This is a genomic window from Pseudomonas sp. B707, from assembly GCF_022496685.1.
Classification (GTDB): Bacteria; Pseudomonadota; Gammaproteobacteria; order Pseudomonadales; family Pseudomonadaceae; genus Aquipseudomonas; species Aquipseudomonas paraglycinae.
This window is the reverse complement of the sequence record NZ_WTVE01000011.1, coordinates 1-115,343: the sequence shown is the minus strand read 5'-3', so window position 1 is coordinate 115,343 and position 115,343 is coordinate 1. Positions and strand designations below refer to the sequence as shown.

General features: G+C 61.8%; 85 protein-coding genes, 1 pseudogene and 1 riboswitch (1 of these 87 running past the window's edge). Of the genes and pseudogenes, 51 read left to right on the top strand and 35 right to left on the bottom strand.

The genetic code is table 11. The features are described 5' to 3' along the window. The 7 genes from gspL to GQX66_RS04350 all read left to right on the top strand — a co-directional run. Positions 1 to 50, top strand: the 3' end of a protein-coding gene (gene gspL / locus GQX66_RS04380) for a type II secretion system protein GspL (RefSeq protein ID WP_240866909.1). 1,096 nt of this gene lie to the left of the window's left edge; the window shows 50 of its 1,146 coding nt (coding positions 1,097-1,146); its start codon lies beyond the left edge, outside the window; the stop codon is at positions 48 to 50. Next, positions 43 to 588, top strand: a complete 546-nt coding sequence (gspM, locus tag GQX66_RS04375; protein WP_240866906.1) for a type II secretion system protein GspM — start codon at positions 43 to 45, stop codon at positions 586 to 588. The genes gspL and gspM overlap by 8 nt, the downstream gene beginning before the upstream one ends. Beyond that, positions 585 to 2,936 (top strand): type II secretion system secretin GspD, encoded by a 2,352-nt coding sequence (gspD, locus tag GQX66_RS04370; protein WP_240866903.1) that lies wholly within the window; start codon positions 585 to 587, stop codon positions 2,934 to 2,936. Before gspM ends, gspD begins: the two co-directional genes overlap by 4 nt. After that, positions 2,933 to 4,339: a type II secretion system ATPase GspE gene (gene gspE, locus GQX66_RS04365; RefSeq protein ID WP_085646839.1), complete on the top strand. Its 1,407-nt coding sequence runs from the start codon at positions 2,933 to 2,935 to the stop codon at positions 4,337 to 4,339. Before gspD ends, gspE begins: the two co-directional genes overlap by 4 nt. Beyond that, a complete protein-coding gene (gene gspF / locus GQX66_RS04360; protein WP_240866886.1) occupies positions 4,339 to 5,550 on the top strand; it encodes a type II secretion system inner membrane protein GspF in 1,212 nt (403 codons plus the stop codon). The genes gspE and gspF overlap by 1 nt, the downstream gene beginning before the upstream one ends. A gap of 348 nt (positions 5,551 to 5,898) precedes the next feature. Beyond that, on the top strand, positions 5,899 to 7,008 hold the full coding sequence (locus GQX66_RS04355) for a substrate-binding domain-containing protein (protein WP_102687582.1): 1,110 nt from the start codon (positions 5,899 to 5,901) through the stop codon (positions 7,006 to 7,008). A 190-nt stretch (positions 7,009 to 7,198) separates the two neighbouring features. Further along, entirely contained in the window at positions 7,199 to 19,711 is a 12,513-nt protein-coding gene (locus tag GQX66_RS04350) for a filamentous haemagglutinin family protein (protein ID WP_240866864.1), read from the top strand. 48 nt (positions 19,712 to 19,759) lie between these two features. Here GQX66_RS04350 and GQX66_RS04345 read toward each other — a convergent pair whose 3' ends face one another. The 3 genes from GQX66_RS04345 to GQX66_RS04335 all read right to left on the bottom strand — a co-directional run bounded on the left by GQX66_RS04345 (position 19,760) and on the right by GQX66_RS04335 (position 21,429). Next, positions 19,760 to 20,101 (bottom strand): type II toxin-antitoxin system RelE/ParE family toxin, encoded by a 342-nt coding sequence (locus GQX66_RS04345; protein ID WP_102687584.1) that lies wholly within the window; start codon positions 20,099 to 20,101, stop codon positions 19,760 to 19,762. After that, a complete protein-coding gene (locus GQX66_RS04340) occupies positions 20,034 to 20,228 on the bottom strand; it encodes a stability determinant (RefSeq protein ID WP_102687631.1) in 195 nt (64 codons plus the stop codon). The genes GQX66_RS04345 and GQX66_RS04340 overlap by 68 nt, the downstream gene beginning before the upstream one ends. A 253-nt stretch (positions 20,229 to 20,481) precedes the next feature. Continuing rightward, positions 20,482 to 21,429, bottom strand: coding sequence for a transporter (locus GQX66_RS04335; protein ID WP_102687585.1), 948 nt, complete (start codon positions 21,427 to 21,429; stop codon positions 20,482 to 20,484). A gap of 211 nt (positions 21,430 to 21,640) precedes the next feature. Here GQX66_RS04335 and GQX66_RS04330 point away from each other — a divergent pair, with 211 nt between their 5' ends. The 7 genes from GQX66_RS04330 (at position 21,641) to GQX66_RS04300 (ending at position 29,172) form a co-directional block, all read left to right on the top strand. Next, positions 21,641 to 22,678 (top strand): AraC family transcriptional regulator, encoded by a 1,038-nt coding sequence (locus tag GQX66_RS04330; protein WP_240866861.1) that lies wholly within the window; start codon positions 21,641 to 21,643, stop codon positions 22,676 to 22,678. A 268-nt stretch (positions 22,679 to 22,946) separates the two neighbouring features. Then, positions 22,947 to 23,834 (top strand): Dyp-type peroxidase, encoded by an 888-nt coding sequence (locus GQX66_RS04325; RefSeq protein WP_102687587.1) that lies wholly within the window; start codon positions 22,947 to 22,949, stop codon positions 23,832 to 23,834. A 9-nt stretch (positions 23,835 to 23,843) separates the two neighbouring features. Continuing rightward, positions 23,844 to 24,812, top strand: coding sequence for a Gfo/Idh/MocA family oxidoreductase (locus GQX66_RS04320; protein ID WP_085745446.1), 969 nt, complete (start codon positions 23,844 to 23,846; stop codon positions 24,810 to 24,812). A 95-nt stretch (positions 24,813 to 24,907) separates the two neighbouring features. After that, positions 24,908 to 25,654, top strand: a complete 747-nt coding sequence (locus GQX66_RS04315; RefSeq protein WP_085603142.1) for a GntR family transcriptional regulator — start codon at positions 24,908 to 24,910, stop codon at positions 25,652 to 25,654. A 2-nt stretch (positions 25,655 to 25,656) separates the two neighbouring features. Continuing rightward, on the top strand, positions 25,657 to 27,387 hold the full coding sequence (locus GQX66_RS04310) for a fumarate reductase/succinate dehydrogenase flavoprotein subunit (protein ID WP_240866858.1): 1,731 nt from the start codon (positions 25,657 to 25,659) through the stop codon (positions 27,385 to 27,387). 25 nt (positions 27,388 to 27,412) lie between these two features. Beyond that, positions 27,413 to 27,658, top strand: a complete 246-nt coding sequence (locus GQX66_RS04305; protein WP_007959413.1) for a ferredoxin family protein — start codon at positions 27,413 to 27,415, stop codon at positions 27,656 to 27,658. 110 nt (positions 27,659 to 27,768) lie between these two features. Beyond that, the gene (locus GQX66_RS04300) at positions 27,769 to 29,172 is read left to right on the top strand and encodes an ABC transporter substrate-binding protein (protein ID WP_102718865.1); all 1,404 of its coding nucleotides are present in this window, start codon (positions 27,769 to 27,771) and stop codon (positions 29,170 to 29,172) included. A gap of 7 nt (positions 29,173 to 29,179) precedes the next feature. Here the strand turns inward: GQX66_RS04300 and GQX66_RS04295 are convergent, their stop codons facing one another. Next, the gene (locus GQX66_RS04295; protein ID WP_134022420.1) at positions 29,180 to 29,425 is read right to left on the bottom strand and encodes a hypothetical protein; all 246 of its coding nucleotides are present in this window, start codon (positions 29,423 to 29,425) and stop codon (positions 29,180 to 29,182) included. Between the two features lie 18 nt (positions 29,426 to 29,443). Here GQX66_RS04295 and GQX66_RS04290 point away from each other — a divergent pair, with 18 nt between their 5' ends. From GQX66_RS04290 to GQX66_RS04275, 4 genes and pseudogenes are all read left to right on the top strand, one after another. After that, positions 29,444 to 30,226 carry an ABC transporter permease gene (locus GQX66_RS04290; RefSeq protein ID WP_041475308.1) on the top strand — a complete coding sequence of 261 codons (783 nt, stop codon included), beginning with the start codon at positions 29,444 to 29,446 and terminating at the stop codon, positions 30,224 to 30,226. After that, the gene (locus GQX66_RS04285) at positions 30,226 to 31,074 is read left to right on the top strand and encodes an ABC transporter ATP-binding protein (protein WP_240866845.1); all 849 of its coding nucleotides are present in this window, start codon (positions 30,226 to 30,228) and stop codon (positions 31,072 to 31,074) included. The genes GQX66_RS04290 and GQX66_RS04285 overlap by 1 nt, the downstream gene beginning before the upstream one ends. Beyond that, a complete protein-coding gene (locus GQX66_RS04280; protein WP_240866843.1) occupies positions 31,071 to 32,033 on the top strand; it encodes a HEAT repeat domain-containing protein in 963 nt (320 codons plus the stop codon). Before GQX66_RS04285 ends, GQX66_RS04280 begins: the two co-directional genes overlap by 4 nt. Beyond that, positions 32,030 to 32,293: pseudogene (locus tag GQX66_RS04275) on the top strand (DUF971 domain-containing protein); the annotation flags it as partial. The gene GQX66_RS04280 and the pseudogene GQX66_RS04275, both read left to right, overlap by 4 nt. Positions 32,294 to 32,306: 13 nt before the next feature. Here GQX66_RS04275 and GQX66_RS04270 read toward each other — a convergent pair. The 3 genes from GQX66_RS04270 to GQX66_RS04260 all read right to left on the bottom strand — a co-directional run bounded on the left by GQX66_RS04270 (position 32,307) and on the right by GQX66_RS04260 (position 36,721). Next, the gene (locus tag GQX66_RS04270) at positions 32,307 to 33,965 is read right to left on the bottom strand and encodes a phosphoethanolamine--lipid A transferase (protein WP_240866840.1); all 1,659 of its coding nucleotides are present in this window, start codon (positions 33,963 to 33,965) and stop codon (positions 32,307 to 32,309) included. Positions 33,966 to 34,126: 161 nt separating this feature from the next. Further along, positions 34,127 to 34,864 (bottom strand): TorF family putative porin, encoded by a 738-nt coding sequence (locus tag GQX66_RS04265; protein WP_240866826.1) that lies wholly within the window; start codon positions 34,862 to 34,864, stop codon positions 34,127 to 34,129. A 102-nt stretch (positions 34,865 to 34,966) separates the two neighbouring features. Next, positions 34,967 to 36,721, bottom strand: coding sequence for an amidohydrolase (locus GQX66_RS04260; RefSeq protein WP_240866809.1), 1,755 nt, complete (start codon positions 36,719 to 36,721; stop codon positions 34,967 to 34,969). A gap of 103 nt (positions 36,722 to 36,824) precedes the next feature. Here GQX66_RS04260 and GQX66_RS04255 point away from each other — a divergent pair, with 103 nt between their 5' ends. From GQX66_RS04255 to GQX66_RS04220, 8 genes are all read left to right on the top strand, one after another. Next, a complete protein-coding gene (locus GQX66_RS04255) occupies positions 36,825 to 37,742 on the top strand; it encodes a LysR family transcriptional regulator (RefSeq protein WP_102687594.1) in 918 nt (305 codons plus the stop codon). 38 nt (positions 37,743 to 37,780) lie between these two features. Continuing rightward, complete coding sequence (gene lexA / locus GQX66_RS04250; protein WP_039768874.1) at positions 37,781 to 38,398, top strand: transcriptional repressor LexA; 618 nt, start codon at positions 37,781 to 37,783, stop codon at positions 38,396 to 38,398. After that, positions 38,398 to 39,015: a translesion DNA synthesis-associated protein ImuA gene (gene imuA, locus GQX66_RS04245; RefSeq protein ID WP_007959433.1), complete on the top strand. Its 618-nt coding sequence runs from the start codon at positions 38,398 to 38,400 to the stop codon at positions 39,013 to 39,015. Before lexA ends, imuA begins: the two co-directional genes overlap by 1 nt. A gap of 7 nt (positions 39,016 to 39,022) precedes the next feature. Next, positions 39,023 to 40,438, top strand: a complete 1,416-nt coding sequence (locus GQX66_RS04240) for a DNA polymerase Y family protein (protein ID WP_039768872.1) — start codon at positions 39,023 to 39,025, stop codon at positions 40,436 to 40,438. After that, complete coding sequence (locus GQX66_RS04235; RefSeq protein ID WP_240866807.1) at positions 40,414 to 43,512, top strand: error-prone DNA polymerase; 3,099 nt, start codon at positions 40,414 to 40,416, stop codon at positions 43,510 to 43,512. Before GQX66_RS04240 ends, GQX66_RS04235 begins: the two co-directional genes overlap by 25 nt. A gap of 218 nt (positions 43,513 to 43,730) precedes the next feature. Next, positions 43,731 to 44,417: a CsgG/HfaB family protein gene (locus tag GQX66_RS04230; protein WP_166673433.1), complete on the top strand. Its 687-nt coding sequence runs from the start codon at positions 43,731 to 43,733 to the stop codon at positions 44,415 to 44,417. A 29-nt stretch (positions 44,418 to 44,446) separates the two neighbouring features. After that, positions 44,447 to 44,809 (top strand): DUF4810 domain-containing protein, encoded by a 363-nt coding sequence (locus GQX66_RS04225; RefSeq protein ID WP_007959442.1) that lies wholly within the window; start codon positions 44,447 to 44,449, stop codon positions 44,807 to 44,809. Next, positions 44,806 to 45,465, top strand: a complete 660-nt coding sequence (locus tag GQX66_RS04220) for a DUF799 domain-containing protein (RefSeq protein ID WP_007959444.1) — start codon at positions 44,806 to 44,808, stop codon at positions 45,463 to 45,465. The genes GQX66_RS04225 and GQX66_RS04220 overlap by 4 nt, the downstream gene beginning before the upstream one ends. A gap of 149 nt (positions 45,466 to 45,614) precedes the next feature. On the opposite strand, the gene GQX66_RS04215 is transcribed toward GQX66_RS04220, so the two are convergent. The 7 genes from GQX66_RS04215 to GQX66_RS04185 all read right to left on the bottom strand — a co-directional run bounded on the left by GQX66_RS04215 (position 45,615) and on the right by GQX66_RS04185 (position 53,086). Further along, complete coding sequence (locus GQX66_RS04215) at positions 45,615 to 46,274, bottom strand: flavin reductase family protein (protein WP_085745460.1); 660 nt, start codon at positions 46,272 to 46,274, stop codon at positions 45,615 to 45,617. A gap of 11 nt (positions 46,275 to 46,285) precedes the next feature. Then, complete coding sequence (locus GQX66_RS04210) at positions 46,286 to 47,773, bottom strand: amidohydrolase family protein (RefSeq protein WP_129973529.1); 1,488 nt, start codon at positions 47,771 to 47,773, stop codon at positions 46,286 to 46,288. Next, a complete protein-coding gene (locus tag GQX66_RS04205) occupies positions 47,770 to 48,966 on the bottom strand; it encodes an amidohydrolase family protein (protein ID WP_240866805.1) in 1,197 nt (398 codons plus the stop codon). Before GQX66_RS04205 ends, GQX66_RS04210 begins: the two co-directional genes overlap by 4 nt. A gap of 259 nt (positions 48,967 to 49,225) precedes the next feature. Beyond that, entirely contained in the window at positions 49,226 to 50,278 is a 1,053-nt protein-coding gene (locus GQX66_RS04200; protein ID WP_007959451.1) for an extracellular solute-binding protein, read from the bottom strand. A gap of 18 nt (positions 50,279 to 50,296) precedes the next feature. Then, complete coding sequence (locus tag GQX66_RS04195) at positions 50,297 to 51,085, bottom strand: ABC transporter permease (RefSeq protein ID WP_064597101.1); 789 nt, start codon at positions 51,083 to 51,085, stop codon at positions 50,297 to 50,299. Further along, the gene (locus tag GQX66_RS04190) at positions 51,082 to 51,999 is read right to left on the bottom strand and encodes an ABC transporter permease (protein WP_007959454.1); all 918 of its coding nucleotides are present in this window, start codon (positions 51,997 to 51,999) and stop codon (positions 51,082 to 51,084) included. The genes GQX66_RS04195 and GQX66_RS04190 overlap by 4 nt, the downstream gene beginning before the upstream one ends. Before the next feature lies 1 nt (position 52,000). Then, the gene (locus GQX66_RS04185) at positions 52,001 to 53,086 is read right to left on the bottom strand and encodes an ABC transporter ATP-binding protein (protein ID WP_240866802.1); all 1,086 of its coding nucleotides are present in this window, start codon (positions 53,084 to 53,086) and stop codon (positions 52,001 to 52,003) included. A 140-nt stretch (positions 53,087 to 53,226) separates the two neighbouring features. On the opposite strand from GQX66_RS04185, the gene GQX66_RS04180 reads away from it, so the two are divergent. The 3 genes from GQX66_RS04180 (at position 53,227) to GQX66_RS04170 (ending at position 58,822) form a co-directional block, all read left to right on the top strand. Then, positions 53,227 to 53,916 carry a GntR family transcriptional regulator gene (locus GQX66_RS04180; protein ID WP_085745466.1) on the top strand — a complete coding sequence of 230 codons (690 nt, stop codon included), beginning with the start codon at positions 53,227 to 53,229 and terminating at the stop codon, positions 53,914 to 53,916. A gap of 132 nt (positions 53,917 to 54,048) precedes the next feature. After that, positions 54,049 to 56,160, top strand: coding sequence for an ATP-binding protein (locus GQX66_RS04175; protein WP_240866788.1), 2,112 nt, complete (start codon positions 54,049 to 54,051; stop codon positions 56,158 to 56,160). Positions 56,161 to 56,188: 28 nt separating this feature from the next. Then, the gene (locus GQX66_RS04170) at positions 56,189 to 58,822 is read left to right on the top strand and encodes an excinuclease ABC subunit UvrA (protein ID WP_240866784.1); all 2,634 of its coding nucleotides are present in this window, start codon (positions 56,189 to 56,191) and stop codon (positions 58,820 to 58,822) included. A 51-nt stretch (positions 58,823 to 58,873) separates the two neighbouring features. Here the strand turns inward: GQX66_RS04170 and GQX66_RS04165 are convergent, their stop codons facing one another. The 7 genes from GQX66_RS04165 to GQX66_RS04135 form a co-directional block, all read right to left on the bottom strand. Beyond that, positions 58,874 to 60,817 carry a response regulator gene (locus GQX66_RS04165; RefSeq protein ID WP_129973523.1) on the bottom strand — a complete coding sequence of 648 codons (1,944 nt, stop codon included), beginning with the start codon at positions 60,815 to 60,817 and terminating at the stop codon, positions 58,874 to 58,876. Then, complete coding sequence (locus GQX66_RS04160) at positions 60,807 to 61,682, bottom strand: ATP-binding protein (RefSeq protein WP_085745470.1); 876 nt, start codon at positions 61,680 to 61,682, stop codon at positions 60,807 to 60,809. Before GQX66_RS04160 ends, GQX66_RS04165 begins: the two co-directional genes overlap by 11 nt. Further along, positions 61,675 to 62,685, bottom strand: a complete 1,011-nt coding sequence (locus tag GQX66_RS04155; RefSeq protein ID WP_085745850.1) for an ATP-binding protein — start codon at positions 62,683 to 62,685, stop codon at positions 61,675 to 61,677. The genes GQX66_RS04160 and GQX66_RS04155 overlap by 8 nt, the downstream gene beginning before the upstream one ends. Then, positions 62,682 to 63,086: an anti-sigma regulatory factor gene (locus tag GQX66_RS04150; protein ID WP_085603201.1), complete on the bottom strand. Its 405-nt coding sequence runs from the start codon at positions 63,084 to 63,086 to the stop codon at positions 62,682 to 62,684. Before GQX66_RS04150 ends, GQX66_RS04155 begins: the two co-directional genes overlap by 4 nt. Continuing rightward, positions 63,083 to 63,445, bottom strand: a complete 363-nt coding sequence (locus GQX66_RS04145; protein WP_011334518.1) for an STAS domain-containing protein — start codon at positions 63,443 to 63,445, stop codon at positions 63,083 to 63,085. The genes GQX66_RS04150 and GQX66_RS04145 overlap by 4 nt, the downstream gene beginning before the upstream one ends. Positions 63,446 to 63,448: 3 nt before the next feature. Further along, complete coding sequence (locus tag GQX66_RS04140; RefSeq protein WP_085745471.1) at positions 63,449 to 64,300, bottom strand: STAS domain-containing protein; 852 nt, start codon at positions 64,298 to 64,300, stop codon at positions 63,449 to 63,451. A gap of 240 nt (positions 64,301 to 64,540) precedes the next feature. Beyond that, complete coding sequence (locus GQX66_RS04135; RefSeq protein WP_085695913.1) at positions 64,541 to 65,062, bottom strand: DUF4142 domain-containing protein; 522 nt, start codon at positions 65,060 to 65,062, stop codon at positions 64,541 to 64,543. 205 nt (positions 65,063 to 65,267) lie between these two features. On the opposite strand from GQX66_RS04135, the gene GQX66_RS04130 reads away from it, so the two are divergent. Both GQX66_RS04130 and GQX66_RS04125 read left to right on the top strand, forming a co-directional pair. Next, a complete protein-coding gene (locus GQX66_RS04130; RefSeq protein WP_007959466.1) occupies positions 65,268 to 65,510 on the top strand; it encodes a DUF465 domain-containing protein in 243 nt (80 codons plus the stop codon). Between the two features lie 109 nt (positions 65,511 to 65,619). Next, positions 65,620 to 65,790 carry a hypothetical protein gene (locus tag GQX66_RS04125; RefSeq protein ID WP_007959467.1) on the top strand — a complete coding sequence of 57 codons (171 nt, stop codon included), beginning with the start codon at positions 65,620 to 65,622 and terminating at the stop codon, positions 65,788 to 65,790. Between the two features lie 15 nt (positions 65,791 to 65,805). Here GQX66_RS04125 and GQX66_RS04120 read toward each other — a convergent pair whose 3' ends face one another. From GQX66_RS04120 to GQX66_RS04105, 4 genes are all read right to left on the bottom strand, one after another. Further along, entirely contained in the window at positions 65,806 to 66,882 is a 1,077-nt protein-coding gene (locus GQX66_RS04120; protein ID WP_240866761.1) for an SMP-30/gluconolactonase/LRE family protein, read from the bottom strand. Next, a complete protein-coding gene (locus GQX66_RS04115; protein WP_240866757.1) occupies positions 66,879 to 68,024 on the bottom strand; it encodes a sterol desaturase family protein in 1,146 nt (381 codons plus the stop codon). Before GQX66_RS04115 ends, GQX66_RS04120 begins: the two co-directional genes overlap by 4 nt. 109 nt (positions 68,025 to 68,133) lie before the next feature. After that, on the bottom strand, positions 68,134 to 68,997 hold the full coding sequence (locus GQX66_RS04110) for a LysR family transcriptional regulator (protein WP_085610473.1): 864 nt from the start codon (positions 68,995 to 68,997) through the stop codon (positions 68,134 to 68,136). Positions 68,998 to 69,235: 238 nt separating this feature from the next. After that, positions 69,236 to 70,954, bottom strand: a complete 1,719-nt coding sequence (locus GQX66_RS04105) for a hydrogenase maturation protein (RefSeq protein WP_240866741.1) — start codon at positions 70,952 to 70,954, stop codon at positions 69,236 to 69,238. A gap of 298 nt (positions 70,955 to 71,252) precedes the next feature. Here GQX66_RS04105 and GQX66_RS04100 point away from each other — a divergent pair, with 298 nt between their 5' ends. The 13 genes from GQX66_RS04100 (at position 71,253) to GQX66_RS04040 (ending at position 87,626) form a co-directional block, all read left to right on the top strand. After that, entirely contained in the window at positions 71,253 to 71,759 is a 507-nt protein-coding gene (locus tag GQX66_RS04100; RefSeq protein ID WP_011334510.1) for a sigma-70 family RNA polymerase sigma factor, read from the top strand. Continuing rightward, on the top strand, positions 71,756 to 72,703 hold the full coding sequence (locus GQX66_RS04095; RefSeq protein WP_240866738.1) for a FecR family protein: 948 nt from the start codon (positions 71,756 to 71,758) through the stop codon (positions 72,701 to 72,703). The genes GQX66_RS04100 and GQX66_RS04095 overlap by 4 nt, the downstream gene beginning before the upstream one ends. Before the next feature lie 91 nt (positions 72,704 to 72,794). Continuing rightward, positions 72,795 to 75,719, top strand: a complete 2,925-nt coding sequence (locus tag GQX66_RS04090; protein ID WP_240866735.1) for a TonB-dependent receptor — start codon at positions 72,795 to 72,797, stop codon at positions 75,717 to 75,719. Positions 75,720 to 75,973: 254 nt separating this feature from the next. Continuing rightward, positions 75,974 to 76,465, top strand: coding sequence for an antitoxin Xre/MbcA/ParS toxin-binding domain-containing protein (locus GQX66_RS04085; RefSeq protein WP_085745851.1), 492 nt, complete (start codon positions 75,974 to 75,976; stop codon positions 76,463 to 76,465). Then, on the top strand, positions 76,462 to 76,965 hold the full coding sequence (locus tag GQX66_RS04080) for an RES family NAD+ phosphorylase (protein ID WP_102687613.1): 504 nt from the start codon (positions 76,462 to 76,464) through the stop codon (positions 76,963 to 76,965). The genes GQX66_RS04085 and GQX66_RS04080 overlap by 4 nt, the downstream gene beginning before the upstream one ends. A 118-nt stretch (positions 76,966 to 77,083) precedes the next feature. Then, on the top strand, positions 77,084 to 79,738 hold the full coding sequence (locus tag GQX66_RS04075) for a TonB-dependent receptor (RefSeq protein ID WP_240866721.1): 2,655 nt from the start codon (positions 77,084 to 77,086) through the stop codon (positions 79,736 to 79,738). Between the two features lie 114 nt (positions 79,739 to 79,852). Then, positions 79,853 to 81,703 (top strand): extracellular solute-binding protein, encoded by a 1,851-nt coding sequence (locus GQX66_RS04070; RefSeq protein ID WP_240866692.1) that lies wholly within the window; start codon positions 79,853 to 79,855, stop codon positions 81,701 to 81,703. Beyond that, entirely contained in the window at positions 81,690 to 82,754 is a 1,065-nt protein-coding gene (locus GQX66_RS04065; RefSeq protein WP_085745481.1) for a microcin C ABC transporter permease YejB, read from the top strand. The genes GQX66_RS04070 and GQX66_RS04065 overlap by 14 nt, the downstream gene beginning before the upstream one ends. Then, positions 82,754 to 83,776, top strand: a complete 1,023-nt coding sequence (locus GQX66_RS04060) for an ABC transporter permease (protein WP_085745482.1) — start codon at positions 82,754 to 82,756, stop codon at positions 83,774 to 83,776. The genes GQX66_RS04065 and GQX66_RS04060 overlap by 1 nt, the downstream gene beginning before the upstream one ends. Before the next feature lies 1 nt (position 83,777). Beyond that, positions 83,778 to 85,412, top strand: coding sequence for an ABC transporter ATP-binding protein (locus tag GQX66_RS04055; RefSeq protein ID WP_240866679.1), 1,635 nt, complete (start codon positions 83,778 to 83,780; stop codon positions 85,410 to 85,412). 34 nt (positions 85,413 to 85,446) lie between these two features. After that, positions 85,447 to 85,974 (top strand): PAAR domain-containing protein, encoded by a 528-nt coding sequence (locus tag GQX66_RS04050; RefSeq protein ID WP_102687618.1) that lies wholly within the window; start codon positions 85,447 to 85,449, stop codon positions 85,972 to 85,974. A 12-nt stretch (positions 85,975 to 85,986) separates the two neighbouring features. Beyond that, on the top strand, positions 85,987 to 87,024 hold the full coding sequence (locus GQX66_RS04045) for a hypothetical protein (RefSeq protein ID WP_102687619.1): 1,038 nt from the start codon (positions 85,987 to 85,989) through the stop codon (positions 87,022 to 87,024). Between the two features lie 2 nt (positions 87,025 to 87,026). Further along, positions 87,027 to 87,626, top strand: a complete 600-nt coding sequence (locus tag GQX66_RS04040) for a hypothetical protein (protein WP_102687620.1) — start codon at positions 87,027 to 87,029, stop codon at positions 87,624 to 87,626. 74 nt (positions 87,627 to 87,700) lie between these two features. Here the strand turns inward: GQX66_RS04040 and GQX66_RS04035 are convergent, their stop codons facing one another. After that, positions 87,701 to 88,018: an SCP2 sterol-binding domain-containing protein gene (locus tag GQX66_RS04035; RefSeq protein ID WP_007959502.1), complete on the bottom strand. Its 318-nt coding sequence runs from the start codon at positions 88,016 to 88,018 to the stop codon at positions 87,701 to 87,703. Between the two features lie 48 nt (positions 88,019 to 88,066). Then, a complete protein-coding gene (locus GQX66_RS04030) occupies positions 88,067 to 88,777 on the bottom strand; it encodes a histidine phosphatase family protein (RefSeq protein ID WP_085745484.1) in 711 nt (236 codons plus the stop codon). A 207-nt stretch (positions 88,778 to 88,984) separates the two neighbouring features. Here GQX66_RS04030 and sohB point away from each other — a divergent pair, with 207 nt between their 5' ends. Continuing rightward, entirely contained in the window at positions 88,985 to 90,007 is a 1,023-nt protein-coding gene (gene sohB, locus GQX66_RS04025) for a protease SohB (RefSeq protein WP_102687622.1), read from the top strand. 85 nt (positions 90,008 to 90,092) lie between these two features. Beyond that, complete coding sequence (locus GQX66_RS04020) at positions 90,093 to 95,081, top strand: NEL-type E3 ubiquitin ligase domain-containing protein (RefSeq protein WP_240866677.1); 4,989 nt, start codon at positions 90,093 to 90,095, stop codon at positions 95,079 to 95,081. Positions 95,082 to 95,128: 47 nt separating this feature from the next. On the opposite strand, the gene GQX66_RS04015 is transcribed toward GQX66_RS04020, so the two are convergent. Together GQX66_RS04015 and GQX66_RS04010 are read right to left on the bottom strand one after the other, a co-directional pair. Then, positions 95,129 to 95,623, bottom strand: a complete 495-nt coding sequence (locus GQX66_RS04015) for a DUF934 domain-containing protein (RefSeq protein ID WP_134022368.1) — start codon at positions 95,621 to 95,623, stop codon at positions 95,129 to 95,131. After that, on the bottom strand, positions 95,607 to 97,265 hold the full coding sequence (locus GQX66_RS04010; protein ID WP_240866673.1) for a nitrite/sulfite reductase: 1,659 nt from the start codon (positions 97,263 to 97,265) through the stop codon (positions 95,607 to 95,609). The genes GQX66_RS04015 and GQX66_RS04010 overlap by 17 nt, the downstream gene beginning before the upstream one ends. A gap of 525 nt (positions 97,266 to 97,790) precedes the next feature. Between GQX66_RS04010 and GQX66_RS04005 the strand changes: the two genes are divergently transcribed. Beyond that, entirely contained in the window at positions 97,791 to 98,864 is a 1,074-nt protein-coding gene (locus GQX66_RS04005) for an ABC transporter substrate-binding protein (RefSeq protein WP_102687624.1), read from the top strand. Between the two features lie 4 nt (positions 98,865 to 98,868). On the opposite strand, the gene GQX66_RS04000 is transcribed toward GQX66_RS04005, so the two are convergent. Next, positions 98,869 to 99,087: a DUF2970 domain-containing protein gene (locus GQX66_RS04000; RefSeq protein ID WP_007959515.1), complete on the bottom strand. Its 219-nt coding sequence runs from the start codon at positions 99,085 to 99,087 to the stop codon at positions 98,869 to 98,871. A gap of 177 nt (positions 99,088 to 99,264) precedes the next feature. Here GQX66_RS04000 and GQX66_RS03995 point away from each other — a divergent pair, with 177 nt between their 5' ends. Continuing rightward, positions 99,265 to 104,520, top strand: coding sequence for a leucine-rich repeat domain-containing protein (locus GQX66_RS03995; RefSeq protein ID WP_240866659.1), 5,256 nt, complete (start codon positions 99,265 to 99,267; stop codon positions 104,518 to 104,520). A 64-nt stretch (positions 104,521 to 104,584) separates the two neighbouring features. Here GQX66_RS03995 and metH read toward each other — a convergent pair whose 3' ends face one another. Beyond that, positions 104,585 to 108,295, bottom strand: coding sequence for a methionine synthase (gene metH / locus GQX66_RS03990; protein ID WP_240866657.1), 3,711 nt, complete (start codon positions 108,293 to 108,295; stop codon positions 104,585 to 104,587). 158 nt (positions 108,296 to 108,453) lie between these two features. Between metH and GQX66_RS03985 the strand changes: the two genes are divergently transcribed. From GQX66_RS03985 to nfuA, 3 genes are all read left to right on the top strand, one after another. Then, on the top strand, positions 108,454 to 110,748 hold the full coding sequence (locus GQX66_RS03985) for a fatty acid cis/trans isomerase (RefSeq protein WP_240866637.1): 2,295 nt from the start codon (positions 108,454 to 108,456) through the stop codon (positions 110,746 to 110,748). 59 nt (positions 110,749 to 110,807) lie between these two features. Then, positions 110,808 to 111,809, top strand: coding sequence for an acyltransferase (locus tag GQX66_RS03980; protein ID WP_240866623.1), 1,002 nt, complete (start codon positions 110,808 to 110,810; stop codon positions 111,807 to 111,809). Between the two features lie 91 nt (positions 111,810 to 111,900). Beyond that, positions 111,901 to 112,485 (top strand): Fe-S biogenesis protein NfuA, encoded by a 585-nt coding sequence (gene nfuA, locus GQX66_RS03975; protein WP_007959519.1) that lies wholly within the window; start codon positions 111,901 to 111,903, stop codon positions 112,483 to 112,485. A 119-nt stretch (positions 112,486 to 112,604) separates the two neighbouring features. Here the strand turns inward: nfuA and cobM are convergent, their stop codons facing one another. From cobM to GQX66_RS03955, 4 genes are all read right to left on the bottom strand, one after another. Next, positions 112,605 to 113,351, bottom strand: a complete 747-nt coding sequence (gene cobM / locus GQX66_RS03970) for a precorrin-4 C(11)-methyltransferase (protein WP_129973507.1) — start codon at positions 113,349 to 113,351, stop codon at positions 112,605 to 112,607. A gap of 91 nt (positions 113,352 to 113,442) precedes the next feature. Beyond that, a complete protein-coding gene (locus GQX66_RS03965; protein ID WP_011334491.1) occupies positions 113,443 to 113,856 on the bottom strand; it encodes a cobalamin biosynthesis protein in 414 nt (137 codons plus the stop codon). After that, positions 113,853 to 114,554 carry a CbtA family protein gene (locus GQX66_RS03960; RefSeq protein ID WP_115078119.1) on the bottom strand — a complete coding sequence of 234 codons (702 nt, stop codon included), beginning with the start codon at positions 114,552 to 114,554 and terminating at the stop codon, positions 113,853 to 113,855. Before GQX66_RS03960 ends, GQX66_RS03965 begins: the two co-directional genes overlap by 4 nt. Before the next feature lie 11 nt (positions 114,555 to 114,565). Then, positions 114,566 to 114,763 (bottom strand): CbtB domain-containing protein, encoded by a 198-nt coding sequence (locus tag GQX66_RS03955; protein WP_007959524.1) that lies wholly within the window; start codon positions 114,761 to 114,763, stop codon positions 114,566 to 114,568. Positions 114,764 to 114,883: 120 nt separating this feature from the next. After that, positions 114,884 to 115,106: riboswitch (cobalamin riboswitch) on the bottom strand. Positions 115,107 to 115,343 lie beyond the last annotated feature (237 nt).

The window sequence follows — 115,343 nt, the reverse complement described above, 5'->3', positions numbered from 1 at the left end:
CGACCGCCGCCACCGACAACGACGACAGCAGCGGAGCCGAAGATGAATAGCCCATCGCTTGCGAAATACCGCGCCGGTTGGCAGCGCTTCAATGCTCAGTTACAGGCCCGGTGGCAGCCCTTGGCGCTGCGGGAAAAACGCATGGTCGGCGGGATGGCGGCGCTGTTGCTCGGGCTGTTTGTGTGGGTGGCGTTGGTTCAGCCGCCGCTGAAGAAGATCGCCGCCTCGCAAGTCGAAACCCCGAAACTGCGCGCCCAGGCTGAAGCGCTGGAAGTGCTGTTGCGCGACGTCAGCGTGCGCCCCGACGGGCAGAACCTGGAGCAGTCGCTGCAGCAAACCTTGCAGGCAAGCGGACTGGGCGGCCATTTCCAATTGACGGGCGCGTCCGCCGGTTGGCAGTTGACCTTCGACGCGGCACCGGCCGACGCCGTGCTCGACTGGCTGCTGAGCCAACCGCGGAATTTTTCACTGCAAGTGGTCGAGGCCCGTCTGCAACGTGCAGACGACGCCGCGACCGATGACACCGCCGGCACTCTGTCGGGCACCGTACGCATGGATCAGGCGCTGGGCGCTAAGGAAGCTTCATGAAGGGGTCAGGATCCAAACGCATGGCGTTGCCGATGCTGTTGATGGCATTGAGCGCGTGCAGCAACACCACACCACCGAATCAACCGCCGCTGCTGGTGGACAGCGAACTCGGTCGGCCGTTGGCCAACACTCAGCGCAGCGGCGACGCGGTGCTCGACCGCGAGCGTGCGCAGGCTCAGGTCAAACCGGCGCCGAAGCAATTGCACAACATCACCGAACGCGCCCGCAGCGGTGGTTCGGCGCGGGGCACGACGTTGCCGGCCAATCCGTTGGGCGATCAACCGGTGACGCTGAATTTTGTCGACGCCGATATTCAAGCGGTGGTGCGGGCGTTGTCGCGCTCCACCGGCCAGCAGTTTCTGGTGGATCCTCGGGTCAAGGGCAACCTGACGCTGGTCTCCGAAGGCCAGGTGCCGGCGCATCAGGCTTACGACATGTTGCTGGCGGCGCTGCGCATGCAAGGTTTCAGCGTGGTGGATGTCGGCGGCGTGGCGCAGGTGGTGCCGGAGGCCGACGCCAAATTGCTTGGCGGGCCGATCTACAGCGCTGACAAACCGGCCGGCAACGGCATGCTCACCCGCACGTTCCGCCTGCAATACGAGAACGCGGTGAACCTGATCCCGGTGCTGCGCCCGATCGTGTCGCCGAACAACCCGATCAACGCCTATCCGGGCAACAACACCATCGTCGTCACCGATTACGCCGAGAACCTCACGCGGGTCGCGCAACTGATTCAGGGCATCGACACCCCGAGCGCCATCGACACTGACGTGGTGCAGATCCAGAACGGCATCGCCGCCGACATCGCGCCGATGGTCGCCGACCTACTCGACGCGCCGGGCAATGACCCGACGCAGAAAATCGCAGTGATCGGCGACCCGCGCTCCAACACCATCATCATCCGCGCCGGCAGCCCCGAGCGCACGGAGTTGGCGCGCAACCTGATCTACAAACTCGACAACGCGCAGAGCAATCCCAGCAACCTGCACGTGGTGTACCTGCGAAACGCCCAGGCCGGCAAACTGGCCCAGGCCCTGCGCGGATTGCTCACCGGCGAGAGCGACAGCGGCACCAGCGACAATGCGCGTTCGGTGCTCAGCAACATGGGCAGCTCCACCAACTCGGGCGGTGGGCAGAACGGCCAGAGCGGCACGCAAACCAACGGCAGCACGTCGACCACCAACAACGGCAGCACCGGCGGCAGCTACGCCCAGGGCAGCAGCGCTAGCAGCGGCAGCAGTAATGCGCAAAGCAGCGAACAGAACGTCGCCTTCAGCGCCGGCGGCGTGACCATTCAGGCGGACGCGACCACCAACACCTTGCTGATTTCCGCGCCGGAACCGCTGTATCGCAACCTGCGCGAAGTCATCGATCTGCTCGATCAGCGCCGCGCCCAAGTGGTGATCGAAAGCCTGATCGTTGAAGTCGGCGAGGACGACGCCAGCGAATTCGGCGTGCAATGGCAGACCGGCAACCTCGGCGGCAACGGTGTGATCGGCGGCGCCAACCTCGGTGGTTCGGGGATCAATGTCAACGGCAAGACCAGCCTCGATGTGCTGCCGCAAGGCCTCAACCTCGGCTACGTCAACGGCACCGTCGACATTCCCGGGATCGGCAAGATTCTCGACCTGAAAGTGCTGGCCCGGGCGTTGAAGAGCAAGGGCGGCACCAACGTGCTGTCGACGCCGAACCTGCTGACCCTGGACAACGAAGCGGCGAGCATTTTCGTCGGCCAGACCATCCCGTTTGTCAGCGGCAGTTACGTCACCGGCGGCGGGGGCACCAGCAACAACCCGTTCCAGACCGTGACCCGCGAAGAGGTCGGCTTGAAGCTCAACGTGCGGCCGCAGATTTCCGAGGGCGGCACGGTGAAGCTCGACATTTATCAGGAAGTCAGCAGCATCGACGAACGCGCTTCGGCGGCGGCCAATTCGGCGGGGATCGTCACCAGCAAACGCGCGCTCGACACCAGCATCCTGCTCGACGACGGGCAGATCATGGTGCTCGGCGGTCTGCTGCAGGACGGCTACAGCCAGAGCAATGACGCGGTGCCTTGGTTGTCGAGCATTCCGGGGATCGGCGCACTGTTTCGCAACGAGCGTCGCTCGATCACCAAGACCAACCTGATGGTGTTCCTGCGCCCGTACATCATTCGCGACAGCGCGGCGGGGCGCAGCATCACGCTGAACCGCTACGACTTCATGCGCCGCGCTCAGGGCGGTCTGCAACCGGAGCGCAGTTGGGCGATGCCGGACATGCAGGCGCCGCAATTGCCGGCCACTGCCCAAGGCGTGCCGGCGCCGGTGTCCGGCCCGCGCGCGACCATCAAAGCGGTGCCGCTGCAATGAGCGCATTGCCTTACGCCTGGGCCAAGGCGCAGCGGATTCTGCTGCGCGACGGCGTGCTGACGGTGTGCCCGTCGACGCCGGGCTGGTCGATCAGCGAGGTACGACGGCAGTTCGGCGCGGCCAGGCTTGAGCGGGTGCGCGATGACGAACTCGACGGCTTGCTCGCTACTGCCTACGCCGACACCGGCAGCGCGGCAGCGGTGGTTGGCGCGGCGGAAAACGAAGTCGACCTCGACCGTCTGATGCAGGACATGCCGGAAATCACCGACCTGCTCGACACCCAGGACGGCGCGCCGGTGATCCGCATGATCAACGCCTTGCTCACCCAGGCGGCGCGGGACGAGGCCAGCGACATTCATATCGAACCGTTCGAAACCCATTCGGTGGTGCGCTACCGGGTCGACGGCACGCTGCGCGACGTGGTCTCGCCGCGCAAGGCGTTGCACGGTGCGCTGGTGTCGCGGATCAAGATCATGGCGCAGCTCGATATCGCCGAAAAACGCTTGCCGCAGGACGGGCGCATTGCGTTGCGCGTGGCCGGGCGGCCGATTGATATTCGCGTCTCCACTGTGCCCACCGGTCATGGCGAACGGGTGGTGATGCGTCTGTTGGACAAGCAGGCCGGGCGTTTGCATCTGGAAACCCTGGGCATGGATGCGCAGGTGCTGGCCAAGCTCGATCACCTGATCCGCCAGCCCCACGGCATCGTGCTGGTCACCGGCCCGACCGGTAGCGGCAAGACCACCAGCCTCTACGCGGCACTGGCGCGGCTGGATGCGAGCACCAGCAACATCCTCACCGTAGAAGACCCGGTGGAATACGACTTGCCGGGCATCAGCCAGATTCAGGTCAACGCCAAGATCGACATGACGTTTGCCCTGGCATTGCGGGCGATTCTGCGGCAAGACCCGGACATCATCATGATCGGCGAAATCCGTGACCTCGAAACCGCGCAGATCGCGGTGCAGGCTTCGCTGACCGGTCACCTGGTGCTCGCGACTCTGCACACCAACGATGCGGTGTCGGCGGTCAACCGCTTGGTCGACATGGGCGTCGAGCCGTTTCTGTTGGCCTCGTCGATGCTCGGCGTGTTGGCTCAGCGCCTGGTGCGGCGGCTGTGCAATCAGTGCAAACAGGAAGACCCGGCCACGCCCGGCACCTGGCGCCCGGTCGGTTGTGCGGCGTGCAATCACACCGGTTACAGCGGCCGGACCGGCATTCATGAGTTGTTCTGCATCGACGACGACATCCGCACCCTGATTCACCAAGGCGCAGGGGAGCAGGCGTTGCGCGCGGCGGCGAGCAAGGCCGGGATGTTCAGCCTGCGCGAGGACGGCGAGCGCTGGATTCGCAGCGGTGCCACGGCCCCTGAAGAAATCCTTCGTGTGACACGGGACGCCTGATGAATCGCTATCGTTTTGAAGCCGCCGATGCCAGCGGCAAGATCGAGTCCGGGCATCTGGAGGCGGACAGTCAGGGCGCTGCGTTTGGCGTGCTGCGCGGGCGTGGTTTGACGGCGTTGTCGGTGGAGAAGGAGAGCAATGTCTCCCAGCATGGCGGCGGTGGATTGTTTAGTGCCAAGCTCTCGGATAACGATCTGGCCTGGGCCACGCGACAGCTTTCGAGCCTGCTCGGCGCCAGTCTGCCGCTGGAGGCGGCGCTGAGCGCCACGGTCGAACAGGCCGAGAAAAAACACATCGCTCACACACTCAGCGCCGTACGTGCCGACGTGCGCAGCGGCATGCGCCTGGCCGAAGCGCTGGCGGCGCGACCACGGGATTTTCCGGAGATTTACCGGGCGCTGATCGCGGCGGGCGAGGAGTCCGGTGATCTGGCGCAGGTGATGGAGCGGCTGGCGGATTACATCGAGGAGCGCAACAACCTGCGCGGCAAGATTCTCACCGCGTTCATCTATCCGGGCGTGGTCGGGCTGGTGTCGATCGGCATCGTGATTTTCCTGCTCAGCTACGTGGTGCCGCAGGTGGTCAGCGCGTTTTCCCAGGCGCGGCAGGATCTGCCGGGGCTGACTTTGGCGATGCTCAATGCCAGTGATTTCATCCGGGCGTGGGGCTGGTTGTGCGCGGGCGTCATGGCCGGTGCGTTCTGGTGCTGGCGCCTGTATCTGCGCAACCCTGCGGCGCGCTTGAGTTGGCATCATCGGGTGCTGAAGCTGCCGCTGCTCGGGCGTTTCGTACTGGGGCTGAACACTGCACGGTTCGCCTCGACGCTGGCGATTCTCGGTGGCGCCGGGGTGCCGTTGTTGCGGGCACTGGAGGCGGCGCGGCAGACCTTGTCCAATGATCGTCTGAGCCTGAGCGTCAATGAGGCCACCGCCAAAGTGCGCGAGGGCGTCAACCTGGCGGCTGCGCTGAAAGTGGAGAACGTGTTTCCCCCAGTGCTGATTCACCTGATCGCCAGCGGCGAGAAAACCGGTGCGCTGCCGCCGATGCTCGAACGCGCTGCGCAAACCCTGTCCCGCGATATCGAGCGCCGGGCGATGGGCATGACTGCGTTGCTTGAGCCGCTGATGATCGTGGTGATGGGCGGGGTAGTGCTGGTGATCGTGATGGCGGTGCTGTTGCCGATCATCGAGATCAACCAGTTGGTGCAGTAGTTTTCTCAACTTTTTTTACCGGCGTCTGATCTCACCCGAGCGCCAAAAACAGCATCCTCGGGTTCTCCTTTCTGTCATCTGCAACGGCCCTTCAAGGGCTGTGGCCGATTCCCTCAAAAAGCTTGCCGCAGACACTCCGCACAACCCCCGGAACACCCGAGAAAATCCCTCGAAAATCAGCCTGCACCTCCCGAGGTTTTTTCCTTTATCTGTCACCGGAAACTGCGAATTTCTCAGTGCGACTTAACCACGGACCCCGCTTGCGAAGGTCGGCGGTGAGTCCTCCCAGTGTCATGCAAGTCCCCTGAAAACCTGTGTTCACAACCAACGTTGAAAAGGAGATTCTTCATGTTCAAGCGCACTCTGATCGCAGCTTCCCTGACCGTCGCTGCCCTGGCTTCCGCCCAGGCCATGGCTGCCAACGTAACCGGTGGTGGCGCGACTCTGCCTGCCGCTCTGTACAAAGGTTCTGCCAACAGCATCCTGCCAGCCAACTTCAGCTACCTGGGTACCGGTAGCGGCACCGGCAAGACCGCTTTCCTGACCAACAACTCGGCACTGTTCAACACCACCGGTTCGGTTCACTTCGCCGGTAGTGACTCGATCCTCAGCGCTTCGGAAATCAGCACCTACAACACCAACTTCGGCGCTTCGTACGGCCCGCTGATCCAGCTGCCTTCGGTGGCCACTTCGGTTGCCATTCCGTACAAGAAATCCGGCCAGACCGCTCTGAACCTGACCAGCGCTCAGCTGTGCGACGCCTTCTCCGGCGCCAAAACTACTTGGGGTGATCTGCTGGGCACTTCCGACACCACGCCGATCCGCGTTGTTTATCGCAACGTTTCCAGCGGCACCACGGAAATCCTGACCCGTCACCTGAACTCGATCTGCCCGACCAGGTTCGCCACCAACTCCACCTTCGCCAGCGCTCGTCTGCCAGCCGGTTCGACCCTGCCTTCGACCTGGGTAGGTGTTGCCGGTACTGCTGACGTGGCCACTCAAGTCAATGCCGTTGACGGCTCCATCGGTTACGTTGGTCCGGACGGTGTGAACGCCGCCAGCAACGCCGTGGTTGCTCGCGTCAACGGCGTACAGCCAACCACCGCCAACGTTTCGCTGGCTCTGGGTTCGGCGACTCTGCCAACCGCGCCTTCGAATCCTGCCCAGTGGGTACCGGTCGTTCCTAACCCAGCCAGCGGTTACCCGATCGTGGCTTACACCAACTTCATCTTCGGCCAGTGCTACAAGGACGCCACCGTGGCCGCTGATGTCAAAGCTTTCCTGACCACCCACTACAGCAACCCGGGCAACAACGCTGCCACCATCGCTCACAGCTTCACTCCGGTTCCAACCAACTGGAAAGCGGCCGTGACTGCCAACTTCGTCACCAACACCTCGGGCAACAACCTGGACATCAACAACGCCAGCGTCTGCAACGCTGTCGGCCGTCCTTTGTAAGCCTCGCTTCACGGCAATGAAATGGCAGCAGCCTTCGGGCTGCTGCCATTTTTTTTGGCCGATCTACACCTCGTTCATGAAGTTTGTGTGACATCCGTTCGGTCGCGGCCCCCGCCAACCGCCTATGTCGTAACAGCAGGGGCAAGCCGACCTGCGGCCTCATGTGGCAAACAAAAAGGATCTCGTAGTGATGCTCGCTCGCCCATCCCGTCGCAGTACCCGTGTTCAGCCTCAGCAGCGCATGGACGCCGATCCGGCGCTGTGGTTGCTCAAGCCCCTGGCGCAGGCGATTGCCTTGTGTCTGGTGGCAGGCAGTGCCGAGGCGGCGACTGCGTTCAGTTCGGGATGGTTCGCCGCCAAGGGCGCGGCGCAACAGGCCGCCGCAGCGCGCCCGAGCGTGGGCGGATTGCCGGGGATGACGCCACCGCTGGCGCAGCAGCAAAAGGCCAACCAGCAGTTGCAGCGCTCGATTCAGACCTTGAACAACACGGTGGCCGCGATTGCGGCGCAACAGGCGGCGCAGGCGGCCGGTCGTGCGGCGGCGCTGGGCACGGTGCAGTTTGTGCCTGATGGTCTGGGCGAGGGCGGTCTGAAGGTCGATAACAGCCTCACGCAAGGTTGGCAGAACGCCAAGGGCCCGCAGCAGACTCAGGTTGATGGCAAGACCACGGTGAAGATCGAGCAGACCGCCGACAAGGCGATCCTCAATTGGGAGACCTTCAACGTCGGGCGCAACACCACGGTCGATTTCGTCCAGCAGTCGAACTGGGCGGTGCTCAACCGGGTCAACGATCCGAATGCGCGGGCCAGCCAGATTCAGGGCCAGATCAAGGGTGACGGCACGGTGATGCTGATCAACCGCAACGGCATCGTGTTCAGCGGCACCAGTCAGGTCAACGTGCGCAACCTGGTGGCGGCGGCGGCCAACATCACTGACATTCAGTTCCGCGACCGCGGCCTGTATTTCGACAGCACCGGCAGCCAGCCGACGTTCACCGAGGCGGCCGGCAAAGTGCTGGTGGAGCGCGGCGCGTCCATCGAGACCGCGCGGCCGGCCAAATCGACCGATGCCGGCGGCTATGCCTTGCTGCTCGGCAGCGAAGTGCACAACGACGGCAGCATCAACACCGCCAAGGGCCAGACCGTGCTCGGCGCGGGGGATCGCTTTTACATCCGCAAAGGCTCGGGCACTGAGGGCAATGGCTTCTCGACGACGTTCGGCAACGAAGTCACGCCGGGCTTCAAGACCGGCAGCGCTGCCGGCAAGGTCAGCAACAACGGCCTGATTCAGGCCGCGACCGGCGACATCACCCTGACCGGCCATGAGGTCGTGCAAAATGGTGTGTTGCTGGCCAGCACCTCGGTCGCCACTCGCGGCACGATTCATTTGCTCAATCCGGCCACCGACACCCAGGGCAGCGTGACGCTGGGGCAGGGCAGCGCGACGGCGATCCTGCTCGACAGCAGCGATCTGACCGCCCTCGACAGTCAGCATCAGGCGGCGCTGACCGGCGTTACACCGAGCAACCGGATTCGCAGCGATCAGTCGCGCATTGATATCCAGAGCGGCGGCAGCGTCGAGTTCCAGAACGGTTCGATCACCCTGGCCACGGGCGGCCAGGTTGCAGTGGCGGCGCAGCGTCGCAGTCTGGTGCGTGACGGCGCATTGATCGATGTCTCCGGTGCCATCGGCGTGAAAGTCGCGATGGAATCCAACAGCATCAAGATCAACGTCCAGGGCAACGAGCAGCGCGATGCTTCGGTCAATCGCGACAAGGGTGCGCTCAACAGCAATGACATCTGGGTCGATGTGCGCGAACTGGTCTACGTCCCGGCCGGCACTAACGGCTACGCCACGGATCGCTGGTACACCGCTGGTGGTCTGCTGGAGGTCGGCGGTTACCTCGGCACCCAGGGCCACAGCGTCGGCGAGTGGATGGCTCAGGGCGGCATGGTCAGTTTTGCCGGCAATGACGTGGTGACCGAGAAGGGCTCGCTGATCAACCTGTCCGGCGGCACGCTGGACGTACAAAGCGGCGAGATTCGCCAGAGCTGGCTGCGCGGGGCCGACGGGCGCCTGTATGAGGTCTCAAAGGCACCGGGGGATCTGCTCTACACCGGGCTGTACAAAGGCTTTGAAGACAGCAGTGAACGCTGGGGTCAGACGAGTTATTACTACAACCCGTTGATTGCGCCGTCCAGTCGTCGGGAGTCGGGCTACACCGTGGGACGCGATGCCGGGCAACTGGTGATCGGCACCCGCAACGCTGTGCTCGAAGGGCAAATGCTTGGCGAGGTTTATCAGGGCGAGCGCCAGATCCAGGCACCGCGTGCCGTACTCGATGGCTATGCGCAGAGTCAGACTGCGCTGGCGCGGCGCGGGCAGTTGATTGTCGGCAGTTATGACCCGGCGTACGTGGCGGCTTCCGGTGGTTTGCTCTACGGCCTCAACCCATTGTTCGATCAGGTGCAGGTCGGCGGCGAACGTCCGCTGGCCGGCGATGATCGGGAGCTGACCGGCGCCGTATCCGATGCGCGCAGCGGCAAGCTGTTTCTTGATGCCGGGCAACTCAGTGACTGGCAACTGGGCACGCTGAAAGTGGCGGCCAAGGAACGGATCAATGTCCAAGGTGCCGTCACCGTCGACAATGGCGGCGACATCACCCTTTACGGGCCGGACGTGCAGGTCAACGCAAACCTGACCGCGCGTGGCGGCAGCCTGCATCTGGGCAATGTGCTCAATCAGCTCAACACCGATCGCCTCACCGACACCCGACTCGTCGCGCCGACCGGCAAGGCCACCCGCGTGAGCGTGGCTGAAGGGGCACAACTGGACACTCGCGGTCTGTGGAGCAACCTGCGCACCAACCCTGACGATACCGCCAGCCTGGCGTATCTGGATGGTGGCGTGGTGTCGATTCGCAGCAGCGGTGACATCGAGATCGGTGCCGGCAGCCTGCTGGACGTGTCTTCCGGCGGGGCGATTCTGGCCAATGGCAAGACCCTCGGAGGCAAGGGCGGTGACGTGACGCTGGAGGCCGGCGCCTTGACCGCGTCGGGTGACAGTCATCTGACTCTGGACGGCCAGCTGCGGGGTTACGGTGTGTCTGGCGGCGGCCGTTTGTTTCTGCAGACCGGCGATGTGCTGATCGGCCAGACCGATAAGCGTCAGGCCGACTCTGTGTTGCAGCTGACGCCGACGCTGTTTGAAAAAGGCTTCTCGACCTACAACCTGATTGGCCTGAACCGGATGGAAGTGACGGATAACACCGTCATTGATGTGTCGATGCCGGTCTATCGCTTCAGCGAGGCGGCCGCCAATCAGGTCAGCGGTGCCGCGCCGCAGCGGGCACTGGAGCTGTGGACGCCGCCGCTCTATCAGGAAAATCCGACCAAGGCCCAACTGACGCAGCGTGCCGGTGCCAGCCTGACGCTGCAGGCCGGTAGCAGCGAAGTCAGGTTGCTCGATCCTGCGCACACGACCCTGAGCCTCGGCCAGGGCTCGCGCATCAGCGTCGACCCCGGGCAGAGCATCAACTTGCGCGGCGCGGGACAGATCACCCTCAATGGCGAACTGAATGCCTGGGGTGGCACCCTCGACATTCGCCAGCAACAGTTCGGTTTGAACGACGTCGCCGACAACTCACAACTGGCTGACAACGCAGCGCACAACCGCTCGATCTGGATCGGCGAACACGCGGTGCTGGATGTGGCTGGCCGCGCGGCCACGGCGGTGGATGCGCTGGGTCGTACTTACGGGCTGGTGGGCAAGGGCGGCACGATCATCGTCGGCGGTGAAATCGATGCGAAAAAAACCACGGCAACGTCGGCCGACGCCTATGTGATCGTGCGTGAGGGCGCACGACTGGACGCGTCCGGTGCTCAAGCCACGCTGGATATCGCCGGGCAGGGCCCCACGCCGATAGCCACCGATGGTGGACGAATCAGCCTCAGCTCCTATAACGGACTGTTCATCGATGGCAGCCTGCGTGCAGTCGCCGGTGGTGCGGGCGCAGCCGGCGGGCGTCTGGACATTGCACTGGAGACGCCGCTCTACGACCTCAACCTCGCCGCCAATAAAGTGCGTGCCGCCAGGGAAATCATCCTTGGACAGGGCGCAGGCAAGTCCCTGCTGCCGCAGGATCTGCAACCCGGTGCCGCTGCTTCAGCCTTGCAATACGGTCGTGCCCGCCTGGGCGCCAATCAGTTGATGGCCGGCGGTTTCGACAACCTGAGCCTGCTGAGCAATGGTTTGCTGTCGTTCGACGGCGATGTCGATCTGCACAGCCGCCAGAGCCTGAGTCTGTATGCCGGCGCGTTGGCGTTGGCCGACGGCGCCAGAGAGACTGCGCGGATCAATCTGTCAGCGCCGTATCTGCGGTTGTCGGGGACCGGCAAATACTTCGACGCGCCGGGTTATCTGCGCCCGCGAGTCATGAACACTCCGACGACCCAGGTGGCACCCGCCACGTTCAACGCCACGGCGGACCTGCTGGATCTGGGCAACAGCCTGTCGTTCGGCACGGCGGGGAAGATTGCGTTACTCAACGGTGCGGCAATCGAGGTCAGTCGGCGCGGCTTTGATCAGGTGACCTTGCACAGCCGGGGGGATCTGCGCTTTCTGGCTCCGACCGGGTACACCACTAAAACGGAGTTGTGGACGCCTGGGGACCTGAACCTGCAGGCCGCGCAAATCTATCCGGCCAGTGATGTCACTGCCGAGGTGCGGGTCGGTTATCAGAGCGTGCACCCGGGCGCCGACCCGGCGCGCACCTTGCGCATCACCCGCGCCGGAAGCGCCCCGGCCGCCGTGCCTTACTCGGTGTTTGGCGACTTGACGCTGGCTGCCGGGCACATCGAGCAGGGCGGCGTTATTCGTGCGCCGCTGGGCATGATCCGCCTGGGCGACGAGACCGTGGTCAACACCCATGACCTGCATTTGTTGCCGGGCAGTGTGACGTCGGTCAGCGCGGACGGACTGGTCATGCCCTATGGCGGCACCACCGACGGCATCGACTATCGATACGCTGGCAAATCGGTTGTGCTCAAGGGGATTACCGCAGAAACCGCCGGTGTAACGCTGACCTCGCGGTACGTCGATGTGCAGCAGGGAGCATTGATCGATTTGTCTGGCGGCGGCGACCTGCGAGGGGCCGGGTTTGTGTCCGGGCGGGGCGGCTCTACCGATGCACGCTTCAATCCGCTGGTGCGCAATGCCACCGACGGTTCGTTCAGCTTGCCAGGCCTGGCCAGCAATCCGGTGTACGCCATCGTGCCCGGCAATCAGAGCACCTACGCGCCGATGCTCGCCGAAGCGGGAGCGGTTGATCCGCGCATCGGCCAGCAAATCACCCTCGGCGCCGGCGTGCCGGGGCTGGCGGCAGGCACCTATACGCTGCTGCCCTCGACGTTCGCCTTGTTACCGGGGGCGTTCCGGGTCGAGGTCAACGGCCAGGCCGCAGCGGGTGTCACGCCTGGCGCGTTGCCTTTGCGCAATGGTTCATGGACCAGCTCGGGGTTGATGTCGATCGCCAACACCGGGCTGCGTGACAACCTGGCCAGCCAGGTCATCCTGACCTCGGCCGATGTCGTGCGCCGTTATTCGCAGTACAACGAAACCGGTTTTACTCAATTCGTCCGCAGTGACGCTGCACGGCGTGGCGTGCCACGGGCGTTGGCGCCGATGGATGGCAAGTCGCTGAATCTGTACTTGATGTCGGGCGCCGAGCAGGGTATTGCGCTGGATTTCGCCGGACAGGTGTTGTTCAAACCGGCCACTGGCGGCGTGGTCGGGACGGCGGTGGTGAGGGGCGCGCGGGATGTGGAACTGCTCGGCGACGGGCATCGGCGTACCGAGGGTTTCAGCGGCGTGTCGCTGTATGCCGACAGCCTCAACAGATTGGGTGCAGGCCGTCTGACCATCGGCGCGCAACCGGCGATCGATTACAACACGGCGGGCAATATCGTTTCGTTCATCGGTGATACATCGAATATCACCCTGCGTGAGGGCGCCATGCTGTCTGCGCCTGAAGTGCTGCTGCGTACCACCAGTACCCGTGGCAGCATCACGCTCGAAGCCGGTTCGGGGATCAACACTCTGGGGCGCGGCGACGCACCGTACGATTCATCCGCAGGCTTTATCTATGCTCCGGGCACGGCAGGTCTGCTGGTGGTCTCGAACGGTTGGACCAACGTGCTCGCGCCATCGTTGTCGACCCCTACCTCCGGCGCGGGGGATATTCGCATCGGCAACTGCCCGACGAACGCCTGCACCAACCCGACGCTGCTTTACTCCAATGGCAGCATCACGGCCGCCACAGACAAACAGTTCGAGCTCGACGAAACGGTACGCTTCGGTACTCGCCATCTGACGCTGGCGGTGGGGACGATCAATGCCGGCAGTGCCGAGGCCTTGAGTGCCGCCGGCAGTCGTGTGCCGACCGGCCTGACCCTGAACCAGAACGTGCTCGACCGGCTGTTGCGCGGTGATACGCAGTTTGGCGCTCCGGCCCTGGAGACCTTGAGCCTGACCAGTCGCGATGCCTTCAATTTCTATGGCAGTGTCAGCCTCGACACGCTGGATCGGCAGACCGGCGTCAGCAAACTGCAGAATCTGATACTCAGCACACCGGCCATTTATGGCTTGGGCCAAGCCGCAGACGTTGCGAGCATCCGCACTGCGAATCTGGTCTGGAACGGCGCCACGCAAGCGCCCGCTGCTGTCATCTCTGGCGGCGCCGGCACCGGTCAGGGCACACTCGACATTCAGGCCCAGCGCATCGAATTCGGCTACGGCCCCAACCCGCAGGCCAGTGGACTGGAGCAGAACGATCGCCTGGTGCTGGGCTTTGCCAACGTCAATCTGACCGCCAGCGACCGCATCACCGCCAACCACAAAGGCAGCCTTGCGGTGTATCAGGCGCAAGGCGCATTCGACCCGGTCGGGGGTTATGCCTACAGCGGCGGCAACCTCAACCTTCGCACCCCGTTGCTGACGGGGGAGGCGGCCTCGGTGAACCTGCTCAAGGCCGGTAACAACCTGACTCTCACGGGCGCCGGTACCCCAGCGGCGGCCAATGTCCTGGGCGCGGAACTGACGCTCGATGCGCGTAATGTCACGCTCGACAGTCGCATTGCTCTGGCCAGCGGCAAACTGGTGATCAAATCGGCAGAAGACCTGACCCTGAACAGTGGCGCTTACCTGGATATGGCCGGGCGTACCCTGGCGTTCAACGATGTGAACAAGTACAGCTGGGGCGGTGATGTGGCGCTGTACAGTAGCCACGGCAATATCCGTCAGCTCGCGGGCTCAATCATCGACCTGTCGGCGCAGAACAATCAGGCCGGCAATCTCAGCGCCATCGCCTTGGCCAGCGATGCCGGGATGGTCGATTTGCAGGGCCAGATCCTCGGCGCCAGCAGCGGCAGTTATGACGCGGGTGGCACATGGGTGCCGTACAAGGCCGGTGGCGTGGACATCCGCGCGCAACACTTGAATGGCGATCCGAGCCAGCAATTTGCGGCCCTTAACCAGCGCTTGAACGCAGGGCAGGTTTTTGGCAGCCGCAGCCTGCAACTCAAGCAGGGCGATCTGTTGATCGGCGACGGGCTCAAGGCCGGTGAGGTCAATGTCTCGGTGGACAACGGTAGCCTGACCGTCGCGGGGCTTGTCGACGCGAGTGGTTCAAGGGTTGGTTCGATTCGTCTGTCGGCGAAGAACGGCCTGACCGTGACTGGCAGCGCCGTGCTCGACGCCCATGGCCGTGTGCTGCGGGTCGACAGCTACGGAAAAATCATCGATGCACCGAACCGGGCGATGGTCGAGCTCAACTCCGGCGCCGGAACGCTGACGCTGGGCTCCGGCGCACGGATCGATCTGCGCCACGGCACCGACGCTGCACCGGGGCCATTGCCCGGGCAGTCCGATGGATTGCCGCGCGGTACGCTGGAGTTGAACGCACCACGTCTGGCCGGCGGCGACATCGCCATCGATGCCAGCGGCGCACTGAACATTCAGGGCGCCCGTTCGATCGGGCTCAATGCCACGCGCCGTTACAGCGATGCCAGCGACGGTGCAGACCCGGCGGCCAGCGGACGTCCGTATCAGGTGATCGATCAGGCCTACCTTGACCGCATCCATGGCGACAACACGGCGTTCATCGATGCCGCGTTGCTCAACAGCAACCTGCTGCAGAACAAACTGGCCGGCCTGAACAATGCGTCCTATGCCGATGCCTTCCATCTGCGACCGGGTGTCGAGATCGTCAGCAAAACCGCCGACGGCGATCTGGTGGTGCAGGGCGATGTGGATCTGTCCGGTTACCGCTATGCCAGTCTCAATCCGCATACGCAGAAAACCGCAGCCTATGGATCTGGCGAGTCTGGCAGCCTGGTGATTCGCGCCGGCGGCAATCTCGATATCCACGGCAGCCTCAACGACGGTTTTGCACCGCCACCCGAGACGGTCGACGATGCGGGCTGGAAACTGTTGCCGGGGATTCAGCCGTTCGGCGGTGATCTGGTGGTGCCGGGTGCAGGCGTCACACTGGCGGAGGGCACGCTGTTCCCGGCGGGCGTCACGCTGAACTACGACGTGCCGCTGCAAGCGACGACCCTGGCCGCTGGCACGTTGTTGCCAACCGAAGCGACCTTGGCCGCGCCGTACACGCTGGGCGCCGGTACGGTACTGGCAGGCGCGGTTCACGATGCCTCGGGCCAGTTGATTTTTGCCGCTGGAACGCTGCTGACCGACAACGTCACATTGCCGGCCGGCAGCCGCCTTGGCGCGGGCATTCGCTTGAATGACGTCACGTCTGTCAAAGCGATTCGCTGGCCTAAAGGCGTGCCGTTGCCGGGGAGCGTCGAAGCCGGTACCAACGCGATCAAAGGCGTGCGCTTGAGTGGATCGCTGGCATTGCTGCGCGGTTCTTTGATTCCGTCGATGACCGACGTAGTGCTGGCCGATGGGACGGCCTTTATCGAGTTGCGGCCATTGAACGGCAACCAGCAGGGGCGCAACTGGGCCGTTGCCAGCCTGTTACCGGCCGGCAGCGCGTCCTGGTCGATGCGGGTGGTGGCGGGGGCCGATTTGGGTGCCGCTGATACGCGTGCGATCAAGCCGGTTTCCAGCGACGGCAATCTGCGTCTGGCCGACACTCATTACGGGCTCAAAGTCACTGAAAAGGCACCAACCCTGGTCTGGGGTGAAGGCAACCTGGGTGGCTTCACCCCGGGCGAACCAGTGCCTGACGAGCTCAAGGAATGGTGCGACTGGGCACCGAACTCCTGCGTTTCTGCACCGCGATGGACGTGGGCACCGGACAACTGGATGGGCATGCCCCCGGGGTCACCGATAAGCGATGACGACGTGCTTGCCTGGTGTGGGTCTTTCCCTGAGCTGTGCGTGGAAAACAAACCGGGCATCACCGTCAGGACCCGCACACAGATGTTCAGCGTACTGCGTACCGGTACCGGGGATCTGGACGTGCTCGCCGCCGGTGATCTGAGCATGGACTCACCGTTCGGCGTCTATACCGCCGGCACCCAATCCGAAGAGATCGATCCGCGCTTCAACCAGCCGCGCGGACGTCTGTCGGACAACGGTTCGGTGCTGGGCAGTGCCGGCAGCGATTACGAGCGGTGGGTCACAGGCAACGACAGTCTGTATCAGGCCTGGTACCCGCAAATGGGCGGCAACCTGACCATCAACGCCGGTGGTTCGATTTCGGGGGATGTGCTGGGTCGGCGTGGCCCTTCGGCAACCCTGGAAACACCTGAGCAAGTGCCCAGTGTGGCGGTGGGCAACTGGCTCTGGCGTCAGGGAACCGGCAACAGCGATGTGCCGACGGCGTGGTGGATCAACTTCGGCAGTTATGCGACTCAGCCGTTGCCGGATCAAGGCGTCGATACCGGGCCGTTCCTGGTTGGCTTCACCGGTTTCGGCACGTTGGGTGGCGGCAACATCAGCCTGCGCGCAGGTGCCGATGGGGGCATGGTCAAGGCGTTGGGCGAAAACGCCAACACCAATCTTTACCCCCGTGGCCAAGGCTTGATCGTGGCGGTCGGGAGTACCGGGCGCGTCGGCGACGATGGACGGCTGCAATTGACCGGTGGCGGTGACATGGACATCCGCATCGGCGGTTCGCTCAATCCGTCGTTGCAGGCCCGGGCCGGCAACATTGGCGTGGGAGTCCCCCGACACGACCTGCAAGGCGCTCTGATCAACCTGCGCGGCGCGGCCCGACTGACTGGCGGGGCGCTGGGTGGAATCAATCTGCAGTACGGCGCAGCCTCCTATGTGCAGGACCCACGAGAAGTCCGACCGTTTGACCCGTTCACATCCACCGCTGGCAGTGCCTCCGGCGGCCTGGTCTTGATCCCTGGCGACTCTGGCATGAGCCTCAATACCCGCGGCGACCTGGTGCTGGGTGGTGCGGCGGACCCGGGCCGGGTTCGGTTGCAGAACTCGACGCCGTTCACCACCGCTGACGGTGTCGTGCATGACGGGGGCGGATTGAGTGGTTTCTCGCTATGGACCGATCACACGGCTATCGATCTGTTTTCGGCTGGAGGCAACCTGACGCCAAGCACACAGCTGGGCGAGGTTGACGGGCAGGGGCCCATGATCGGGCGAAACACATCGCCCACCGATGGGCGCTTCGTATATCCGTCGATCCTGCGTGCGGTGGCGGCCCAGGGCTCGATTTATGCGGGGCCGTCGGCGACCTACATGCAAGGCAGCGGATTTTTGCCGGCCACAGCGTACTCCTTGTTGCTGGCGCCCTCGAAGGCAGGGCAACTGGAGCTCCTGGCGCAGGATTCGATCTATGCCGGTGGCTACGCAATCAACCAGTCGGGCGCCAGTCCGTCGGCCATCGCTACGCCATTCACGCCGGCCTTCAATGGCTACGGTAACAACACATCGAAAACGCCGATCATGACCAACCGTGGCAGTGATGGGGTTTCACCCGATAAAAACTTGCGATATCCGCTGTTTGCTTTCGGTGCCAACAGTTACTCGGGTTTGAGTGAGGTGCAGGCGCCCGCACGGTTCTATGCTTTGACCGGTGATCTGGTGGGGGTGCGCAGTGGTGAAACACTGACGTTCAGCCTCTCCAAACGTACCTGGTACGAGGCGGCCAGCCCTGTCTGGATGCTGGCAGGGCGCGACGTCGTGGCTTCCGGTACCTTTCTCGGGCAACCGACCACGGCGCCCAACGGCGAGATGGGGTTACCGAATACAGAGGGTGTCGCCTCGACCGGCAATCTGTTCGTGCACAACAATTCACGGGATATTTCCCGGGTCTCGGCAGGGCGCGACATCCTCTACAGCAGCTTCGACATCGCCGGCCCGGGTGTGCTGGACATCAAGGCAGGGCGCAACATCCTGATGGAGGACCGTGCCAGCATTACCAGCATCGGACCGATTCTGGCGGGGGACAACCGCCCCGGCGCCAGCCTGGTGATGCAGGCCGGTACGGGCGCACAGGGAGCGGATTATTCGCGGTTCATCGCCCGTTACCTGAACCCGCAGAACCTCGCGGACCCGAACGCATCCCTCAACGGGCAACCGGGCAAAGTGGTCAAGACTTACCTCGATGAACTGCAGAGCTGGCTGACCCTTGGCTATGGCTTCAGCGGCAACGCCGAACAGGCGCAAGCCTTCTTCGCTGCACTGCCGAGTACCGAGCAGGCGATCTTCGCCCGTCAGGTGTACTTCGCCGAACTGCGTGCCGGCGGCCTGGAATACAACGACGCCGATGGCCCACGCAAAGGCAGTTATCTGCGCGGTCGCAATGCCATTGCCTCGTTGTTCCCGACCACCGATGTGGCCGGCAACCCGATCCGTTATGACGGCGACATCACTCTATATGGCGGTGCCGGGGTCAAGACGCTGTTCGGTGGTGATATTCAGATGCTTACGCCGGGCGGTGGTCAGGTGTTCGGCATCGAGGGCGCGGCGCCGCCATCCACGGCGGGCATCATCACCCAGGGCTCGGGTAACATTCAGCTCTACTCCCAGGGCAGCATTCTGCTGGGGCAGAGCCGGATCATGACCACGTTCGGCGGCTCGATCCTTGGCTGGTCAGCCGAGGGCGACATCAACGCCGGTCGCGGTTCGAAAACCACCGTGGTCTACACCCCGCCGAAACGCGTGTACGACACCTGGGGCAACGTGACCCTGTCGCCATCGGTGCCAAGCACCGGTGCCGGTATCGCCACGCTCAACCCGATTGCCGAGGTGGCACCGGGGGACATCGACCTGATCGCGCCGCTGGGCACCATCGATGCGGGCGAGGCGGGGATTCGCGTGTCGGGCAACGTCAACATCGCCGCGCTGACGGTGGTCAACGCCGCCAACATCTCGGTGCAGGGCAAGGCGACCGGCGTGCCGGTGGTCTCGGCGGTCAACACCGGGGCGATCACCTCGGCCAGTTCCGCCGCGTCGTCGGCAACCCAGGCGGCGGAAGACGTCGCCCGTCAGCAGCAAGCCGCGTCGCGCCAGAACCAGGCTTCGGTGTTCACCGTGCAGGTACTGAGCTTCGGCAACGAACAACTGGCCCCGACCCGCGACGGCGCCAGCCGCGCACCGACGCCGGGCTACAACCCCAACAGCCCGGTGCAGGTGCTGGGCGCCGGAGCGCTGGATGAACAGGCGAAACTGCAGCTGACCGAAGAGGAGCGGGGACAGCTGACGTTGTAAAGAACTCTCGTGTAGTACGCTTCGGGCGGCCGTTTGGCCGCCCTTTTTTTATGTTGCTGAAGTTGAGGGGTATTTTTGTCGGGCGTGAAGCACCCTCAGTATTTTGATATGGCCATTCACTCGATAAACCAGCAGATAGTTCGGATGAATCACCATTTCGCGAGTGCCAGGTACTCGGCCGGGTCGGTAACCATAAGGTATTGATGAAAGTCGCTGTGCTGCTGCACCCACCTTGTTTCTTAGCGAAATTGAAGCGTTGGTGTTGTGTTGCTCGATGTATTTGAAGATATCAGCCAGTTGACGCGAGGACTTGCTGCTCCATTCAAGCAGCAGAGCGGCGCTTCCTGCGCATCTCTTCCAGTATCTGGTCGAGCATTGCCATAACTTCATCATGGGGAATGCCAGGACTTGGATCATCAAGTGCATCCTGTACCTCCGCACGAAACCAGCGATCGTAGCTCTCTGCCTCTTCTTCGGATTCGAAGTCAGCGTAAAACGGGGAATGCAATATGCTCATAGTGATCTCCGTGATCAATTTCAGCAGTTTAAGGGGGAATGGCCCATTGTCGTCACTGGCAGACGATGCGCCCCATGAGCCCTTGAGGAACCATGAGGTAGCGGGACCCAGTATCTGCAAGTCCCCCTTTCAAATCTGCCGGACGTTTCCCATCGTTGTCCGGCAATCTCGACCGCCGCTGTAGGCCTGTTCCTACCCTCTGTTTTTCAGGTTTTCAGCCTACAAATCCGCGCGCACCTTCCTACAAATGCACTCAGAACGCATACGGAATACTCACCTTCGCCCACAACATTTCCCCCTCCGGCCGGTTCTCCACGTCGAATTCTTTGGCCCAGCGGATCTCGGCGCTGGCGTACTTGAGGAAGGTGAAGTGCAGCGCCGGGCCGATGGCGAAGACCTTGCCGCGTACGCCGTCATCAACGTCCTGGCCGGCGAATTGCACGGTGTGGCCGAACTGTTTGTCGTCGGTGGTCTGCTTGAGGTAGTAACCGTTGATACCGAGCATCAGGTCGTCGGTGATCTTGTAGCTGGCCGAGTAATCGAAGTGGAAGATCTGCCCGGACTTGTAGTCGGTGTCCTTGTTCTTCTCGTTAAAGCTGTAGGTGGTCTTCATCGACACCTCGGTGCGCTCGGTCGGCAACCAGGTGAAGGAGAACAGCGGTTTGTAGGTGTAGAAATTGTTGCTGGTGTTGGCCAGCCGATCCACGCTGTATTCGCCGGTGGGCACGGTGATTTCCACGGCGGCGCCGAGGGTCAGGTCCTTGCCCATGTCCCACAGGATGATCGGTGCGATGGTGGTATCGCCCATGCCTTCGCGGGTGTCGCTCAGGCCGAACACCGAGACTTCCTGTTTGAGCCACGGCTGGGCGATGTAACCGGCCAGACGTCCGCCTAAAATCCGCACCGGGCTCAGGTAATCGAGACGCGGGATGACGGCGGTGGATTCGATCTCGACATTCGGCACCTTGCCGCCGAGCGAACTGATGTTGAGCTTTCGTGACTTGTAGTGGTTGTAGTAGAGGTTGAAGGCGACCATGTTCTCCGGAAGGCTGTCGACTTCCAACGGCAGCATGAAAAAGCCGTCGGTGCCGGGGCCGATGTTGTCGACGCCGGCTTCGGTGGCCAGTGCTGGCAGGGTCGCGGCGCAGCCGAGCAGGCTCAGCGCCAGTCGCACAGGGAATGTCGCGCGGTTCGGGGTCATGTCCGTCCTCATTATTATTGTGTTTGGGCGCAACGCCGGCACGCAGGACGCCCGGCCACTATAGAAATAAGCCCTTGGCGCACGACAGGGCAGGGTATTGGCGGACACGTAAGGGGACTTCTGCGGACAGCCCGCCAACCCTGTGCTAACTTCCTTCGACATAACCGGTTACAAAAATAACAATTCAGCGTGATCCGGAATGTCAGCCTCCATGAACGTAAAAGTCCAAGACCCGACCTTCGAACTGGCGCTGGTGTCGCCATTTCTCCTGCAAACCCTGGCCGAAGTCGCCGCCAACAAGGGCATCGAGCCGCAGAGTCTGTGCCGTGGCCTGGGTTTTGATTTCGAGGATTTGCAGGATCCGGCGCAGAGGATTTCCTATCGCCAGGCCGTGGCCATGATCCAGCGTGCGCTTAAAGCGTTGCCCAATCAGGGGCTGGGACTGTGGGTCGGTGCGCAGAATGTGCTCGGTACGCTGGGGCTGCTGGGGCACGTGCTGTCGCTGTGCAAGACCTTGCGCGATGCGTTCGAAATCGGGATCCGGCATCAGCACACCTCCGGTGGGATCGTGGTTTCCAGCGTCGATGTGGTGGGCGATCAGGTGTACGTCGACGTTGAATGCCGGTTGCCGTTTGCCGAGGTGCAGGTGTTTGCGGTGGAAGAGTTTTTCGCCAGCCTGCTGGTCTATGGGCGGGCGCTGGTGGGCGAGACGTTCAAGCCGATTGCCGTGGAGTTCATGCACGCCGCGCCGGATTACCTGGATGAGTACCGGCGGCTGCTGGGGCCGGAGGTGCGCTTCGGGTGCCTGCACAACCGCATGCTGATCGACGTGCAATGGCTGGATGTGAACCTGCCCAACCACCATTCGCTGGCGCTGCGTCAGGCGGTCAAGTTGCTGGAGCTGGAGGCGGCGCAGGTTCATCAGAAACTCGATCTGATCCAGGCTGTGGAGCGGGCGATTGCGCGGGATCTGAGTCGGGGCAGTCACATTGAAAAGATTGCTGGTGACTTGAACATGAGCAGCCGTACTTTGCGTCGGCGGCTGACTGAGCATTCGTTGACGTTCGAGGCGTTGCTGGAGCAAGTGCGCCAGGCGCGAACCATGAGTTTGCTGGCCAATCCTGAGATGCCGATTGAGCGGATTACCGAGGAAGTCGGCTACAGCGACGTGCGCAGTTTTCGCCGGGCGTTCAAGCGTTGGACGGGGAAGAGTCCGAGTGCGTGGCGCGTAGAGAGTTCTGTGATTTGACTTGAGACCGATCTCCCTCACCCCAGCCCTCTCCCCGAGGGAGAGGGGGCCGACCGAGGTGTCTGGCGTGATACATCGACCTGAACGATTTGTGTCGATTATGGATTCACCATCGTTCGTTCAGGTCGGCGTACCTCCTCAATTTTCCCCAATCAGTTCCCTCTCCCTCCGGGAGAGGGCTAGGGTGAGGGGGCGCTTTTGAGGCCATTCAACTCCACACAAATCCTCCGCCTACAGTTAAACTCCGCGCTCTTTCCAAGGAGTCGACATGAGTTACTACCAGCCGGGCATCCTCGCCACCCCAGTTCCGCCGCAAGCACGTCATCTGTTTTTCGCCCTCGAGTCGGTTGAAGCGCTGCCGCAGGCGATCGACAACCTGCTGAACCTGGTGGACGGCAAGTCGGCGGTGGTCGGTTTCGGTGAATCCCTGGCCAAGGCCCTGAATGTGAACATCGACGGCCTGCGCAGCTTCCCGGCGCTGACCGGCGTTGGCGTGGAAAACCCGTCGACCCAGCACGCCCTGTGGGTCTGGCTGCACGGTGTCGACCGTGGCGATCTGCTCAATCGCAGCACCGCACTTGAGGCCGCACTGGCCCCGGCGCTGCGTCTGGTGCAGATGCAGGAAGCCTTCCGCCACAAGGACGGCCATGACCTCACCGGTTATGAAGACGGCACCGAAAACCCGCATGACGAAGCCGCTGTCGCCGCCGCACTGCAAAGTGAAGGCGCCGAGGGTCTGGTCGGTGGCAGCTTTGCCGCGATCCAGCAATGGCAGCACGACCTCAAGGGTTTCCATGCGCTGTCCGCCGAGGACAAGGACAACATCATGGGTCGTCGCCTGAGCGACAACGAAGAGATCGACGATGCCCCGGTGTCCGCCCACGTCAAGCGCACCGCCCAGGAAAGCTTCGCCCCGGAAGCCTTCGTCGTGCGTCGTTCGATGCCGTGGATCGAAGGCGACCGCGCCGGCCTGATGTTCCTGGCGTTCGGCTTCTCCCTCGATGCCTTTGAAGCGCAACTGCGCCGCATGAGCGGTCTGGAAGACGGCATCACCGACGGTCTCTATCGCATCAGCCGGCCGATCACCGGCGGCTACTACTGGTGCCCGCCGCTGCAAAACGGTCACCTCGATCTGCGCGCACTGCGCATCGGCTGAGGCACAAGAATGAACGTGGTGCGTTGGGGCATGATCGGTTGCGGCAGCGTCGCTGAACGCAAGAGCGGACCGGCCTTCTACAAGGCGCCCGGTTCGGCGTTGGTCGCAGTGATGGGGCGCCGCCTCGAAGCCGTGACCGATTACGCCGCGCGCCACGGCATCGATCGGACTTACACCGACGTCGATGCCTTGATCAACGACCCCGAGGTGGATGCGGTGTACATCGCCACGCCCCCCGACAGCCACCACGCCTACAGCCTGAAAGTCGCCGCCGCCGGCAAGCATTGCTGCGTGGAAAAACCCATGGCCCTCAATGCCGGGCAAAGCCGCGAGATGCAGCAGGTGTTTGCCGATGCCGGTTTGCACCTGTTCGTTTCTTACTACCGCCGTTCGTTGCCGCGCTTCCAGCAGGTGCGGCAATGGCTGGAGCAGGGGCGCATCGGTGAGGTGCGGCATCTGAGCTGGACGCTGACCAAGGCGCCATCGCCCAAGGATCTGGACGGTAGCGCAAACTGGCGCACCGATCCGGCGGTGGCCGGTGGCGGGTATTTTGCGGATCTGGCCAGTCATGGGTTTGACCTGTTCCAGTACCTGCTCGGCGACATCGTTGAAGTCGCCGGCTTCACCGCGCGTCAGGCCGGGTTGTATGCGGCGGAAGATGCGGTCAGCGCCAGTTGGCGATTCGCCTCGGGCGCGTTGGGCATGGGCTGCTGGAGTTTCGTTGCGGACCGGCGCGAGGATCGGGTCGAGATCATCGGCAGCCAAGGGCGGATCGGGTTTTCGGTGTTCGACGAGCATCCGGTCGAGCTGCATGCCGATGAACACATCAGCCTGGAAATCCCCCATCACGAACACATCCAGTGGCACCACGTACTGGGCATGAATGCGCAGATTCGCGGTGAGTCGCAGCACCCCGCAGTCGCCGCCGAAGCCCTCAAGACCGATTGGGTCATGGATCAGATCCTCAAGCGCCACTGAAGGCGCATCTAAGGTTATGCCCAAACAATATTTCTCAAGCTTGTCATAACGTCTCTAAGATCACATCATAACTCGTTATAACAAGTGATCCCGTGATGACCGATAACGTTCTCTCCCTTGGCAGCGTTCCTCTGCACACCCAACTGCGCGACGTGCTACGCGCCCGGATTCTCGACGGCGAATACCCGCAAGACAGCCAGATGCCGTCCGAAAGCGAGCTTGGCACGCTGTTCAAGGTCAGCCGCATCACCGTGCGCCAGGCCCTGGGCGATCTGCAGAAAGAAGGGCTGATCTTCAAGATCCACGGCAAAGGCACCTTCGTTGCCAAACCCAAGACCTTTCAAAACGTCAGCACCCTGCAAGGCCTAGCCGAGTCCATGACCGGCCGTGGCTACGAGGTGATCAACCGCCTGCGCAGCTTCAAATTCATCGCCGCCGACAAACTGGTCGCCGAGCGTTTGCAGGTCGCCGAAGGCGAAATCGTCGCGCAGATAAAGCGTGTACGGCTGATCAACCGCGAGCCGATTTCGCTGGAAATCACCTACCTGCCCAAAGCCGTCGGCGAGCGGCTGGAGAAGGCCGATCTGGTCACCCGCGACATCTTCCTGATCCTCGAAAACGACTGCGGCATCGCCCTCGGCCACGCCGATCTGGCCATCGACGCGGTGCTGGCCGACAGCGACCTGACCCAGGCGCTGAACGTCGAGGCCGGCTCGCCGATCATGCGCATCGAACGGCTGACCCATGACGCCAACGGCCAGCCGCTGGACTTCGAACACCTTTACTACCGTGGCGATGCGTTCCAGTACCGCCTGCGGATCGACCGGCAAAAAGGGGCCTGAACATGACCCGCAATACTCTCGAACAGGAATACGACATCGTCGTGATCGGCGGCGGCACTGCCGGCCCGATGGCCGCGATCAAGGCCAAGGAAAAGAACAAGGAACTGCGCGTGCTGCTGGTCGACAAGGCCAACGTCAAGCGCAGCGGCGCGATCAGCATGGGCATGGACGGCCTGAACAACGCGATCATCCCCGGCCATTCGACGCCCGAGCAGTACACCAAGGAAATCACCATCGCCAACGACGGCATCGTCAATCAGGCGGCGGTGTATGCCTACGCCACCCACAGCTTTGAAACCATCGAGCAGCTCGACCGCTGGGGCGTGAAGTTCGAGAAGGACGAGACCGGCGATTACGCGGTGAAGAAAGTCCACCACATGGGCGCCTACGTGCTGCCGATGCCCGAAGGGCACGACATCAAGAAAGTCCTGTATCGCCAGTTGAAGCGGGCGCGGGTGAGCATCACCAATCGACTGGTCTGCACCCGTTTGCTGACCGACGAGGAGGGCGCTGTCAACGGTGTGATGGGCTTCGATTGCCGCACCGCCGACTTCCATGTGATCAAAGCCAAGGCAGTGATCCTCGCCTGCGGCGCGGCCGGGCGACTCGGTCTGCCGTCCTCGGGTTATCTGATGGGCACCTACGAAAACCCGACCAATGCCGGCGACGGTTACGCCATGGCGTATCACGCCGGGGCCGAACTGGCGAACCTCGAGTGCTTCCAGATCAACCCGCTGATCAAGGACTACAACGGGCCGGCCTGCGCCTACGTCACCGGCCCGCTGGGTGGCTACACCGCCAACAACAAGGGCGAACGCTTCATCGAGTGCGATTACTGGAGCGGGCAGATGATGTGGGAGTTCCACCAGGAACTGGAGAGCGGCAACGGCCCGGTGTTCCTCAAACTCGATCATCTGGCCGAGGAAACCATCCAGAACATCGAGGAAATCCTCCACAGCAACGAGCGCCCGAGTCGCGGCCAGTTCCACGCCAATCGTGGCACCGACTACCGCACGCAGATGGTCGAGATGCACATCTCGGAAATCGGTTTTTGCAGCGGCCACTCGGCGTCCGGCGTGTGGGTAAATGAGCGGGCCGAAACGTCGGTGAAAGGTTTGTACTCGGCCGGTGACATGGCCGCCGTGCCGCACAACTACATGCTTGGCGCGTTCACTTACGGCTGGTTCGCGGGCAACAACGCGGCGGAGTTTGTCGCCGGGCGCGAGTTCTCTGCGCTGGATGCCGAGCAGATCAAGAAGGAAAAGGCCCGGGTCTATGCACCGCTGGATCGCGAGCATGGTCTGCCGCCGGCGCAGGTCGAGTACAAACTGCGGCGCTTCGTCAACGACTACCTGCAACCGCCGAAAGTGACCAAGAAAATGGAAATCGGCCTGCAACGCTTCAGCGACATCGAACGCGACCTCAACGAAATGAAGGCCAACAACGCCCACGAACTGATGCGCGCCATGGAAACCAGCGTGATCCGCGACTGCGCCGAAATGGCCGCCCGCGCTTCGCTGTTCCGCGCCGAAAGCCGCTGGGGCCTGTACCACTACCGCGTCGATCACCCGCAACGGGACGACCGCGAATGGTTCTGCCACTGCCACCTGAAAAAGGGCGAGGACGGGCGCATGACCAGTTTCAAGAAAGCCGTCGAGCCTTACATCATCCCGCTCGACGCCGAGGAAATGCAGGCTTACGACCGCCTTCGGGTCGGCGCTTTCGCCGCTTGATGCACCACTAGAGAGAGTCCGAACCATGGCCTATCAAGCTCAGGAAATCTTCTTCCGCTCCAACGCCCCCGTCACCGTGGACGAGGACAAATGCATCGCCGAAAAGGGCTGCACCGTGTGCGTCGACGTCTGCCCGATGGACCTGCTGGCGATCAACCCGGCCACGCAAAAGGCCTACATGGCCTTCGATGAATGCTGGTACTGCATGCCGTGCGAAAAGGACTGCCCGACCGGTGCGGTGAAAGTCGAAATCCCGTATCTGCTTCGCTAAAACGCTATCCGGCAACACCGGACGCCTGATTCAACACACCCCTCGTTTCCCACCGCGCCCTGATCGCGGCGGAGACGAACATCCTATAAATGATTCGAGGGGATTCAACCATGTTGCGTGCAGCAATCGCCGGTCTGGTACTGGCTTCGTTCACCCTGTCGGCCTCGGCCGAAACCATCCGCATTGCCATCGGCACCCAGGACACCACCATCAACTGCGCCGCCGGCGGTTTGTTGATTCGCGAGCTGGGCCTGCTCGACAAATACCTGCCTCACGACGGCGCCTACAAAGACGCCAAGTACGACGTGCAGTGGAAGAACTTCACCAGCGGCGCACCGCTGACCAATGAGATGGTCGCCGGCAAACTCGACTTCGGCGCCATGGCCGATTTCCCCGGTGCGTTCAACGGCGTGGCGTTTGAAACCGCCGGCAAACACAGCCTGTTCATCAGCGTGTTGTCGGGCAGCATCAAGGGCAGCGGCAACGGCATCGTGGTGCCGAGCGCGTCCGGCGTGCAGTCGCTGAGTGAGCTCAAGGGCAAGACCATTTCCGTACCGTTTGCGTCCACTGCTCACGGCATGTTGCTGCGCGCCGTGGCGGAGCAGGGCTGGGATCCGCTCAAGGACGTGAACATCATCGCCCAACCGCCAGAGGTCGCAGGCTCCGCGTTGCAGGCCGGCAAGATCGACGCCCACGCCGACTTCGTGCCGTTCGCCGAACTGTTCCCGAGCCGTGGCTTCGCTCGCAAGATCTACGACGGCGCCCAGGCCAATGCGCCGACCTTCCACGGTGCGCTGGTCGATCAGGCCTACGCGAAAAAGTACCCGGAAATCGTCGTCGCCTACCTGCGTGCGAGCATCGAGGCCAATCAACTGCTGGCCGCCGAACCGGAGAAATACAGCGAACTGATCGCCAAGGTGACTGGCGTCGATGCTGAGGTCAATTACCTGTTCCACGGCCCGCTGGGCGTGCAGACCCGCGACCTGAGCTGGAAGCCGGAGTATCGCCAGGCTGTGGGCACCGCGATTGACACGTTGAAGCTGCTGAAGAAGGCCGATCGCGGGCTCGATCTGAATACCTTTATTGACGATCAGTACATTCGTGCGGCGTTCAAGGCTTCGAATCTGGATTACACGGCGCAACTGGCCAGCTACGCGCAGACGCCATTGAAGTCTGTCGATGCGGTGACTGGAAAAGCTATCAGCGATTTCAGTCATGTCGCGGAAATCTGGGTGCGCGGCGAGGACAGGGTTCGGCGGTATGCCTCGGCTGAAGAGGCGTTCACCGCACTGGCGGGCCTGAAGTCGGAAGGCAAGAACATCCGGGCGGTGTATGCCCAGGCGAGTGACAGCGGGATCAAGTTGCTGGCGGAGCAGGCGTGGTTTGCCAGTGATGCGAAGGGGCGGCTCAGCGCGTTTTTGCTCAAGGGGCAGGCGCAGCAATTTGCTTCGGCGCAGGGCGGGAAGGTGTTTGACTTCACCGATGCCACGACCCAGGCCGTGGCTGCACGTTAACAGCAGATCAAAAGCTCCCCCTCACCCTAACCCTCTCCCGGAGGGAGAGGGGACTGACGGTGTTGTTCTGAAGAGTTACGCCGACCTGAGATATCGAGCCGAACTCAGGTTTGAAAATCATGAACATCTGCTCGTTCTCGAGTCGGGTACAGGTTTTGAAAGGCTTGAAGATCTGCCCCCTTTCCCCCTCGCCCCCTTGGGGGCGGTCCGACGTTTCGGGAGGGCTGGGGTGAGGGGGTTCGATCTCAGTCATCACACGGAATTCCGATCCATGAAAATCCCGAAAGCCCGCTGGACCACCAGAGCAACCTCCATAGCGTTCTGCCTGCTCTTCTGGCAACTAGCCGCCAGCCACCACTGGAACCTCGGCCTCGTCACCTTCGCCAACGTCCCGACCCCGCTGGCCGTGATCGAAGCCGCGCTCGGCCTCGGTGACTCCGGCAAGCTCATCCAGCACCTGAGCGCGAGCCTCGGCCGGGTCTTTGCCGGTTACCTCGCGGCGCTGGTGATCGGCATCGCCCTGGGCCTGGCCATCGGCCGTTCGAAGTGGGCCGAAGACCTGCTGCTGCCACCGCTGGAAGTGCTGCGCCCAATCCCCGCCGTGGCATGGATTCCACTGGCCATCCTGATGTTCCCATCCTCCGAACTGTCGATGGTCTTCATCACCTTCACCGGCGCGCTGTTCCCGATCCTGCTCAACACCGTGCACGGCGTCGAAGGCGTCGACCCGCGTCTGATCGCCTCGGCCAAAAGCCTCGGGGCAGGGCGTCGGGCGATCCTGCTGGAAGTGATCCTGCCAGGCGCCGCGCCGAGCATCATCACCGGCCTCGCGATCGGCATGGGCACGTCGTGGTTCTGTCTGGTGACCGCCGAAATGATCTCCGGCCAGTTCGGCATCGGTTACTACACCTGGGAGTCCTACACCATCCAGAACTACGCCGACATCGTGGTCGGCATGTTGCTGATCGGCGTGTTGGGCATGGGCAGCAGCCTGCTGATCAAACGCTTGGGCGGGCTGTTCACGCCCTGGCATCGACCACGAGGAAAAGCCTGATGAGCGTGATGCAAACCCCGGAAGGGCGGATCGATATCCGCCAGTTGTCCATCGTCCTCGGCGAAGGTCGGCAAGCGTTCGAAGCGGTGCAGGGGCTGGATTGCCAGATCGAACCCGGCCAGTTCGTGTGCATTCTCGGCCCGTCCGGTTGCGGCAAATCGACCTTGCTCGGTGCGCTGGCCGGGCATCTGCAACCCCATGGCGGGCAGTTGAAAGTCGATGGCACCGAAGTGTCCGGCCCGTCACCGCAACGCGGCATGGTGTTCCAGCATCACACCCTGTTCCCGTGGCGCACGGTGCGCGACAACGTTGCCTTCGGCCTGAAGATGCGCGGCATCGGCAAGGCCGAGCGCCATCGCGCCGCCGATGAAATCCTCAAACTGGTCGGCCTCGAAGGTTTCGCCGAGCGCTGGCCCGATCAGCTTTCCGGCGGCATGCAGCAACGGGTGGAAATCGCCCGGGTGCTGGTCAATCGCCCCCGGCTGTTGCTGATGGACGAGCCCTTCGGCGCACTGGACGCGCTGACCCGCCTGAACATGCAGGAATTGCTGCTGGATATCTGGACGCGAATTCGCACCACCGTGGTGTTCGTCACCCATGACATCGACGAAGCGCTGTTCCTCGCCGACCGCTTGCTGGTGATGAGTGCACGGCCGGGGCGGATCATTGAAGACCTGCGCCTGGATTTCCCTCGGCCACGCACCACCGAACTGGTGACCAGCCACGAGTTCTCGCGCCTCAAGCGCCACTGCCTCGACCTGCTGCGCCACGACAACGACCGACCGCTGCCGCGCCTCAACCCGCTCGGCCTGCCTCCCGAAAACGCCTTGCCGAGATTTGCCCTGTGACTTCATTTTTTGCTGTGACCGATAACGACGACATTCTCGCCCTGCAACCACGCCTCACCGCTGATGACGCCGGTGTACGGCGGATTGCCCTGATCGATCTGGCCGACCTCGAAGAGCCGGACGGTCTGCTCTGGCTGGTCGAGCGCCTGGCCGAAGACCCCGCCGAAGAAGTGCGTGCCGAAGCGGCGCGTCTGTTGGAAGCCTGGGAAGACGAGCCGGTGGTTGAAGCGCTGTGCCAGGCGCTGACGGATCCGTCGCCGGCGGTGCAAGCCGCTGCGGCGCAGAGCCTGAGCCTGCTCAAGACCGAAGCGGCGGGCAGGGTGATTCTGCCGTGGACCGCCCATTCCGAAACCGGCGTGCGGATTGCCGCGTTCCGGGCCTTGCGCGAGTTGCGTTTCCCCGGCGCTGCGCCGGCCGCCATTCAGGCGCTGAGTGATGCCGATGCCAGCGTCCGTCGCGAAGCCGTCGGCGTGCTCGGCTGGCTCAAGCAACTCGACGCGTTGCCAGCCCTGGCCCGCCTGGCGAGTGATGACCCGGACACCGAAGTGCGCCGCGCCGCCACCGGCGCCCTGGGTCTGGCAAGTGACGCCGAAGTACTGCCCGCATTGCGTCAGGCCTTGCAGGACCAGGCCTGGCAAGTGCGCGAAGAAGCCGCGACCACCCTCGGCAAGGTCGGCCACACCGACGCCGGGCCGGCGCTGATCGAAGCCTTGGCCGACGACTACTGGCAGGTGCGCCTGCGCGCCACCCGCAGCCTCGGGCGCCTCAAGTACGTCGCTGCCCTCGACGCCCTGATCGACACCCTCGGTCATCGCATCAGTAACCTGCGCAAGGAAGCCGCGCTGGCCCTCGGCGAATTGAACGATCGTGGGGCGGTGGCGGCGTTGCAGGCCGCGCAGGACGACGGCGACCCGGAAGTGCGCAAAGCCGTGCGGATTGCCTTGAGTCAGCTGCAATGAATCCGCTGTCGGTCGGCAATTCCCAAAGTGAACACCGGTTACGGCTGAGCTGGCCGGATGGCCGCGAGCAGTTGCTCGACCATGCCGAACTGCGCCGCCAGTGCCCGTGCTCGCAATGCCGGGCATTTCGCCTGCGGGGCTCGCCGCCCATGGTTGACCCGCGTGTGCGGGTCATCGAATTGAACGCTCAGGGCTACGGCCTGCAACTGGTGTTCAGCGATGGCCATCAGCGCGGGATTTACCCGTGGGCCTATCTGGCGCAGCTGGAGGGGATCACTGTCCCGCCGTCATCGCCGGCCGGCAGCCATGGAAAATATCCAGCCCCGGCTGATACAGCGACGTCCTGACTTCGAACAACCCGAGCACCGAATGGAACAGGTTGTCGTGGCTCAGATCCGGCTGGCTGCTTTTGCCTTGCAGGCAGGCTCGGTCGATGCCCAGTTGCGCCAGGGTGTTGTTGCCGAACCACATCACCATCGGCACATGGGTCTGGGCTTCCGGCGCCAGCGCATAGGGCGCGGCGTGCAGGTAGAGGCCGTTCTCGCCCAGTGATTCGCCATGGTCGGACACGTACAGCATCGATGTATCGAGGTGGTCCTGATTGCGTTTGAGCAGCTCGATTACCTTGGCCAGGAAATGGTCGGTGTAGAGGATCGTGTTGTCGTAGACGTTGACCAGTTCGTCATGGCTGCAACTGCCCAGCTGATTGGTGTGGCAGATCGGTTTGAAGCGCTCCATGTCCTTGGGGTAGCGCTCGTAGTATTCCGGGCCGTGGCTGCCGTCGGCGTGCAGGACGATGATCGCGTTGCCCTTGAGGCTGTCGATGTAGCCTTGCAGGTCGGCCAGCAGCGCTTCGTCGAGGCAGTTGTTGCCGTCGCAGAACGGCCCCGGTCGATTCTTCGCGATGTCGCGGTTCGGCACGCGCAGGCAGGTGCCTTTGCAGTCGCTGTTGTTGTCCAGCCACAGCACCTGCACGCCGGCCCGTTGCAGGATGTCCAGCAGGCCTTGGTAGGTTTTGCCTTTCTTGTCGCTGTAGTCCTCGCGCGGGAACATCGAGAACATGCACGGCACCGACACCGCTGTCGAGGTGCCGCAGGAATGCACATTGGTGAAATTGAGGATGTCGAGTTTGCTCAGCTCGGGATTGGTCTCGCGCTCATAGCCGTTGAGCGAGAAATGGTCGGCCCGGGCGGTTTCGCCGACCACGAACACCATCAGCGATTTCTTCTCGCGGGAGGCCGCCTTGGCGCTCATCACCGCGTCTTCGCCGATGGCCTGCACCACAAAATGCTTTTTGATCCCCAGCCGTTGCTTGGTGTATTTGCTGATCGCGTAGATGTAGTTGGTCGGGTTGATGAAGTGGGTGAGTTTGTCTTCCTCGCGAAAGATCGGCGCGTAGGTCGAATAGAACGCGCCCACCGAAGCGCCGATCACCAGCACGCAGGCCACAATCACCAGCACCTTGTTCAGCAAGCCCCGAAAGAACGGCCGATACACCACCGGCCAGCGCCAGATCAGCATGGCCGGCAACACGCCGAGCAACAGCACGTAAGCCAACAGTTTGCCGCTGAACAGCGCGGTGGCTTCCCCGGGGTTGGTTTCGAACACGTTCTGGATCATCACCGTGTCGATGGTGATTCCGTATTCGTTCATGAAATACGCCGCGCAGGCCGAGAGCAGGGCCACCAGCGTCAGCGCCGGTTTCAGCGTCCAGCGAAACGAGATCAGTGTCAGCAGCAGCGTGATCGCCGCCCAGAGAAACAGTCCGAAGGACGCGAAGAACGCCAGTTTGTGCGCGCCTTGCAAGGTAATCAGCGTTCCCAGCGCCTTCCAGGTCGCCAGGTTGTACAGCGCCACCAGTGCCAGCGAAAACAGCAGCACCAGGCGGGTCGGAGTGATGGACGGTAAACGCAGTCCTTTGCCCAAAGCCATTTCGATACTTTCCTCTACGTCAGTCGAAAACCCATACGGTTACGCGCGTAACTGTAGAAGAGCATTGGTAAAAATTCCGTAAACATCCGGTAACAAAATCACGGTAAGTGCAAAAAATGTGGGCGCCAGCAGGCCGGCTCCCACGGGAGGTTTGCGGCGGGTCAGAAGGATTTGCTGACGCTGGCGACTACCGTCGCCGTGCGCACGTCCTCGAAGCCCCAACTGCTCAGGCACTGGCTCTGCGAGAGGTCGGTGTCGATGTAGCTCAGGCCCAGCACCATGCCGGCCAGGCTGTGGGTCAGTTTGACTTCCCACTCCCGGTAGGACTCTTCGCTGTGGCCGGACGCCGAATACATATGCGGGTCCTTGAAGTCCATGTTGCCGTAGCGCAGCTTCAGCCCGGAATCCAACGGCAATTCGGTTTCATAGCCGATGTAGCTGTAGAGCGAACTCTGTTTGCTGTCGATGCCCGGCGCGTCACTGGAGTAATAGGCCGCGAGTTTCACGCCGTAAGCGCTGAGAATCGAGTACACCTCGCTCTGGTTGAACTGGCTCTCCTTGGGATACGCGTATTTGATGTAGCCCAGATCCAGGCTCACGGTCTCGGTTGCCTGCCACAGCCAGCCGGCGTAGTAATCGACTTCCTGACGGGTTTTCAGGCCGCCACCGAAATCGACGTTCGAGCTCCACGCGCCGAGGTACAGGCCGCTGCTGTGGGCCAGGGTCAGACCGGCCTGTACGGCCGGGTCGTTCTGGGTCTGGGAGATGCCGCGGGTGCGGTAGTCGCTGGCCAGGGTCAGGTCGACCAGCACCGCGAAATCATCGTTCAGGGGGATTGCGTGGCTGCTCAAGGGCAGCAGGCTCAAGGAAGTGAGGGCGAGCAGGGGCAAGGCTTTCATGTGAAGTCCCGTTGTTGTGGTTGTTATGGGCAGGAAGCGGGCAAGGCTGCGCCGGACCCCGGCGACGGGCGCGGGGTCGGGCAGCGGGTACGGCGATTGTTATTAGAGGGTAGGGGCGTAGACCTGGCGGCCGGCGAACCAGGTTTGCAGCACCTGGGTGTCATGCAGGGCTTTGTCATCGACGCTGAACACGTCGCGATCGAGCACGATGAAATCGGCCTGTTTGCCGGGGCTCAGCGAGCCGATCTGTTGCTCCAGGCCGATAGTCCGCGCGGCGTTGGCGGTGTAGGCGTAGAACATGGTTTCGCGGTCCAGGCGTTCGTCGGCGTTGAGCACGCCCAGCGGCCCGGTGCGGGTGATGGCCTGGGCCATTGCATTCCACGGGTTCGGCGAGGACACCGGCCAGTCGCTGGCGCCGGCAATCGTCGCGCCTTGCTTGAGCAGCGAATGCGCCGGGTATTGATAGCGGAAGGCGAGGGCACTGACGTAAGGCTTGATCATGTCGGTGGTGTAGTCGTCGGCGCTGGCCCACAGCAGCTGCATCGAGGCAATCACGTTCAACGGCTTGAAGCGGGCGAACTCCTTCGGGTTGACCATTTGCAGGTGCGTGATCGAGTGCGTCACGCCGCTCTGCCGGTCCTTGCGCGCTTGGGCGATGCCGTTCAGGGATTCGCGCACCGCGCGGTCGCCGATGGCGTGGATGTGCACCAGCCAGCCGCGCTGGTCGATGGCGCTGACCAGTTCGCCGAAGTGCTGCGGATCAATCAGCAACTCGCCTTGTTTGTGCGAGTTGCTGTAGGGATCGATCATCGCCGCGCTCTGGGCCGGGTATTCGATCACGCCGTCGGCGAAGATCTTGATTCCCGGCAGCGTCAGATTGGGAATGCCCTGAAATTGCCGGCGCACCTTGTCGAGGGTATCGAGATCGGCCGGTACGCTTTTCGGATTGGCCACCAGCAGCGCGGCGACGTGGGCGGTCATGCCGCCGCTGTCCGACAGGGCTTTATAAGCTGGCAATACGCCGACAGTTTTCTCGGTGGGCTTGAGGGCGAACAGCGGCTCGCCCGGCGCGGCGTTGGCGGCGGGGTCCATCCACGCGGTGATGCCGAGGCTGTTGTTGAAACGCACTGCCGATTGCGCGGCCTTGAGCATGTCGGCGGGGCTCGGCACCGGCATTTTCGAGGCGACCCGATCCCAGCCGGCGTCGACCACAAAGCCGTTCGGTTCACCGTTGGGCAGTTTGCCGATGGTGTCTTTTTCTGCGTCCGGCAGGTTTTTCAGCAGCGCGGCGTCGATGCCCGCACGCTTGAGCATGACGTTGTTGGCCCATGCGGTGTGGTGATCGCTGCCGGTGAACACCACTGGCACGTCGGCCCATTCGCCGTTATTGAAGATTTTGCCCAATGCCTCAGCCTTGGCCCAATACGCCGAGCTCATGCCGGCCACGCTCAACACATCGCCATGCCGGGCCTTGCCGTCGTCACGCCAGCCGCGCAGGCGTTTTTCCAGTTCATCCAGACCGACCACGTCGTCTTCCATGTTGGCCGAGACCATTTCCAGTCCGCCGAAAATCGCGTGGGAATGGCTGTCGATCAGGCCGGGCATCAGCGCCTGGCCTTTGAGGTCGATCACCTGGGTGCCGGGCTCGATCAAGGCCTTGATCTGCGCATCCGTGCCGACTTTCAGCACCTTGCCGTTCTCCACGGCCAGTGCCTGAACCTTCGGTTGAGCGCGGTCGGCGGTGAAAATCTTGCCATTGAGCAGCACCAGATCGGTGGCGGCCATGGCTTCCATCGAGGCAAAACTCACAGCGGCGATCAGCAGATTTTTTGTGAAATGCGGGATGAATCTTTTCATTGAACATTTCCTTGTTATTGCGTCTGATGGCCAGATTAGTGGCTGCCAACGCCCGACAGAACGCCTTCCTCACGAAAAACGTTTTTGCCTGAATGGAAAAAGCATGGACAAGCTGGGTGCACTGAAAATGTTCGTGGTCACCGCGCAGCTCGGCAGTTTCAGCCGCGCTGCCGAGCAACTGGGCAAGACTCCGTCGGCCCTGACCAAAGCGGTCAATCACTTGGAATCCGAGCTTGGTGCGCGGCTGTTCGAGCGCAGTACTCGGCGGATTTTGCTGACCGAAATCGGCCGGCTCTATCTGGAAACCGCACGCCAGGTGTTGCAGCGGCTGGACGAGGCCAGCGAGGAAATCGAGCAGTTGCAGCACGGTCTGCGCGGCAGCCTGAAAATCACCGCGCCGCTGGCCTACGGGCGGGCGTTTCTCGATCAGGTGTGTGACGGCTTTTTGCAGCAATACCCGCAGATCAGCCTGCAAGTGGATTTGTGCGACGAATTCGTCAATCTGCTGGAAAGCGGCTACGACCTGGCGTTGCGCGAGGGGCATGACGACTTGCCGGGGCTGATCGCCCGGGTGGTCGGCAGCAATCGCCTGGCGCTGTGCGGCAGCCCCGAATACCTGGCGCGCAAGGGCTTGCCGGTGACGCCGCAAACCCTCGATCAGCATGAATGGCTGCTGTATCGGCATCCGTTGCTCAGCCGCGAATTCTGGTGGGCCGAACGCGACGGCCAGCGCCTGAGCCTGGCGCAACCGGCGGCGCCGCTGTTGCGCAGTGACAATTACGATTTGCTGCTGGCCAGCGCCCTGGCCGGGCGCGGCTTGCTGCACACGCCATTGTGGAGCGCTGCGCCGTACATCGCCGCCGGGCGACTGGTGCGAGTCATGGCGGATTACGACATCGATCCGGACAGTTTTGGCCCGCACATTCTGGCGGTGTACCCGAGCCATCGGCGGGCGACGGCCAAGGTTGTGGCGTTTATCGACTACATCGCGGGGTTTCTGGCGGAGCGCGGTTTGAGCTGACTGGCGGTGCTTGTCAGGAAAATCCCACAGGAGTACAAATGTACTCCATGACGACTCTGACTCCCCGCCGTACCGCCATCCTGACCTTTATCCGCGAACGCATCGCCGAACACGGTCAGCCCCCAAGCCTCGCTGAAATCAGCGAGGCTTTTGGTTTTGCCTCCCGCAGCGTGGCGCGCAAGCATGTGCTGGCGCTCACCGAAGCCGGGTTCATCGAGGTCAATCCGCATCAGGCCCGGGGCATTCGCCTGCTCGGGCAACCGGCGCGGCCGGAACTGCTCGAAGTGCCGGTGCTCGGCCGGGTGGCCGCCGGTGCGCCCATCGGCGCCGATGCCGACCTGCACAATCGGCTGATGCTCGACCCGGCGCTGTTCTCCCGCACGCCTGACTACATGCTGCGAGTGCAGGGTGATTCGATGATCGAGGACGGGATTCTCGACGGCGATCTGGTCGGCGTGCGGCGCAACCCCGAAGCGCTCAACGGCCAGATCGTGGTGGCGCGACTCGACGGTGAGGTCACCATCAAACGCTTCGAACGGATCGGCGATGAGGTTCGCCTGTTGCCGCGCAACCCGGCGTATCAACCGATTGTGGTGCGGGCCGATCAGGACCTGGCCATCGAAGGGGTGTTCTGCGGTCTGGTGAGGCAAGGCTGATGGGTGCCGTCGTTGCGCTGGATACGCTGTTCAATGGCGGCCAGGTCTGGAAGGGCCGGCCTGCGCCACCGGCCGCCAGCCCGCAACCCACCGGGCACGCGGCGCTGGACGCAGCCTTGCCCAGTGGCGGCTGGCCAGAAGCGGCACTGAGCGAAATCCTCCTGGCCGGCCCCGGTGTCGGCGAACTGCAACTGGTGTGGCCGACGTTGGCGCGGCTGTCGGCGGCGGGCGAGCGCATCGTGCTGGTGGCGCCGCCGTTCGTGCCGTATCCGCAGGCCTGGGCCAATGCCGGGGTCGATCTGCGTCAGTTGTCGGTGATCCAGGCCAGCGAACGCGATGCGTTGTGGGCGGCAGAACAATGCCTGCGCTCGGGCAGTTGCGGCGCGGTGCTGTGCTGGCCGCACAAGGCCGATGACCGTGCCTTGCGCCGTTTGCAGGTGGCGGCGGAAACCGGCCAGACCCTGGCGTTCGCGTGGCGCCCCTTGAGCGAAGCGGTCAACCCGTCGCCAGCCGCGTTGCGCATCGCCATTGATGCGCGCCCGGCGCAATTGCGCGTGCTCAAGTGCCGGGGCGGTCTGGCGCGCAGCGCACCGATTGCCTTCGCCGTGGGGCATTGAGGTCGCCATGCGCTGGGTTTGCATTCTGTTCCCGCAATTGGCCCTCGACGCCGTGTTGCGTCAGCGCCCCGATCCCGAGCAGCCGTTGGCGCTGCTCAGCGGCCCGGCCCAGCGCCGCGTGCTGCAAGCGGTCAACCCGGCGGCGCGGGCACTGGGCTTGCGTCCCGGGCAATCGATGACCGCCGCGCAGGCCATGAGCAAAGGGTTTGCCACCGTCGATTACGATTCGGCCGAGGTCGAGCACTGGCAGCAGTTTCTCGCCGCCTGGGCCTATCGCTTCAGCGCCCAGGTCAGCGTGCATTACCCGCGCACCGTGGTGTTCGAGATCGAATCGAGCCTCGGGCTGTTCGGTTCCTGGGCGCAGTTCGAGGCTCGGTTGCGCACGGAGCTGACAGAGCTGGGCTTTCGTCACCGCATCGTCGCCGCGCCCAACCCGGTGGCCGCGCGGGTGCTGGCCAACGCCTATGACGGATTGGTGGTGCCCGACGGTGAAGCCCTGCGCCACCACCTCGGGCAATTGCCGGTCGACCGCATCGGCCTTGAACCGAGCGTGGCCACGGCGCTGTCGCGCATGGGCCTGCGCAACCTCCATCAGGTGCAGAACCTGCCGCGTCAGGCCCTGGCCCGGCGTTTCGAGGCGCCGATGCTCAAGCACCTGGACACGCTGTTCGGCGCACGACCGCTGGCGCTGGCGTTCTACCTGCCGCCGGATCGTTTCGACGTGCGCATCGAACTCAATTTCGACGTGCAGTCCCATCAGGCGCTGCTGTTTCCCTTGCGCCGCCTGACGTCCGATCTGGCGGCGTTTTTGTGCGGGCGCGACAGTGGCGTGCAGCGCTTCGATCTGCACCTTGAACACGCAGGGTTGCCGGACACGCTGATCAAGGTCGGCCTGCTCAGCGCCGAGCGCGATCCGGCGATGCTCTTTGAACTGGCCCGTGGCCGACTGGAGCAGGTGCAGGTCGAGGCCCCGGTGCGCGGCTTTCGTCTGCGCGCCGAGGATCTGCCGAGTTTCGTGCCGCAGTTTCAGGAGCTGTTCGACGACCGCCCGCAGCAGACCTTGCCCTGGGAGCAATTGCGCGAACGCCTGCGCGCGCGACTGGGGGATGAGGCGGTGCAAGGCCTGCGTTTTCAGGCCGATCATCGACCGGAGTGCGCATGGCAGAACGCCGACGACAAACAGCGCTGCCCTGCATTGCCGGGCGTGCAGCGTCCGGGCTGGTTGTTGGGCGAACCGCAGTCCGTGCCCGAAGGTTCGGCGCGCATCCTCATGGGCCCGGAGCGTATCGAGTCCGGCTGGTGGGACGGTGACGACGTGCGCCGCGACTATTACCTGATCCAGAACCGCGCCGGCCAGCAAGGCTGGGCGTACCGGGCTGTGGGTGAGGGCGGTCCGTTGTGGCTGCAGGGCTGGTTCGCGTGAATCAGGGTTACGCCGAACTGCACTGCCTGTCGAATTTCAGTTTCCAGCGCGGCGCGTCCAGTGCGCTGGAGCTGTTTCAGCGGGCGAAAAAACACGGCTATCAGGCGCTGGCGATCACCGATGAATGCACCCTCGCCGGGATCGTTCGTGCCTGGCAAGCGGCGAAGTCCGTGGAGCTGCCGCTGATTATCGGCAGCGAAGTTCGCATCGAACACGGCCCGAAACTGGTGTTGCTGGTGGAGAACATCGAGGGTTATCAGGCCCTGTGCGGTTTGATTACCCAGGCCCGACGGCGTACCCAAAAAGGCCAGTATCAAGTGCTGCGCGAGGATTTCAGCGAACCGTTGCCGGGATTGCTGGTGCTGTGGGTGCCGGATGCGGTCGATGAGGTGGAGGAGGGCCGCTGGCTGAAACAGACCTTCGGCGAACGGCTGTGGCTGGCGGTGCAGTTGCATCGCGGGCAGAACGATCAACAACGGCTGGCCGCGCTGCTGAGTCTGGCGGATGAGCTGCAGATTCCAGCCGTGGCCAGCGGCGATGTGCACATGCACGCCCGAGGCCGGCGGGCCTTGCAGGACACCATGACCGCGATCCGCCATCACGTTCCAGTGGCCGAAGCCGGGTTACGCCTGCACCCCAACGGCGAGCGGCATTTGCGCAGCCTTGATGTGTTGAGCGAGTTGTATCCGCAGGCCTTGCTGGACGAGTCGGTGAAACTGGCTCGCCGCTGCACCTTCGACCTGAGCGAGTTGCGCTATCAATACCCCAAAGAGCTGGTGCCCGAGGAACACAGTGCCAGTTCCTGGCTGCGCCACCTGACCGAAGAGGGCATCGCCTGGCGCTGGCCGCAAGGCGCACAGCCCAAGGTGCTCAAGCAGATCGACGATGAACTGGAGCTGATCGCCGAGCTCGGCTACGAAAGCTACTTCCTCACCGTGCACGACGTGGTGCGCTTCGCCCGGGAGCAGAAGATCCTCTGCCAGGGCCGGGGTTCGGCGGCCAACTCGGCGGTGTGTTTCGCCTTGGGCATCACCGAAATCGACCCGGATCGCACCACGCTGCTGTTCGAGCGTTTCATGTCGAGAGAGCGCAACGAACCGCCGGACATCGACGTGGATTTCGAGCACGAACGCCGCGAAGAGGTCCTGCAATACGTGTTTCGTCGTTATGGCCGCCGTCGTGCGGCGCTGACGGCAGTGGTCAGCACGTATCACGCTTCCGGTGCGATCCGCGATGTGGCCAAGGCGCTAGGCTTGCCGCCGGACCAGATCAATGCGCTGGCCGACTGCTGCGGTCACTGGAGCGATCAAACGCCGCCCGTAGAGCGCCTGCGTGAAGGCGGTTTCGACCCCGAAAGCCCGCTGCTGCACCGGGTGCTGAGTCTGACCGGGCAACTGATCGGCTTCCCCCGGCACCTGTCGCAGCACCCCGGTGGTTTCGTGATTTCCGAGCAACCGCTGGACACGCTGGTGCCGGTGGAGAACGCCGCCATGGCCGACCGCACCATCATCCAGTGGGACAAGGACGATCTCGATGCCGTCGGGTTGCTCAAGGTGGATATCCTCGCCCTCGGCATGCTCAGCGCGATCCGCCGCTGTTTCGATCTGCTGCGCCGTCATCGCCATCAGGACCTGAGCCTTGCGACGATTCCACCTGAGGATCGGCCGACCTACGACATGATCAGCCGCGCTGACACCATCGGCGTGTTCCAGATCGAGTCCCGGGCGCAGATGTCGATGCTGCCGCGCCTGCGCCCGCAAACTTTCTACGACCTGGTGATCGAGGTGGCCATCGTCCGGCCGGGGCCGATCCAGGGCGGGATGGTCCATCCGTACCTGCGCCGGCGGAACAAGGAAGAAGAGGAAACCTACCCGTCCCCGGAGCTGGAAGTGGTGCTCAAGCGCACCCTCGGCGTGCCGCTGTTTCAGGAACAGGTGATGCAGATCGCGATTGTCGCCGCCGATTACAGCCCCGGCGAGGCCGACCAGTTGCGCCGTTCCATGGCCGCGTGGAAACGCCACGGCGGGCTGGAGCCGCACAAGGAACGGCTGGCCGCTGGCATGAAGAAAAACGGCTACAGCCCGGAATTCGCCGCGCAGATTTTCGAGCAGATCAAGGGCTTCGGCAGCTACGGTTTCCCTGAATCCCACGCCGCCAGTTTTGCCTTGCTGACCTATGCCAGTTGCTGGCTCAAGTGCCACGAACCGGCGGCGTTCGCCTGTGCGCTGATCAACAGCTGGCCGATGGGTTTCTACAGCCCGGATCAGATTCTCCAGGATGCGCGCCGCCATCATTTGCAGATCCGTCCAGTGGACGTGCGCGCCAGTGACTGGGATTGCAGCCTGGAGCCGATTGCCGGCGAGCAGCCGGCCATTCGCATGGGCCTGCGGATGATCAAGGGCTTTCGCGAGGAGGATGCGCGGAGCATTGAAAACGCTCGGGCGAGGGGGGCGTTTGCCGACGTCGCGGATCTGGGCGAACGCGCCGGGCTCGACAGTCGCGCTCAGGCGCTGTTGGCGGACTCGGGAGCGCTACGCGGCTTGGCCGGTCACCGCCATCGGGCACGCTGGGAAGTGGCCGGGGTGCAGAAACAGCTTGGGTTGTTTGCCGGGTTGCCGAGTCAGGAAGAGCCGGATGTGCTGCTGCCGACACCGAGCGTCAGCGAAGACCTGTTCACCGATTACGCCACCCTCGGCACCACGCTGGGGCCGCACCCGCTGACGCTTTTGCGCGACGAGTTGCGGGCACGGCGCTGCCGTAGCTCCCGGGAGTTGCTGGACGTCGAGCATGGCCGGCCGGTCAGCGTGGCGGGTCTGGTGACCGGGCGCCAGCGACCGGGCACTGCCAGTGGCGTGACGTTCGTGACCCTGGAAGACGAGTTCGGCAACGTCAACGTGGTGGTCTGGCGCGATCTGGCCGAGCGTCAGCGTCAGGTGCTGGTGGGCTCGCAATTGCTCAAGGTCGATGGCCGCTGGGAGCGTGAAGGCGAGGTGCGGCATCTGATCGCCGGACGCTTGAGTGACCTTAGCTCGCTGCTCAACGGAATTCGGGTGCAAAGCCGCGATTTCCACTGACACGCCGTAGTGAACGTTCCCACGTCGAGGCGTCGAACGCGTCCGCGTGGGAACGATCGGCAGAGGACGGCTGCTAACCGATTTGCAAGCCAATTCACTGACGTCAAAAAAACCTGTCCTCACTGATGGCACTTTGGCATAATGCCGCCCCTTTCCCGATCCCCCACAACATCACCGTGCGGGGACACATCGAATTTCAGAAGGAATGCACAGTGAGAATGATCTCCCGGATGTTGGTCTCGGGCGTTGCGATTGCCGTTCTCGGCACCCTGGCCGGCTCGCTTTCCGGTTGCGCCACCGAAAGCTCCCGCGCATTGCCGGTGGCCAAGGTGGAAAGCGCCTCCCGGGCCTGGTCCGGTGTGCGTATCCCGATGGCCGTGGGCAAGTTCGACAACCGTTCGAGCTACATGCGCGGGATCTTCTCCGATGGCGTCGACCGTCTCGGCGGCCAGGCCAAGACCATCCTGATCACTCACTTGCAGCAGACCAACCGTTTCTCCGTGCTCGATCGCGACAACATGGGCGAAATCCAGCAGGAAGCGGCGATCAAGGGCCAGGCCCAGCGTCTGAAAGGCGCCGATTACGTGGTCACCGGTGACGTCACCGAGTTCGGCCGCAAAGAGACCGGCGATCATCAACTGTTCGGCATTCTTGGCCGTGGCAAGACCCAGGTCGCCTACGCTAAGGTCAACCTGAACATCGTCAACATCAGTACCTCCGAAGTGGTGTATTCGACCCAGGGCGCCGGCGAGTACGCCTTGTCCAACCGCGAAATCATCGGCTTCGGCGGCACCGCTGCCTACGACTCCACCCTCAACGGCAAAGTCCTCGATCTGGCCATGCGCGAGGCGATCAATCGTCTGGTCGATGGCATGAATGCCGGTGCCTGGAAACCGGGCAACTGATAGACGCCCATTGCAAGGAGCAACACACCATGAATCTGTCCCTGTCCCGGTCGCTGATGGCCCTGACTGCTGGCGCCTTGCTGGCCGGTTGCAGCAGCCCGCAAACCCTGTACCAGTGGGAAGGCTACCAGCCACAAGTCTACGAATACTTCAAAAGCGAAACGCCGAAAGAAGCCCAGGCCGAAGCGCTGGAAGCCGATCTGCAAAAGATCCGCGCCAGCGGCAAGCCGGTACCGCCGGGTTACCACGCTCATCTCGGTCTGCTGTACCTGAGCATGGGCAAGGACGATCAGATGGTGCAGCAGCTGCGCACCGAGAAGACCCTGTTCCCCGAGTCCGGCACCTACATGGATTTTCTGCTTAAAAACGCCAAGACCGGAGATGCCCAATGATCTCCCGTGCCTTGAAACTGCTGGCCGCAGGCCTGGCGCTGACCGTTCTCGGTGGCTGCGTTGCACCGAAGACCGTGGACTATTCGGCGTACAAGCAAGCGCGGCCGAAATCCATTCTGGTGCTGCCGCCGCTGAACACCTCGCCGGACGTCAAGGCGTCTTACAGCCTGTTGTCGCAAGTGACGTTCCCGCTGGCTGAAGCCGGTTACTACGTGCTGCCGATCACGTTGGTCGACGAAACGTTCCGCCAGAACGGCCTGACCACGCCGGATGACATCCATGCGGCGCCGGCCAACAAGCTGCAGGAAATCTTCGGTGCCGACGCGGCGCTGTACATCACCGTCAGCGAATACGGCACGCGCTACATGGTGATCAGCAGCGAAACTGCCGTCACCGCGAGCGCCAAGCTGGTCGACCTGAAAACCGGCGTCACCCTGTGGACCGGTGCAGCCCGGGCGTCGAGCGAGGAGGGTAACAACAGCAACGCCGGTGGCCTGATCGGCATGCTGATCACCGCGGCGGTGAAGCAGATCATCAACAGCTCCACCGATGCCGGCTACCCGATTGCCGGTGTGGCCAGCAATCGACTGCTGTCGGCCGGTCATCCGGCGGGCTTGCTGTACGGGCCTCGGTCGCCGAAGTACGGCACTGACTGAAACCCAGGCTGCTGATCGTTTCCACGCTCTGCGTGGGAATGCCGCCATGGACGCTCCGCGTCCACTGTGACGCAGAGCGTCACGGTATGCATTCCCACGCGGAGCGTGGGAACGATCAGCACGGCGGCCCACCTCGGTGGGCCGTTTTTTTATTTGGCGGGCCAGAACCGCTCGCCACCCCCCGGCGCTTCCGTCCACGCTTGCAACGAGCGGGTCGGCAAATCGAAGTAATCCCGGGTCCGCGCATAACCATGCCCGCCCATGCGCCCGATCGCATCCAGCCCCAATTGATCGATGTACAGGGTTTTCGGATCGATCAACTCGTCGCGCACATGCGCCATCAACACCTCGCCAAAAATGATCTCCCGCGACTGACCGATGTTCAGCGCCATCATCCGCCGACATTCCAGCGCCACGGGTGCTTCGCCGATTCGCGGGCATTTGACCGAGGTGCCGGGGATCGCTGTCAGGCCCGCTGCGGTCAACTCATCGAAGCCCGGCGCGAACGGCACGGCGCAGACATTCATGGCTTCCACCAATGCATCGCTGACGATGTTGACGGTGAATTCCTGATTCATCTGGATATTGCGCGTGGTGTCCTTCGGGCTCTGATCGCCGTAGTTCTCGACGCCGAGCGCGAGAATGGGCGGGTCCGCCGACAGCGCATTGAAAAAGCTGAACGGCGCGGCATTGACCCGGCCTTCGGCATCGATGGTGGTGACCAGTGCAATCGGGCGCGGCACCACGCTGCCGATCAGAATCTTGTACTTTTCCCGTGGGCTCAGTTGGCTGAAATCGAAGCTGTGCATGGCAGTGTTCTCTAAAGAAGTGGATCGATGGCGCTCAATGGCGCCTCGGCGCTGTAGTCGTCGGCGAACGGAATGGCCGGCTGGAACAGGGTTTTCCAGTCCGGTCGGCCAAAGGCCCGGTCGCTGTGGCTGCGCATCAGTTTTTCGTATTGGCGCTGGGCCTGGCGTTGCAGAGTGGGGTAGTCGACGCCGTTGACCTGACCGTCGTGCATCACGCAGCGACCATCGATGTAACTGGCGATGCAGTCGTCGCCGCGCCCGGCCAGCAGCAGGTTTTTCAGTGGATCGAATAGCGGCCCCAGGTGCAGGCCGCGCAGGTTGAACACGGTGATATCAGCCTTGGCGCCGGGGGCCAGGCGACCGAGGTCGTCGCGGCCCAATGCCTTGGCGCCGCCGAGGGTCGCGGCGTTGTACAGATCGAGGCTGCTGGTCAGTGCCGAGCCGCCTTCCATCAAGCGGGCGATGTTCAGACCGTGGCGCATGTTGGCCAGCAAGTCCGCCGGCCAGGTGTCGGTGCCGAGGGCGAAATTGATGCCTTTGGCGCGATAACTGCCGAATGAGTTCAGGGCTTCGCCGTCACGGGCGAACACCAGTGGGCAGTGCACCAGACTGGCGCCGCCGTCGATGACCCGTTGCAGATCGTCATCGCCCGAGGTGTAGATGCCGTGGGGCAACAGGCTGCGCGGGTTGAGCAAGTCCAGCTGCTGCAACCAGCCCAGCGGCGTGGTGCCGCGCAACTGTTCGACCATCGCCACCTCACCCAGCGCCTGACAGCAATGCAGACGCATCGGCGCGTTCAGCTCGCGGCTCAAGGCGGACGTGCGCTGAAGCAGCGCCGGGGTGCAGGTCTGGATGCGATCCGGCAGCAGCGCACCGCGAATCAGCCCGGCATGCGTACCATCGAAATCCTTGAAAAACCGTTCGGCCGCATCCAGTCCCGCCAGGCCCCGTGCCTCATCCCAGTGATGGGCGAGAGTGCCGTCGGCGCGCCAGTAACTCATGCCGCTCATGTAGCAGGGGCCGAGATAGGTGCGCAGGCCCAGTTCGCCCGCCACATCGGCGACCGCCGCGAACTCGTCGTAGGTCTCCGCCCATTCGCGGTAGTACATCGAGGTGATCGGCATCGCCGTGGTGATGCCGTTGCGGATCAACTGGGTGAAGGCGTAGCGGTACTTGAAGACTTCTTCTTCGGGGCTGAACGACTCACGCGGGCCGGCCGCCAGATACTCCGCCGACCACATCCGGCCCATCGCGCGCTCGTCGCCGTTGTCCAGGGTCAGTACCGTGGAGTCGAGATCGCCGAGGGCGTCGAGGTCGATGAAACCGGGTCCGATCAGCGCATTGCCGTAGTCGATCCACTGATCCACCGGCCCTTGATAACCGCGCCCGACAAATTCGATACGCGATCCGCTGAATACCACTTCACCGTCACGCCACAGCACATGCTGCGTGCCGTCGAAGCCGACCACGCAACCGGCCTTCAGGCCGATCCGTTTCACAGACGGCTGCCCAGCAGACGACCGCCGCTGGCGATCAGTTCGCCGCCGCGATAGACCTGGCGCACAGGGCGCGAAACCACGGCTTCACCGAGGGTTTCGACCGGCATCAGCAGAAAATCCGCAGGCTTGCCGATGGCGAAGCCGTAATCCTCGATCCCCAATGCGCGCGCACCGTTCACCGTCGCGGCGTCGAACGCCGCCGCCAGTTCTTCGTCCTTGCCCAGGTCGAAACGGAATGCCAGCAGCATCGCCCGTTCCAGCATGTCGCCATTGCCCATCGGCGACCACGCATCACGAATGCCGTCGGAGCCCAGACAAACGTTGACCCCGGCCTCACGCAGCGCCAGAAACGGTGGAACGGCGCAATCGGCCGGTGCCGAACTCATCAGCGAAATCCCCAGCGCCGCGAGGCGTTCGGCAACAGGTTTGACCTGGCTCCAAGGCAACATGCCGAGGCAATAGGCATGGCTGATCATCACCCGGTTTTGCAGGTTGAAGCGCTCGGTGTAATCGGCGATCCGGGCGATCTGCCACAGGCCCAGTTCTCCTTTGTCGTGCAGGTGAATGTCGACGCCACGCTGGAATTCGCTTGCCAGTTTGAACACGAAATCCAGCTGCGCGATCGGGTCGTTGTCGATGCCGCACGGGTCGAGCCCGCCGACGTTTTCCACGCCCAGGGCCATGGCTTCGCGCATCAGTTCGGCGGTGCCGGGGCGGCTGATCAGGCCGGTTTGCGGGAACACCACCAGTTGCAGGTCGATCAGGTCGTTGTAGGTTTCGCGCAGTTGCTGCATGGCCTCGACGTGGCGCAGGCCGAATTCCGGGTCGATGTCGACGTGGCAACGCATGGTCAGCGAACCCCGGGCGATGCAGTTTTCCAGCAGCGCGCCGGCGCGTTCGGCGATCGGCGCTTTGACTTCACGCAGGACGCGGCGCTCGTTGCTGATGTAGTCCTTGAGCGTCGGGCCGGCGCTGTTCGGGCGCCAGGGTTGGCCGTACAGGGTCTTGTCGAGGTGGACGTGGCTTTCCACCAGCGGCGCGGTCAGGAGCTGGTTCTGGCCGTCGATGTTGGTGGCGGCCAGCGGGGTGCTGGAGGCCGGGCGGCGTCGGGTGAACTTGCCGTTTTCGATCAGCAGGTCTTCGGCGGGGGCGCCGTAGGGGCGGATGTTTCTGAGCCAGCGGGGGTGGGACATGGGAACCTCGGTGTTCTTTGAAATTTTTTCCCTCACCCTAGCCCTCTCCCTGAGGGAGAGGGGACCGAATGAAGGATATTGAAGAGCTACGCCGACCTGAATGAACGGCTCTGAATCCATAATCGACCAGGTCTTTCAGGTCGGCGGACAGCGCAAGACAACTCGGTCAGTCCCCTCTCCCTCCGGGAGAGGGCTAGGGTGAGGGGGCTTTCAAGTCGATCTGGGAGTCGCGCGCTCAGATAAAACCAGCGATCCACGATCAACCCTTAAGCTTCGACCAGATCCGATCCTGCAGCTCCCGCGCCTTGTTGCTGCATTCCTTCTCCGGCCGCAGCCGCGAGGCGTATTCCTCGGGCATGTTGATCGCGTCCATGACCTTCCATTTCGCATCCAGCAACTGATCGCTCTGAATCCCGTTGGCATAGGCGATCGCGTTGGACACGGCCGCTGCGTTCTCGGGTTTCATCATCCAGTCGATAAAGATCTTCGCGTTGCCCGGATGCGGCGCGCTTTTCGGTACGGCGAAGTTGTCCTGGAACATTGCCAGGCCTTCTTTCGGGTACACGTATTTGATCGTGCTCTTCTGCAACGTGGCGCGGGCTGTCGAGCCGTTCCAGTTCTGCATCATGATCACTTCGCCCGAGGCCATGCGGTCGACGGTGTTGTCGGAGCTGTACATCTTCAAAAACGGTTTCTGCTTTTGCAGCAGTTCGAGGATGCGTTTGGCGTCCTGCGGGTTTTCCGTGCATTCGTCGACGTTCAGGTAATGGCTGGCGGCGTTGATCACGCTGCTGGAAGTGTCGAGGGCGGCGAGCTGGCCTTGCAGTTCCTTGCGCGGTTCGAAGAATTCTTTCCACGAATCATCGAGCTTGCCGCCCGGCACCCGGGCGCTGTCATAGGAAAACCCGGTGGTGCCCCACAGATACGGCGCCGAAAACTTGCGGCCCGGGTCGAAGCTCGGATCGCGGAACGGGCCTTTGACGTACTGGAAGTTGTTCAGGCTCGGGGCGTCGATTTCCAGCAGCAGATCCTGCTTGATCAGCGTCTGCATGATCGACTGCGACGGCACGATCACGTCATACGCCGCGCCGCCGGCCTGCAACTTGGCGAGCAGGGTTTCGTTGCTGTCATAGCCGTCCATGGTGACCTTGATCCCTGTCTCCTTTTCGAACTTGGCCAGCAGGTCCACCGGGTAGTAATCGGTCCAGTTGTAGAAGAACAATTGCTTGGGCTCGGCCGCGTGGGCGCTGAACGCGGTGAAACAACTCAGGGCCAGACCGGAAATAGCCAAACGCATGCTTTTGGTTTTCATGAACAGAGCGCTCCAGGTTTATTGTTGTTTGCCGCGTTGGCCAAGCCAGAAGGCCAGCACCACGAGCACGATGGAAATCACCAGCATCAGCGTCGAGATCGCGTTGATCTCGGGCGTCACGCCGGCCTTGATCGCCGAGAAGATGTACACCGGCAACGTGGTCGAACCGGGCCCGGCGACGAAGAAGGTCATGATGAAATCGTCGAGGCTGACCACGAACGCCAGCACCGAACCGGACAACACCGCCGGCCACAGCAGCGGCAAGGTCACGCGGCGGAACACCTGCCACGGGTTGGCGTACAGATCGTTGGCGGCCTCCAGCAGGCTCTTGTCCAGATCGTTGAGCCGTGCGCGGATCGGCAGGTAGGCGAACGGAATGCAGAAGCCGATGTGCGCGACGATCACCGTCATCAGCCCGAGCTTGATCCCCAGCGCCATGAACAGCAGCAGGGTGGCCACGGCGGTGACGATCTCCGGCAGGATCAACGGCAGGTTGATCCCGCCTTCGACCATTTTCTGTCCGTAGAACGGCCGGTAAGTCGCCAGCGCCGCCAGCAGTGCAATCGCCGTGGCGCACACGGTGGCGATGGTGGCAACGATGATTGAGTTCAGCGCCGCGGTCTGAATCGACGGGTTGGCCAGGATCCGCCCGTACCAGGCGAACGAGAACTCGGTCCACACCGTCGCCGAGCGGTTGGCGTTGAAGCTGTAGGCGATCAACACCAGGATCGGCACGTACAGGTAGGCGAGAATCAGCAGGCTGATTTCCCGGGTCGCCGGGAGTTTTTTCAGGTGCAGAGAGATCATGCTTTCGCTCCCCGGTTCAGGGTTTTCGCCGCGCTGCGGCTGTAGAGGGCGTAGAGCACCAGCGACAACAGCAGAATCCCCAGCAACAGGAACGACAGCGAACTGCCCAGCGGCCAGTTGCGCGCGGTGCCGAATTGCTGCTGGATCAGGTTGCCGATCATCAGGGTCTTGCCGCCGCCAAGGATCGCCGGGGTGATGAAGGCGCCGAGGCTCGGCACGAACACCAGCAACGCGCCGGCAATCACCCCGGGCATTGACAGCGGCAGGATGATCCGGCGCAGCGCATGCCAGCGGTTGGCGCCCAGGTCATAGGCGGCTTCCACCAGACGCCAGTCGAGTTTTTCCAGGGTCGAGTAGATCGGCAGGATCATGAACGGCAGAAAGCTGTAGACCAGACCGACGCTGACCGCGAAGTCGTTGTAGAGCAGGGTGATGCCACCGGCGCTCGGAAACAGCGCGTTGAGGCTCTGGGCGACCCAGCCCTGTTCGCGCAGGATGATCAGCCACGCGTAGTTGCGGATCAGCAGGTTGGTCCAGAACGGAATGGTGATGAGCAACACCATCAGATTGCGTCGGCGCGGAGTCAGGCTCGACATCCACAGCGCCACCGGAAATCCGAACAGAAAGCACAGCACCGTGGTGCCGCCGGCCTGGAACACCGAGCGCAACAGCGCCTGGGCGTAGACCCAGTTCAGCTCCAGTTCGCCGTCGAAACCTTCCTGGAAAAACAGCTGCACGTAACTCTGCAGTTGCCATTGGGCCTGCCAGTCAACGCCGCCGTAGGTGTTGCGCGGCAGCAGGCTGATGTAACCCATGATCCCCAGCGGAATGGCGATCAGGGCGAGCAGGGTCAACACCACCGGGCTGAGCAACAGCGCGCGGTTGAGGGAGGGGGAAGTGCTGCTGACGCTCATCTCAGGCCTCCATCAACAGGCAGGCCTGGGGCGGTAAATGCACCGCCACGCGCTCGCCGACTGCACGACCACGGTTCAGCCCTTCGTTGTTTTCCCGCAGCATGACTTTGATGTCGTTGTTCAAGCGGCACTGGTACAGCGTCGCGGTGCCGACATACAGCACCGCCTCGATCACGCCGCGCAGATGATGCGGCTGATCCGCCGCGACCAGTTGCGAGCGCTCGGGCCGAAACGCCAGTTGCACGCTGCTGCCGCTGACGCCTTGGGGCGGACAAGGGATTTCCACCGGCATGCCGTTCGGCACGAAAATGTTTTCGTTGTGTTCACCGCGCTTGAGCTGGCCGGGGAGGAAATTGATGTCGCCGATGAACTGGGCGACGAAGCGGTGCTGCGGTCGTTCATAGATGTCGGTCGGGGTGCCGATCTGCAGGATCTTGCCGGCGGACATCACCGCGATCCGGTCGGACAGGGTCAGGGCTTCTTCCTGATCATGGGTGACGAAGATGAAGGTGATTCCGGCTTCCTGCTGCACGCGCTTGAGTTCGACCTGCATTTCCTTGCGCAGCTTCAGGTCCAGCGCCGACAGCGGCTCGTCGAGCAACAGCACTTTCGGCTTCGGCGCCAGGGCCCGGGCCAGAGCCACGCGTTGCTGCTGGCCGCCGGATAATTCCGCCGGTTTGCGCCCGGCCAGGTGCTCCATCTGCACCAGCGCGAGCATTTCGTCGACCCGTCCCGGAATCGTCTTGCGATCAAGACCCTGCATCTCGAGGCCGAAGGCGATATTCTGCGCGACACTCATGTGCGGAAACAGCGCGTAACTCTGGAACACCGTGTTGACCCGACGCTTGAACGGCGGCAGGTGATTGACCGTTTCGCCCGCCAGACGGATCTCGCCGTCGCTGACGTGTTCGAAACCGGCAATGGTGCGCAGCAGGGTGGTCTTGCCGCAGCCCGAGGGGCCGAGGAGGGTGAAGAACTCGTTGTCGGCGATGTTCACCGACACGTTATCGAGGGCTGGCGCCAGGCCAGGATCATCAGAATACCGCTTGGATACATTACGCACTTCAATGGCTATTGACTGACCCATAATGGTGCAATCCTCTAATTATTGTATGCAATATCTGAATGCAATTTAGAAATACCCGGATTAATCTGCTTGCGCAACCCCCCATTTCCCTGACTGAGTCGTTCGTCGGGCAGCGTTGCCAGCATTGAAGGAGTTTTTGAATGACCGAGAAAAAAACGGAAACCACGGTCGACCGCGTCTACCAAGGGGTTTACGAGGCGATCAGCAAGCGTTCGCTGCGTCCGGGTATGAAGCTGGGCGAGGCGTCGCTGGCGGAGTTGTTCAATGTCAGCCGCACGTCGGTTCGTGCCGCGCTCAAGCAACTGGAGGCCGACGGACTGGTCACCACCGAGCCCAATAAAGGTGCGTCGGTGTCGTTGCCCAGCGATGAAGAGATCCGTTCGCTGTTCGAAACCCGGCGCCTGATCGAGATCGGCATCGTCACTGAGTTGTGCCGGCGAAAGGACTCTGCGGTGATGCTGGACCTGCGCGATCACTTGCTGCTGGAAGACGAGGCCCACGAAGCCGGCGATCACGGGCGGCTGATTCACCTGCTCGGCGAGTTCCACATCAAACTGGCCCGCAGTCTGAACAACCCGGTGTTGCTCGACTGGTTCCAGAAGCTGATTTCCCGCGCCTCGCTGTACGCCGCCGCGCTGGATGACGACAGCCACGAGGCCTGTCGCGACGACGAACACTTGCGGCTGATCGAGTACATCGAGGCCGGCAATCAGAACGCCGCGATCGAGCTGACCTGCATGCACCTGGACGGCATCCAGAAGGCGATCCTCGACGTCGCTGCGAAGATGAAGAGCGGCTACCATCCGCTCAAGCACCTGATCGAGGTCTGAGCATCGAGCCCAGGTGAAATCGGCTATACCTCTAATGAAACCATCGCTGCCCGGCGCGCTCGAAACAGACGGGCGTGGCGTTTGAACGCGCGGCGATAGAACCGGACCCACTACAAGGCGTTGAAGCAGCTGATGCAGTTTTTATCCGATAGCCATGGGTGTGACGGCTGGCAAGGCGAGATGGCCGGGCGCATTCGTGCGTTTGACTGGAGCAGGACTGATCTGGGCCCGCTCGAAACCTGGCCGGCCAGCCTGTGCAGCACGGTCCAGCTGATGCTGGCTTCGCCGCTGCCGATGGTCATGCTCTGGGGCCATGCCGGTTACATGATCTACAACGACGCCTATTCCCGATTCGCCGGCGGACGACATCCCTACCTGCTCGGATCGCCGGTGGAACTGGGCTGGCCGGAGGTGGCCGATTTCAACCGGCATGTGGTCGACACCTGTCTGGCCGGCGGCACCCTGGAATATCGCAACAAGGTCCTGGTGTTGCTGCGCGATGGCGTACCCGAGGATGTCTGGCTCGATTTGTATTACAGCCCGGTGGCCAACGATGCCGGTGTGCCTTCGGGCGTCATGGCGATGGTGGTGGAAACCACTGAACTGGTGCTGTCCGAACGCTTGCGTCAGGCCGCCGAAGACGCTTATCGCGCCGATAACGAACGGGTGCGCCTGGCGCTGAATGCCGGGGCACTGCTTGGCTCGTTTGTCTGGGACGTCAGAAACAATGTGCTGTCGGCCGATGAGCGATTTGCCCGCACATTTTCCTTTCCGCCGGATCAGGACCTGACCAACCTGCCGCAGCACATTACCGAGGCGCACATTCATCCCGACGACCGCAGTTGGGTGCAGGAATGCGTCGAGAATGCGGTGCGCACCGGCGAGCCGTACAACGCCGAATACCGCGTGATACGCGCTGATGGCAGTTTCCTCTGGGTGCTGGCCAGCGGTTGCTGCGAGTTCGACGAGCAGGGCCAGCCGTTCCGTTTTCCCGGCGTGCTGATCGACATCCACGAGCGCAAGATCGCCGAAGAGTCCCTGCTCAAATTCACCCGCAATCTCGAACAACGGGTGGCTGATGAAGTCGGCGCGCGTCTCTCCGCCGAAGAGCAACTGCGCCAGTCGCAGAAACTCGAATCCATCGGCGGCCTCACCGGCGGCGTGGCTCACGACTTCAACAACCTGCTGCAAGTGATCGCCGGCAACCTGCACCTGCTGGCGCGACATGAACCGAACAACGCCAACGTCCAGCGCCGGGTCAGCGCCTCGCTGGCAGCGGTGGAACGTGGCGCCAAGCTGTCCTCGCAACTGCTCGCGTTTGCCCGGCGTCAGCCGCTGTCGCCGGCGGTGTGCAATCCCCGGCAGATCTTCGAAGGCGTCGGCGAGTTGCTGCAACGAGCCCTGGGCGAAACCATTCAGATCGACGTGCAGCTGCCGGAAGATCCGTGGCACATCAACGTCGACCGCAATCAACTGGAAAACGCGATTCTCAATCTGGCGATCAATGCCCGGGATGCCATGAAGGGCGAGGGCACGATTGTGCTCGGTGCGTCGAATCTCTCACTGGATCGGGCGTTCTGCTCGGGCAAGGGCATCGTGCCGGGGGATTTCGTCCGGGTTTCGGTCAGTGACAGCGGCGTCGGCATTGCCCCGCACATACTGGAGCAGGTGTTCGAACCGTTCTTCACCACCAAGGCCGACGGCCAGGGCACCGGCCTCGGCTTGAGCATGGTGTTCGGTTTCGTCAAACAGAGCGGCGGGCATGTCGAGATCGACAGCCAGGTGGGCCAGGGCACGCGCGTGCAGTTGTATTTCCCGCGCAGCCTGCGCCCCGTGCTCGATGACTCGCCGAGCGTCAATCACCAGCAAGCGGGCGGTCACGAGACGATCCTGGTGGTCGAGGACAACGAAGCGGTACGCACCTCGGCAGTTGAACTGCTGCGCGAAGAAGGCTATCGCGTGCTGACCGCCGCCAATGGCGACGCGGCCATGCAGATGTTGATGGAAGGAGCTCGGGTCGACCTGATCTTCACCGACGTGGTCATGCCCGGTCTTATCAAAAGCTCCGATCTGGCGGCGTGGGCCAAGGTGCAAATGCCGCCGGTGGCCGTGCTGTTCACCTCGGGGCACACCCGCGACATCATCTCGCGCAACCACCAGCTCAGCCCCGACACCCATTTGCTCGGCAAGCCCTATGGCCCCGAAGCACTGCTGCAGATGATCCGTTCCGTGCTCAGCACCTGAGCTCCAATCCCCTGACCAAGGCTGGCCGATGACTTCCAGACGCAATTCCAGTTCTGCCGCCGGCATGGTTCGCGTGCGCGGTGCCCGTGAACACAACCTGAAAAACGTGGACGTCGACATTCCTCGCGATGCACTGGTGGTGTTCACCGGGGTGTCGGGTTCGGGCAAATCGTCGCTGGCGTTTTCAACGCTGTATGCCGAAGCCCAGCGGCGCTATTTCGAATCGGTGGCGCCCTATGCGCGGCGGCTGATCGATCAGGTCGGCGTGCCGGACGTCGATTCCATCGAAGGCCTGCCACCAGCCGTGGCCCTGCAGCAACAGCGCGGTACGCCGAGCACGCGTTCGTCGGTGGGCAGCGTGACCACACTGTCGAGCCTGATCCGCATGCTGTACTCGCGCGCCGGCAGCTATCCGCCGGGGCAGCCGATGCTCTACGCCGAGGATTTCTCGCCGAACACACCACAAGGCGCCTGCCCGGAGTGCCATGGATTGGGGCGGGTGTACGAAGTCACCGAAGCGCTGATGGTGCCCGATCCAAATCTGACCATCCGCCAGCGTGCTGTGGCGTCCTGGCCGCTGGCCTGGCAGGGACAGAACCTGCGCGACATCCTGGTGACCATGGGCATCGACGTCGATATTCCCTGGCGCAAGCTGCCGAAAAAACAGCGTGACTGGATCCTCTTCACCGAGGAAACACCGACCGTTCCGGTGTACGCCGGGCTGACGCCGGAAGAGACCCGCGTCGCCCTCAAGCGCAACATGGAGCCGAGTTATCAAGGCACCTTCACCGGCGCCCGGCGCTACATCCTGCACACCTTCACCCATTCGCAAAGTGCGCTGATGAAGAAGCGCGTGTCGCAATTCATGCTCGGCAGCCTGTGCCCGTTGTGCGATGGCAAGCGCCTCAAGCGCGAGGCGCTGTCGGTGACGTTTGCCGGGCATGACATCGGCGAGTTGTCGCGCATGCCGCTGCTGCAAGTCGCCGAAGTCTTGAAACCGGTGGCGGACCCGAGCTGGCTGGAACACGCCGATGAAACCGGCGAAACCCTGTCCCACAGCCAGACCCGCGAAGCCCGGCAGCAGCGCGTGGCCCATGGCGCCAGCGGCCACGCCAACGCGCCGGACGTGCGCCATACGCCGAACCTCTCACTGGAAAAACGCCTGGCCGCGCAGCGCATTGCCGAGGACTTGCTGGAGCGGGTCAGCACCCTGACCGATCTCGGGCTCGGATATCTGGCGCTGGAGCGCAGCACGCCGACCCTGTCGTCTGGCGAGTTGCAGCGACTGCGGCTGGCCACCCAACTGGGCTCGCAATTGTTCGGTGTGATCTACGTGCTCGACGAACCTTCCGCCGGCCTGCACCCGGCCGACGGCGAGGCCCTGTTCGAAGCGTTGCAGCGTCTGAAGGCCGACGGCAACAGCGTGTTTGTGGTCGAGCACGATCTGGACACCATGCGCCGCGCCGACTGGCTGATCGAGGTCGGCCCGGCGGCCGGTGAAAAGGGCGGGCAGATTCTCTACAGCGGCCCGCCGCCGGGGCTGGCCGCGATCGAGGACTCGCAGACCCGCGCCTATCTGTTCGCCGAACAGCAACGTTCGACCCGCACTGCGCGCAAACCATCGGGCTGGCTGAAGCTCGACGGCGTCACCCGCAACAACCTGAATAACCTCAGCGCCGAATTTCCGCTGGGCTGTTTCACCTCGGTCACCGGCGTCTCCGGTTCCGGCAAGTCGAGCCTGGTCAGCCAGGCGCTGCTGGAACTGGTCGGCGCGCAGCTCGGGCGCAGCGTCAGTGACGCCGAGCCGGAAGAGCTCAACCTGGAAGACGATACCCCGACTGCCAGTACCGGCCAGGTCAGCGCCGGGCTGGAGTCGATCAAGCGTCTGGTGCAGGTTGATCAGAAACCCATCGGCCGCACCCCGCGTTCGAATCTGGCGACCTACACCGGGCTGTTCGACAACGTGCGCAAGTTGTTCGCCGCGACCGACGAGGCGAAAGCGGCGGGTTACGACGCCGGGCAGTTTTCCTTCAACGTCGCCAAGGGTCGCTGCCCGACCTGCGAAGGCGAGGGGTTTGTCAGTGTCGAGTTGTTGTTCATGCCCAGCGTTTATGCGCCGTGCCCGACCTGCCATGGCGCGCGTTACAACCCGGAGACCCTGGCCATCCTTTGGCAGGGCTTGAGCATCGCGCAGGTGCTGCAGCTTACGGTGGACGAAGCAGTGATGGTGTTTGCCGAGCAACCGGCGATCCGCCGTTCGCTGGAGGTGCTGCGTGATATCGGACTCGGTTATCTGCGCCTCGGTCAACCGGCTACCGAACTGTCCGGCGGCGAAGCCCAACGGATCAAGCTGGCCACCGAGCTGCAACGCAACCAGCGTGGCGCGACGTTGTATGTGCTGGATGAACCGACCACCGGGTTGCACCCGCGCGACGTTGACCGCTTGCTGGAGCAGCTGGATGCGCTGGTGACGGCGGGGCACACGGTGATCGTGGTCGAGCATGAAATGCGCGTGGTGGCGCAGAGTGACTGGGTGATCGACATCGGCCCGGGTGCGGGGGATCAGGGCGGCAAGATCGTCGTGGCCGGGACGCCGCAGAAAGTGGCGGCGAGCAAGAAGAGCCGGACTGCGCCGTTTCTTGCCCGTGCCTTGAACCGATAACTGAGTCGCCTGGGCGGGCCTCATCGCGGGCTTGCCCGCGATGGCGGTGTGTCAGGTGCCGTCGAGCGTGCGGCGTACCTTGTCCAGCAAATGACTGATCTGGAAGGGCTTGACCAGCATGTCCATGCCGGCCCCGAGGAACACCTGGCGATTGATCGCCGTTTCCGCGTAACCGGTCATGAACAGAATCGGCAACCCTTCTCGCCAGCCCCGGGCAACGTCGGCCAGTTCGCGGCCGGTCATGCGCGGCAGACCGACGTCGGTCAGCAGCAGGTTGATCGACGGGTCGTTCTGCAAGCGCTCCAGCGCGGTTTCGATGTCGCCGACCTGGGTGCAGCGGTAACCGGCGTCTTCCAGCACCTCGGTGACGAACAGCCGCACGGCCGGCATGTCTTCGACGATCAACACATGTTCGCCCGCGCCTAGCGGATCAATGACCACCGGGGCCACATCGACAGCGGTCGGATCACTGGTGGCCGGCAGCATGATCGTCACTTCGGTGCCGCGCCGCGCCACGCTGCGGATGTGCGCATCACCGCCGGACTGGCGGGCGAAACCGTAGATCGTCGACAGCCCCAGCCCGGTGCCCTGGCCCAGTGGTTTGGTGGTGAAAAACGGCTCGAACACCTTATCGATGACGCTGTGCTCGATGCCGGTACCGTCATCGCGCACCGATAGCGCCACATAGGAACCATCGGCGAGGTTCGGGTCGCCGTGGGAATACGCCGCGTACGTGCTGACCCAGATATTGCCGCCCCGTGGCAATGCGTCCCGGGCATTGATCACCAGATTGAGCACTGCGCTTTCGAGCTGGATCGGATCGACCAGCGCGATGGCAGGTTTGGTGGTCATTTCGAGCTTGAGGGCGATGCGTTCGCCGATGGTGCGCACCAGCAAGTCTTCCAGCGAACGCACGTGGTCGTTGATATCCACCGGGCGTGTGTCGAGCGGTTGCTGGCGGGCAAAAGCCAGCAGGCGATGGGTGAGCGAGGCCGCGCTCATCGCCGAACTCAGGGCCGCTTCGGCGTAGAACTGGACTTTGTCCGGGCGCGCATCGGCGACGCGTTTCTGGATCAGTTCGAGGCTGGTGATGATCCCGGTCAGCAAGTTGTTGAAGTCATGGGCGATGCCGCCGGTGAGTTTGCCCAGCGCATCCATTTTCTGCACTTGCAGCAGCTGCGACTCGGCGCGGACCCGGTCGGCGACTTCCTTGGCCAGTTGTGTGGTGGTGTCGTCCAGCCGCGCCAGGTGCGAGCGTTCACGATGGCGGTGTTCGGTGACGTCTTCGACGAACACCAGGCTGAGCTCTGGCGTGCGGTACGGTGATATCTGCCACTGGGTTTCGCGGATCTCGCCCTGCACACGCATGTTCAGTGTGCCTTTCCAGCGTTCGCCGTCCACCAGTCGCAAGCGTAGCTCGTCAAGGATCGCGCTCTGATCCTCGGCGAAGCATTCACTGAGGGTCTGCGGGTCGCGGTTGTCCTGGATCAGTTGCGAGAAGGCGTGGTTGCACTCGTGGACTTTCAGGTCGGCGTCGAGCACCGCGATGGGCGCGGAGATGTTGACGAAGATCTCCCGAAAGCGCGCCTCGCTTTCGCGCAAGGCATTCTCCGTGTCGCGCACCCGCAGCAGGGTGCGCAAAGTCGCCAGCAGCACATCGGGATCGACCGGGTGAATCAGATACGCATCGGCCCCGGCATCGAGGCCGGTGATGATGTCGCCGGTCTGGATCGACGCGGCCGACACGTGGATCACCGGAAGCAGCGCGGTGGCCGGGTCGGCGCGCAATTTACGGACGATATCAAACCCGCTCATGTCCGGCAGATTGACGTCGAGAATCAGCGCATCAAGCGACTGACTGGCAATCAGAGCCAGACCTTCACCGCCGGTGCCGGCCTCGAGCACTTCGTAACCGTGGCGCTCCAGGCGTCGGCGCAAGGCGTAGCGGGTGGCAACGTTGTCATCGACGATCAACAGACGGATGTCATGTTTCATCGACGTTCTCCTCAGCAATCGCCAACGGAATGATCACGAAAAAGCTTGAACCCACGCCCGGCGTACTTTCGACACCGACCTCGCCACCGAGCAATTCGGCGAAGCGCTTGCACAGCGACAAGCCCAGGCCGGTGCCGCGCAGGCGTTTTTGCAGCGGTGAGTCGACCTGAGAAAAGTCTTCGAACAAGGTGCCGTGCAACTCGGGGGCGATACCGATGCCGGTGTCGCTGACCGCAAATCGCACTTTGTCCTGACCTTCCAGGCGTGCCGAGACCCGGACTTCGCCACGGGTGGTGAATTTCAGCGAGTTGGAAATGAAGTTGCGCAGAATCTGCGCCAGCTTCTTGTCATCGGTGAAGAGGCGCGGCAAACCCACCGGTTCCTCGAAAATCAGGTCCACGGCCGTGGCGTCGACAATCGGCCGGAACATCCCCCGAAGTGCGGCGAACAGATCGAACATGTCGAACCACGCCGGAGAAATGCTGATGCGCCCGGCCTCGATCTTCGCCAGGTCGAGCAGGTCGTCGACCATATCGCTGAGTTCCCGGGCGGCGGTGCTGACGAAGGCCACCTGCTTGTGCTGCTCGGGGCTCAGCGGGCCGTCGAGTTCGTCGGCCAGCAGGCTGTTGATGCTCAGGATCGAGCCCAGCGGGGTGCGGAACTCGTGGCTCATGTACGATAGAAAGCGGCTTTTCAGGTCGGACGCCTGGCGCAGTTGTTCGGCCTGGGTGTCGAGTTCGGCGTACAGCGCGAGTACGCCCTGATTGGTTTCGTCGAGTTCTTCGCGCAGTGCCGCCGATTCGCTCTGCAACTGGGCGATCAACGCGGCCTGTTCGGCGTTGCTCAGTGTCGGGGACTCAGCCATGGGCGGCCTCCAGGGCAACGACCAGCACCGTTACATCGTCGCGCCCGCGACAGAAGTCACGGTGCAGGACGGTGGCTATCACGGCAGGATGCCGATGCACCAGACCGGGGTAGTCTTGAAGGTTCCAACGGGACTGCAAGCCATCGCTGTACATGATCAATAGATGTCCGTTCACGTGAGCATAGTCAAAGGGCTGGGCTTTTCGGTATTGGCCGCCGACGATTCCGGGATGCGAGGCCAGTCCGCGCGACTTGTCGGAGGCGATCAGGCTGGCACCGATGTTACCGACACCGGTGAACGACAGACTGGCACGCCCGGCGTGAAACTGCGCGAATGCCACTGCGCCACCCCGGCTCCCGATCATCTCGCGGTGCATGTCTTCCATCAGCAGCGTTGGCGCACCGAACGGGCTCAGGGCAAAGGCTTTTTCCCCGGCACGGGCCGCACGCTCGGCGTCTTCACCATGGCCCAGACCGTCGACGATCAGAGCACTGATGTCACTGCCGTGAATCGCCAGATGCCAGACGTCGCCACAGGCCGGATCGTTGTGCAGAGAGTGCTGGCTGACACCATACGGCAGATCCGCCTGACGGTCGCTGCGCGGGTACAGACGAGCCAGCAGCACCGCGCCGCGATGATCGGCAAAAACATCGAAGACATCCGCCTGGCGTGCCACGGCGCCCAGGCCGATGCCCTGAGTACCGCCGGTGGAAAAACCATCGGCCATGCACGCGTCCAGATCAAACCCCTGAGCACGGTCGACCGCAATCATCTCGATGCCGTCGTCACCCTGACGCGGCAACAGACGCAAGTGAAGTTCGCCGTGCCCGGCATGCTTGAGCACATTGCTCGCCAGCTCCGTGGCCACCAGCGCGACGCGGCCGGCATCGCTTTCGCCAAAACCGTGGTGTTCGGCCAGACGCTGGGCCGTACGCCGGGCATGGCCGATCTGGCTGCTGTCCTCGATCACCAACACTTGGGTCAATGTCCCGCTGATGTTCATGTCCATCGGGTGATCGTTATGCGAGTGCCTTTGCCGGGCTCGGTGTCCAGTTCGAATTCGTCCACCAGCCGCTTGGCCCCGGTCAGCCCCAGGCCCAGACCGCTGCCGGAGGTCCAGCCATCGGTCATCGCCAGTTTGATGTCGGGAATACCCGGGCCTTCATCGCGAAAGGTCAGGCGCAGGCCGACCTTGTGGTTGTCATCGAGGATCTCCCAGTCCATGTCGCCACCACCACCGTAGACCATGGTGTTGCGCGCCAGCTCGCTGACGGCGGTCACCAGTTTGGTCAGGTCGATCAGGCGCATGCCGCATTCGGTGGCCAGTTTGCGCGCCTGTTGCCGGGCCAGCACCACGTCCTGCTCGATGTTGATCGGTTGGGTACCGCTGCTGCGCACGGTCATTGCTGGCGTACTCGTTCCTGCAGCAGTTTCATGCCGCGCTCGACATTCAGCGCGGTGCTGACGCCCGGCAGGTAAAGACCGAGCTCGACCAGGGTAATGGCGACCGCCGGCTGCATGCCGACCAGCATGGTTTCAGCGTCCATGATTTTCGACAGGCCGGAAATGGTGCCGATCATCCGGCCGATGAACGAATCGACCATGTCCAGCGCCGAGATGTCGATCAACACCCCGCGCGCCGAGGTTTTGCTGATGCGCTCGGACAGATCGTCCTGCAGGGTGAGGGCGAGCTGGTCGTGCATGTCGACCTGGATGGTCACCAGCAGGAAGTCACCCATCTGAAGAATCGGGATACGTTCCATTGTTCAGACCGTCTTGGTGAGGGTGATGCCCAGACGGGTCAGGGCCAGCTTCAGTGCGTCGGCCAGATTGGCTTTGGTGACCACGCCCTGCAGATCCAGGCCCAGATGGACGATGGTCTGGGCAATCTGCGGACGCACGCCGCTGATGATGCAATCGGCGCCCATCAGGCGGATCGCGGTCACGGTCTTGAGCAGGTGTTGGGCGACCAGCGTGTCGACGGTCGGCACGCCAGTGATGTCGATGATGGCGATTTCCGAACCGGTGTCGACGATGCGTTGCAGCAGCGATTCCATTACCACTTGGGTGCGCTGTGAATCGAGTGTGCCGATCATCGGCAGGGCGAGCACGCCATCCCACAGTTTGACCACCGGGGTCGACAACTCCAGCAGTTCTTCCTGCTGACGCTTGATCACTGCTTCACGGGATTTCTGGAACGTGCGAATGGTGTACAGGCCGAAAGCATCGAACAGTTCGGAGATTTCCCAAAGCTGTTCGGCGAGCAGGGCGGGCTGGTTCTGGTAATGGTTTTGCAGCAGGGCGAACAGCGGGCCCTTGAGCGAGAAGATGAAGCTGGCGGTCTGCTGCGAATCCTGACCGAGCTGGGCGCGGCTGTGGGAGAGTTTTTCGAGGAACTGGCGCATGCCTTCCCAGCCCGGCGCGGTGATGTTGGTGCCGCTGTCGTTTTCCAGGCCGCTGACCACCAGTTGCAGGAATTCGCTGGTTTGTTGCTGTATGTCGTGTTCTTTGATGTTGCGGGTAGCACCGCTGGCTTGCAGCCCGTTGATCCATTCGCCCAGCAGTTGTGCCTGTTTGTTTTTCATCGCATCGAGTGTGCTGTTCTGCAGTGCTGCCATGTGCCTGTTGCTCCATTGCGAATTGGGGGCCGGTTCTTCGGAAAATGACCGGCGCGAAGTGAATGACCCTGGCCGTTCGAAATAGTTGTTCGTTCCCGCGAGGATATTTTTGATCTGCCGCAAGCAATGCACCGGTAACTCTAGTCGGCGTGGCCGGAAATGCTGATCTTTTGCCTGCAACAAGGCCCCAACGCAAAGAGGCCGCGTCCAATGGAGGCGGCCTCTTTGAGTACCTGGCGGTTACTTGCTGGGGTGTTTGGCCTGTAGCTCTTTGGCGGCGGCCAGGTGTTTTTCCAGACCGGGCAGCATTTTCTGCGCAAAGGCTTTGAGTTCGGTGGCGCCTTTGACCTTGTCATCGGTCACGGTGTTGGCTTGTTTTTTGAACAGCTCGATGGTTTCTTCGTGGGCCTTCACCTGATTGTTGGCATAGGCGGCATCGAACGACTCATCGCGCATGTCGAGGATTTTTTCCTTGGCCTGTTTGACCAGCGTCGTGGTATCCGGCACTTCGATGTCGTTGGCCTTGGCAATCGTCGCCAGTTCATCGTTGGCTTTGCCGTGGTCGGTGATCATCATGTTGGCGAAGGCCTTGATGTCGGCCGACTGACTCTTCTCCAGCGCCAGGCGACTGGTTTCGATCTCGGCGATGCCGCCGGCAGCAGCGTTGTCGACGAAGTCGTTGTCGGTGGCAGCAAAGGCCGAGCCCATGCCGGTGCTCAACGCAACGGCCAGAAAAAGATGACGCAGTTTGAATCCGTCCATTGGTGCTTCTCCACGCAGGTTTTTGTGAGCGTTATTCAATGGAGGGAATTGGTCGACCAAAGGTTTTATCGCATTTGCGAAAGGGCGACGAACGGGCACCGCTGGTCTGACAGGTGGTCGACAGAACCGGTCAACCAAGGCCATTCTGATACTTGGCCAGCGCAATCGGTCGCGTTGGCTACCGATCAACTGACGGAGGTGTTCCATGCCGGTGACCCATGATTTGTTACAGGACTTGAAACTGACAAAGGAAGAGATCCAGCAACGACGCACCGCGGATCCACATTTGGATGCACTGATCAACAAGTATTCCCAGGCGGACGCCGAAGTCGTCAAGGCCGAGACGGCGACCTCGGATGCGCCGAGCGACGACACCCTGAAGAAACTCAAAGAGAAACGCCTGCAGGTCAAGGACAAGATCGTCGAGCAGTTGCAGGCTCGAACCTGACCGTCAGTCGCGCCACCGGCCCTCGCTGGTGAAACGACTGGAACGACAGCCCCGACCGGCACCTCGAATGTTCAGAGTCTTCACATTGCGACTCTCAACGAGGTGCCTTATGAAAGATCCAAAATTCCCCAGTGAAGAGCAGGGTGCATTCGACCCGGTACCCACCCATCCCGAGCCGAACAGTCCGGCGCACACCGTCCGTAATCCTGAAGAGGAACGCAAGAGCGAGGAAGTGCCGGAGGATGAGGATCCGGACAAGTTCGATCGATCCAGTAACTGACCGGCTGCCATCGCCTCACTTCAAGGCTGCCTCGAGAGGCATCCGCGCCATGTGCGTCGCCTTCAGCGAGCCGAAATACAACCACTCGCCATACTCGCGCACCGTGGTGATCGGCGAGTAATTGCCGGCGCTGGCATCCTGCAGATTGGCGATCACTTTGCCGTCCAGATCCAGGCCCAGCACGAACCCGCGCTTCTCCACCGGTTTGGGCAGTACAGTCATGGCCCGCACGATCATCTTGCGTACGAACGGGTGTTCAGCCGTGCGATCCAGCAGCGGATTGCGCGGTGTGTACAGCGCCACCCAGAAACGGTCCCGGCCGTTGAACGCGAGGTTGTCCGGTAGCCCCGGCAGGTTGTCGATGAACAGGTCATGGGTGCCGGCCTTGGGCCCGGTCAGCCAATAGCGGCTGATGCGGTAGGCGCCGGTTTCGTTGACCAGCACATAGGCGTCTTCCGGGCCGAGGGTCACGCCGTTGGCGAACTCCAGTTTGTCGAGCAGCACGACGGTCTTGCCGGTCTGGAAGTCATAACGCAGCAGGCGTCCGTCGCCGCCGTGCTCGATGATCGCTTCGCCATCGCGGCCGTAGCCCCAGCGACTCGAGGCATCGCTGAAGTAGGCGTAATGCCCGGACTTGTCGATGGCCACGTCATCGGTGAAACCGAACGGCAAGCCATTGGCCTCGGTGGTCAGCGCCACCAGTTGACCCTGCGCATCGAGCGACAGCAAACCCTTGACCCCGTCGGCGATCACCAGCAAACCGTTGGGATGCCGCGCCAGCCCCAGCGGCCGGCCGCCGGTATCCGCCAGCACCTTGCGCTGCTGACCGTCGAGGCTGGTGCGCAGCAGGCGTCCGTCGTGCAGCCCGGTGATCAGAAAGTCGTTTTCCAGCAGCAGCGCTTCCGGGCCTTCGATGTCACTTGGGCCAACTTGTGCCGCGCCCTTGAGTCGCTGGTTGTCAGCGAATTGGCCTTCGGTCAGCGAGGGCGCAGGTTGCGGCGTCCAGGCCACGGGCTCGACCTTGGTCGGCATCAACAACAAAAAGGCCAGAACGCCGACAATCAGCAGCAACAGCAGATAACGCCATCTCACACGTGGGCTCCCGCGAGAGCGAGGTGCCGGGTCGCCATGTCACGCAGGGCCAGCATCGAAGCCGCCGATTCGCGCTCGATGCGACGCTTGAGCAGCAAGTGGTTGGCAATGCGCAGGCCAATGCCCTCGAACTGATAATCGAGGGTTCGTACAAACCGAGTGGCATCGTTGTGCGCCGAGCACTCATAGGTCAGCCGCAACGACAGACCCTGATCACTTTGGGCCCGGGCACACCAGCGCCGGCCCGGCAGGTATTCGGTGACCTCCCAGCGCAAATGCCCCTCACGCCCGCCAGCGTGAATGTCCTCGTCGAATCGCGCACCGGCATGTAGCGCACCGCTGGGGCCGTCGATCTTCAGTGAAGACGGATGCCACTCCGGCCAGCGACTGACGGTGGCGGCGTAGGCGAGGACGGCGATCGGATCGCCGGCAATGTCGACGGTGTGCTGCATGCGGGTCATGGGCGTTCTCGAATCGGTCAGAGGGGCGGTTTCCGTCTCCCAGTAGAGGGTGCCGAACAGGTAGTCCATCAGCGGAAAAACGATATTGAAATTGCGCTCCTGCATGCGCTCGCGACGGTGATGCAGCTCGTGCAGACGGCGCATCTGGCGGATCCACGGCAGGCGGGTCAGCGGGTTCTGCGGCGGCAGATGCTCGCAGGCGTGAAACACTTCATAGGTCAGGTAACCGAACACCATGCAGCCGCCGAACAGCCCGGCCACATTGCCGTTGAACTGCGCGAACAGCCACCACAGAGGCAGGGTGATCGCCAGCGTGTGCAGCACGATCAGCCAGGCGGGGAACAGGATCACCCGCCAGTCGCGGGCGCCGTCGTAGGTCATGTGGCCGGGGGTGAAGAAGCTGTGATGATCGCCGGCATGCCGGGCATAGAACATCCGGGCGAAGCTCTTTTTGTGGTGGCCGAGGTGGCGGTGCACCATGTACACGCCGAAATTGAAGAACAGCAGAGTCAGCGGCACGGTCAGCCATTCCAGCGGTTGCACCTGGTGCACGCTGCTCCAGAACGCGCCGATGGCCAGCACGCCGAACAGCAGCACGAACGCACCGTGCAGCCACGGGTTGTAGCGGGGATGGATCGCCGCACGGTAGCGGCTGCGAAAAGCCTCGGTGGTCTGCCTCACTGCGGTCACCTGCGGATATTGTCGTTATCCCGGCAGCGTAGCCGATCCCGCCGTTTGTGCAGGGCCAACCTTCAGGTCACAAGTGCCATGCTCCGGTGCATAGCGGCCGTCAGCTCAACGGGTTCCAGCGCTGCGACCAGTCGTCATCGGCTCTGATCACCTCACGCAGCAGGTCGAACGCCTGTTGCAGGATCGCCGAGTCGCGGTCACGGGAGTAGACGAGGTAGGTCGGGTAGCCGAATTCCGGGGCTTTGGTCACCGGCTCCAGCGCGCCGCTTTCCAGATAGGTGCGCACGACCCGGGTCCGGAAATAGCCGCTGCCGCCGTTCTCGAGGATGTATTGCAGGGCCAGCGGGCCGAGGTTGAAGCTCAGCGCAGCCTTGGCTTTTTCCGGCAGGGCTGCGTCGTGCTGGCGGCGGAAGTCCGGGCCCCAGTCGATGTACACGTAAGGGGCAGGGCGGCCCGGCGTGGTCACCAGAATCAGTTTCTCTTCCAGCACCTGCTCGACCTGCAGTCCTGGCCAGTATTCCGGTTGATAGACCAGCGCGGCATCGAGTACGCCCAGTTCGAGCTGGCGCAGCAGGTTTTCGCCGTCGCGGATGTCCATGCGCAAGGCGTGGCCGGGGATTTTCTCTCGCAGCTCGGCAGCCCAACTGAGCATCAATGGGTTGCACAGGCTGACTTCGCCGCCGATGTGCAGCACGTTGTGATAGCCCTCGGGCAAGGGCAGGTCGCGGCGCGCGGCTTCCCAGGTCTGCACCAGCTGATTGGCGTAGACCACAAAGGCCTCGCCGTTGGCGGTCAGCCGCGCACCGGCGCGGTTGCGCACGAACAGCGTGCTGCCCAGCTGGCTTTCGAGTTTCTGGACGCGGGCGGTGATTGCCGTTTGCGTGACGAACAGCTTTTCCGCCGCCGCGGCGAGGCTGCCGTGGCGGACGATTTCCAGAAAGGTGCGGGCGAGATCGATGTCCATGGGCGGGCCGGTGGTTGAGGTGCGCGCATTGTAAGGCAAAAGCGCCCTCACCCTAGCCCTCTCCCCGAGGGAGAGGGGATCGACCGAGTTGTCTTGCGCCATACATCGACCTGAAAGACCGAGTCGATTATGGATTCAAAGCAGATATTCCAAGTCGATGTATCTCGTCAATATCCCCGGATCAGTTCCCTCTCCTGGGGGAGAGGGCTAGGGTGAGGGGAAAAACAGGCACCGCCGATCAACTGACCAGATCGGTCTCAACCACCCGCGCCCATTCCTCCACCAACCGCGCCGGCGTACAGCAAGTCTTTCGCTTGTACACAAAGTTGCGGCACTTCTCGGCAAACTGATTGCGGTTGTACAGCATGTCTTCCTGCATCTCCTGCAACTCGGCTTCGCGGCACTGACGAATCAACTCCTGATCGACCCGCAACTTACGCTCCCGCACCGCTGCATAGGTCGGATCGCTCAGCACACTGTTGGCCCGTTGCAGCAGCCACAGCGAGAACTCGTCCGGGCAGCGCGGGCCGATTTCCTGAACCATGCCCAGTTGCAGCGCCTGCGCAGCGCTGACCGGCAGGCAGGCCTGGGTCAATTGTTCCGCCATGGCCGGGCCGACGGCGCGGGGCAGGCTGTAAGTCCAGTATTCCGAGCCGTACAGGCCCATGCTCTTGTAATGCGGGTTGAGCACGATGTCAGCACGGGCGAACACGATGTCAGCCGCCAGGGCGAGCATCACACCGCCGGCGCCAGCATTGCCGGTGACCCCGCTGACCACCAGTTGCCGCGCGCTGAGCAATTCTTCGCACACATCATCGATGGCCTGGATATTGGCCCAGGCTTCGGCACCCGGATCTTCGGCGGCCTGGATCACGTTCAGATGCACGCCATTGGAAAAACTGCCGCGTCCACCCTTGATCAACAGCACCTGAGTGTCGCGTGATTTGGCCCAACGCAGCGCCTCGACCATACGCCGGCATTGCTCGGTGCTCATCGCGCCGTTGTAGAACTCCAGCGTCAACTCGCCGACCCGGCCTGACTCGCGATAACGGATCGGCTGATACGCCTCGTCGCCGAATGGCGCGTTGGCAATCGACCAGTCCAGCACCGGCACGTGCGCCAGTTTTCCGGCCAGCACATGCCGCGCCGGACGCTTGAAGGTTTCTTCGCCCGGTTGCGGTTTGCGTCGCAGCGAGCCGATCCACAGGCTGTGATCACCGGTCGCCACCAAGACCGCGTCGTCGTGTACCGCGAGAATCTCGCCGGGCATGCCGGTGCGCTGATCGAGGTGCGCGTCGTACACGTAATACTGCCCGCCGGCGAGGCTGGCGAGTACGCCGGGCTGACCGTCCGCCGCATCGATGCAGCGCTTGATGAAGCGCGAACAGTCGTGCCAGCTGAAGGTGCGGTCGTCCTGTTTCATGTTCGGCTGCAAGCGCCCGCGCACTGTCGGATCGTTGTAATCCAGCGCCACCGGCTCGAAGCCGTCGATGAATTTCTCCACCACTTCACGGATGCAACGGATCGCCGCGTCGCTGACCCGACCGTTGTACAGCTCGGATTTACGAAGGCCCGTTGGCAAGTTGAATTCACAGGTGGCCCAGACCGGGCCGGCGTCCATTTCCTCTACCGCTTGCAGGGCGGTCACGCCCCAGGACGGCAGCTCGCGCATGATCGCCCAGTCCAGTGCGCTGGCGCCGCGATCGCCGACGATGCCGGGGTGAATGATCACCACCGGACGCTGCGGATTGCTCCACAGCGCGTGGGGAACGCGATCCTTGAGGAACGGGCAGATCACCAGGTCAGCGCCGCTGTTTTGGATCTGCTCGCACACGGCGGCTTCATCGGTGAACAGCACCACGCTGGGTGAATGCCCGGCCTGACGCAGTTCCAGCCAGGCACGCTGGGTCAGGCCGTTGAAGGCCGACGACAGAAGAATGATGTTGAGTGATCGCATGATTGCTCTTCCTTGAAAGGTCAGCCGCAGGCTCCCGGTGAGCCGTCCGTGGCTATCGATGGAGGCGCAAGGTTAGAGACTGGCGTGGCTGGCGCCACTGATCGAGATCAACGTTGTGTCAGCCAATGTTGCCGTGGCGACGACGTGCCTTATTCTCAAAGGTTTGCTGATCCTGATTTTTTATTACTTCAAATGTCTCAGGCGCTATAGCACAGTCGCACCCCTGATCACCGCCGGAAGATCCCGGCGTATCCATGGATTTTCGCAGCGGGTGGAGCCCGTTTTCAGGGAGTAAGGCATGGGGAGTCACAACCCGCATTACCAGGTCATCGGGCAAATGTTCCAAAAGGACTACCGATGGTTGTGCGCAGCGGTCAGCCGTACCCTCGGCTGCCCGCACAGCGCACAGGACATTGCTTCGGAAACTTTTCTTCGGGTCCTGGCGCTGCCCGATCCGCTGGCGATTCGCGAACCCCGCGCGCTGCTGACCACGATTGCCCGGCGGCTGGTCTATGAAGGCTGGCGCCGGCAGGATCTGGAGCGCGCTTACCTGCAAAGCCTGGCACTGGCGCCGGAACCGGTGCATCCGTCGCCCGAGGAACGGGAGTTGGTGATCGAAACGCTGCTGGCGGTGGATCGCTTGCTCAATGGTTTGTCGGCCAAGGCCAAGGCTGCGTTTCTCTATCACCAGCTCGACGGCCTGACCTACAGCGAAATCGGCGAACGCCTCGGCGTGTCCACCAGCCGCGTGCAGCAATACATGGTCGAAGCGTTCAAGCGTTGCTATCAGGCGATGCAGGCATGAGGCCGGACGAAACGCTGATCGACGAAGCCGCGCAATGGATGGCACTGCTGCAATCGGGGCACGTCAGCTTGCAGGAGCGTGCGGCCTTCGACGCCTGGCGCACGGCGGATCCACGGCATCAGCAGATCATCGAGCAAATGGGTGGCGGGCTGAATCTGCTGCGCCATTCGAACCTGCGCGGCTTGCCGCGTGAGAGTGTGCTGCACAGCTTGAATGCACCATCCAGTCGGCGTCGATTGCTCAGCGGCAGTTTGAGTGTGCTCGGTATCGCGGTGCTGGCCGGTTTGCTCGGTCGACGTTATGGCTGGTTGCCCGAGGCTGGCGAGTTGTCGACCGGTACCAGCGAGCGTCGGGAATTCACGCTGGAGGATGGCAGCGCTCTGACCCTCAATGCCCGCAGCCGCGTGGTGCCGCGCTTCAACAATCTCGAACGTTTGCTGGACTTGCGCAGCGGTGAGCTGCTGATCGATGTGGCGAAAAATCTGGCCCGACCGTTTGTGGTCGAAACCGAGCACGGGCGGATGCGTGCGCTCGGGACCAAGTTCCTGGTGCAGCGCGGTGACGATTCAACGCGGCTGGTGATGCTGCATTCACAGGTCGAAGTGGTCACCGCCAGCGGCGCGCGGCAAGTGGTGGAGGCCGGCGAAAGTCTGCTGTTCAACAGACAGGAAATCCTCGCGCTGGAACGCAGCAAAGGACAGGAAAGTGCCTGGGTGCAAGGGCGGCTTGAAGTGCGTGATCGCCCTTTGAGCGAAGTCATCGACAGCCTGCGCAGCTACCGTCGCGGCATCCTGCACCTGAGCCCCGAGGTCGCCGGTTTGCGCCTCAGCGGTCTCTATCCGCTGGACGACAGCGACCGCACGCTGCAACTGCTGGAGCGTTCGCTGCCGATCCGCGTCACCTGGCACAACCCGTACTGGGTCAGCATCGAAGCACGGTTATAAATCCATAACTTCCCGGTCTATCCGTCCCCCTATAAAAAGCGCCGGCCCGCTGCTCATTCCCTGCAGACGCCTTCAACAGGGAAGCCCCTCGATGTTCTCATTCAAACAACAACAATTGTCCCGCCTGACGCTGGCCATCGTGCTGGCGACGGGGATTGCCCCGGCCGCCGTTCAGGCACAGGACGTCGCCGCTCAGGTCTTTACCTTCGACATTGCCGCCGGGGCCCTCGACGAGGTGCTGCTGGACATCTCGCGGCAGACCGGCGTGCCGATTTCCTTCAGTCAGAATCTGGTGCAGGGCAAGCGCAGCAGTGCGGTGCGCGGCGCATTGGGTGGCCGTCAGGCGGTAGAGAAAGCGCTGATCGGCAGCGGTCTGCAAGTCGAGCAGGGCAGCCAGGGCCTGAGCATTCGCCCGGCCGATGCGCCGGGCGTCGCGCCGGTCAAGGCGGCTGCCGTGGCGCCCGCCAGCAGCGCCGATTACCGAATGGAAAAAGTCACCGTCACCGGCTCGCGGATCGCCCGGGCGCAGAGCGATGGTGCGACGCCGGTCAACGTCATCACCCACGAAGAAATGGAAGCGCGCGGCTACAAGAACGTCTACGACGCCCTCGCCACGCAAACCCAGAACACCGGCATGACCCAGGGCGAAGACTACGGCAACACCTGGCAACCGGCGGCCAGCGCCCTCAACCTGCGCGGCCTCGGCCCCAACCACACGCTGGTGCTGATCAATGGCCGACGGGTCGCCGATTACCCGACGCCGTACGACGGCAAGGTCAACTTCACCAACCTGGCGAACATTCCGTCGGCGATCATCGAGCGTATCGAAGTGCTCAGCAGCGGCGCTTCGGCAATCTACGGTTCGGATGCGATTGCCGGGGTGGTGAACATCATCCTCAAGGACAAAATGAATGGCGTCGACGTCAACCTCAAAGGCGGCACCAGCGAGCGCGGCGGCGGCGACAACCAGCGTTTGCAGATCAGCGGCGGCGGCAGTTGGGGCGACTTCGACGGTTTGTTCGGACTTGAACTGACCAACCGCGATCCGATCTGGGCCGATGATCGCGGCTTCATGCAGAGCGGGCCGCTGGCGGATGTCGGCTACCGTCGCGACCTGACCAACAATCGCTATCTGGGGCCAGGTTGCGGCGCCTATCAGGGCACGTTCGACAACAAGCTGTTCAACAGCGGTGGACGTTGCCGCACCGACCAGATGTACAACGATTACTGGACGGTGCAGACGCAAAAGGAAAACTACGACGGCTACACTCGTGGCACCTGGCATTTCAGCGACAGCGGCCAGGTCTTCGCCGACCTGATGTACGGCCTCGATCACATCCAGAACAACACCCGTGGCCCGACCTTCACTTCGCCGGATTTCATCAACCAGAACAGCGGCAATCTGGAGCGCTGGTACCGGCGCTTCGGTGAAGAGGAAATCGGCGGGCGCACGAGCAACAACAGTAAATGGCGCGATACTTCATGGACCGGCACCCTCGGCCTCTCCGACAAGATCGCCGACACCGGGTGGAACTATGAACTGGCGGCCAACCGGTCCGAATACAAGAGCGTGCGCACCACGCGATACACGCCGCTGTCGTCGATCCAGGATTTCTACCTCGGCCCGCAGCTGGGCACCCGCGACGGTTATCCGGTGTTCGCGCCGGATGCCTCGCGCCTCGACCGGCCACTGACAGCCCAGGAGTGGGAGCAGTTTCGCGGCAATCTGACGCAGAGCAGCAAGTCGGTTTCCACCAGTTACAACGCGTCGGTCAACGGCGAGTTGTTTGATCTGCCGGCTGGCCCGGTGGGATTCGCCGGCGTGCTGGAGGCGGGCAAACAGGAATATCGCATCGACCCGGATGACAGCCTCAACGAGGGCAGTTTCTACGGCGTGACCCCGGCGCAAAGCTCCGGTGGTTCGCGCAAGCGTTATGCGGCCGGTGGCGAGTTCAGCATTCCGGTCACCGACACGGTGCTGGCGACAGCGGCGGGGCGCTGGGACCAATACAAATTCAGCGGCCGCACCGAACAACAGAAAACCTACAACCTCGGCCTGGAATGGCGGCCGGTGAACAGCCTTTTGGTGCGCGGCAGCTACGGCACCAGTTTCCGCGCCCCGGACCTGAACTACATCTATCAGTCCGACAGCAACGGCTACTACCCGGCGCAGATCGACTATTACGGTTGCAGCCAGGGCGTGGAGGGCGCCTGTGACCGTGGGCGCGTCGATTACACCCAGAGCGGCACGGCGGATCTGGAATCCGAACGCGGCAAATCCTGGACCTACGGTTTCGTCTGGTCGCCGTCGCGCAATTTCGATTTTTCCACCGATTTCTGGCGGGCGGAAATCGATGACCTGCTGACCACCGTCGACGAAAACCGTCTGCTGCAGCAAGAGAACGAATGCCGCAATGGCACCCAGGACATCAATTCAGCCAATTGCCAGTCGACCCTGGCACGCGTCGATCGCAATCCCGGCAATGCCGCTGTCGATCCCAATCAGTTGCAGCGGGTGCGGGTAAACGCGATCAACGCAGCCAGCGAACGGGTCAGCGGTCTGGACTTCAAGAGCAACATCCGCTGGGGCGCCGGGCAGTACGGCGCGTTCAGTTCGGCGCTGGGCTACACCCTGGTGCTCTCGCATTACTACAAGGAATCGGACGAAGCACCGACCCAGGACTGGCGCACCTCGCGCACCAACTACGACTGGCGCAGCAAGGTCAACGCCAGCCTGACCTGGGATTACCAGAAGGCCACGGCAACGCTGATGGGGATTCGTTACGGCTCGGTCACCAACGGCGCGGGCGACGGGCGCCTGTCGCCGTGGACGGTGTTCAACGCCAGTGCACGGTACAAACTCAACGACCGGGCGAGTGTCGGGCTGACCGTGAACAACGTGCTCAATCAGGTCAAGCATGACGACTCGGCGGGCTGGCCGTATTACCCGACCGGCAACTACGACCCGTACGGGCGCCAGTGGTGGCTGGATGTGAGTTATCACTTCGGCAGTTGAGGACGGAATGGCGTCAGGCAGCGTCCTACGGAAGTTGCCGGACTTTGGGCGAAAACGGGGATATTTCCGACGACTTTTTAAGGTTGGCCGTCGGAAGCGTGATCTATAGCATCGGCGATGACATTGAAGTCGTTAACGGCCTTATCACTCAGGCCTCTGATAATGGATTGATCATGCGAACTGCACACCTCGAATACGAAACGCCTGCTTATTCCGCTCGCCATCAGTGGCGCGATGATCGTGCCAGGTGCCCCATGGAGGATGTCGCCTTGCCCAGCGCAAAAATGCCCCGGTTGGCGGGTTTGAAGAAAGTCGAGGGCAAGCCTGTCGAATTGCTCGTGCATGGCCGGAACATCGGTGATGACGCCCTGCTGATTATTCAGCTTACCGATGAGGGTTTCGAGCTGAACGACGTCGTCGACATGCTTTCAACCTCCGAGCTTTATCAGCAAGGCGACATGGTCAAACTCATCACTGGCAAGTCGGTCAGAACGGTAAGGCGGCTGCTGAAGGAAGGCAAACCGGTACGGCTTGACCCGCAGCAGAGTGTCATCGCCTACCAATATGCATTGGTGCTGGAGTTAGCCATTCGGGCCTTCGGGGGGCAACCACGGGCGGAGGACTGGCTGCAGAAACCCTCTACCTATTTTTACGGTCATGTGCCGCTGGGATTGACCCTGCATCCATTGGGTTTTCAGATGGTGGAGCAGTATCTGAGTCAGCTTATCTACGGGGTTTACCCATGAACCCATTGCCGTGGGACGAGCATTGGTATGCGTGGCGGCTGGATCGCGAGGTTTATGGAGGGACGTGGGACAGCGGGATGGGGTCAAAGCTCAGAGGCGGTCGATGGAACATACCAGGACGACGCGTCGTCTACGCATCCGTCGATCCTTCCTCGGCCATTCTTGAGGTGGCAGCCAACCGCAGTTTTGATGCCCTGGACAGCGAACCTTATGTATTGACGTGCTTTGAGGTCATCAGCGACGCAAAGGTGAAAATCGTGCAGCCCGAAGAAGTGCCGAACCCTTACTGGCTGAGCCCTGCACGGCCGTCACCCAATCAGCGATTGTTTGCCGACGCTTTACTGGCTGAACATCCGTTTGTGCTGATTCCGTCGGCGGCAACCCGGCATTCGTGGAACTTGCTGGTGAGTTGTGACCTGGCAGAGGGGCAGTTCAAGATGGTCTCGCAGGAGCGGTTCAGCCTTGATACCCGACTGGTCAGGGAAATGGCGTTGGTCTGATGCAGCGTCATGCTGCATTTTGCATAACCTCAGCACCCAACGGTCTAAATCGCGCTCTATAAATCAACATCCGCCATCGCACATCCCTGCATAAACCAAAACGCAGGGATGGCTGTTCATGATCCATTTTTCACCCGTTAAATCCCCTTTGAGCCTGGCCTTGCTGCTGGCGATCAACACGTTGCCGGCCATCGCTGCCGACAGCACGGCCAACGAGCCGACCACCCAACTGCAACGGGTCGAAGTCACCGGCACCGCGATTCGTCGGGTCGATGCCGAAACCGCTGTGCCGGTCACCATTCTGCGGGTCGAGGAGTTGCAGAAGCAGGGCGTGACCACCACCGAAGAGCTGGTCAACCGCATCTCGGCCAACCAGTCTTCGGTGGGCTCCGGGCGCTCGGTGGGGTCGAGCAGCGGCGGGGCGTCTTACGCCGACCTGCGGGGAATCGGCCCGAACAAGACCCTGGTGCTGCTCAACGGTCGGCGCCTGAGCAACAACGCGACCAATGCGATAAATGGCTCCGGCGTCGATCTCAACACCATTCCGTTCGCCGCCATCGACCGGGTGGAAGTGCTGCGCGACGGCGCCTCGGCGCTGTACGGTACCGATGCCATCGGCGGGGTGATCAACTTCATCACCAAGACCAGCCTCACCGAAGGTCAGATCAGCACGAACTACGACACACCGACCCATTCCGGTGGCGGTGAAAGCCGCAACTTCAGCGGCAGCTGGGGTTTTGGTGATTTGCAGGACGATCGCTTCAATGTTTTCGGTGTCGTGAGTTATGACAAGCAACAACGGCTGGCCGCCGAAGATCGCGGTTATACCTACAACTACCAACCGGGGCGTGGTCTTGATTACACCTCCGGCACGGCATCGCCTGCCAACTGGAGCCAGGGCAGCAACGCCACCAACCCATTGGCCGGTTCCGGTTGCAATGCGCCGGGGCTGCTGTCGCGCAATGGTATCTGCCGCCAGAGCCTGTGGAACTACCTCGATCTGGTGCCGGAAACCGAGAAGACCTCGGCCTTCGCCAAAGCCACCGGCAAGCTGTCGGACGAACACAACGTCAGCCTCGAATACTTCTGGGCCCGCAACGAAAACCGGACGCAGATCGGGCCCGGCACTCTGATGGGCAATCAGGTCAATCCTGGCACCGCGTTCTATCCGGGGAACGGCATTACGCCCGGCCCGAGCGGTTTTGCCCTCGACCCGACGCAGCCAGTGGACGTGAACTGGCGTGAAACCGCCGTCGGTGCCCGTCAGCATGAAGATGACAACACCGGTCAGCGTCTGCTGTTGAGCTTCGACGGCACGCTGGTGGGGTGGGATTACAACCTCGGCGCGTCGTACAACCAGAACAAGGTGGTCAACACGATTCGCAGTGGTTATGTGAACGACCGCGCCGTCAGCCAGGGCATCGCCGACGGTGTGATCAACCCGTTCGGCCCGCAGACGGCTGCGGGTTCGGCGTTGCTGGCGGCCAATGAGGTAGACGGCGATTACGCGACGGCGGTGGGCCGGGTCAAGGCGATTGACGGGCGTATCAGCCGCGAGATCGGCGACTGGTTCGGTGCAGGGCCTTCGGCACTGGCGCTGGGCGGTGAGTACCGCAAGGAAGACTTCCATCAGGATTTCGCCGCGTTTGCCGGCGACGTGCAGAGCCTGGGTGTGGATCCCAACGGCAGTGTGCAAGGGGATCGTAGCGTCTCGGCGCAGTACGCCGAAGTCAACGTGCCGGTGCTCGACAGTCTTGAATTGTCCGCCGCCGTGCGCCACGACAAATACAGCGACTTCGGCAGCACCACCAATCCGAAATACTCGTTCCGCTTCCAGCCGTTCAAGGAGCTGGTGGTGCGTGGTGCCTACAGTGAAGGCTTCCGTGCGCCGTCGCTTTATGAGTTGTACAACCCGACGTTCACCTCGTTCACCAATGCCAACTACAACGACCCGCGCCTTTGCGCCGGTGGCAACCCGAGTAACGGCGGCATTGCCAACCGCGACTGTGCCCAGCAGTTCAACCGTACCTCCGGCGGCAACACCGATTTGAGCCCGGAAACTGCGCGCAACGTCACCCTCGGTTTCGTTTATCAGCCATTCGATCGCCTGACCACCGGGCTGGATTTCTGGTGGATCGACATCGCCAACCAGATCGCCGAATTCCCTGAATCGGCGGTGTTCGAAAACCCGGAACTGTATCCGGAGCGTTTGATCCGCAAGCCGGACGGCTCCATCGATCACATCGTCACCGGCCTGGCCAACCTCGGCAAGATCAAGACCAACGGCGTCGACGTGAGCTTCGACTATCGCCTGCCGAGCACACCGTACGGCGATTTCGGCATCGGTCTGCAAGGCACTTACGTCACTCGCTACGACTATCAGCAGCAGCTCAAGGGCGACTACATCGACAAGCTCGGCGATTTTCGTGGCGGCGACTTTGCCTCGGCCGGCGCCGTGGCTCGTTGGCGTCACAGCCTGACCGGCAGCTGGAACTACGGCCCGCTTGGCGCGAGCCTGACCAACCGCTACACCAGCGGTTACCACGACTCGGATCGCGAGACTCACGATTATGTCGGTTCGTACAACGTCTGGGACGTGGCCGGTACCTACACCTGGCGCAAGACCCTGGCGGTGACCCTCGGGGTGAAAAACCTGTTCGACCGCGAGCCGCCGTTCAGCAACCAGACCTACACGTTCCAGAGCGGCTACGACCCGAAATACGGCGACCCGTTTGGCCGCACGTTGTACACGCGGGTTAATTACAAGTTCTGAGAATGATCGGTCAGGGCGGGTTTTAGTAACACATCGTTCTAAACCCCGCCCTATAAAAAGGCCCGGCCTGTTGCACATCACAGTCAGGCAGGCACGTGGTGAAAGGATCTGCCCATGTTTTCCAGAGTCATTCTGTTCAGCGTCGGTCTGTTGCTGAGCCCGGCGCTGTTTGCCGCGCCACAACACGCCCTCACGGTCTACGGCGAAGCCCCGAAATACGCCCCGGACTTCCAGCACCTGGCCTACGCCAATCCCGACGCGCCCAAGGGTGGGACCTTGCGCCGCTCTTCGCTGGAGAGCGGCCCGTTCGATCACCTGATTCCCTACATCGACAAAGGCACCGGCGTTGCCGACATCGACGGCTGGCTCTACGCGCCGCTGGCCTATCGCAGCAAGGACGAGCCGTACAGTGTCTACGGCCTGGTCGCCCAACGGATGGAGCTGGACGCGGACCGGCGCTGGCTGCGCTTTTACCTCAACCCCAAGGCACAGTTCGAGGACGGCACGCCGATCACCGCCGAAGACGTGCGCTACACCTTCGAACTGTTCACCACTCAGGGCAGCCTCAAATATCGCCAGCAGTTTCGCGATGTCGCCGAGGTGCAGGTCGAGTCGCCGACCCAGGTGCGTTTCGTGTTCAAGAACAACGAGAGCCGTACCTTGCCCCTGGATCTGGCGACGTTGCCGGTGTTGCCCGAGCATTGGTGGCGCACGCGCAATTTCGCCGATGGCGCAGGCTTCGAGATTCCGCCGGGCAGCGGGCCGTACAAGGTCAGCGCGGTGGACGCCGGGCGCAGCGTGAAATTTCAGCGGATCAAGGACTGGTGGGGCAGGGATCTGCCGATCACTCGCGGGCTCTACAACTTCGATCAATTGAGCGTGGAGTTCTTTGCCGACACGGACGTGTCGCGACAAGTGCTCAAGGCCGGTGGCTTTGATTACAACCGCGAGTTCTCCGCCACCAGTTACACCATCGGTTACGCCGGGGCGGCGCTGGAGCAGGGCAAGTTGCTGCGCGAACACCTCGCACCCGGCGCCGCGCAAGGTGCCCAGGGGTTTGCGTTCAATCTGCAGAAGCCGATGTTTCAGGATCGCCGGGTCAGGCAGGCGATTGCCATGCTCTGGGATTTCGAATGGAGCAACCGGCAGATGATGCGCAGCATGTACCTGCGTCAGCGCAGCTTCTTTTCCCACAGCGCGTTGTCGGCCACCGAACTGCCGGATGCCGAAGAACTGAAAATCCTCGAACCGTGGCGCGGCAAGATTCCCGATGAAGTCTTCAGCCAGGTGTTCGAGGCGCCGCGCACCGACGGCAGCGGCAACGTCCGCGCGCAACAGTTGCAGGCCCTGAAACTGTTGGAGGCCGCCGGCTGGACACCCCGAGGCGATCAATTGGTGAATGCCGCCGGCGAGCCGTTGCAATTCACTTTTCTCAACGGTCAGAAGGGCTTCGAGCGTCTGCTGCTGCCGTTCAAGCGCAATCTGGCGCAGATCGGCATCGGCTTCGATATTCGTCAGGTCGACACCGCGCAATACACCAACCGCGTACGCAGCCGCGACTACGACATGATCGTCGTCGGTTACCCGGTGAGTCAGGCGCCGGGGCGCGAGCTGTTCAATTATTTCGGTTCCGACGGCGCCGATGATCCTGGCTCCAACAACTACATGGTGCTGCGCGATCCGGCGGTGGATGCGCTGCTCGAAGGCGTGGTCCAGGCCGACAACCGTGAAAGTCTGCTGCGCCACGCCCATGCCCTGGATCGGGTGTTGCAGTGGGGCTACTACTGGATTCCCAACTATTACCCGCCGGGGATTTCCACGGTGTGGTGGAACCGTTTCGGTCGCCCGACGATTGCGCCGCTGTACGACGCCGGTCTCGACACCTGGTGGGAAATCAGCCCGACCGCGCTGACCGCGACGCAAATGCAGCAACAGCAAAAGGAGTACGCCCATGTGGGGTTATAGCCTGCGGCGTCTGCTGCTGATCGTGCCAACCTTGCTGGCGATTCTGCTGGTGAACTTCGTGATCGTGCAGGCCGCGCCCGGTGGCCCGGTCGAGCAGGCTATCGCCCGATTGCAGGGGATCGGTGTCGGTGCGGCGGTGGGTGCCAGCCATGTCGAAAGCATTGGCGGCGAGTCCCGCGCGACCCGTGGGCTGGACCCGAAACTGGTGGCCGAGATCGAGCGCCAGTACGGCTTCGACAAAAGTGCCGGTGAACGCTTGTGGCTGATGCTCAAGAGCTACGCGCAACTGGATTTCGGCAAGAGCTTCTTCCGTGGCGCGTCGGTGACCGAGCTGATCTGGCAGAAGCTGCCGGTGACCCTGTCGCTGGGTTTGTGGGCGACGCTGATCACTTATCTGGTATCGATTCCGCTGGGCATCCGCAAGGCGGTGCACAACGGCTCGGCGTTCGATGTCTGGAGCAGTGCGGCGATCATCATCGGCTACGCGATGCCGGGTTTTTTGTTTGCGCTGCTGCTGATCGTGGTGTTCGCCGGCGGTACGGCGCTGGACTGGTTTCCGGTGCGCGGGCTGGTCTCGGACAACTTCGCCGAGCTGTCGCTGTGGGGCAAGGTCGCCGATTACTTCTGGCATCTGGTGTTGCCGGTCAGTGCGCTGGTGATCGGCGGTTTTGCGACGCTGACGATCCTGACCAAGAACAGCTTTCTCAACGAGATCTCACGGTTGTACGTGGTCACGGCCCGGGCCAAGGGCCTGAGTGAACGACAGGTGTTGTACGGGCATGTGTTTCGCAACGCGATGCTGCTGGTGGTGGCCGGATTGCCTCAGGCGTTGGTCACGGTGTTTTTCGGCGGCTCATTGTTGATCGAAGTGATCTTCTCCCTCGACGGGCTCGGCCGCCTGAGCTACGAAGCGGCGGTGTCGCGGGATTACCCGGTGGTGTTCGGTTCGCTGTTCATTTTCACCCTGTTCGGGCTCTTGATAAAACTGCTGGGCGACCTGTGTTACACGCTGGTCGATCCGCGCATCGACTTCACCGCGAGGACTGCCTGATGCCGACGCTTTCTCCAATCGGACAGCGCCGGTGGGCGCGGTTCAAGGCTCATCGACGCGGCTGGTGGTCGTTGTGGCTGTTTCTCGCGCTGTTCGGCCTGAGCCTGGGCGGCGAACTGGTCGCCAATGACAAACCGTTGCTGGTGACGTATCAGGGCGAGTGGTATTTCCCGGCGTTCAAGCGCTACACCGAGCAGGATTTCGGCGGCGAGCTGCCGTTCCAGCCCGACTACCGCAGTGCCCAGGTGCGTGAATTGATCGAGGGGCAGGGCGGACGGATGTGGTTTGCGCCGATCCCGTTCGGCTACGACACGGCCAACTACGACCTCACTGAACCGGCCCCGAGCCCGCCCACCGCTGAAAACTGGCTGGGCACCGACGATCAGGCGCGGGATGTGCTGGCGCGGGTGATATTCGGCACGCGGGTCTCGCTGTTGTTCGCCCTGGCGTTGACGGCGGTGAGCGCGTTGATCGGTATCGCCGCCGGTGCCTTGCAGGGCTATTACGGTGGTTGGGTCGACTTGCTCGGGCAGCGTCTGCTGGAGGTCTGGTCGGGGCTGCCAGTGCTCTATCTGCTGATCATTCTGTCGGGCTTCGTCGAGCCGAACTTCTGGTGGTTGCTGGGGATCATGGCCCTGTTTTCGTGGCTGAGTCTGGTGGACGTGGTGCGCGCCGAGTTCCTGCGCAGTCGGGGGCTCGAGTACGTGAAAGCGGCGCGGGCGCTGGGTGTCGGCGATGCACAGGTGATCGTGCGGCACATTCTGCCTAACGCCATGAGTGCGACGTTGACGTATCTGCCGTTCATTCTGACCGGAGCGATTGCGACGTTGTCGGCGCTGGATTTTCTCGGCTTCGGCATGCCCGCCGGCAGCGCTTCGCTGGGCGAGTTGATCGGTCAGGGCAAAAACAATCTGCAAGCACCGTGGTTAGGGCTGACGGCATTTTTTGCCCTGGCACTGATTCTTTCTCTACTCGTATTCATCGGCGAAGCCTGCCGTGATGCCTTCGACCCCAGGACTTGATATGCGTGAACATCTGATCGAAATACGCGACTTGCGGGTGGCGTTCAAAGGGCAGGAAGTGGTGCACGGCATCGACCTCGACATTTGCCCGGGGGAATGCCTGGCGCTGGTGGGCGAATCGGGTTCCGGCAAGTCAGTGACGGCCCACAGCATCCTGCAACTGCTGGACCCGAACATCACGCAGATCGACGGCAGCATCCGTTATGGCGGCGAAGAGCTGCTGGGTGTGCACGAGCGCTATCTGCGGCAACTGCGCGGCAACCGCATCGCAATGATTTTTCAGGAGCCGATGAGTTCGCTCAACCCGTTGCACAGCATCGAGCGCCAACTCGGCGAAAGCCTGGCGCTGCACAAAGGCCTGGCGGGCGCGGCGGCGCGCAAACGGATTCTGGAACTGTTGGAACTGGTCGGCATTCAACGACCGCGCGAGCGGCTGAAAGCGTATCCGCATCAGCTCTCCGGCGGGCAGCGGCAGCGGGTGATGATCGCCATGGCGTTGGCGTGCGAACCGCAGTTGCTGATTGCCGATGAGCCGACCACGGCTCTCGACGTCACGGTCCAGCGCAGGATTCTGTTGCTGCTCAAGGAACTGCAACAGCGGTTGGGCATGGCGCTGCTGATCATCAGTCACGACCTGAATCTGGTGCGCACCATCGCTCAGCGGGTGGCGGTGATGCGCGCGGGCGAGATCGTTGAGCAGGCAAGCTGCGAGCAGTTGTTCCGCGCGCCGCAGCATCCCTACAGCATCGAATTGCTCAACGCCGAACCCGGCGGCGCGGCGCTGTGCCGTGATGCGGCGGAGGATTTGCTCGAAGTTCGCGATCTGCATGTGCGTTTTCCGTTGGGTGGCGGATGGCTGCGGGCCAAGTCGTATCTGCACGCGGTCAATGGCATCGATCTGAACCTGCAGCGGGGCAAGACGCTGGGCATTGTCGGTGAGTCCGGATCGGGTAAATCCACGCTGGGTCAGGCGATCCTGCGCCTGATCGACGCCGACGGCAGCATCCGCTTCAAGGGTGAGTCGCTTGAGCAACTGAGCGGCAAACAATTGCGCCCGTTGCGCAAACGCCTGCAAGTGGTGTTTCAGGACCCGTTTGGTAGCCTTAGCCCGCGCTTGTGTGTGGAGCAGATCATTGCCGAAGGTTTGCAGGTGCACAGTGATTTAAATGCGCAGGCGCGCGAGCAGGCGGTGATCGATGTACTGAAGGAAGTCGGGCTCGATCCGGCGACGCGTCATCGCTATCCCCACGAGTTTTCCGGCGGGCAACGGCAACGCATCGCCATCGCTCGGGCGCTGGTGCTCAAGCCGGATCTGATTTTGCTGGATGAGCCGACCTCGGCGCTGGATCGCACGGTGCAGAAACAAATCGTCGCGCTATTGCGCCGGTTGCAGGAGGAGCACGGGCTGACCTATCTGTTCATCAGTCATGACCTGGCGGTGGTGCGGGCGCTGGCCCACGATCTGATCGTGATGAAGGATGGCGAGGTGGTGGAGCGTGGTGAAACGGCGGGGTTGTTTCATTCGGCTCGGCACCCGTATACGCGGGAGCTGCTGGCTGCATCGTTTGTGACACCTATCACGGCAGAGACGGGCAGGCAGGAGGCCAGCCTTTCGCCCACAGGGCAGATCCGGTAAATTTCGCGGTTCCGCTCATACAAGGATGTAGATGATGGCAAAACCTGCCGCGCGCCTCAGCGATCTCAATGCCTGCCCGATCACTGGACACGGTACCAACCCCAGCACCAGCGGTTCACCCAATGTGAACATCAATGGCATGCCCGTGCTGCGAGTCGGTGATACCACCGCCTGCGGTGACTCGGTCACCGAGGGCATCGGCAACATCCTGATCAATGGCAAGCCAATCGCCTTTCTTGGTAGCGCCACAGCCCATGGTGGAATGATCATTACCGGCTCCGGCGACGTTTTCGTCGGCACGCAGGTCGGTTCCGCGCCTTTCAGCCCGATTGTCACCGTGCCAAAACACAGTGAACGCTTCCAGCTGGTGGACGAAACCACCGGCGAAGCAATTCCCGACATGCTCTATTGCATCGAAACCGGCGATGGACAGCGCCTGGTCGGCCATACCGACAACCATGGCAATGCTGCGAGGGTATTCACTGCCGATCCGACGTCCATTGTTGTTCAGTGGGGCAAGGAAGCGGCCGCCCATCTGGATGCCCTGGGCATCGACTATTAAGGAGGGTGACGCGTGGCTGCACCAAAGAAGAAACAGGCCCAGACCACTGAGCAGCATGCGACGACTCAGGTCACGGGAACGCTGGCCCAGGACTATGTGACGGTGGTGGGGGCTTCCTACATGTCGACGATAGAAAACTGGCGCGGGCAGAAGGGCAATAAAATGCGCTTCATCAATCAAGGCATCCGACAACTGACGAAGTATCCCGAAGGCACACCAAGTTTTTCGAAACAGCGCGTCTTTCTGATTTTCAAGGATGACTACCCGCAAAACCTGCTGGCGGCCTTGAAGCTGGTAGTCGAGCGCGATCATGGCGCGCAATACCGGGAACTGGATTCAATATCCGGCCTAGTGGATTTCATCTTTACCCGGCAACGTCGCGGCAGAGAAATCAAACAGCTCGATTTTTTCTCCCATGGCGTAGTGGGTGCAATCGAGCTGGGATACGAGCTGGATAAGCGTGAAAGTTACCGATTGCGTGATGCCCAGGCAAAAATGTTCAAGCCGGAAGCGTTTGCATACGGTGCAAAGATTCACTCTTATGCCTGTCGCACCGGGCTGGGCATCAACGCCGAGCGTTGGGTGCTCGAGGGCGAAGACCCTCACTATGAACTCAGCCTCGCGCAGATCATGGCTAACGCCACCCGGACAACCGTCATGGCGTTTCCGCGACGCAGCAATTACGACACGACTTATGGCACCAACGCGGAGCGGCAATCGGTGCCCGGCACGCGTCAGCGGATGGCCTCCGACAGGGAGGCGATGGAAAGCTACACCCGCAAGAATATCGAGTATCAACGAAAGCTTGCAGAACACCGCAAGACAGCGAAGAACCCGACGGCTGAGCTTCCAGATGAAAAGGCTCCGCAAAAACCCCTTTCAACGGTTACTGATGAGGAGCGCAAGTTGGTAGCACATGAGGACAGCCGCAGTTTTCACGAGAAAACCGTGGGTTATCCGCTGGATGCGTTGGGTGCGCATCGTGATGTCCGTTCCGGGGATACCCCCACGGGTGTGCCCGCTCACCTTCTTGAGTACAGACCCGCTTGAGCATGCTGCGTCTATCGAGAAAGAACAGCCTCCTGCTCATCTTGCTGGCGGTGTTCATCACTACGGTTTTTTTTTATTACAGCAAGGAAGATCAAATGTCCGCCAGGGTAATGATGTATTACGGCGACTGGAGCCCTGAAGAAACGCGCTTTGACGCGACACGATGGTTCAGCTCGGGAATGTATCGACCGCGTTTGATGGGGACGCCTTCCGCACAGAGTCCTGTCACCATGCTGCGCACCAGTCCTGATCCGTTGAGGGGCATTTCGAATGACGAGTTTCTGACCAAAGTGCTGGTTGCGATGGAGGAGCGTTATCCGAAGGTGGATACAGAGGGGCTGGTTCTCGATACACCTGATCTTCGTCGCCAGATCCGATATGCCTACAGCGCGTTCTCCGAACCGGACAGACCTGTGGACTCTTATTGGTTGTTCGTGACTGTGGGGGGCGACACGTTTGTCATCACGATTGACTGGGATGTCAACGACAAAAAGATGCTGACTGGGTCGATGGCTGAGCATCTGGCTGAAGGAAGTGAAGCGGCCATTGCGTTTCGAGATATTCAGCGAGAGCTGGAAAGAGCGCCGGGTTCAACACGTTGATGGTTAGAGAAATCATCGGTCTCTGGAAGCACGAATCCCGCCAGAGGCGGGATTCGTGAATTGCTTCCGGGCGTTTATGCCGGGAACAGCTCGGACAGCTTCATCGACAGCATCATGTCGCCTTCAACGCGCAGCTTGCCGCCCATGAAAGCCTGCATGCCGTCGGTTTCGCCGCTGACGATACCTTTCAGGGTTTCGCTGTCCAGCACCAGCGTGCAGTTGGCGTCCGGGTTTTCGCCTTCCTGGATGTCGCAGGTGCCGTCTTTGACGATCAGGGCGTATTGCTTGTCTTCGTCAGTGATGTTGAAACCGAAGACCAGATCCAGACCGGCAGCGGCGGCTGGGTTGAACTTGGCTTGCATTGCTTTTACGGCATCAGCTACGGAGGTCATGGTTCGATCCTTTTTGGTTGATTGCAGCAGGGTCACAGTAATCCGGACTCAGCGAAACGTGATGAGTTCCGGGGCCTTCAGCAGTTGCAAATGTGCATGACTGTTGAAGGAAGCCAGAGCCACCTCGCGCCCGCGGAACTTCAGCTGGTTGAGCGAGGTGTTGACGATTTGCCAGTTCAGTTCAAAGGCCTGCCGGGCAGGCATTTGAGTAATGAGGTGGAGCAGGGCGGTGATGGTGCCACCGGAGGTGAACACCGCGATTTTCTGGGTGTTGTCAGCCTGTTCGAGAATCCGCTGCAGCCCGGCCTGTACCCGTTCGACGAAACCCAGCCAGCTTTCCAGCCCCGGTGTGTCGTAGGTGCCGGCGAGCCAGCGCTCGATGATCAGGGCGAAGATGCGCTGGAATTCGCCACGGTTTTGCGCGGCGTTGCGCAGGATTTCCAGTGCTTCGGGCTCTTCCGGCAGCATGGCCGGGAGCAGGGCGCGGATCACGGCGTCGGCGTCGAATTCGTTGAAGGCCGAATCGATTTCCAGTGCCGGAACCGGCAGGCCGGCGGCGGCGAACTGTTCCAGCGCGCTGTTGGCCGTGTGTTGCTGGCGGCGCAGGTCGCCCGACAGGCAGCGGTCGAAGCTGATTCCGAGTTCGGCGAGATGGCGGCCGAGGATTTCCGCCTGGCGTACACCGGTCGGCGACAGGACGTCATAGTCGTCTGCACCGAAGGAGGCCTGGCCATGTCGAATCAAGTAGATGCTGCCCACGTCCGCGTCATCCCGGTACGTTGAAGGTTGTGGCGAGGTTATGGGGATGACGGTGAGCTGTCAATGAAAAAACATACGCTTGTTTGAAATGCCCGTTCCAGCCTTGTTGCCAGAGGTTTCACGGCTGGCCGACCGGCTGGTGCATGGGTATGCTGGAGCCAATTCCCGCGTGTGTTTCATGACCGCGCATCGTTTGAAGGAGTCACTGTGGAGTTTTTCACTGAATACGCCAGTTTCCTGGCCAAGACCGTGACGCTGGTCATCGCCATTCTGGTGGTGCTGGCGAGTTTTGCTGCGTTGCGCAGCAAGGGCCGGCGCAAATCCGCGGGCCAGTTGCAGGTCAGCAAGCTCAACGATTTCTATAAGGGCCTGCGTGAGCGGCTGGAGCAGACCCTGCTCGACAAGGATCAGCTCAAGGCCTTGCGCAAGGGCCAGGCCAAATCCGAGAAGAAACAGAAGAAGAAACCCGACGCCAAACCGCGTGTGTTCGTGCTGGACTTCGACGGCGACATCAAGGCTTCGGCCACCGAAAGCCTGCGCCACGAGATCACCGCGCTGCTGACCCTGGCCACGCCGAAGGACGAAGTGGTCCTGCGTCTGGAAAGCGGCGGCGGCATGGTGCACAGCTACGGCTTGGCCTCGTCGCAACTGGCGCGCGTCCGTGAAGCCGGCGTGCCGTTGACCGTGTGCATCGACAAGGTCGCGGCCAGCGGCGGCTACATGATGGCGTGCATCGGCGAGAAGATCATCAGTGCGCCGTTCGCCATCCTCGGCTCCATCGGCGTGGTGGCGCAGTTGCCCAACGTCAACCGCCTGCTGAAAAAGCATGACATCGATTTCGAAGTGCTGACCGCCGGCGAATACAAACGCACCCTCACTGTATTCGGCGAAAACACCGAGAAGGGCCGGGAGAAATTCCAGGAAGACCTGGACATCACCCACCAGCTGTTCAAGAACTTCGTCGCCCGTTATCGCCCGCAACTGGCGATCGACGAGGTCGCCACCGGCGAAGTCTGGCTGGGCATCGCGGCACTGGAAAATAAACTGGTCGACGAACTCAAGACCAGCGACGAATACCTGGCCGAGCGTGCCAAACAGTCCGAGGTCTATCACCTGCACTACGCCGAGCGTAAGAGCCTGCAGGAGCGCATCGGCATGGCGGCCAGCGGTTCGGTGGATCGCGTGTTGCTGAGCTGGTGGAGCCGGCTGACTCAGCAACGCTTCTGGTAAACACCTCACACGCTCGTGAGCAATCAAACTCGCGGGCGTGCTGCATTTTCAGCGGAAGAAAGTGCGGTACATAGATATTTTATAGTTGCGTATTGTTGTTGTTTTACAGGTTGATTCATCAACTAATCACGCTGTATTGAAAGAGTCTGAAACTTTATTCTGGATGCCCCTTTCAGAAATAAAGTTGCTAAACATGGATGTTGAAAAGAGTAAATTGATCTTGCCAGTCATGACGCCCGCTCAACAGGGTGTCTTTTTTGAATTGTATGAAAAACAGATTCCTGACTGGTTGCTTAAATCTTCAGAAACCGTTCGAAATGATCTCTATGAAAGTTTCAAGGCCAGTTTCAAATCCCGTCATGCCGCACTTGAGCAATTGCGCGCACTGAAATCCCCGCAGAGTTTTTGTACGCCACTGCTGGCCAAAGCCATGGCTGAGAAACTGGGCGAACCTTTCGAGGTCGAAGGGGCGATTTTTCAACATGTACGCTCAAAGTCCAGCCTGTTGGGATTGCGCAGGAAACTGGTGCTGCCGATCAATCGTGATTTGCTGACCGCTGCCTGTGAAAATTTCGAATTGTCGGAAACTCTGGCCAGCACCTATCACGAGAGTTCATTGCTGTATATCCCGCAGCGGATAACCGGGCGAAACAATAAGGTGTTGTCGATACAACCTCACGAGTTTGCCAGACTTTGTCGTTATCTGGATCTCGGTAAGCAATATCAACAGCACGTGGGGGATTTCTTCGGCACTGATAGCCAAGTCGCCAGTTTGCAGGAATCGTCTGTTGCCTGTTCCAGAGACCAGTTTGATGTCGAGCGGCATATCGCTTACATGCGTGGCCATATCAGTCTGGATGTGTACCGCATGCTTGAGTCGGTCAAGAACTCGGATTCTTCAATCACACTGGGCAACAACACCCTGGGTTATCAAAGCCTTGAAATGCTTGAGGTGCAGCTCAGAGGGCCGATGTTCATCGGCCCGGTCAGCGAACATGCGGATGGCGATTACCGTTGTGTGATCTATATGCCTGGTGATCCCGATCATCCTCTCAAAGAGTATCCCAGTTTCCAGAAGTTCGAGGTCGAGTTGAGCGGGCGTTTACGCGGCTCGCAGTTTCGCAGTTTTTTCACGCGCTTCATCCCGATGAAGGATCGCTCGGTTTTCCTTAACGGACTCGATGTACGTTTGTTGAAAGCGCGACCGAACCAGTTTCCCGTTTCCACGACCTTCCTTCCGCTGACAGGGCTCGATCTCCAGGGTGACGCAAGACACAACCTGTTTCTCGCGATCTTCCAGCACCGCGCGGCGCAGGTTCGGGCCGATACTCGCCTGCTGGTAGTGCCGACGGATGATGAAGATGAGAAAACCCGCCTTGCCAGGCAAGAGTCCTATAAAGCCATCGGGCTGAATACGCTGTTGTTCTTTGTGTCCTTCGTGCCGGTTCTCGGTGAGGTCATTTGTGCCGTCGCCGGAATACAGTTGCTCGGTCAGATCTACGAGGGCATCGACAGTTGGGCCCACGGTGATCAGGAACATGCCACCGATTGCCTGTTCGACACGCTTGAGAATCTGATCCTCATGGCGGGTTTCGCTGCCGGCGGTGTCGCGGTGGGTAAGGCTTACACCGTCGTGCGCTCGTCAAGTTTCATGCAGGGACTACGGCGGGTACCAGTTGGGCCAATGTCTTATCGCCTGTGGAATCCGGACATGACGGCTTACCGCCAGCGCGAGTCTTTGCCGCGCAGTTTTGCTGCGGATGCGCAAGGGCTGGTATGGCGCGCAGACAACCGCTATTTGCCACTGGGTGCCAATGCGTACGCGGTGCGTCCGGTTACCGGCACCGGTTTGTGGGAGGTCCATGACCCGCAATTGCCCGGGCGTTATTCACCATTGCTTGAGACCAATGGAGCTGGCGCCTGGCGTCATGACTCCGAATTGCCTCACGAGTGGAGTTCGTTGACCTTGTTCCGTCGCCTGGGTTTTCGTGAAGAAAAGATTTCAGACCCCCGTGCCTTGCAAGCCATTGCAGTAAGCGGGATCGGCCAGGCAGCCATGCGCAAACTGTTCGTTGAACGCGGCAAGCCTATGGCGATGCTCACTGACTCGGTGAGACGCTTTCGTGCCGACTCCGACGTCAGCCAGTTCATGACGCAAATTGATACGCCCGCATCTGCGCCGCTGGCGGATGCCGATCTGCAACTGTATTTGCTGACAGGAGCAGGTCGCTGGCCACAGGACATGGCAGTCATTGTGAAAGACATCTTTGGTAATGAAGTGACACGCTATGGCGCAGACGAGGCTGTCCGCCAGGTCAACCTCACAGAGGACGCGCTGCGCAACGGCCAGTTTTATACCCCTGTTCTGGCAGCACTCAGCGACAGTGAGCGTTCACACTTGCTGGGCTCGGCCACTGTGGAGTCGAAAAACCAGATAGCGTTATTGGGCAAACATATTGCCGGGCTGGCGCCGCGTATGCGCATGGCGATGATGGACCGGTTGTTCCGGCGAACCGACGTCTGTGAGCTTTCCAGAGGCGAGCCGATCATCAAGGCATTCCCGGGGCTTTCAGCCAGTGTCGCCGACGAACTGGTGCAACATGCCGATGCGCGTGAGTGGGCGCAGCTTGAATCCGGCATCGTACCGTTGCGTCTGGCCGAGGAAGCCAGGCGCTATCAGCAGGTCCAGCGATTGAATCGCGCGTACGAGGGGTTATATCTGGACGCCGCCAGTGGGCGCGATGCCGACATGCTGGTACTCGACACCTTGAGCCATTTGCCGGGCTGGCCGGGCGATGTATTTGTCGAAATTCTGGACTGGGGTGTGTATGCCGATCAGCGGGCCGTCGTTGGCCCGAGCGATGCCCCACACAAAGTGCTCGTCGAAGCCTATGCCGAGCGCTATCAGGTTCAGGATGCGCGCAGCAATAGCGTCTCCAGTCATCCGTCACGCACCCGTGCGAATTTTTTCCAGGCACTGTGGGAAAGCCTTCCGGCCCACAGTCGCAAGGCCATCGGCGTTGAAACGGACGTCGACGGCACGGGCTTGCGGGAGAAAATCACCGCATTGGCGCTGCAGCGGCGCGAAGCCTTCGCCAAGGTGCTGGAAATTGCACCGGCACGCTCGAGTTACCGCTCCCCGATGGGGCTGGCAGATCAGCGGATCGAACAGGTCACCGTCGAGCAATCGGCACCTTCAAGCCCTTCTCAGGGCGTTTCGCCCGCGCTCGTGCGTCGGGCGCAGGAGTTGTATCCGACTCAATCAACCGCACAGATCAAACGTTTCGTGACCTCACTGGGCGCCGACGAAGTATTGGCCATCAGGTCGCTTGAACGGTTGCGCGAGCAATACAGGACGATGGTGGAAACCCTGGAGCGCTGGACCCACCGCGATACGTATCATCAGGGTGAGGAAGGTCCGAGGCTCAAGGTCCCCGCCCATAGCAAGGCGCGGGCAATGCAAGCCATTTTGCGCGCGTGGCGCAAGGAAACCCGTCACACGGCGCACTCGGGGCATCCGACCTACAGCCTGACGCTCGATGCGGTGCCGTTAGGGCAGATGCCGGTTCTTATCGGCGATTTTTCCCACATCACCGCGCTGGAAATGAGCGGCGTGGGCGCCAGTGCAGGTCTGAATACGTTTCTACGCAATTTTCCCGGACTCAGGGTGCTGAACCTGTCAGGTAACGGACTGACACGCATCCCTGTCGCGATCGGGGACATGCCGGGGCTGACAGGTCTGGATCTGAGCAACAACCGTATCCGGCTTACTCAGCAGACGATTGTAGAGCTGGCCGGCAAGCATCACCTGCGCACACTGGATCTGGGCTTCAACCCCCTCCTGGGGCGCACTCCGGACGTCAGTGCGATGCGCAAATTGCGCCACTTGAGCCTGCGAAACACCGGCATCACCGAATGGCCCGGAAATACCGATGCGCTTGCGCATCTGGAATCTCTGGATCTGCGCAACAACAGGATTGTCGAGATCCCGACGTCCGTGTTCACCTCCCGCGCTGTACTGAATCGCGGCACCACGATCGATGGCAATCCGCTGTCGACCGAGAGCCTGCAAGCCATTGCTGCGTACCAACAGTCACAAGGCATAAGTCTGGGCGTCATCACCACCGAGTACACCAGCACCGCACGACTGGCCGGTGACCGGGAAGGGGCGGGATGGGTAAACGGCTTGCCGACGGTGGAGATCGGTCGGGCCAAGCAAGTGTTGTCGTCACTGTCGGCTGACCCGGATTCCCGGGATTTTTTTGAAGTGCTCATGCAACTGCGTGAAACGGCCGATTACACCAGAACCCGCGAACAGCTCGGGCAGCGGGTATGGAATGTGCTGGAAGCGGCCTGTGAGGATGATTCGTTGCGTCGCGCGCTGTTTCGCATGGCCCGCACAGGCTGGGTCAGTGCGCCCAATGTTGCGGGACTGTTCAGCGATCTGGAGGTCAGGGTTCTATGTTATCGGGCAGCGGCGGCGGCCCGCACCGGTACCCAGACACTCGAAGGCGATCTGGTTCGTCTCTTGCGCGGGCTGTTTCGGTTGCAGCAGGTAGAAAAACAGGCGTTGCTCGATATCGCGCGCCGATCCCGCGCAGGAAATTTCACTCAGCGCCAGGCACTGGATATCAGCCTGATTTATCGGGTGCGACTGGCGCAGCGCCTGGCGTTGCCGGCACAACCCACAGAGCTGAATGTGCCACTGGATGCCGAGGTGACGGACGCGCAGATCGATCACGCCTATCTGGAGGTCGTCAGGGCCGAGCAGACGGCGCAACTCTCGGAGTCAGTCAGCAGGCAGGAGTTCTGGGCCGAGTATTTGCTGGCGACACGCCAGGATGCGTTTACCAGCGTTCTGGATCGCAGTGCTCACGCGTTCGCGCGCCTGGAAGCGCAGGTCGGACTGTCCCGTGAAGCAGCCAGTCAGCAAATGACGACGATCTTCGACAACTTCAGGAATGAAAGCCTGGAACTGCGCAAACAGCTGACCAATGCGGCGCTGGCGAGGCATCCGGGTTTGACGTTGCCGGTCACGCCGGGGCCCGGCAGACTGGGAACGAGAGAGGGATAAAGCGGCGACCTCGAGCCCGCCGATGCGGGCTCGAGGTAGACGTACGATCAGCGGCGACGGAACAGCGGCAGCGGTTCGTCAGTGGCGGCCTGATAGGTCACCGAGAAGTCCTTGAGGCTTTCAAGGGCGTCGTACGGGTCTTTGTCCGCGCGCAGGGCGAAGGCATCGAAACCGCAACGGCGCATGTAGAACAGCTGGTCGCGCAGCACGTCGCCAATCGCCCGCAGTTCACCTTTGAAACCGTAGCGGTCCCGCAGCAGGCGGGCGTTGGAGTAGTTGCGGCCATCGGTGAACGCCGGGAAGTTCAGGGCAATTACCTGGAACTCGTGCACGTCGTCACCGATCTCTTCGGCTTCTTCGTCGGCGTCCAGCCACACACCCAGACCGCCGTCGCGGGCCTTGAGCATGCGGGCGTGTTCACGCCACAGCTGCAGCGGGACGATCAGGTCGTCGCAGTTGCTGATTTCGTCGATGTTGAAATCCTTGGGCAGCAGGTGCCAGGTTTCGTCGACGACCTCGTTGTTCTTAATGATTCGCTGCATAGACGCGTTCCTTGAAGAGGTCGATGCCAATACGCTGGTAGGTGTCGATGAAACGCTCGTCTTCGGTTCGCTGTTCCACGTACACGTCGATCAGTTTGGAGATCACGTCCGGCATGTCTTCCTGAGCGAAAGACGGGCCGAGGATCTTGCCCAGGCTGGCGTCACGGCTGGCGCTGCCACCGAGCGAGACCTGGTAGAACTCTTCACCTTTCTTGTCCACGCCCAGAATGCCGATGTGGCCGACGTGGTGGTGACCGCAGGCGTTCATGCAGCCGGAGATGTTCAGGTCCAGTTCACCGATGTCGAACAGGTAGTCCAGGTCGTCGAAACGGCGCTGGATCGATTCGGCGATCGGGATCGACTTGGCGTTGGCCAGGGAGCAGAAATCACCGCCAGGGCAGCAGATGATGTCGGTCAGCAGGCCGATGTTCGGCGTGGCGAAGCCACCTTCACGCAGTTCGCCCCACAGGGTGAACAGCTGGCTCTGCTCGACGTCGGCCAGAATGATGTTCTGCTCGTGGGAGGTGCGCAGTTGACCGAAGCTGTAGCGGTCCGCCAGATCGGCGACGGCGTCGAGCTGCTTGTCGGTGATGTCGCCCGGTGCAACGCCGGTCGGCTTCAAGGACAGGGTCACGGCCACATACCCCGGCTTCTTGTGCGCCAGGGTGTTGCGGGTACGCCAGCGGGCGAAGCCCGGATGCTCCTTGTCGAGGGCGGCCAGTTCGGCGTCTTGATTGCTCAGCGCCTTGTAGTCCGGGTCGACGAAGTGTTTGGCGACGCGATGAACTTCGGCTTCGGTCAGCGTGGTCTGGCCGCCGCGCAGGTGTTCCATCTCGGCATCGACTTTCTGGGCGAAGACTTCTGGAGTCAGCGCTTTGACGAGGATCTTGATCCGCGCCTTGTATTTGTTGTCACGACGGCCGTAGCGGTTGTAGACCCGCAGGATCGCGTCGAGGTAGCTCAACAGGTCCTGCCATGGCAGGAATTCGTTGATGAATGCGCCGACCACCGGGGTACGACCCAGACCACCGCCGACCAGCACGCGGAAACCGAGTTCGCCAGCAGCGTTATGGACCGGCTCAAGGCCGATGTCGTGAACTTCGATGGCCGCACGGTCGGAGGTCGAACCGTTGACGGCGATCTTGAACTTACGCGGCAAGTAAGCGAATTCCGGGTGGAAGGTCGTCCACTGACGAACGATTTCGCACCACGGACGCGGGTCGATCAACTCGTCGGCTGCAACACCGGCGAACTGGTCAGTAGTGACGTTGCGCAGGCAGTTGCCGCTGGTCTGGATGGCGTGCATCTGCACGGTGGCCAGTTCCGCGAGGATGTCCGGGATGTCTTCGACCGCCGGCCAGTTGAACTGCACGTTCTGCCGCGTGCTGATGTGGGCGTAGCCCTTGTCATAGTCGCGGGCGATTTTTGCCATCATGCGCGTCTGACGCGAAGTCAGCTGGCCGTAAGGCACCGCCACGCGCAACATCGGCGCGAAACGCTGGATGTACAGGCCATTTTGCAGGCGCAGGGGGCGGAATTCTTCTTCGCTCAGCTCACCTGCCAGATAGCGTCGGGTCTGATCACGGAACTGCTTGACGCGGTCCTCGATGATCCGCTGATCGTACTCGTCGTATACGTACATATAAGTCCTGTTCTCAGGCTTTGGCCACTCGGAAAACGCTGCGTTTTCGCTTGCTGGAGTCCGATGGTTCCTCTGCAATTCTGCGCGCACGGCCGCGCACTCCCTGACGGAGCCGGGGCAATATACCCGTTTGCAGTTATGCGCAAAAGTGATGTTTGAGTATATGGAAAGAACCAAAACGCCTAACGAGAATTCCTTTCACCTAACCCACATTTGTCGTGCGGACAATCATCGTCTTAACTGTGGTCGAGTCTTTCTGCAATCACCGATAAAACCGACAAGAGGCGATGCAATGAGCAACCCAACCAAGGCAAGGAAAAGCGATAGCAGTGTCGATGCATGGGCCATTCTGTTCCTGATCATTCTGGTCGTTGGAACGGCGGTGTTCTGGGTCAGCCATCAGTAAAACGACTCGTCCGGGCCCCGCTTGCGACGATTGTCGGACAAAAGGCGGGATCAAGCGCCAAAGGCCAGGTGATCAATGGCTATAATGCGCGGCCATTTTTCCTTGGGCCCGGATGATTCATGTTCAAGCTTTTCCAACTCAGCCTGCTGCTGTTCGGCGCGGTTTTCGGTACCTGCGCGCGTGCAGAGTCGGTGCTGTTCCTGAATCCCGGCTCGACGCAGGAAGCGTTCTGGGTCAGCTACTCGCAATTCATGCAGGCTGCCGCCCGGGACCTGGGCATCGACCTGCGCATTCTCTACGCCCAGCGCCAGCCGGAATTGACCCTGGCGCAGGCGCGACTGGCCCTGCAGGGGCCTGAGCGCCCGGATTATCTGGTTTTCGTCAACGAACAGTACGTGGCACCGCAGATTCTGCGGATGGCCAATGGCAGCGGGGTGAAGCTTTTTATTGTCAACTCGGGTCTGACGCCCAACCAGCAGGCGCTGGTGACAGAGGCCGCGGATCGGATAGGCAGCCTGGTGCCCAACGACGAGGAGGGCGGCTACCTGATGATGAAGGAGCTGATTCGCCTGCATCCGCCCGTGGCGCCCGGTGAAAGCATCGATCTGCTGGCGTTTTCCGGCCTCAAGATCACGCCATCGGCGCAATTGCGCGAAAAGGGCATGCAGCGAGCGCTGGCGGAGAATCCGCAGGTGCGTTTGCGGCAATTGGTCTATGGCGGCTGGACCCAGCAACGGGCTTACGAGCAGGCGAAGCAGTTGCTGGTCCGCTATCCCGACGTTTCATTGGTATGGGCAGCCAATGATGAAATGGCCTTCGGCGCGATGCGTGCCGCGTCCGAGGCCGGCAAGGTGCCGGGCAAGGACGTGCTGTTCAGTGCGGTCAACACTTCGCCCGAAGCGTTGCAGGCGGTGGTCGACGGGCGCCTGAGCGCATTGCTCGGCGGCCATTTCACTTTGGGTGGCTGGGCATTGGTCGAGCTGCATGATCATGCGCAAGGCGTCGATCTGAATCAGTATGGCGGCCGTGACCGGCAGATTCCGTTGCTGCAACTGATCGACAGGGATCATGCCCGGCGAATCCTTGCCATGGGCGCCTCGCCGGACTACGGCGTGCACTTTCGCAAGCTCTCGGCGAAGGGCCGTCCGGTGTCGTATCGCTACCCGTTCAATCTGCAGACCCTGATGCATTAAGCCGTCAGACGCCCGCCAGATGCACCACCAGTTGCACAATGCCGAACAGCGTCAGGGCGAACACCGCCGTGAACGCGATGCCCAGAAAGATGAAATGGCTGGGCTTGCCGTGGGTGAAGTCCCTTGCCCGGTTCTTGCCGCTCTGCACCCCGAACGCCGCCGCCATGACGCTGTGCAGCATCTGCCAGAAGGTCGGTGGCTTGTTGTCGACTGGATCGTCCATAAATCCCTCGTCTGAAAAGTGTACCTCTTGAGCTTAGCCAATCCTGCGAATCGTGCGGAGCCGGTCACGCCAGAAGAAATCCATGGCAACAAATCGTCGCCCGTCGCGATAACTATCTAACGCAGTCCGGTTCGCCTGGCATGGTGTTCTGATGCTTTCATTCCAAGGAACGAGAGCATGTCTGAAACCTTTCAGCCGGATTCGAGCAGCGTCAAGCCTTCACGCCAGCACGTCACCCAAAGCATTCACGCAGCAATGCTCGAACAATCCATTCCCGACTGGCTGACGGAGGCTGCTTCCCATCGTCGTGCGTCGTTGAGAAACGCCAATGCCATTTTGCCGGACTGGTATCGGAAGGCCTCGTCTGGACAACGCAATGTTCTGAACGAGAGTTTTACGGCGAGCTTTCGCGCCCAGACACGATTGGACCACGCGTTGGCCGACATGCAGGGCATCCATGCGTTTGGCAAAACCCTGCTGTGCGCGATGCTCAAGGATCGTTTCAATGTCGAACTGGATGTCGAAGACACGTTTTTGCAGCTGATTCAACCGATCAATGCAGGAATATGGTCCACGGAGATCGGCACCTTCGAGGTGTCGAAAATGTCATTGCTGGAAGCCGCGCTGCACAATTTCGAAGCGGCCGAATGTGAGAGCGGTGCGTTTCACAAGCGGTCGGGATTTCTCGCCCGATTGCCGGCGGGGACTTTCAAGGCTGTGCGCACTTCGATGTCCGTCCGGCAATTCATGGTCGCCTGCCGCGCGCTGGACATTGGCGGCCAGTACCAGCGATACCTCAAGCATTATCTGTATTCCGAAAATCAGCCAGCCCATCAAACCCTGCGTGAACTATTCACCACGGCGCGCAGAGCAGCCTTGCGTGCGGCCGCCGAGCAGGCACTGCTGCAAGGAGATATCGAGCCTGCGGATCATGCATCGATCCAGGAAATCCTCGATGGGGAGCGCCAGCCCCTGCTTGGCGGCCGGCGTATCTGGTTCTGTGAAATGAGCCTGATGAGGCGTCGCCTGACCGGTTGTCTGTGGTTCGCAATCAGTGAGAGGTTCGAGGACCCTGAAGAACTGATTCTGTACATTCCCGATGATCCGCATCACCCCCTGAAGCGATACAAGACCTGGCAACTCGAAGCCTCCCTCAAACGGCGATTCACGGCCCGGAAAAGCGCGTCGTCCGATGACGGCTCGCCGACGCAATATCAACGATTTTTCAGCAGATTCGTAGCCTATGCCGACCGTGCGTACTACTTCAGTCAGTTCACTGACAATGCACCGGATGCCTCGTTCAGCAGCAGGGTCACGTCTTATCTTGCCCGGATCAATGACTGGATCAACGGGCTGAGCCCTTTACCAAACCCACTTGTCGATCTGGTGCCACCCGCGCCCGCGATCAGACAGGTTGCCAACCAGGATCCGTTTCTCGCCCCGGTCAACATGCCGTTCAAGGGGCAGCGCTTCTGGGATGACAACATCGACCTGTGGGATTACCTGTTCGAACGTCATCGCGAGCAACTGCTTGAAGATGCACGCAGTTACGCCGTGCCCGTGGAGGATGTCGATGCAAATGCTCGCAAGGCGCTGTTCGCGAAATTGCTGAACAGCGGCATGCTCGTGTTGAACACGGTTTCGATGCTTGTGCCCGTGCTGGGCGAAGTGATGATGGGGGTCATGGCTTGCCAGCTTCTGGAAGAGTCCATCGAGGGCGTGATCGAGTGGAGCGAAGGGGATCGACAGGCTGCCACCGCGCATCTGGTGGATATTGCAAGCAATCTGGCGTTGATCGCTTTGATGGGAGGCGTGGCAAAGGGGGCGGCCCGACTGAAGCCGGTCGATGCTGCCCCGGTTATCGAGGATCTGCATCCCGTCACGCGTCCTGATGGCCATGCGCGATTGAGAAAGTCCGATCTCGGAGGATATGAAAGCACGGTCCGCTTCGATCCAGGTGTCCGGCCCGATGCGTTGGGGCGTTACGAGATACAGGGCAGACACTTCATTCGGATCGAGGGCAAGACCTATGAGCAGGTGTATGACCGGGCGCTGGGGCGCTGGTGTATCAGGCACCCCGACAATCCGCATGCGTACCAGCCTGTCCTGACTCACAACGCGGCGGGAGCGTGGCGCCATACGCTCGAGAACCCGCTGAAATGGAGTCGGCAGACCTTGTTGCGGCGCATCGGACACATCACTGAAGCGTATACAGACGAACAACTTCTCACGATCGGTGAGATCAGCGGGGTCAGCGACAACGCGTTACGCAAGATGCACATGGATAATCTTTCGCCGCCTCCGGAACTCATGGATGCCTTGCGACTGTTCGATACTGATCGTGGTGTTGTGCAAGTCATCGAGCAATTGGCAGGCGATCTGGACATCGATCATCGCTATTTACACGCCTTGCCCTTGATCATCGAACTGCCGGGCTGGCCTGTCGGGCGCACTTTGAAGGTCTATGACACCCCCGACTTTACCGGGCCTTCCACCCGTTATGGTTCGGAACATCCAATGGAGGAGGTGGCGAATAAACCACCGATCCGGCTGAGCTGCAGCCATGTGCTCAATGGTGAGTTACCCGCCAGAATCCTGTCTGCCCTCGATGAGTCCGAGATATCCGCGTTATTCGGTGACAAGGAGGCAGGTGACCGGGTATGGCGACCTCAGGCTTTTCGGGATCTGCTGGCCGATTACGCCCGGACGAATCGTTCGACGCTGTTCGAAAGCCTGTACCAGGGCAGTGCCATCGCGGATCCCATGGTTGACAGGTTGCAGCGCGCTTACGCCGGACTCAGCGACGCCGCGGCGCAAGAGATTCTTCGCCACGTCAACGCTGACGACATGGCGATTTTGTACAGCACCGGGCGTATGCCGGACGCAATGCTGGAGGAGGCGCGATGGTATGCGCGGCGCGGTCGACTGGTTCGCGCGCTTGCCGGGCTGCACATGGAGCACATGATGTCGGCTGACACACGTCGTCTTGCCCTGCACACTTTGAGCAAGTTGCCTGGGTGGTCCGCTGATATGCAGCTCGATATCCGTGAGGGCCGCGTCGATGGCAGACAGATCGATTCCATCGGTCGCGAAACCGCGACTGTGCGAGGCAGCGTGGTCAAGAAGGGGCCGGTCTATCAGGCATTCAATGAACATGGTGTCGCGCTCAATGAGCTGCCGGTCTCGGGAAACGGTTTTTACGCTTCGGTCTTGCGCCTGCTGCCCGAGCCCTTTCGAAAGGCCCTCGGCTTGTCTGAAGCCGCCCGCGGGAGTGATCTTCAGCGAGCCATCACTGCTTACGCTACCGAGCATGCCGGCGATACGGCCACGATGCTAGCGCTGCACGGCCGCAGGACACTCAAGTTCAAGCCACCGCAGCGGATCAGAGAGCATCTGGTGGGCTACTACGCGAGCGGCGAAGGAGCGGTCGGGCTCTCCGGTCTGAATCCTTCGCTGGTCGTGAGATTGCTCAGCCTTTATCCGGATCTGAGCATTTCCAGGGCCAACGGCGTGCTCCTGAAGATGATTCGGACAGGCAAAAGCGATGCGCACATTCTTCAATTGCTGGAGGATCTGAGGCATCAATGGCTTGAGCTTGAACAAACCCTGGACCATTGGGCCAATACCGGACCGAACCGGGCGCAAAAAGACCGGATCGCGACCCGCCTCAAAAGGTGCTGGCGAAAAAGGCCATTCGCCGAAGAAAACCCGACGTTGCGCCACCTGGATCTGGCCACTGATGAAGCATTGCCTGGTTTCTCGGCGGATTTCTCCCATGTCACGGTGATGCGACTTCAAGCGCCCCACGCCACCCTCGGACAGATGCGCGGATTCCTGCGCAATTTTCCCGAACTTGAATTCCTCGACCTCAGTGGCAACCACCTGGTCACCAACCCGATCCCTCGGGAGTGCTCTGCACGGCTGCTTGAGCTGGACCTTTCCGACAATCCCGTGAGTCGCCTGGATGTCACCGGGATGTGGCGTCTCGAATTGCTCAATTTGAAGGGGACGCGTCTTCAGGAATGGCCGCTCGGCGCTGACAATCTGCGCAACCTGAGATGGCTGGACCTGAGTAATACGTTGATTTCCGACATTCCACGGCAGGCCCTGGCCCGCGATGAGTGGGTGCTGAACATGAATCTGACAGGGACGCCACTGACCGATGACGCACGCTTGCAGTTGCGTGTCGCGCAGCAGCGATGCGAACTGGCGCTGGATCTGCCGCAGGGGTCGCTGGCGCAATTCATGCTCGAAGATGTGCCCGAGCAGGACAGTCGGCCGCTAGAGAACGGCACTCTGGTGGCTGGCCGGTTGCTGCGTATACCCGCGCCAATACCATTCACGGATCATGTTCCGGCGTTTACCCGGCGTTTGCGCAGGGTGCATCCATCCCTGACCGAAGAAAAGGCCGAGGAAGTGGTCGAGGGTTTATTGCAGGACGCAAGCGTCGAACAGGTTAATGCGCGGATCGAAGACTGGAATCAGAGATTGGAGTCAATGACACGCCAGCTCAATGGCTGGATCTTTACGCGTCGATCAGGAAACACACTTTTTGGAGGGCACTGGTCGACGTCACAGGGTCGCCGGGAGGCCTCGCTCAGAATCATGGAGTGCTGGAGGAAGGGGCTGCTGGGGGCGTCGGCGCGTAGCGATCGAACGCTGGATCTGGCCAATATCTCCAGATTGGGAACACTGCCTCGACTGTCTCCAGAGTTTGCACACGTGGAAGGGCTTAGCCTGAGGGGGCTCGGTTTGAGCGGAGCAGACGCTCAAGAGTTTCTTCAGGCTTTTTCCCGGATACGCTGGCTGGATCTTGGTCTCAACGAGCTGAGTACAGTGCCGTCGGTCATTGCTGGCATGGAGCGACTGGAAGAACTGGGGCTCATCGGTAACCGGTTCAACGATTTCCCGGCTCTTGTCGACGCATTGGGTCCCATGCCGCGGCTCAAATGGCTGAAGCTGAACTACAACCGTCTGACGGTTTTCAATGGAGTCACGGCCGAGCAATTACCGGCGTTGCGCTGGCTGGAGTTGAGCTTCAATCATATGAGGCAGTTCAACGGGCCTGTTAGCGCAACACTGGAAGTCCTTCATTTGAATGGCAATGACTTGCGCGAGTGGCCGGAAGGTGTGTTGCAGGCTGAGCGTCTGCTTTCGCTGAACCTGGAAGACAACCCGATAAGAGAGATTCCGCCAAGGGCGTTCGACGGAAACCACGACGTTTTGCTGGCGGGTACGCGAATGTCGCCCAACTGGCGTTCCTTGATGACGGACAGTCTGATTCGACTCAGGGCTCATCTCGACAGAGTGGGTGGTGAGCAGGTTTTGGGTATCAAGCGGGAGACGCTCGATTTTTGGCTTACCGATACCGAATTCGATCAGTTTGTTGACTGGTCCGGCAGCGAGTCCGAACCAGAGGAGGACGTCAGGTAACCTGAGCGTCACGGAGTCGAGCCCCTGTCTCAGTGCATCCGAGACAGGGGCTCTATTGCGTCAATCAGTTGTCGTAGCCGAGGTTCGGCGCCAGCCAGCGTTCGGTCAGGCTCAGTTCCTGGCCTTTGCGCGAGGTGTAGCTCTGCACCTGATCCTTGTCGATTTTGCCCACGGCAAAATACTGCGCCTGCGGATGGGCGAAGTACCAGCCGCTGACCGCTGCCGCCGGGAACATCGCGTAGTGCTCGGTGAGGAACACGCCGCTGCGACCGGCGCGCATTTCCTGGGCCTCAGGGTCGAGCAGGGCGAACAGCGTGGCCTTCTCGGTGTGATCCGGGCACGCCGGGTAGCCGGGAGCAGGGCGGATGCCGGAGTACTGCTCTTTGATCAGCGCCTCGTTGTCGAGAGCTTCATCCTTGGCGTAACCCCAGTGCTCTTTACGCACCTGCTGGTGCAACCACTCGGCGCACGCCTCGGCGAGACGGTCTGCAAGAGCCTTGACCATGATCGAGTTGTAATCGTCGCCAGCGTCCTGATAAGCCTTGGCCACTTCTTCGGCACCGATGCCAGCGGTGGTGATGAAACCACCGACGTAGTCGGTCACTTCGCTGTCCTTCGGCGCGACGAAGTCGGCCAGCGAGAAGTTCGGTTTGCCGTCGGTCTTGATGATCTGCTGACGCAGGTGATGCAGGCGCGCCATTGGCTTGCCGTCATCGCCGTACAGCTCGATATCGTCGTCATGCACCTGATTGGCCGGCCAGAAGCCGAACACCGCACGGGCGCTGATCAGCTTCTCATCGATCAGCTTGGTCAGCATCTCGCGGGCGTCCTTGTACAGCGAGGTTGCCGCTTCACCGACCACTTCGTCTTCAAGGATGCGCGGGAACTTGCCGGCCAGATCCCAGGAGATGAAGAACGGCGTCCAGTCGATGTATTCGGCCAGTACGTTGAGGTCGATGTTGTCCAGCACGCGGGTGCCGGTGAAGGTCGGTTTGACCGGAGTGTAAGAGGCCCAGTCGAACTGGGGTTTTTTTGCGATCGAAGCGGCGTAGCTCAGGCGTTCGGTACGGGCGCTGCGGTTGGCGGTGCGTTCGCGGACGTCGATGTACTCTTCGCGAGTCTTCTGGACGAAACCGGCTTTCAGTTCCTTGGACAGCAGCTGTGTCGCCACGCCCACGGCGCGGGAGGCGTCGGTCACGTAGACCACCGCGTCATTGCTGTACTTCGGCTCGATCTTCACCGCCGTGTGCGCTTTGGAGGTGGTCGCGCCGCCGATCATCAGCGGCAGGTGGAAGTCCTGGCGCTGCATCTCGCGGGCCACGTGGACCATTTCATCCAGCGACGGGGTGATCAGGCCGGACAGACCGATGATGTCGCACTTCTGCTCCTTGGCCACCTGCAGGATTTTCTCGGCCGGGACCATCACGCCGAGGTCGACGATGTCATAGCCGTTGCAACCCAGCACCACGCCGACGATGTTCTTGCCGATGTCGTGCACGTCGCCTTTCACGGTGGCCATCAGGATCTTGCCCTTGGCTTCCGGCTTGTCGCCTTTTTCCAGTTCGATGAACGGGATCAAGTGGGCCACGGCCTGTTTCATCACACGGGCGGATTTCACCACCTGTGGCAGGAACATTTTGCCGGCCCCGAACAGGTCGCCGACGATGTTCATGCCGGACATCAGCGGGCCTTCGATCACTTCGATCGGGCGGGCGAACGACTGACGGGATTCTTCGGTGTCTTCGACGATGTGGGTGGTGATGCCCTTGACCAGCGCATGCTCCAGACGTTTGTTGACGTCCCAGCTGCGCCATTCTTCGGTCTCGGCTTCCTTGACGCTGCCGTCGCCCTTGTACTTGTCGGCGATGGCGAGGAGGGCGTCGGTGCCTTCCGGCGTGCGGTTGAGGATCACGTCTTCAACGGCGTCGCGCAGTTCCTGCGGGATCTGGTCGTAGATCTCCAGCTGACCGGCGTTGACGATGCCCATCGTCAGACCGGCGCGGATCGCGTACAGCAGGAATACCGAGTGAATCGCCTCGCGCACCGGGTTGTTGCCACGGAACGAGAACGACACGTTGGACACACCGCCGGAGCTCAGGGCGTACGGCAGCTCGTCGCGGATGTAGGCACAGGCGTTGATGAAGTCCACAGCGTAGTTGTTGTGTTCTTCGATGCCGGTGGCTACGGCGAAGATGTTCGGGTCGAAGATGATGTCTTCCGGCGGGAAGCCGACTTCGTTGACCAGAATGTCGTAGGAGCGTTTGCAGATTTCTTTCTTGCGCGCTTCGGTATCGGCCTGGCCGGCTTCGTCGAACGCCATCACCACCACGGCGGCGCCGTAGCGCTTGCACAGTTTGGCGTGGTGGATGAACTGCTCGACGCCTTCTTTCATGCTGATCGAGTTGACGATGCCCTTGCCCTGAATGCACTTGAGGCCGGCTTCGATCACTTCCCACTTCGAGGAGTCGATCATGATCGGTACGCGGGAGATGTCCGGCTCGCCGGCAATCAGATTGAGGAAGGTCACCATGGCCTTCTTCGAATCGAGCATCCCCTCGTCCATGTTGATGTCGATCACCTGGGCGCCGGCCTCGACCTGTTGCAGGGCGACTTCCAGGGCTTCGGTGTAGTTGTCTTCACGGATCAGGCGGGCGAATTTTGCGGAACCGGTGATGTTGGTCCGCTCGCCGACGTTGACGAACAATGAGCTGCGATCAATGGTGAACGGTTCCAGACCCGACAGGCGGCAGGCCTTGGGAATGTCCGGAATCTGCCGTGGCGCGTAACCGGCGACAGCTTTGGCGATGGCTTCGATATGGCCCGGCGTGGTGCCGCAGCAACCGCCGACAATGTTGAGGAAACCGCTCTGGGCGAATTCTTCGATGACTTTGGCGGTGTCCACCGGCAGCTCGTCGTACTCGCCGAATTCGTTCGGCAGGCCGGCGTTCGGGTGCGCAGATACGTGGGTGCTGGCCTTGTCCGACAGCTCTTCCAGGTACGGACGCAGTTCGCGGGCGCCGAGGGCGCAGTTCAGGCCCACCGAAATCGGCTTGGCGTGGGCCACGGAGTTCCAGAACGCTTCGGTGGTCTGGCCCGACAGGGTCCGGCCGGAGGCGTCGGTGATGGTGCCGGAGATCATGATCGGCAACTCGAAGCCCAGTTCTTCGAACACGCCTTGCACGGCGAAGATCGCGGCTTTGGCGTTGAGGGTGTCGAAGATGGTTTCGATCAGGATCAGGTCGGCGCCGCCCTCGATCAGGCCTTTGGTGGCCTCGGTGTAGTTTTCCACCAGCTCATCGAAGGTGACGTTGCGATAGCCCGGGTTGTTGACGTCCGGCGACAGCGAGCAGGTGCGGCTGGTCGGGCCGAGCACGCCGGCGACGAAACGCGGCTTGTCCGGGTTCTCGGCGGTCTTGGCGTCAGCGACCTTGCGCGCCAGTCGTGCGCCTTCTACGTTGAGTTCGTAGGCCAGTTCTTCCATGCCGTAGTCAGCCATGGAAATGCGGGTGGCGTTGAAGGTGTTGGTCTCGAGGATGTCGGCGCCGGCATCCAGGTAGGCTTTCTCGATACCGCCGATCACGTCAGGACGGGTAATGACCAGCAGGTCGTTGTTGCCCTTGACGTCGCTCGGCCAGTCGGCGAAGCGTTTGCCGCGATAATCCTGCTCTTCGAGCTTGTAGCTCTGGATCATCGTGCCCATGCCGCCGTCGAGAATCAGGATGCGCTCTTTGAGAGCTTGCTTGAGAGCTTGAAGGCGAACGCTGCGATCGGACATTGGGACTACTCGAAAAAGACCATGACGAAGGGCCGGGATCATAACAAACCTGTGCGGTTTTAGAGCATGTCGAGCTTTTGCATGAATATCGCTCATGTTGGTACGGGCGTCATAACGGTAGAATCGCGGCGTTTTTCTTCAGGATCAGGATCAGGGACATGTCGTACCGCGTCATCAGCATTGCATTGCTGTTTTTAAGCTTTGGCGCGGCGGCGCAGAGTCCCGCTATTTCTTCTTCTATCTCCTACACCCGAGACATCCAGCCGATCTTCACCGAGAAGTGCGTGGCCTGCCATGCGTGCTACGACTCTGCCTGTCAGTTGAACCTGGGCAGCGGCGAAGGCGCGGCCCGTGGCGCGAGCAAGATGCCGGTCTACGATGGCGAACGCACCCAGGCGGCACCGACCACGCGGCTGTTCTACGACGCCTTCGGCAAACGCGCCTGGCAGCAGAAAGACTTCTATTCGGTGCTCGACGCCCAAGGCAGTCAGGCCGCACTGATGGCGCGCATGCTGGAACTGGGACACAAAACGCCGCTGACCCCCAACGCCAAACTGCCGGAAGACATCGTGCTGGGCCTCAACCGCGAGAACCTGTGCGCGATGCCCGCCGAATTCGACGGCTATGCCGGCGCCCACCCGAAAGAGGGCATGCCGCTGGCGGTGACCGGTCTGACCGATCAGCAATACCAGACGCTGCAACGCTGGCTGGCGTCCGGCGCACCTATCGACGAGCAAGGTCTGGCGCCGAGCACCAAGGAAGCGATGCAGATCGTCCAGTGGGAAAACCTGCTCAACCAGCCCGGCGCACGGGAAAGTCTGGTCGGGCGCTGGCTGTACGAGCACTGGTTCCTGGCGCACCTCTATTTCAAGGACGGCGAGCCGGGGCATTACTTCCAGTGGGTGCGTTCGCGCACGCCGACCGGCCAGCCGATCGATCTGATCGCCACGCGCCGCCCGAACGACGATCCGGGCACCCAGGTGTATTACCGCCTGTGGCCGGTGCAGGGCGTGATCGTGCACAAGACCCACATCACTTATCCGCTGAGCGCGGCGAAGATGGCGCGGGTCAAAAGCCTGTTCTACAACGGCAACTGGCAGGTCAATGCCTTGCCGGGCTACGGGCCGCAGAGCCGGGCCAACCCGTTCGCGACCTTCGAGGCGATCCCGGCGCAGGCGCGTTATCAGTTCATGCTCGATAACGCCGAATACTTCGTGCGCACCTTCATTCGCGGCCCGGTGTGCCGTGGACAGATCGCGACCGACGTGATCCGCGACAACTTCTGGGCGCTGTTTCAGGCGCCGGAACATGATCTGTACATCACCGACCCGAACTATCGGGGCCAGGCCACGCCGTTGCTGGCGATGCCGGGGCAGAACGACGACGTCGGCAGTGTCCTGAGCCTGTGGCACAACTACCGCAACAAGCGAAACAAATACGAAGCCCTGCGCCGTGACAGCTACGCCGACCTGCCGGCGCCGAGCTGGTCGACCCTGTGGGCCGGCAACGACAACGCCTTGCTCAGCATCTTCCGCCACTTCGACAGCGCTTCGGTGACCAAAGGCTTGATCGGCGAAGTGCCGCAGACCATGTGGCTGTTCGACTATCCGCTGCTGGAGCGCACTTATTACCAGCTGGCGGTGAATTTCGATGTGTTCGGCAATGTCTCCCATCAGGCGCAAACGCGCCTGTATTTCGACCTGATCCGCAACGGCGCAGAACAGAACTTCCTGCGCCTGATGCCTGCCGATTCCCGCGAGAGTTACCTCGACGATTGGTACCAGAGCAGCGGCCAGTTCAAGATGTGGCTCGATTACGAAGCCATCGACGACGACAAGCCGACTGCGTTGAAACTCGACGAGAAAGACCCGAAACGCGATTTCGCCATGCAATTGCTGGCGCGTTACGGCGATCTCAACGCGCGTCCGGATCCGATCAACCGCTGCGAAGATGCCTATTGCTCGCGCCCGAACATCGACCCGGCCCTGCAGAACGCCGAGCAGGCGCTGAGTCGCCTGACCTCGCGTCCGGCAGCGGGCCTGAAAGTGATCGATCAATTGCCGGAAGCGACGATGCTGCGGGTCGAAACCCGCAGCGGCAAACGCGAGGTCTACAGCCTGCTGCGCAACCGCGCCCACAGCAACGTGGCGTTCCTGCTCGGTGAATCCCTGCGTTATCAGCCAGGGCTGGACACGCTGACGATTTATCCGGGCGTGCTCAGCAGCTACCCGAATTTCATGTTCAACATCCCGGCGGATCAGGTGCCGGCGTTTGTCGATGCCATGGAAGGTGCAAGGGACGCGGCGCAGTTCGAGAAAATCGTCGAACGTTGGGGCATCCGCCGCAGCCATCCGCAGTTCTGGTTCTATTTCCATGACCTGAGCCAGTACATCCACGAAACCGATCCGGTGGAAGAGGGCGTGCTGGACATGAACCGGTACGAGAATCTTTGATCGTTTGAGCGATGGCGGTTGTCCCAATCCTGTGAAGTACGGGATCGGGAGCGCCATCGATGTTGATTTCAGTGCAGGCCCTGCGAGCGCTCGCCGCGTGGGCGGTGGTCTGCCATCACTTCATGCAGATTTTCTTCGATTTCGAGGCGCGCGGGCCAATAGGGCAGCTGTTCATCGACAAGGGCGCCGTGGGCGTCGATATCTTTTTCGTGATCAGCGGGCTGGTGATTTTCCTGTCCACCGAAGGCAAGGCACTGCCGCCGGCGCGGTTTCTGTTGTATCGACTGTTCCGTATTGTTCCGGCGTATTGGCTCTACACCGTGCTGATGGCGTTGCTGGTGGTGTTCGCTCGACCGTTGCTGCCGGATCAGACGGTGGACTGGAGTCATTTGCTGCTTTCGTTGCTGTTTATCCCGACGGAAAACCCCGGCGGCTACGGGATCTATCCGACCCTGAATGTCGGCTGGACCCTGAATTACGAAATGCTGTTCTACGTGCTGTTCGCCTGGGCGCTGCTGTTCCGGCTGCAAGTACGTTTGCTGGTGGTTGCGGCGCTGCTGTTTGCGGTGTGTCAGGCCTGGACCGGGTTTGGCTGGGTCAGCGAGTTTTATCGCTCGGACATCGTTTATGAGTTCCTGCTGGGGATCGGCATCGGCATGCTTTACCGTCGCGGCTGGATCGGGCCGGCGCTTTGGCTGCCCTTATTGGGGATCGGCGCGGCGTTGCTGGCGATCTATCACCTGCCGCCGGAACCCCGATTGCTGAACTGGGGCGTGCCCAGTGCGGTGCTGGTCATGGCCAGTATGGCGCTGGAGCGGCATGTCGAGCGCAACAGGCTGCTCAAGCTGCTGGGTGACTGTTCGTACTCGGTGTATCTGATGCACGTGCTGGTGCTGTCGGCCGGCGGTTATCTGGCCCGACGCTACGGGATCAACCCGTATTTGATGTTTGTCATCTGTGCGCTGGCTATCGCTATCGGTTCGTGGCTGAGCTACGAATGGGTGGAAAAGCGCAGTTATCAATGGCTTAAAGCGCGGATTGACGGCGAACCTGGCGCCTAGCCGATTTGCGAACTATTCCTACGTAAATACTAGGACTTTGTGCCGCGCGCCGATTGGCGTAAACTCCGCCTCAAGCCTGCGAGGAGTCTCCATGACCGCTATTACCATTACCGACGCCGCCCATGATTACCTGGCCGATCTGCTCTCCAAGCAGAACACCCCGGGCATCGGCATCCGCGTTTTCATTACCCAGCCTGGCACCCAGTACGCCGAAACCTGCATTGCCTACTGCAAGCCGGGCGAAGAGAAACCTGAAGACACGGCGCTGGGGCTGAAAAGCTTCACCGCTTACATCGACTCGTTCAGCGAAGCGTTTCTCGATGATGCCGTCGTCGACTACGCCACCGACCGCATGGGCGGCCAGCTGACCATCAAGGCGCCAAACGCCAAAGTCCCGATGGTCAACGCCGACAGCCCGATCAACGAGCGCATCAACTACTACCTGCAAACCGAAATCAACCCGGGGCTGGCCAGCCACGGCGGTCAGGTCAGCCTGATCGATGTGGTTGAAGACGGCATTGCCGTGCTGCAGTTCGGCGGCGGTTGCCAGGGCTGCGGCCAGGCGGACGTGACCCTGAAGGAAGGCATCGAGCGCACCTTGCTCGAGCGCATTCCGGAGCTCAAGGGCGTTCGCGACGTGACCGACCACACGCAGAAAGAAAACGCCTACTACTAAGGTGTTCGCTGCGGCATGAAAAACGGCGCCCCGTGAGCGCCGTTTTTTTATGCGTGAGATTCAATTGATCGTTCCCACGCTCTGCGTGGGAATGCAGCCGTGGACGCTCCGCGTCCCATTCACGGTCTGTACAGGTGCGCATGCCCCGCGCGATACAGCGACGACTCGCTAAAGTGATCGCTACCCAACACCCGCCCTACCAGAATCAACGCCGTACGCCGAAACCCCTTCGCCGCCACCTTCTCGGCAATATCTTCCAGCGTCCCTGTCACCCAGTCCTGATCCGGCCACGTCGCCCGGTGAATCACCGCGATCGGGCAATCCGTGCCGTAATGCGGCAGCAGTTCGGCAATGATCTTCTCCAGATGATTGACCCCCAGATGAATCGCCATGGTCGCCCCGTGCTGCGCCAGGTTGCCGAGCTCTTCGCCGGCAGGCATCGCGGTCTTGTCGGCATAACGGGTCAGAATCACGCTTTGCGAGATGTCCGGCAGGGTCAGTTCGGCGCCCAACAGCGCGGCGCACGCGGCGGTGGCGGTCACGCCGGGAATGATCTCGAACGGAATATCCAGCTCGCGCAAATAACGAATCTGCTCGCCAATGGCGCCATACAGACTCGGATCCCCCGAATGCACCCGCGCCACGTCCTGGCCCTTGGCATGGGCGGTCTTGATCAGGTCGATGATCTGTTCCAGGTGCAGCTCGGCGCTGTTGACCAGGGTTTCAGCGCAATGACCTTCCAGCACCGCCGTCGGCACCAGCGAACCTGCGTAGATGATCACCGGGCAACTGCGGATCAGCCGCTGGCCTTTGACAGTGATCAATTCCGGGTCGCCGGGGCCGGCGCCGATGAAGTAAACGGTCATCGTTGGATCCTGTAGAAAAGGGGCAGGGCGGTGCTTCACAAGCCTTTCAGATGAAGAATGCTCATGATCGAAAGCGGGGATTATCGGGATTTTACGCCGCGCCGGCCAATGCCAGAGTTGCCTGAGCGTACTTTTGCCGGGAAATCAGCAGTTTTGCCGGGCCACTGATCAACTGTTCGGCGAGCGCCAGAGCAGCACTTTCCGCTACGCCGTAGCAGCCGGTGCGTTCGAAGGCGATCTGTGAATGATGACTCAAACGTTGCTGATAACTGGCCAGTTCCTCGCTGCTGAAATACAGCAACGGCAGCGCCAGCTGGGCGGCGAGTTCCTGCAAACCGGGTTCATCGCGCTTGAGGTCGATGCTGGCGAGCGCCTTGACCTTCTCAAGATCAATTCGGTGGGCCTGCAACGCCTGATCAAGCAATGCACGCAGCGTGCTGGCCGGGCAGCCGCGCTGGCAGCCCAGGCCGACCACGAAGGTCGGCGCTGCGCTGTCATCGGTCATGCGTGGTACTGACCTTCGCTTTTGCGGCGGAACAACCAGGCGCTGATCAGGCCCAGGGCCAGCCAGAACGCGACGTTGGTCAGCTGCGAAGCGATTTTGAACTGGGCTTCGAGGGCTTCCGGGGCGAGCATCGAATGCACTTCCGGTTGCGGCGCGCCGATCACGTGCGGCACGGCAAGGATCGCCACGCCGAGGATCTTCATCAGCCAGTTACGGCTGAACGCGATCAAGGCCAGGCCGACAGCGGTGGAGGCCGCAGTGCCGATCCACCACATCTGCCGCGAGGCCAGATCCGCAGCGGCAGTGCCCGGCAGCTCAGGTGGCAGGCCCATGGTCGGGGCGAGCACGAAGGTCGCGTAACCGGCCAGGCCCCAGAGCAGGCCTTGCGAAGTCTTGGTCGGCGCACGCAGGGTGTACAGGCCCGCCAGCATCAGGGCGAAACCCACGGCAACCACCAGATTGCCGCCGGTGGTGGAGACCACGCGCTGCCAGCCGTCTTCCGGCTCCCAGGCTTCGGCATCGTGGGTGTGGGCGGCGGTGCCGGCGGCGTGTTCGTGAACTTCGGCAACCGGTTCGGCTTTCTCAAAGGTTTCGGCCTGCAGAATCAGCGGCGAAACCCAGAAGCTTTGCAGCAACGTCAGGAGCAGGGCGGCCAGAAGGCCGGTGAAACCTGCGGTCTGCGCAATACGCTTGATCATGTCGTCAGGTCTCAGTGGCACGGGAACGCGGCGCTGTGGCGGGTATCGTGGGCGGCGTTGTGTACCGCTTCGATGTGCGAGAAACCGGCGAAATACACAAGGCACGCACCGAGAATCGACGCGCAGACGGCGGCGGTCAGGCGTTGGCTCAGGGTGGTGGTGCTGGAGATCTTGTCCGAATTGCTGCCGGTGCTGCTGATGATCGACATGGCGCTTCCCTCTGGAGTGTCAGCGGGTGAATAGAGCGCATGAAAACCCCTGCGGCCGGGCACGCAGAGGTTCGAACAGCGCCCGCCCACCGCGGGTTTGTTATGTTCAGTAACGCAAGACGCGCACTGTGTGTTGCGGGCCGGTCTCCGGGCTCACGAGGGGTTGGCGTCTGGCCGACCTGCAAGCGTCACCTTCCCATGCCTGTGGGCACAGTGGATCTGACGCTTCGCTCGCTTACCGTTGCGGGGGCAGCACCGGACTGACATGGCTTTAGAGTAAAGCACATGATTCACCGGTTTCCCGTTTCACCCTGTGAAGGGCACCCGTAACAAGTTGTGTAGGAGACCATGCGCGGGGGATTTGAGTCAATTGGGATTGGGATTGGGATTGGGGGCAGATCCGTTGCTGCGGTTATGGCTGCTTAGGGTTCCGCCCTTACGGCGGGTCACTTTTTCCAAACGCCGAAAAAGTAACCAAAAAGGCTTTACCCTGACGTTCGGCCCTCGCTGTGGCTCGGGGTTCCTTCGCTCCGGGATTGATCCGGGGGCATCGCCTACGGTTTGCTTCGCTGCACCTCCT

Coding starts and splice junctions, on each gene's coding strand:
- gspM (WP_240866906.1), top strand. CDS start 43: ATGAATAGCCCATCGCTTGCGAAATACCGCGCCGGTTGGCAGCGCTTC.
- gspD (WP_240866903.1), top strand. CDS start 585: ATGAAGGGGTCAGGATCCAAACGCATGGCGTTGCCGATGCTGTTGATG.
- gspE (WP_085646839.1), top strand. CDS start 2,933: ATGAGCGCATTGCCTTACGCCTGGGCCAAGGCGCAGCGGATTCTGCTG.
- gspF (WP_240866886.1), top strand. CDS start 4,339: ATGAATCGCTATCGTTTTGAAGCCGCCGATGCCAGCGGCAAGATCGAG.
- GQX66_RS04355 (WP_102687582.1), top strand. CDS start 5,899: ATGTTCAAGCGCACTCTGATCGCAGCTTCCCTGACCGTCGCTGCCCTG.
- GQX66_RS04350 (WP_240866864.1), top strand. CDS start 7,199: ATGCTCGCTCGCCCATCCCGTCGCAGTACCCGTGTTCAGCCTCAGCAG.
- GQX66_RS04345 (WP_102687584.1), bottom strand. CDS start 20,101: ATGAAGTTATGGCAATGCTCGACCAGATACTGGAAGAGATGCGCAGGA.
- GQX66_RS04340 (WP_102687631.1), bottom strand. CDS start 20,228: ATGAGCATATTGCATTCCCCGTTTTACGCTGACTTCGAATCCGAAGAA.
- GQX66_RS04335 (WP_102687585.1), bottom strand. CDS start 21,429: ATGACCCCGAACCGCGCGACATTCCCTGTGCGACTGGCGCTGAGCCTG.
- GQX66_RS04330 (WP_240866861.1), top strand. CDS start 21,641: ATGAACGTAAAAGTCCAAGACCCGACCTTCGAACTGGCGCTGGTGTCG.
- GQX66_RS04325 (WP_102687587.1), top strand. CDS start 22,947: ATGAGTTACTACCAGCCGGGCATCCTCGCCACCCCAGTTCCGCCGCAA.
- GQX66_RS04320 (WP_085745446.1), top strand. CDS start 23,844: ATGAACGTGGTGCGTTGGGGCATGATCGGTTGCGGCAGCGTCGCTGAA.
- GQX66_RS04315 (WP_085603142.1), top strand. CDS start 24,908: ATGACCGATAACGTTCTCTCCCTTGGCAGCGTTCCTCTGCACACCCAA.
- GQX66_RS04310 (WP_240866858.1), top strand. CDS start 25,657: ATGACCCGCAATACTCTCGAACAGGAATACGACATCGTCGTGATCGGC.
- GQX66_RS04305 (WP_007959413.1), top strand. CDS start 27,413: ATGGCCTATCAAGCTCAGGAAATCTTCTTCCGCTCCAACGCCCCCGTC.
- GQX66_RS04300 (WP_102718865.1), top strand. CDS start 27,769: ATGTTGCGTGCAGCAATCGCCGGTCTGGTACTGGCTTCGTTCACCCTG.
- GQX66_RS04295 (WP_134022420.1), bottom strand. CDS start 29,425: ATGACTGAGATCGAACCCCCTCACCCCAGCCCTCCCGAAACGTCGGAC.
- GQX66_RS04290 (WP_041475308.1), top strand. CDS start 29,444: ATGAAAATCCCGAAAGCCCGCTGGACCACCAGAGCAACCTCCATAGCG.
- GQX66_RS04285 (WP_240866845.1), top strand. CDS start 30,226: ATGAGCGTGATGCAAACCCCGGAAGGGCGGATCGATATCCGCCAGTTG.
- GQX66_RS04270 (WP_240866840.1), bottom strand. CDS start 33,965: ATGGCTTTGGGCAAAGGACTGCGTTTACCGTCCATCACTCCGACCCGC.
- GQX66_RS04265 (WP_240866826.1), bottom strand. CDS start 34,864: ATGAAAGCCTTGCCCCTGCTCGCCCTCACTTCCTTGAGCCTGCTGCCC.
- GQX66_RS04260 (WP_240866809.1), bottom strand. CDS start 36,721: ATGAAAAGATTCATCCCGCATTTCACAAAAAATCTGCTGATCGCCGCT.
- GQX66_RS04255 (WP_102687594.1), top strand. CDS start 36,825: ATGGACAAGCTGGGTGCACTGAAAATGTTCGTGGTCACCGCGCAGCTC.
- lexA (WP_039768874.1), top strand. CDS start 37,781: ATGTACTCCATGACGACTCTGACTCCCCGCCGTACCGCCATCCTGACC.
- imuA (WP_007959433.1), top strand. CDS start 38,398: ATGGGTGCCGTCGTTGCGCTGGATACGCTGTTCAATGGCGGCCAGGTC.
- GQX66_RS04240 (WP_039768872.1), top strand. CDS start 39,023: ATGCGCTGGGTTTGCATTCTGTTCCCGCAATTGGCCCTCGACGCCGTG.
- GQX66_RS04230 (WP_166673433.1), top strand. CDS start 43,731: ATGATCTCCCGGATGTTGGTCTCGGGCGTTGCGATTGCCGTTCTCGGC.
- GQX66_RS04225 (WP_007959442.1), top strand. CDS start 44,447: ATGAATCTGTCCCTGTCCCGGTCGCTGATGGCCCTGACTGCTGGCGCC.
- GQX66_RS04220 (WP_007959444.1), top strand. CDS start 44,806: ATGATCTCCCGTGCCTTGAAACTGCTGGCCGCAGGCCTGGCGCTGACC.
- GQX66_RS04215 (WP_085745460.1), bottom strand. CDS start 46,274: ATGCACAGCTTCGATTTCAGCCAACTGAGCCCACGGGAAAAGTACAAG.
- GQX66_RS04205 (WP_240866805.1), bottom strand. CDS start 48,966: ATGTCCCACCCCCGCTGGCTCAGAAACATCCGCCCCTACGGCGCCCCC.
- GQX66_RS04200 (WP_007959451.1), bottom strand. CDS start 50,278: ATGAAAACCAAAAGCATGCGTTTGGCTATTTCCGGTCTGGCCCTGAGT.
- GQX66_RS04195 (WP_064597101.1), bottom strand. CDS start 51,085: ATGATCTCTCTGCACCTGAAAAAACTCCCGGCGACCCGGGAAATCAGC.
- GQX66_RS04190 (WP_007959454.1), bottom strand. CDS start 51,999: ATGAGCGTCAGCAGCACTTCCCCCTCCCTCAACCGCGCGCTGTTGCTC.
- GQX66_RS04185 (WP_240866802.1), bottom strand. CDS start 53,086: ATGGGTCAGTCAATAGCCATTGAAGTGCGTAATGTATCCAAGCGGTAT.
- GQX66_RS04180 (WP_085745466.1), top strand. CDS start 53,227: ATGACCGAGAAAAAAACGGAAACCACGGTCGACCGCGTCTACCAAGGG.
- GQX66_RS04175 (WP_240866788.1), top strand. CDS start 54,049: ATGCAGTTTTTATCCGATAGCCATGGGTGTGACGGCTGGCAAGGCGAG.
- GQX66_RS04170 (WP_240866784.1), top strand. CDS start 56,189: ATGACTTCCAGACGCAATTCCAGTTCTGCCGCCGGCATGGTTCGCGTG.
- GQX66_RS04165 (WP_129973523.1), bottom strand. CDS start 60,817: ATGAAACATGACATCCGTCTGTTGATCGTCGATGACAACGTTGCCACC.
- GQX66_RS04160 (WP_085745470.1), bottom strand. CDS start 61,682: ATGGCTGAGTCCCCGACACTGAGCAACGCCGAACAGGCCGCGTTGATC.
- GQX66_RS04155 (WP_085745850.1), bottom strand. CDS start 62,685: ATGAACATCAGCGGGACATTGACCCAAGTGTTGGTGATCGAGGACAGC.
- GQX66_RS04150 (WP_085603201.1), bottom strand. CDS start 63,086: ATGACCGTGCGCAGCAGCGGTACCCAACCGATCAACATCGAGCAGGAC.
- GQX66_RS04145 (WP_011334518.1), bottom strand. CDS start 63,445: ATGGAACGTATCCCGATTCTTCAGATGGGTGACTTCCTGCTGGTGACC.
- GQX66_RS04140 (WP_085745471.1), bottom strand. CDS start 64,300: ATGGCAGCACTGCAGAACAGCACACTCGATGCGATGAAAAACAAACAG.
- GQX66_RS04135 (WP_085695913.1), bottom strand. CDS start 65,062: ATGGACGGATTCAAACTGCGTCATCTTTTTCTGGCCGTTGCGTTGAGC.
- GQX66_RS04130 (WP_007959466.1), top strand. CDS start 65,268: ATGCCGGTGACCCATGATTTGTTACAGGACTTGAAACTGACAAAGGAA.
- GQX66_RS04125 (WP_007959467.1), top strand. CDS start 65,620: ATGAAAGATCCAAAATTCCCCAGTGAAGAGCAGGGTGCATTCGACCCG.
- GQX66_RS04110 (WP_085610473.1), bottom strand. CDS start 68,997: ATGGACATCGATCTCGCCCGCACCTTTCTGGAAATCGTCCGCCACGGC.
- GQX66_RS04105 (WP_240866741.1), bottom strand. CDS start 70,954: ATGCGATCACTCAACATCATTCTTCTGTCGTCGGCCTTCAACGGCCTG.
- GQX66_RS04100 (WP_011334510.1), top strand. CDS start 71,253: ATGGGGAGTCACAACCCGCATTACCAGGTCATCGGGCAAATGTTCCAA.
- GQX66_RS04095 (WP_240866738.1), top strand. CDS start 71,756: ATGAGGCCGGACGAAACGCTGATCGACGAAGCCGCGCAATGGATGGCA.
- GQX66_RS04090 (WP_240866735.1), top strand. CDS start 72,795: ATGTTCTCATTCAAACAACAACAATTGTCCCGCCTGACGCTGGCCATC.
- GQX66_RS04085 (WP_085745851.1), top strand. CDS start 75,974: ATGGAGGATGTCGCCTTGCCCAGCGCAAAAATGCCCCGGTTGGCGGGT.
- GQX66_RS04080 (WP_102687613.1), top strand. CDS start 76,462: ATGAACCCATTGCCGTGGGACGAGCATTGGTATGCGTGGCGGCTGGAT.
- GQX66_RS04075 (WP_240866721.1), top strand. CDS start 77,084: ATGATCCATTTTTCACCCGTTAAATCCCCTTTGAGCCTGGCCTTGCTG.
- GQX66_RS04070 (WP_240866692.1), top strand. CDS start 79,853: ATGTTTTCCAGAGTCATTCTGTTCAGCGTCGGTCTGTTGCTGAGCCCG.
- GQX66_RS04065 (WP_085745481.1), top strand. CDS start 81,690: ATGTGGGGTTATAGCCTGCGGCGTCTGCTGCTGATCGTGCCAACCTTG.
- GQX66_RS04060 (WP_085745482.1), top strand. CDS start 82,754: ATGCCGACGCTTTCTCCAATCGGACAGCGCCGGTGGGCGCGGTTCAAG.
- GQX66_RS04055 (WP_240866679.1), top strand. CDS start 83,778: ATGCGTGAACATCTGATCGAAATACGCGACTTGCGGGTGGCGTTCAAA.
- GQX66_RS04050 (WP_102687618.1), top strand. CDS start 85,447: ATGGCAAAACCTGCCGCGCGCCTCAGCGATCTCAATGCCTGCCCGATC.
- GQX66_RS04040 (WP_102687620.1), top strand. CDS start 87,027: ATGCTGCGTCTATCGAGAAAGAACAGCCTCCTGCTCATCTTGCTGGCG.
- GQX66_RS04035 (WP_007959502.1), bottom strand. CDS start 88,018: ATGACCTCCGTAGCTGATGCCGTAAAAGCAATGCAAGCCAAGTTCAAC.
- GQX66_RS04015 (WP_134022368.1), bottom strand. CDS start 95,623: ATGCAGCGAATCATTAAGAACAACGAGGTCGTCGACGAAACCTGGCAC.
- GQX66_RS04010 (WP_240866673.1), bottom strand. CDS start 97,265: ATGTACGTATACGACGAGTACGATCAGCGGATCATCGAGGACCGCGTC.
- GQX66_RS04005 (WP_102687624.1), top strand. CDS start 97,791: ATGTTCAAGCTTTTCCAACTCAGCCTGCTGCTGTTCGGCGCGGTTTTC.
- GQX66_RS04000 (WP_007959515.1), bottom strand. CDS start 99,087: ATGGACGATCCAGTCGACAACAAGCCACCGACCTTCTGGCAGATGCTG.
- GQX66_RS03995 (WP_240866659.1), top strand. CDS start 99,265: ATGTCTGAAACCTTTCAGCCGGATTCGAGCAGCGTCAAGCCTTCACGC.
- metH (WP_240866657.1), bottom strand. CDS start 108,295: ATGTCCGATCGCAGCGTTCGCCTTCAAGCTCTCAAGCAAGCTCTCAAA.
- GQX66_RS03985 (WP_240866637.1), top strand. CDS start 108,454: ATGTCGTACCGCGTCATCAGCATTGCATTGCTGTTTTTAAGCTTTGGC.
- GQX66_RS03980 (WP_240866623.1), top strand. CDS start 110,808: ATGTTGATTTCAGTGCAGGCCCTGCGAGCGCTCGCCGCGTGGGCGGTG.
- nfuA (WP_007959519.1), top strand. CDS start 111,901: ATGACCGCTATTACCATTACCGACGCCGCCCATGATTACCTGGCCGAT.
- cobM (WP_129973507.1), bottom strand. CDS start 113,351: ATGACCGTTTACTTCATCGGCGCCGGCCCCGGCGACCCGGAATTGATC.
- GQX66_RS03965 (WP_011334491.1), bottom strand. CDS start 113,856: ATGACCGATGACAGCGCAGCGCCGACCTTCGTGGTCGGCCTGGGCTGC.
- GQX66_RS03960 (WP_115078119.1), bottom strand. CDS start 114,554: ATGATCAAGCGTATTGCGCAGACCGCAGGTTTCACCGGCCTTCTGGCC.
- GQX66_RS03955 (WP_007959524.1), bottom strand. CDS start 114,763: ATGTCGATCATCAGCAGCACCGGCAGCAATTCGGACAAGATCTCCAGC.